We start from the raw sequence: 113,182 nt of genomic DNA on the forward strand, positions 1-113,182 counted from the left end.
TGCTCAATGCTGAAAACATGTTGTGCCGGCCCTACTATTCGCCGCCATTACATATGAAGGCAACCGGATATCCCATGGTGTGGGGAGACCTGACGCAGACTGAGCGCCTAGCCAAGAAATTCCTCCTGCTGCCTTGCGGTTATTTTGTCAGTGAAGCGGATATCGAACAGATAGCGCTTTTCCTTGCATTCATCCAGAAGAATGCGCAAGCCATCACACAGCGAGGTCTGGTATGAGCACCGTCGGTACGATCGGAAAGGAACTGGCAGTGTGCGGCGCGATGCCGGTGATGAAAACGCTGTTGCGACCGGGGCAGGATTATTTCCCGGAGTGGTCGCGTTACGAAGCTGCATTCAGGGATATTTTCGAACGCCAGTATTACACGAACCACGGGCCGTTATCCCAGCGGCTGGAGGCTCGCCTTGCCGAGTATCTCGGCGTCGGCCATGCGATGCTCATCACCAATGAGTCTATTGCCTTGTGCCTTGCCGCGCAGGCGCTGCGCTTGAAGGGAAAGGTGCTGGTGCCTGCCATCAGTGACATCTTTACAGCGCAATCGCTGGCTTGGGCGGAAGCCGAGCCGGTATTCTGCGATGTCGATGCCGCCACCGGCATGCTTAGCGCGCAGGCTGCCAAGGCCTGCCTGGAGAAGGACGATATCAGCGCCATACTGGCGGTCAATGCCTGGGGTGGGGCGGCCGATGCCGGCGCGCTGCAGGGCCTGGCGGACCAATATGGCATTCCGCTTTACTTCGACTCATCCCAAGCCTTCGGCGTGTCGGCCAATGGCGCGCGCCTGGGCGCAAGGGGAGCGCTCGAGGTGTTCTCCATGCAGTCGGCCCATGTGCTCAGCAGCGGCGAGGGCGCCTTCATCGCGACGAATGACGATGCGCTGGCCGCGCATGTGCGCAATATCCGCAGCAATTACGGCATGGGGAAGCTGCTGGTGCCGGTCGTGAAGACCAGCAATGGCCGTTTTTCCGAAGCGCAGGCGGCGATCGCCCTGATGAATTTCGACGACTTGGACAGGCACATCGCCAATAACGGCGTGCTGGCGACAGGCTATGCGCAGGCACTGTCCGGCGTGCCTGGCGTGCGTATTCGTGAGCCTGCCGGCGCCGATATCAGTAACCGGCAATGCCTGGTGATTGAGATCGACGAGGGACAATTCGGTTTGAGCGGAATGGCATTGCGCAAAGTGCTGCGTGCTGAAAATATCGAGAGCACGCCGCGTCTTGCGGCCGGCTGGTATCGCCATGGCGAGCATGCCGTCCCGGCCGGCGCATTGCCGGTCGCGGATCGCCTGTGCGCCAGTTTGCTGGAGTTGCCGTTAGGCGCGAAAACCGATGCCGATACCGTCGAAGCGGTTGCGGGCGTCATCCGGCAAGCGCATCGCCAGGCTGATCGTATCCGTTCCATGGTGGGAGGGAAGGCGTGAAATTGGGGATCATGCAGCCCTATTTCTTCCCATACCTGGGGCATTTCGCATTGATTGCGGCTACTGATGCCTGGGTAGTCTTCGACATCACGCAATATACGCCCAAGAGCTGGATGAGCCGCAATCGCGTGCTGCATCCGTCGGGCGGCGCCAACTATATCAGCGTGGCGCTCTCCAACAGCTCGATCCATATCAAGACGCATGAGGCCAAGGTGCTGGATCTGGCGCAATCGCGCCAGAGCACATTGGGCAAGCTCAGCCACTATCGGAAACATGCGCCTTATTTCGCACAGGTGCAGGCTCTGATCGAAGCGGCCATGGCTGATGCCGGCGACGATTCCCTGGTAAGCTTGAATGTTCGTGGGTTGAAAGCGGTTTGCGATTATCTTGAGTTGCCGTTCAACTATACGGTGGCATCGCAACACGCCTTCACTTTCCCCGAACAGATGGGGCCCGGCGATTGGGCGCCCCATATCAGCGCCCAGATGGGGGCCGGCATGTACATCAATCCTGTCGGTGGCCGCGATATTTTCAATCCGCGCAGCTTCGAGGAGCGTGGCGTCGAGTTGAGGTTTCTGGAATTCAGCCCGATGACTTATCCCACGCGGGGATTCACCTTCGAACCGCATTTGTCGATCATCGATGTCCTGATGTGGAATGATCCTGAGGCGGTGCGCGATGCACTGCGGGACAATTCCCGCTTGGTCGCTTAGCGGGGAGCAGAGCGGCGCAGCAAGGCATCATAGCGATAGTGCGTCGAGTAGAACTCATCCCCCATGTTTGAAAAAGTCGTCTCCCAGCCTGCGGCGGCGGCCATGTCAACGAACGTTTCTCGTGTGCGCCAGATGCCGATCTGCGCCTGGGGATCGTCGAGCTCGCCAGGTTTGGGCTGGCGTTGCGTATAAAAAGCGTTGACACGGTCGCGGTCGGGCAGGTTGCCGATGAAGACCGTCTGCACATTAGCGAAACGTTCGCCCAGGAGGCGCAGCGAAGCACGGGCCACGTCGTCCGGAAAGTACATGAAGCTGCCGTAGCACACCGCTTTCGTAAAGCGCAGGGGATCTTTTTCGGTGCGCAGGTAGGCAGTGACGTCGCTTTCGACGAAGCTTACGCGAGGTGGCTGGGAAAAATGCTTTTGCGCGACTTCGATCAGGTAGGCTGAAATGTCGACGCCGAGCAGGCTTGCGCATGAGTCGGTGAGCAATTGCGATAACGCGCCATTGCCGCAGGCGAGATCAAGCAGGTGGTCTTGCGGGCCAAGATCCAGTTGGCGCTTGATTTCCTTGATGATCAAAGCGATCTGGGCATCGGAGACGGGTTGGCCATGCACCGTGCGTTTGACTTGTGCCCAGAACGCATCGGGTGCGCAGGTTCTCGCATGGGTGTCATAGTCGACGGTTGGATAATCGCGAGGAGTAGCAGGCATGATGTCTGTCAGAACATGTAGAGTGGAAGATGGGCTCAGGCCGGGAGTCGGACTTTATTTGGAAAAAATAGCATGAATATTATTTATGAGTCAGAAAGTGTCAAGATTGTCGAAGTCCTGGATTCCGATGGCGACACGCAGCGGCAGCTTTACATCGGTCCGCCGTTCAATCGCGTGCAGGGAACCATCAAGCTGAACAAGCCGCGGTTTCACGTCCATGTGTTTACCAAGAATATCTCCTATGCCGCGTTGTGTGTGCCGCAGGGCGTGCGCAACGCGCTCTTCCTGGGGTTGGGCGCCGGTATCGCGATCCAGACGGTCCGTGATGCGTATCCTGAGGCACAGATCGATGTCGTCGACCTGAACCGGGATTTGTTCGATGCCGCGCATAATCATTTTTTCAGCCTCGATGCCGATAATGTGGAGCTGTTCCACGAAGATGCCTTCAGCTTCATCCGGCGGGCGACCAGAAAATACGACTATATTTGCTGTGACATCTGGACCGAAAGCCTGGATATTCCGGAATTTGTCGTGTCCGGCGCGTTCTCCAGCCAAGTCAAGGCATCCCTGAATCCCGGCGGCGTATTCGCGCTCAACACGCAAAAAAACGTGCAAAAGGAAATGACCGAGTCCCTGACAAAAGATTTCAAGAATCTTTTTTCGTTACCCGGCTATAACAGTATGTTCCTCGCCAGCGATGCCTGGCCGGCGTTTATCCAGGATGAAAAAATGATCGCCCATTACCTGGAGCTCAATATTGACATCAATTTCATCCACGACAATATGATCCTGATGCAGTCGGCCAGAACCCACGGGTTGTCGCCGCGCTGATCATTTCCAGGGCAGAAGCTGGCGAAGACCCACTTGCCTGTTCACGCCTGGAAAGTGGGGGCGGCGCCTTTCGCAAAGAAAAAGAACGGTTCCCGTCCATTGCAGCCATAGGTATCTGCATCGACATCAGGCAGCACCGTGGTATGGGGGTACAGATCTCCGGTGAGGCCCGAGTCTTGGAAATAATCCAGCATATCGGAGCCAAACAGGCGGACATGGTCGTTCTGGCCGTAATAAATGGTGGCGAATGCTTCTGAAACCGGCTTGGTCAGTTCGAAGGTGTGGAGCAGCAGGGGCGAATAGGGGGTTTGTGCCACCAGATGTCCGCCCGGCGCCAGGCAGCGGCTGAATTCTGCGATCGCGACCTTGGGCCGGCTGACATGCTCCAGCACGTGGTTGCAGATGATGAGGTCGAAATAACCGTCCGGAAAATCCAGTTGCTCGGCATTGATCTTGCGGTGCCGGGCTTGTTGCGGGAATAGGTCTCCGGTGATGTATTCGCGTGGTTGCAGTCTGTGGATGAGCGGTTCGATTCCGCCTTCCGGCGCAATGTGAAGGATGCGTTTTGTGCTTAGGTTTTCCAGGACCTTTGCGTAGGCGAAGTAAAGCCAGAGATGGCGCTCGCGGTCATTGCAGCCGCAATTCGGGCACAGGTAGTTCTTCAGCGTGGAGCCGACGGTTTCAAGCTGTCGCATGAAGGTCTTGTCGCCGCCGGGATTGGGGTGGGGCAGCCAGCCGCTGACCGGCTTGTCGCAGATGACGCAAAATGGTTGCAGCGCCGGTTGCGGTCCCTTGCGACGTACCGCCACTCGTGAAGCGACGGCAGCGCGCGCATGCGCCAGGTCGGTCTGGAAACGTTCGGAGGTATAGAGCGCTTGGGGGGGCAGCTCGTCGAGTTCATGGAGATTGGCCAGCAGGCGGGAAATTTCCGGCAGTTCAACCGAGTATTGTCCATACAGTCGCCGCAGCTCCTGTCGGGCATAGGCCAGAGCGGCGGCGGACATATTGCCTGCCGACGCCTCGCCGCGCACCATCAGTTCCCATTCATAGAGGCCGGCGCTGAAGTTGGCGCTGACAGTGGCGGATGCCTGGCCGGAATGCTTGCGGAACGCACTGAGATAACCGCCGACGGCGAGCAGCGGCGCTTGTTCGGCGCAGTTGAGGTAGATAGCCACATCGCCGATGAAATCCAGGATCCAGGAGTGATAGTCGAAGGCAGTCGAGATGTCAACGCGGTCGCGTACGACCATGATGTTGCTCGGCTCGCCGATGAAATTGTGCAGGCGCCCCACCATGTTCTCGACCAGGAACTGGCGATCCACCAGCGCCATCTGCCCTGCCGGCAGCAGTGAATTTGGCGTGCTCACCACATTGCCGGATTCATCGATGATCAGGCGTTCGTGGAATGCCAGGACAACCTGGGGATTGGCCTCCATTGCATTGACCAGCGATTCGACCGAGGTCGGCATCAGCACGTCGTCGTCGAACAGCCATTTCACGTACTTGCCGCCGGCATGTTCCCACAATGCCCGCGAATTGCGGGTGCCCTTTTGGAAACCATGATGGAAATAACGGATGCGGGGATCGTCGAAGCTTTTGACGATAGATTCCAGCGCGGCATTTGGGGTATCGTCGCCGATCAGTATTTCGATGTCGGTAAAGGTCTGGCTGAGTGCGCTGGTGATTGCCTGCGGGAGGTACTGGGCCTTATAGGCAGGAATCAAAATGCTGACGATAGGCATGGAAACGGTCTTTCCGAGATGGGTCTCGATCTGGGTAGGGAAATGCGATAACGATCACGCAAGATTAGTGGCGCCGGTCCTGCCTCAATCCGCGAAACAGACTTGCGTTTGCCGGTTACACGGGCCTTTTGTCATCGCGTTCAGGTGAAGACCTGGTAAACATTGGCAAATGAGCAATCCCCCGAGTAGCCGCGTTTGAAGAAACTGATGTTGAAAGCGCGGTCTATCATGACTTTGACATCGGTCTGGTTGAGCGAGACGCTGGCGCCGAAAAAACGGTTCATGACATAGCGTGTCTGGCCTCTCGCCTTGGCGCGCCGGATGGCATCGTAGACAATGAAGTGGCCGGGATTCTTCCCCCGCATGACTTCCCGGGAGCCCGCCAACGCATAGTAGGCGATGCCGTTGTCGTAGGTCGTGACCGATATGCCGTAGGGAGTGCCATCGGCGGTCTTGCTGATGGCGACTTCGCCTTGCCCGTTTGCGCACATCAGGATCGGGTGGTAGAACAGCTCCTGGGTCATCCCGTCGGTATATTTGGCGATGAGTTCCTGGTGCAGATCCTGGATCACGTTGAAGAAGTAGGCGGAACTCTCATTGTTGATCTGCTCGCCGCTGAAATATTCGGTCGTGAGGTTCTTCGCGCACCAGTTGATGTTCGACTTGTACGATTTGCGCACATTGGCGAACAACTGCTCTTCGGGCGCCGTGAGGTCGACGTACGGGCTGTCCCAAATCTCGGCCGAATAGGAGCGCGCCTTCTTGATGATCTGCTTGTACAGGGCGAAATGGTCTTCCGGCCTTTCCGCGATTGTGAAATTATCCGCGCCGAAGCTCCTCGCCATGTACTGGAGGTAGCTGACGATGATCTTGTATGCTTCGTCGCGTTCGGTGGCGTCTTGTGCGAAATGAATCTCGATCGGCATGCAGCCCGACGACGGGTGGTTCGTTACCCAGCCCGCGACATGCGTCGCGTTGATCGCCACCGGTACGGTCGCGACAACGCTGCCGTTGAAGCAGACGTGGAAGGAGGCGTTGTCGATGTCCGCCGGTTGCTTGAGGATATCCAGGTTGCGTGTGCCTGCCAGTCCGCCGAGCTTGGCGCCCGGGTGCCAGAAATTGGCGTATACATTGCCGTCGATGCCAGCCAGGCGCTTGAATTGCGGTTCGTCGCGGTCGAGCGCGACAATCGTCCACCTGTCGGGCATGGCCGGCAGGGGCAATTCGCTTGCCAGCAATGCCACAATACGTTCTTTTTGGCCGCTCAGATACGCGTCGAATTCCCGCCGCGCCCGGCGGAGGATACCCAGTTCATCGACGTTGCGGCCGCATTCATGGAGTATGTCGGCCAGGTTCAGGTAGGTTCCCAGCCGGATGATCTGGCTGGTTTCCGATTTCAGTTGCTTGACCGGCTGGCAACCGCCGACGCCATTCGCCTCCAGATCCTTGAGGGAAAGCGTGGTGGTAACGGTGATGGCCTCCCCATTGGCAGTGATTTCGATGGAGGATTGTTGGATATCGTTTTCGCTCATTGCCGAACTTTATTGTGACTTGATGATGTCGACTACCTGTTTCAGGTGGTCGATATTGAGGCTTGGGTAGATCGGCAAGCACAAGATCTGCTGGGTGATTTCGGTGGCCACCGGCAGGTTGCCCGGGGCGGCGGATGCCATGTCCTTGTACATGGGAAATTCCGAGATCAGCGGATAAAAATAGCGGCGCGGGAAGATATTGTTGTCCCGCATTTTCTGGTACAGGGCATCGCGGCTGATCGGATAGCCGGGACGCACCAGGATGGGAAAGTAGGAGTAGTTCCAGCGGTCGGTGTGTTCGGGCGGCTGCAGGCACTCGATGTGTTCGACCGTGGATAACAGGGCGCGGTATTGCGCATCGATGGCTTGCCGCTGCGATAGCACGGTATCCATATGCTGGAGCTGCAACAACCCCATGGCGGCATTGATTTCGCTCATCTTGCCGTTGATGCCGGCTTCGGTGACCGAAACCTCATTGATGATGCCGAAATTCTTCAGTTCGTCGATATGCAGTTTCATCGCGGCATCGTGGCAGATGATGGCGCCGCCTTCGAAAGTGTTGAAGACCTTGGTTGCATGGAAACTCAGCACCGATAGATCCCCATGGTTCAGGATGCTGGACGATTTGTACTGCACGCCGAAGGCATGCGCGGCATCGTAGATCACTTTTAGTTTGTGCTTGTCCGCGATCTTCTGGATAGCCTCGACATCACATGGGTAGCCATAGCAGTGGACCGGGACGATTGCAGTGGTGTGCTCTGTAATGGCGGCTTCGATCCTGGCCGGATCCAGCGCCAGGGTTTTCCTGTCGATATCGGCGAAAACCGGCTTGATGCCATTCCACCGCAGGGCATGCGAAGTCGCGACAAACGAATAGGGCGTAGTTACGGCTTCGCCGCTGATCCCGAGCGCCTGCAGCGCCGTGATCAATGCCAGGGTACCGTTGGAAAACAGCGCCACATGCTTGACGCCCAGGTAGCTGGCCAAGGCTTCTTCCAACTGCTGGTGAAAGGGGCCATTGTTGGTAAGCTGTTTGTTATCCCAGATCTTCTGGAGATAAACAACGAATTCTTCCAGGGGAGGAAGGAACGGTTGGGTAACCGGTACGCCATTGGTTTGGTAGGGTCGCATTTTCAGGAGAGATAGTCGATCCGCGTTGCGTGGGGATAGTCCGGTTCGCATGCCGCCAGGACTTCTTGCCTGAGCGTGAAGAAATAGTGCTGGTAAATCGAGTCGGACGTGCTTGTGTAGGCAATCTTCAATGCATTGAGGATCGTCATCTCTTTGCGGTAGCGCGCAAATTGCGGATGGCTCATTGGCATGGCATTGATATCGTAGGCCGCGATGCTGAGCTCCGGGGACAGCGCCAGGATCAATGAGGCAGTACGCTCCATCATGAACACCTTCATTTGTACCTGCGCCTTGGAGTAGTCGGTCACTGCCGTGAGCTGCTCTCCCAGCCTCCCTTGCTTGTTTTCCGCAATTTCAAACAGCCGCTCATTGATAGTGAACCACTTTTCCCAGAATACCGGCTTGGCGATGATGTAATTGCAGAAGACCGTGGTGCGGAAATCGTTGACCAGGGTCTTGAGATTGACAGACAAGCCGATCGATGACGAAAAGGCTTCGGCGACGCCGATCAATCCCGGATGGTGGCGGTTGCCTTGCTCGAATACATTCAGATAGCAGGCTGCTTCCTGGATCATCGGCGAAAAGGTGTAGACATCGTGGCCGGGATTGTTTTCCATGAACACTTCCACCTGTTCTGCGCTCAGATGGGTCTTGTTGCGGAAGGCCGGCGACAGGAAGCCGTAGTATTCGTCCTCATTGAGGACGTTGTTCAGGAAATAATTACGGATGCCCCAGTATTCCCGCCAGTCGGGGCGAGGATTGCCGACGATTTCCAACGGTGTGAAGCCGGGATCCAGCATCTTGCGGCTGGCGTCATCGTAGTGAATTTGCAGGATGTTTTTTTTCATGAAGCCGTCCACGGGCAATGGGAAATTCAGTTGATGGCGTTGAGCAGTATCTGCGCGTTGTTGCGTGGGCTGAAGCGCTCCTGCAGGTCGCGTGAGATCGCGGCGAGGTCGAACGTTTCGTGGTCCCGGCGCACATCCAGGTTACGCAGCAATTTCACCAGTTCATTGCCGCTGGCGAACATCAGCGATTCCAGGTTGTAGTAGCGCATGATGTCTTCATAATTCCTGGTCTTGGATGCCAGGGGCATCATCCCTCGTACCAGGCTGGTAATCAATTTGTTGGGAGACTTGACGTAGGAATTGATATGGCAGTCGAACGCAAAGTGGCTGAGCAAGGTATAGCCATAATGTTGCGTCATCCCGTAGAAAGATTTTTCGTGGAAATGCAGATGCGGAATGCCATCGGCGATGGTGGTCGAGGTAATGAAGCCGAACTGGCTCCTGGGGATGCCGCTATGAACCAGTGCCGTGTCGAAAATATATTTGAACGCTTTATGGAAGGATTCCGGATAACCAAACCAGCAGATTTGGTTGTTGCGCTGTACCGGCAATTCATTCCCGATTTCCGGCAAGGCGATGGAATCGACTGCTTCCGGGATGACGATCACATCGACCCACACCACGGATTGCAGTACTTCCTTGTGCGCCTCGGTAGGCATGACGAACAGGTCGGTGATCTCTGCGATGGCGGCATAGCGGTCCAGGTAATAAATGTCAGAGCCCAGGCAAACGATTTTGCAGCCGGTCTTGTTTTTGAGGTCTCGCGCCTTGAGCAAGGCATCATTGTCGTCATAACTGACGAGCAGGTATTTGGGCGGATTGACATCAATTGCCGAGCCAGGCTTATAGACGAATTTTCTTACCGATTGGCCCAATTCGGTCAGGCCGGCGACCAGCGGGTCAGACTGAACCCTGGCCAGCGCATTGCCGCTGCCATAGGACCTGATGAGTAAAAAATCATTTTGCATAAGAAGAAAGCCTCAGGCTCCGGATTGTCCTGTTTGTTCGATGTTCGCCAGCTCGGCCAGGCAGTGGTCGACTTCCTCATCCCAGGAAGGAAAGTCGAGTCCGAACGTTTTTTTCACCCTGGAAGTATCCATTCGGGAGTTGGCTGGTCGGCGGGCTGCAGTGGGATATTCGGCGGTGGTGACCGGGGCGATGGCGTCCGCATCCAGCGTCAGGGCAACTCCTTGGGCTGCCAGGCGGCGCACGATATGTTGCGCGTAGCCATGCCACGAAGTCGCGCCGGCCGCCGCCAGATGGTAGATGCCGGCGGTGCTGCGCATGTAGGCCGCCAGGGAGACGCCTTGCGGCCGTTGTAGCAGGCATTGCTGTACAGCGCGGCTGATCGTCCTGGTCCAGGTTGGCGCGCCGATTTGATCCGCCACCACGGTCAAAGCTTGGCGTTCACGCGCGAGCCTGGCGATCGTCTTGAGAAAATTGCCGCCATATGCGCCATAGACCCAACTGAGCCGGAATATCCACCAGGCATCATGCTGTTCGGCGATTGCCTGCTCGCCATCGAGTTTGGTCTGGCCGTAAGCATTGGCGGGGCAGGGTGGATCAAGCTCCGTGTAGGGGGAGGCCTTGCCGCCATCGAAAACATAATCGGTCGAAAAATGGATGAACCCGGCATCCAGGGCATGCGCTTCCTGAGCCAGCACCATGGGCGCAACGGAGTTGACTGCGGCAGCCAGGGGCACTTCGCTCTGGGCGCGATCCACGGCGGTATAAGCGGCGGGATTGACGATCAAGTCGGGGCGTACGGCGCGCACGAAACTGCGTATCCGGTCCGGCTGCGACAGATCCATTGCTGCGCGCGATGCGACCACTACTTCGCCATGCGCTTGCAAGTCCTGCGCAAGCACATGGCCGAGTTGGCCGGTATGGCCTGTGAGCAGGATCTTCAATCGAAGACCTCTGCCTGGCTCAAGGGTTTTCCGGCTTTGTCCTTGGCCGACATTTGCGGTGCATCGGCCAGGACCCAATCGATGCCCAGAGCTGCATCGTTCCAGAGGATGCAGCGTTCGTACTCCGGCATCCAGTAGTCAGTGGTTTTGTACTGGAATTCGGCAACCTCGCTAAGTACCACGAAGCCATGGGCGAAACCCGGAGGGATCCAGAGTTGGCGTTTGTTTTCTGCCGACAGGCGGGCGCTGGCCCATTTGCCGAAATCGGGTGAGCTGCGGCGGATATCCACTACGACGTCAAGCACTTCTCCTACGCTGGCGCGCACCAGTTTGCCTTGCGCATGCTGAATCTGGTAATGCAGGCCGCGTAGTACGCCCTTGGCCGAACGGGAATGGTTGTCCTGTACAAAGTCAGGCGTCAAGCCGGTCAGTTCCCGGAATTTTCTGGCGTTGAAGCTTTCGTAGAAATAGCCTCGATCATCCCCGAACACTTGGGGCTCGATCAGCAATACTTCGGGTAAGGAGGTGGGGGTGACTCGCATATCAGAAATAGGTGTCGGAGAGCAGTTGGAGCAGATATTGTCCGTAGGCATTCTTCTTCAGCGGCCGGGCCAGTCGCTCCAGTTGTTCGGCATCGATATAGCCGCGGCGATAGGCGATTTCCTCAGGGCAGGCTACCTTCAGTCCCTGGCGCTTTTCGATCGTCGCGATGAATTGGCCGGCGTCGAGCAGCGACTCGTGGGTGCCGGTGTCCAGCCAGGCGATGCCGCGCCCCATCAGTTCAACCTGCAGTTGGCCGAGTTCCAGGTAGGCCTTGTTGACGTCGGTGATTTCCAATTCGCCGCGCGCCGATGGCTTGATCGAGCGGGCGATGCCGGTGACCTGGTTGTCGTAGAAATACAGGCCGGTGACCGCGAAATTGGACTTCGGCTGCGCCGGCTTTTCTTCGATTCCCACAACCCGGCGCTGCTTGTCGAATTCGACCACGCCGTAGCGCTCGGGATCGTTGACGTGGTAGGCGAAGACGGTGGCGCCGTCGATGCGTTCGTTGGCCGCGCGCATCGGCGGTTCCAGGTCACGTCCGTAAAAGATGTTGTCGCCCAGGATCAGCGCCGCAGGGTCGTTGCCGATGAAATCGCTGCCGATGATGAAGGCCTGCGCCAGTCCGTCCGGCGAGGGCTGCACCGCGTACTGAATATTGAGGCCCCACTGGTTGCCGTCCTTGAGCAGTTCGGCGAAGCGCGGCGTGTCCTGCGGCGTGGAGATCACCAGGATGTCGCGGATGCCGGCCAGCATCAGGCTGGAGAGCGGGTAGTACACCATCGGCTTGTCGTAGATCGGCATGAGCTGCTTGGAGACGACCGTGGTAGCCGGATACAGGCGCGTACCGGAGCCGCCGGCGAGGATGATGCCTTTACGGCGGGTTGCGTTATGTTCCATTGTCATCTCCTCGCGCCGTATTGTTGTTCCATCCATTTCAGGTAATCGCCCGAGCGCACATTGGCGACCCATTGCGGGTTGGCCAGGTACCATGCGACCGTCTTGCGGATGCCGCTCTCGAAGGTCTCGGCCGGTTTCCAGCCCAGTTCGCGTTCGAGCTTGCGGGCGTCGATGGCGTAGCGGCGGTCATGGCCGGGCCGGTCCTTGACGAAGGTGATCTGGTCGCGATAGCTGCCAGCGTCTTTGGGCTTGAGCTGGTCGAGGATGTCGCACAGGGTGTGCACCACGTCCAGGTTGGCTTTCTCGTTCCAGCCGCCGACGTTGTAGGTTTCCCCTGGCTTGCCGCGCGCCAGCACTTCCCGGATCGCCGCGCAGTGGTCGCCTACGTACAGCCAGTCGCGGATTTGCTGGCCGTCGCCATAGATCGGCAGCGGCTTGCCGTCGAGCGCGTTGGAGATCACCAGCGGGATCAGCTTCTCGGGGAAATGGTAGGGGCCGTAGTTGTTGGAACAGTTGGTGGTCAGCGTCGGCAAGCCGTAGGTGTGGTGGTAGGCCCGCACCAGATGGTCGGAGGCCGCCTTGGAGGCAGAGTAGGGGCTGTTGGGCGCATACGGCGTGGTTTCCGAAAACGGTGCGTCTTGCGGCCCCAGCGTGCCGTACACCTCGTCGGTGGAGACGTGCAGGAAGCGGAAGGCTTCGCGTTCTTCACCCTGCAGCGTGTTCCAGTAGCGGCGCGCCGCTTCCAGCAGGTTGAAGGTGCCGTTGACGTTGGTGCGGATGAATTCGTCGGGGCTGGCGATCGAGCGGTCGACGTGGCTTTCCGCCGCGAAGTGCAGGATCGCGCGCGGCCGGTGCTGCGCGAACAGCGCGGCGATGATCGTTTCGTCGCAGATATCCGTTTGCGAGAAAACATAGCGGGTGTCGCCAGCCACGCCGGCCAGGTTGTAGGGGTTGCCGGCGTAGGTCAGCTTGTCGATGTTGAGCACCGGTTCTGCCGTGTCGGCAGCCAGCCAGCCCAGGATGAAATTGCTGCCGATGAAGCCGGCGCCTCCGGTGACGAAAATCATAAGTGCCTTGACATGTTACGGCTTGAAGCCGTTCGGATTCATTTGTTGCCAGCGCCATGAATCTGCGCACATGGCATCCAGTCCCCGCTTGGCCTCCCAGCCCAGTTTGCGTTTGGCTGCGGCGGGGTCGGCGTAGTATTCGGGAATATCGCCCGGACGGCGCTCGGCAATAACATAGGGCAGCGGTTTGCCACAGGCCCTTTCATAGGCCTTGACGACATCCAGCACGCTATGGCCGGTGCCGGTGCCGAGGTTGATGGCGAAGCATTGCGGTTCGGTCAGCGCTTGCAGCGCGGCCAGGTGGCCGCTGGCAAGGTCTGATACGTGGATGAAGTCGCGTACGCCGGTGCCGTCGTGCGTCGGGTAGTCGCCGCCCCAGATGTTGAGCCGTTCGCGGCGGCCGATGGCCACTTGCGCGACAAACGGCATCAGGTTGTTGGGGATACCGTCGGGAGCTTCGCCGATCAGGCCGCTTTCGTGCGCGCCGACCGGGTTGAAGTAGCGCAGCAGGGCGATTTTCCAGTCGGGATGCGCGACATGACAATCGCGCAGCAGGTCTTCGACGACCATCTTGCTGCGGCCGTAGGGACTGCTGGCCCCCAGCGGGTGGTTTTCGTCCAGCGGCAGATATTGCGGCGGGGCGTATACCGTCGCCGACGAGCTGAACACGATGGTCTTTACCCCCGTAGCCTGCATCGCTTCGAGCAGGCGCACGGTGCCGACCACGTTGTTGTCGTAATACATGAGCGGCTGTTCGACCGATTCGCCGACCGCCTTCAGGCCGGCGAAGTGGATCACCGCGTCGCATTTGAATTCGCGCAGCACGCTTTCGAGCTGCTCGCGGTTGCGGACGTCGCCCTTGACCAGCGATACGGCCTTGCCCGCGATTTTCTGGACGCGGGTGACCGCTTCCGGGCTGCTGTTGCAGAAATTGTCGAAGACGACGACTTCGTGGCCTGCCTTGAGCAGTTCCACGCAGGTATGGGAACCGATATAACCGGCGCCGCCGGTAACCAGGATGTTCATGATGCTTCAGGTGCTGTAGTTCGCGACAGGGCGATTATGTCAGACTCTGGTAGAACGCAATCTGGTTCTCGCTCAAGGTGCGCAAGTCCTCATTGTTGAGGTAGCCGCCGTACCATTGCGCCGTCAGTTCCAGTGCGGTGTAGAGCTCCATCTTGGGAATCCAGTCCAGGCGCTGGCGCGCCTTGGAGATGTCCAGGCGCAGGAAGGCCGCTTCATGCGGTGCGTTCGGCTGGGGCTCCAGCCGCACTTCGACCGGTTTCACGTCGTTCTTCTGCAGTGAATGGTTGAAGGTGGCGCAGAGCTGGCTGACCGTCTGCATGTCGGTATCGGCCGGGCCGAAATTCCAGCCTTCGGCGTATTTGTTGCCGTGCTCGTAGAGCAGCCGGCCGATCTGCAGGTAGCCCGACAGCGGCTCCAGCACGAATTGCCAGGGGCGTACCGCGTGCGGGTTGCGGATGCTGACCGGTTCGTCCTTTTCCAGCGCGCGGATGAAGTCGGGGATCAGGCGGTCGGGGGCGAAGTCGCCGCCGCCGATGACGTTGCCGGCGCGCACGCTGGCGATGCCGACCTGGTTGTCGGGATCCTTGGCGAAGAAGGAACGGCGGTAGGCGGAGGTCACCAGTTCGGCTGCACCCTTGCTGCTGCTGTAGGGGTCGTGCCCGCCCATCGGGTCGTCTTCGCGATAGCCCCACAGCCATTCGCGGTTCTCATAGCACTTGTCGCTGGTGACTACTACCACCGAGCGCACGCTGGGCGTGTTGCGCACGGCTTCGAGCACGTGCGCGGTGCCCATTACGTTGGTGGCGTAGGTGTCGAGCGGGGTCAGGTAGGAGTCGCGCACCAGCGGCTGCGCCGCCAGGTGGAACACGATGTCGGGCTGGACCGCGGCCATGGTTTCGGCCACGTGCTTGGGGTCGCGCACGTCACCGGTGGTGGTCTGCACGCAGTTTTGCAGGCGCGCCAGGTGGAACAAGCTGGGATTGGTCGGCGCGGGCAGGGAATAGCCGCTGACTTTCGCCCCCATGAGGTGCAGCCACAAGGTCAGCCAGCTGCCCTTGAATCCGGTATGTCCTGTTACGAAAACGCGCTTGTCGCGCCAAAAGTTAGCCATCAGGCAGCCTCGTACACGTATTGCAGAGAGTCGTTCGGGTGCAGAGGCGCGAATCCGATGTTTCGCGCGGATGGCCGGTGCAGGCAACGCCATCGGCCTCCCGGTGTTTTCCGTGTCGGGGCCACGTTTCCCTGCGAAACCACGACTGCTGGTTATTGATGTTTGTTACCGTCCCTGGCAGCGATGCTCCACGGCATCACTACGATGGTCAGATTAGAACATGGGGGTTTTGCGCTTCAAGCGAGGATCAGGAGGGTATTTGTCATCTAATCCCGGCGTATATGCCGGGCGTCAACAAAAATTAACTTCCGGTAACGCCGGGAAGCCGGAAGGAAACCGGCAAAGCCAGGCCTGGAGCGGCTTTGCCGGGAAGGTAGTGAAACGCGGTGTATCGCCAGATGCGGCGTTATGCCGCAGCTTCAGTTAATCGGCGGGAAACAATGAAATGATCTGCGAGCCGAAGGCGCTGCCCTCCGTTGGGCCGGCGCCGGTGCCGCAAGGCTCTTCATCGAAGGCGATGTCGCCGTTGGCGTCGGCTTCGCCGGTGGCTTGCAGGCCGGTGAAGCCGAACAGTTCGCGGTCCATCAGGTGCGAAGGCACCACGGTCGACAGCGCCGAGAAGATGTTGTCGACCCGGCCCGGGAATTTCTTTTCCCACTCGCGCATCAGGCCCTTGATCTGCTTGCGCTGCAGGTTTTCCTGGCTGCCGCACAGGTCGCAGGGGATGATGGGGAACTGCTTGACCTCGGCATAGCGGATCAGGTCGGCTTCCTTCACGTAGGCCAGCGGGCGGATCACGATCTGCTTGCCGTCGTCGGACTGCAGCTTGGGCGGCATGCCCTTCAGCTTGGCGCCGAAGAACATATTGAGGAAGAATGTTTCCAGGATGTCGTCGCGGTGGTGGCCCAGCGCCACCTTGGTGGCGCCCAGTTCGGTGGCGACCCGGTACAGGATGCCGCGGCGCAGGCGCGAGCACAGCGCGCAGGTGGTCTTGCCTTCCGGCACTACGCGCTTGACGATGCTGTAGGTGTCCTGGTTCTCGATGTGGTAGGGCACGCCGATCTTTTCCAGGTAGGCCGGTAGCACGTCGGCCGGGAAGTTGGGCTGCTTCTGGTCGAGGTTGACGGCGACGATGTCGAAGTGGATCGGCGCGCGCTCGCGCAGGGTCAGGAGGATGTCCAGCAGCGCATAGCTGTCCTTGCCGCCGGAGAGGCAGACCATGACCTTGTCGCCGTCTTCGATCATGTTGAAGTCGCCGATGGCCTGGCCGACCTGGCGGCACAGGCGCTTGTGCAGCTTGTTGTTCTCGTAGGCGATTTTCTCGGCTTGCTTGGCGCTGAGGCCGACGGCGTCGGCGGCGGGATGGAGTCGGTCGTTCATGGTGCTGCCCGTTCGGTTCAGTTGCCGCTCTTGATGCGGAAGGTTTCCACGCCCACCGAGTCGCAGTCGGGGTAGACGTCCGGCTTCTCGGTCGAGACCCGCACCGCGCGCACCTTGGGGTGCGCCAGCATGGCGTCCATCACGTCGTCGCACAGGGTTTCCTGCAGGTGGATATGGCCTTGCGCCATGCGGCGGGCGATAGTGGAGCGGATGAAATCGTAGTCCACCACTTCATCGAGCTGGTCGGCCTTGGGTGTGGTCTCGGCCAGCGGGACGTACAGGTCGACGTTGACCAGGATGCGCTGCTCGCCCTTCTTTTCGAACTCGTGCACGCCGATGTTGATGAACACCTCGTAGTTGCGCAGGAACAGGCGGCGGCAATCTTGCAGGGAAGGATGGGACTGGAAGAGCATGATCAATAAAGGAAAGATTATTTCGCCACGAACATGACGTCGCGCGAAAGGGGAAGCAAATGCTGGCCGCCATCGACCAGCAGGGTGGCGCCGGTGACGGCCGGCGCCGAGGCGAGGTAGCAGACCGCGGAGGCGACGTCGCCGGGGGTGCTGCTCTTGCCCAGAGGCGTCACCTGGTGGGCCTTGTCGAATTGCTCGGTGGTCTGGTCGCCCGACAGCATCGTGATGCCCGGCGCCACGCCGACCACCCGCACGCGCGGGGCCAGGGCTTGCGCCAGCAGCGTGGTGGCGCTGTGCAAGGCGGCCTTGGACAGCGTGTAAGACAGGTAATCGGGGTTGGGATTGTACAGTTTCTGGTCCAGCAGGTTGATCACCACCGCCTGTTCGCCCTCGGGCGTGGCCTCGAACAGCGCCTGCGCCAGCAGGACCGGCGCGCCGACGTTGGCGCCCATGTGCTGCAGCAGGCGCGCATGGCCGAAACTGGCGGCATCGTCGAAATCGAACAGCGACGCATTGTTGACCACGCAGGACACGCGCCCCAGCGGCGCGGCCTGTTGCAACAAACCGCGTACTTCATCCTCGTTGCCCAGTTCGCAGCGCACCGCCAGCGCGCGGCGGCCCAGCGCTTCGATCTCGCGCACCACCTCGTCGGCTTCGTCGCGCGAACGGTTGTAATGCACGGCCACGTCCCAGCCGGCGCGTGCCAGCGCCAGCGCGATATGGCGGCCGATGCGGCGCGCGGCGCCGGTCACCAGGGCTACGCGTGCGGCGATGTGGGGATGGGGTTGGGAATTCATAAGTTCAAATACAATACGGCCCATGCAACTGCAACTACCTGAACCGGGCGCCGACGCACTGGCCGCCTCGCACTCCTTACAGCAACTGATCGCCGGCGAGATCGCCGCGGCCGGCGGCTGGATTTCCTTCGAACGCTACATGGAGCTGGCGCTGTACGCGCCGCAAGTCGGCTATTACAGCGGCGGCGCGGCCAAATTGGGCAAAGAGGGAGATTTTACAACCGCGCCGGAAATTTCGCCGCTGTTTGGCGCGACTTTGGCGCATTTGGCGACAGAACTGATCGCCGCAAGTGAATCGATTGCCAATGTTTTCCTCGAATTCGGGGCCGGCACCGGCAAACTGGCGTTCGACATCCTGTCGGAACTGAAGTCGCGCGACCAATTGCCGCAACAATATTTCATTGTGGAAATATCGGCCCAACTGCGCGCGCGCCAGCGCGAAACGCTGGGGGAATTCGCCGCGCTGGTCGAATGGCTGGATGCCTTGCCGGAAAGCTTTTCCGGCATCGTGCTGGGCAATGAGGTGCTGGACGCCATGCCGGTGCGCCTGGCTGTCAAGTCGGATGGCGCGTGGCTGGAGCGTGGTGTAACTGTTAATGCGCAAGGCACTTTCGAATTCGCCGACCGCGCAGTGGATGGCTTGCCGGTCGAGCAGATCCCCGATGCCGGGGAATTGCCGGACGGTTACCTGACCGAACTGGCGCCGGTGGCGACCGGCTTCATGCGCACGCTGGCACGCATGATCGCGCGCGGGGAGGGGGCGGCGGCGATCTTGCCCGACTATGGTTTCCCGGCGGCCGAATATTACCTGGACGACCGCGCGCAAGGCACGCTGATGTGCCACTACCGCCACCATGCGCATCCCGACCCGTTCTACCTGCCAGGCTTGCAGGACATCACCGCTCACGTCGACTTCACCGCCATGGCGGTCGCCGCCGTGGAAGAGGGCGCGGAAGTGCTGGCCTACACCAGCCAGGGCGCGTTCCTGCTCAACGCCGGCATCGGCGAGCTGCTGCTGCGTACTTCGCCGGAAGCCAGCGCGCAGTACCTGCCGCAGGCCAATGCCATGCAGAAACTGATTTCCCCGGCCGAGATGGGCGAGCTGTTCAAGGTGCTGGCCATCGGCAAGAACGTGGAATGGCCGCAGCGCATGCTGCGCCACGACCGCACGCACCGTTTGTGAGGAGCCGCGCATGATACGTTGGGTGGTGGTGATCTTCCTGGCAGTGATCGTGTTCTCGTCGCTGCTGCCCTGGCTGGAAAAGCTGGGCATCGGCCGTTTGCCGGGCGACTTGCGTTTCCGGCTGTTCGGCCGCAGCTTCTCGTTGCCGTTCGCTTCGACTATCTTGTTGTCGACGGTGGTATTTATTCTGGCGAAGATCCTTTAGGCGGAACGACGATGCGCGTATTGCTGGTGGAAGACGATCCGATGGTGGGTGAAGCGGTGCGCAAGGGCTTGCGCCAGGACGGTTTCGCCGTCGACTGGGTGCAGGACGGCAAGTCGGCCGACGCCGCCTTGCGCGCTGAAGACTACGCCATGCTGCTGCTCGACCTCGGCCTGCCGCAAAAGGATGGGCTGGCGGTGCTCAAGACCCTGCGCGAGCGCGGCAACGGTATTCCCGTCCTGATCACCACCGCGCGCGATGCCGTGGCCGACCGCGTGGCCGGCCTGGACGCCGGCGCCGACGATTACCTGATCAAGCCGTTCGACCTGGAAGAACTCTCCGCCCGCATGCGCGCCTTGTCGCGCCGCCAGTCCGGCCGAGCCGATGCGCTGGTGCAGGTGCGCGAGGTGGTGTTGAACCCTGCTACCCACGAAGTCACCGTGGCCGGCCAGGCGGTCAGCCTGTCGGCGCGTGAATTCGCCTTGCTGCATGCTTTCATGGACCGTCCGGGCGTGGTGCTGTCGCGCGCGCAACTGGAAGAAAAGCTCTACGGCTGGGACGACAGCATCGAAAGCAACGCCGTCGAAGTGCACATCCATGCGCTGCGCAAGAAGGTCGGCAGCGACTTCATCAAGAACGTGCGCGGCGTCGGTTACCTGGTGCCGGCATGAACTCGATGCGCAACAAGCTGCTGCTGTGGCTCGGGCTGGGGCTGTTCTCCATCATCGTGGCGGCCGGTGTCGGACTGTATTTCCAGGCGCGCGAAGAAGCCAACCAGATCTTCGATTACCAGATGCGCCAGATCGCCGCCTCGCTGCCGCGCCAGGCCTTCTCGCCGATTTCGCCGGGGCAGCAGTTGCCGGAGTTGGACGACGAGATCATGATGCAGATCTGGGACAGCAGCGGCACCGTCATCTACCACTCGCACGCGCGCGGCGTCATGCCGCGCCAGGCCGAACTGGGTTTCGCCAACGTGCGCGGACCCAACGGCATGTGGCGCGTCTACAGCGCCCAGATCGGCAGCACGGTGGTGCAGGTGGCGCAGCCGCAAAGCGCGCGCGATGAGATCGCCGCGCAGATGGCTGTCAAGACGGTGGCGCCGCTGTTCCTGCTGTTTCCGCTGATCGGCATCCTGGCTTGGCTGGCGGTCAGCCGCGGGCTGGCGCCGGTGCGGCGCGCGGCGGCCGAGGTGCAGGCGCGCGACATGAATTCGCTGATGCCGATCGCCGACGTCGGCCTGCCGCAGGAGATCCAGCCGCTGACCCATGCGCTCAACGACCTGCTGGCGCGCCTGAAACAGTCGACTGAGGCGCAGCGTGCCTTCGTGGCCGATGCCGCGCATGAATTGCGTACGCCGCTGACGGCCTTGCGCCTGCAGGCGCAATTGGCCGAGCGCGCCACCGATGAAGGGGAACGCAAGGCGGCTTTCTCCGACCTGAAGAACGGCTTGGAACGCGCCACGCACCTGGTGCACCAATTGCTGACGCTGGCGCGCCAGGAACCCGAGGCGCAGCAGTTCGCGCCGGTCGACCTGCGCGAACTGCTGCGCGGCGTGGTGGCGGATCTGTCGTCGGTGGCCGGGCATGAAAATATCGATCTCGGGATATCCGGCGAAGATGGCAACGATGCGCCGTTGGTGGTGAGCGGCAATGCCGATGCCTTGCGCATCCTGCTCAACAACCTGGTCGACAACGCCTTGCGCTACACGCCCGCCGGCGGCGTGGTGGATGTGTCGTTCGCCATGCCTGGGGACGGACGATGCGCGGTCGTTATCCAGGACAGCGGTCCGGGCATCGCCGAAAGCGAGATGCCGCGGGTGTTCGACCGCTTCTACCGCGCCCGCCGTCCGCAAGAGCAGCATGCCGGTCGCGCCGCGTTCGGTAGCGGGCTGGGGCTGGCCATCGTGCGCCAGATCGCCGACCTGCATCATGTGCAGGTGGAGTTGAAAAATACCGGGCACGGCTTGCAGGCCAAGGTGAGCTTTCCCTTGTTGAACCCGGCATAGGCGCCCTCCGCGCCGTCATCTCGCCGAAGGCCGGGATCCAGTGGCGTTCGTATGCATTGATGGCTGGTAAACGACGCTGGGTCCTGACTTTCGTCAGGACGACGAGTCTCTTTTCGAGTCCCGCGATACATTTCACGTCCTTAAGTTTGTCTTAATTTTCACGGACTAATCTGCACTCCAACGGTTGAGCCGCCTGCGCCGCATCGGGCGCCATCAGGGGCCGGCCATGGATATTTCCTTGACAGAAAAGGAGCGCATGATGAGCCGTCGAGTCGTTTTCGTTCGCAACACATTGGCTGTGATGCTGGCCGCCGTCGTCGGCGGCAGTTATGTCTATTTCCGCGGCGCCGACCTGCCGTCGGCCCATGCGGCCCCGGTCAATGCGCCGCTGGCCGCTGCCAATGCCGGTCCGGCGGCGCCGGTGGTCGCAACGGCCACCGATTTTTCCGGCATCGTGCAGCGCGCAGGACCGGCGGTGGTGAATATCAGCGTCACCGGCAAGGCCAGGAAGATGGCCGATGACAACGATGATGGCGACCCTGACGATCCGTTCTCCCAGTTCTTCAAGCGTTTCGGCCCGCAACTGCAGATACCGCGCCAGCCGCAGATCATGCATGGTTTGGGTTCGGGCTTCATCATTTCCCCTGATGGCGTGATCCTGACCAATGCCCACGTGGTCGACGGCGCGCAGGAAGTGGTGGTCAAGCTGACCGACCGCCGCGAATTCAAGGCCAAGGTGTTGGGCGTGGACAAGCAGAGCGATATCGCGGTGATCCGCATCGATGCCAGGAACCTGCCCACGGTGCAGATCGGCGATCCGTCCGTCGTGAAGGTCGGTGAACCGGTGCTGGCCATCGGTTCGCCCTACGGCTTCGACAACACGGCCACCGCCGGCATCGTCAGCGCCAAGTCGCGCAGCCTGCCGGACGACAATTACGTGCCGTTCCTGCAGACCGATGTGGCGGTCAACCCCGGCAATTCGGGCGGCCCGCTGTTCAACCTGAAGGGCGAGGTGATCGGCATCAATTCGCAGATCTATAGCCAGACCGGCGGCTTCCAGGGCCTGTCGTTCGCCATTCCGATCGACGTGGCGATGAAGGTCGAGCGGCAGCTGGCGCAGCACGGCAAGGTCACGCGCGGCCGCCTGGGCGTGTCGGTGCAGGACCTGAACCAGGCCTTGTCCGAATCGTTCGGCCTGAAGAATGCGCAGGGCGCGCTGATCAGTTCGGTGGAAAAGGGCGGTCCGGCCGACAAGGCCGGCTTGCAGGCCGGCGATGTGATCCTGAGCTTCAATGGCCACGCGATCGACCATTCGGTGGACCTCCCCACGCTGGTGGCCGATACGCCGCCCGGCACATCCAAGCCGTTGCAGGTGATGCGCGGCGGCAAGGTGCTGACCATCGATGTGAAGGTGGGCGAGATGAAGGTCGCCGGGAACGATGCGCCGGTCGGCAAGGCTGAGAACCAGGGCCGCCTGGGGTTGGCGGTGCGGCCGCTGGATCCGGCTGAGCGCAAGCAACTGGGCGGCCAGAACGGCTTGCTGGTGGAGGACGCCAACGGCCCGGCGGCGATCGCCGGCATCCAGAGCGGAGACGTGATCCTGGCCCTGAACGGCACGCCGGTCACCAGCGTCGAGCAGTTGCGCAAGCTGGCCGGCCAGGCCGGCAAGAGCGTGGCGCTGCTGGTGGAGCGCGGCGATGAAAAGATCTTCGTGCCGCTGGCGCTGAATTGATGTTGCAGTGGGTAGTAAGTGGTAAGCAGTAAGCTGTGAGGGAGTCTGGCCGGACATGCGCAAGCATGCCCGGCCTTTTTTCTTTGGGCCGCGCGTTCCGCTCAGGCCGGATCGGCGGGCGGCTTTTCCTGCGGCGCCGGTTCGCCGCGCCAATGGTCGTGCGCATGTTCGCGTTCCATCGCCTCGCGGTCGCCAGCGAACATGGCTTGCAGTTCCTCGCGCGCCTGCACCGCCATCGAGACCATCTGCTGCTGGTTCTTGTAGTGGGGGTAGAGGTCGTACAGCGTCTTGATGTTGTGGGCGCGGAATTTCATCGCCGCCTGGCGCGCGCGGTAGGCGCCGAAGCCGAGTTGTTCCAGCGCGCGCCGGCCCATCTGCAGCGCACTCTCGAAGGTTTCGCGCTCCAGCACCGTGACGCCGCGGTCGAGCAGGTCGTAGTAATGCGTGACGTTGCGGGCGCGCGCGGCGATGGCCAGGTGCGGGAATTCTTCCTTGACCTTGTCGACCAGTTCCAGCGCGGCCTGGCCGTCGTCGATGGCGATCACCAGCAGGCGTGCCTGGGCCGCGCCGGCGGTGCGCAGCAGGTCGATGCGGGTGGCGTCGCCGTAAAACACCTTGAAGCCGAACTTGCGCAGGAAATCGATCTGGTCCGGGTCGTGGTCGAGCACCGTCGCATGGATGCCGTTGGCATGCAGCAGGCGCCCGACGATCTGGCCGAAGCGGCCGAAGCCGGCGATGATGACCGGATGTTCCTGCGGCGCCATCTCGTCTTCCGGGCGGCGGCGGCCGGTGTCCAGCCAGCGCACCAGCAGGCGGTCGTGCAGCAATAGCAGCAGGGGCGTGACCAGCATCGACAGCGCCACCACCACTACCAGGATCGACGAGACTTCCGGCGTGAGCACCTTGGCGCCGACGGCGGCGCCGAACACGATGAAGGCGAACTCGCCGCCTTGCGAGAGCAGGAAGGCGAAGAACAATTGCTGGCCGCGCGGGATGCCGAAGCAGCGCCCGAGGAACCACATCACGGCCGTCTTGATTGCGAGGAAAGCCGCCACCAGGCCGAGGATGCGCCAGGGCTGCGCGAGGAACACGCCGAAGTCCACCGACATGCCCACGGCGATGAAGAACAAGCCGAGCAGCAGGCCCTTGAACGGTTCGAGGTCGCTTTCCAGGGCGTGGCGGTATTCGGAGTCGGCCAGCAGCACGCCGGCCAGGAAGGTGCCCAGCGCCATCGACATGCCCACCGATTGCATCAGCAGGCAGGTGGAGATCACCAGCAGCAGCGCGAAGGCGGTGAAGATCTCGCGCATGTCGGTTTTGGCGATGATGCGCAGGATGGGGCGCATCAGCACGCGTCCGCCGAAGATCAGCAAGGCGATCACCAGCGCCACCTGGCCGGCATGCAGCCAGCCTTGGCCGCTGCCCTGGCTGGCGGCCACGCCGAGCAGCGGCACGGCCGCCATCATCGGAATCGCGGCGATGTCCTGGAACAGCAGGATGGAAAACCCAGCCGCGCCGGCCGGCGAGGCGGTGAGCTTGCGTTCGCCCAGCGTGGCCAGGGCGATGGCGGTGGAGGACAGCGACATGCCCAGCGCCGCGATCAGGCCGATGCGCCAGGGCACGCCGGCGGCCAGCGCGGCGGCCAGCAGCGCGGATGTCACCGCCAGCACCTGCACGCTGCCCCAGCCGAAGATGGAGCGCCGCAGCGCCCACAGGCGCTTGGGGTCGAGCTCGAGCCCGATCAGGAACAGCAGCAGCACCACCCCGAACTCGGAGAATTCGAGGATGTGCTTGACCTCGGTGATCAGGCCCAGGCCCCAGGGGCCGATGACGATGCCGGCCAGCAGGTAGCCCAGCACCGCGCCCAGTCCCAGGCGTTTGGCGATCGGTACGGCGGCTACTGCGGCGAGCAGGTAGACCAGGGCTTTGAGCAGGTGTTCATCCATGGCGTTGTTGTCTTTGTCGGAGCGGTGCGTGGTCGGTTGAGCGGGAGGGGCGTTTCAGTCCCAGTTCGGATAGCTTGCCAGCTTGTCGAGATAGTTCTCCACATGCCGCTGGAATTCGACCGGGGGGATGTGGTGGGCGCCGTGCAGGATCAGCGGCTCCATCCAGCGCATGCCGCACAGTTGCGCGGTCTGCCGGTAGGGCGGCAGGAAGTCGCTGAAGGGATGGCCATGGCGGCCGTCGGGGGCATAGGCCGAGGCCTCGCCGCCGGTGCTGGCCACCAGCCACAGCCCCTTGCCGCGCAGCGCATGGCCGTCATGACCGAAGGCCCAGCCGCGCGCCAGCACCAGGTCCAGCCATTCCTTTTGCAGCGCCGGCATGCTGTACCAGTGGATCGGATGCTGCAGCACCACCAGGTCGGCTTGCGTGAGCAGTTGCTGTTCATGCGCGATGTCGATGTGGAAGTCCGGATAGCGCTCGTACAAGTCGTTCACCACCACGTTGGGCAGCCTGGCGGCAGCCTCGATCATCAGGCGGTTGGTGCGCGAGAGCTCGGCGGCGGGGTGGGCATACAGGATGAGTACGTTAGGCATGGCGATGGCGTGGCTGGTGTTGTTCCCGGTTGGGGCGCGTGTGAAATCGGCCGGAACGCGCGCTATTGTCCGTTGTCTGTCGGTGGCGGGAAAGAGAGTGTGGGAGTGTGCCATGAAAGCGGCATGCGGATGCAGGCGCTGCCTTTCGCGGGTTTTCCTGCGGGTATCAAAAGCGGGGTAATGCGCTTATACTCAGCCAACTCCGGTTCCTTGCGCCATGCGCGCGGATGCCGTCGCAGATGACACTCGCCGCAGTTTATTCACATTCACTTGTTATTGCAGCCATGTCCGACATCCAAGATTCCGAAGCCAGCCAGCCGCGCGAACCCAATCCGGCCAAGCCATCCTCCCAGCAGGCCGCCGATGCGGCGGCCCAGCCGAAACCGGCGGAGCAGTCCGCCCAGGCGGCCCAATCGGCGCCGCCGCAGTTTTCCCAGCATGCGCCCCTGCCGCCGCCGCCCCACCATGCCACCGATGCGCCGTGGGCGCAGACCTGGCGGTTCCTGGCGGCGCGTCTGCGCGCCATGTCCGACAAGGCCGGGCGGCGCGTCATGCAGCGCACGCTCAAGATCGGCGTGTCGGCCCGCATCTTCCATCCCGAGTCCGGCTCCAAGGGCTTGCGCAGCAAGACCCTGCAATACCTGGAAGAGTCGATTGCGCAGTGGGTGATGTCGCGCGACGTGCTGGTGTTCATGATCCCGACGGTCAATACCAACGGCCTGGTCCACCCCAGCAATATCCGCTTGCGCGACTACGCCAAGAACCTCGACGGCCTGGTGCTGCAGGGCGGCGCCGACGTGTCGCCGCAAAGCTATGCGCAGGCGGCGACGCGCCCGGAATGGAGCGGCGACCGCGTGCGCGACATGTACGAGCTGGAGCTGCTGCATGAATTCATCGAGGCCGGTAAACCTGTGCTGGGCATCTGCCGCGGCTGCCAGCTGATCAACGTGGCCTTCGGCGGCACCTTGTACCAGGATATCGCCACCGATGTGCCGAGCGCGATCCCGCATGTCAACGACATGTACGACAGCAATTTCCATACGCTGCAGTTCCCGCCGGGGTCGTCGCTGGCATCGCTGGTGAAGACCGAGAACGCCGTCGTCAATTCGATCCACCACCAGGCGGTGCGCGATCTCGGCCGCGACCTGTCGGTGGAGGCGGTCTCCGGCCCCGACCAGATCGTCGAGGCGATCCGCTACCGCAAGGCGCCGTTCGTCATGGGCCTGCAGTGGCACCCTGAATTCCACCGCGCCGGCGGCGCCGAGCTGCTGGATTGCACGCCGATCCTCGACAGTTTCCTGCGCACGGCGCGCGAGACGCGTTTCTGAATCCGGCTCGACATTTCCTGTACGGAAACTAATTCGCGGGAATGCCGTCCAACTTTTTTGCGTTTGCGCAATCTATTGCTCCGCTTTGGCTACACGCGGGGCAATGCCCTCTGTAAAATCGGCTGAAGCAGTATCGATGCAGTGCCGATGTGTTGAGCAGCAGGGCGTTTGCGCTTGCTTGCCATTTTGTCAATCGGAAGAAAAAGGAGAATCCGCATGCCCCAATCCGCCGCTCTCAAGACCGTGAGGAACGATATGAAAACCCTCGTCAAGGATGCCCAGGCGCTGTTCGCCGAAGCGGCCGCCGCTACCGGCGAAAAGGCCGATGAACTGCGCGCCAAGGGGCTGACCCTGCTGGAAGCCGCAGCGGAAACCGCGCAGAGCGCGCAGGCCGCCGCCATCGAAAAGGGCAAGGTGGTCGCCGCCAAGACCGACGATTACGTGCATGAAAACCCATGGCGCGCCGTGGCCATCTCGGCCGGCATCGGTTTGCTGGTGGGCTTGGTCATCGGCCGCAGCAAGTAAGCCGTTCCCCGATGGCGAATCCGCATAAGGAAGGCCAGCCGGCGCAACCCGCCAATCCCGGGTTGACGGCCGGCTTGCTGGGACTGCTCAAGAACCTGCTCGGCCTCATCATCAGCCGTATCGAACTGGCGTCGCTGGAAATGTCGGAGATCGGCGCCAACCTGGTCCGCTTCGCGGTCGTCTTCGTGCTGGCGGCCATCGCCTTGTGGTTTGCGGTCGCATTCTGGTCGGTGCTGCTGGTCCTGCTGGCGTGGGATACCTGGGGCTGGAAGATCCTGGCGCTGCTCGGCCTGGTCTTCAGTGCCGTCACGGCCGCGCTGGTGTTGTATGCGCGCTCCGTGCTGGTGCAGGGCAAGCTTTCGCTGCCCGCCACCATGGCCGAACTGCGCAAGGACCGCGATGCCCTGCTGTGATGGCGGCGGCGTCTGCCGACAGAATGAAAAGGACCCGTATGCAAGCAGACCATGACGACGGTATGACGCATGAAGAGCGCAAGCGCAAAGTGCTGGCGCAAGGAACCTTGTACCGGCAAGGGATATTGGAGGCGCGCGAAGTGGTGCGCCATAACCTGAATCCCGAATCTCTGGCCAAAGGGGCCTTGAGCCGGGCCGCGCATTTCGCCGCTTCCTTCATCGGCGGCGGCAAGGCCGTGCGGTCGATCAAGTCGCTGGCCGCCGGCGGCCTCGGCGGCGCCAACCTGCAGTCGGTGGCGCCATTGCTGATCACGGGCGTTTCCTTGTTGTCCAAGCGATGGCTGCGCAAGCCGCTTTTGTATGGCGGCATCATTACCGCAGTCGGCGGGCTGGCGTATTACTTCAGCCATCGTTCCGGCGGTCGGGATGACGGAGGCGAGACCGCCGGGCAGGAATCTCCTCTCGAAGAACCATGAGCGGAAATAGGTGCTGTTGATTTTTTAGCAGTTCATTTCCCGTTTGGGATAAAGGCATCCGGTGCGCCGGGTGCCTTTGTTTTTTTCGGGCGACGAAATATCGCAGGCGACGGAACATTCATGCGCTCCCTCCGCTCTGAATCTGACCGGCCCCTCCGGGCCTGAACAACAACGCTGAGAAGGCAAGAAAGGAAATGAGATGAAGACATTATCGATCGCCGCCATCGCCGGCGTCCTGGCGATTTCCGGTTGTGCGGACATGAGCCAGACGCAGCGCGGCACGGCCACCGGCGCCGGCATTGGCGCCGGCATCGGCGGCATTCTCGGTGCGGTTACCGGCGGTGGCGGCGGCGGCCGCGCCCTGGGCGGCGCGGCGATCGGCGGCGCCATCGGCGCGGTGGCTGGCAATATCTGGTCGAACCGGATGGAAAACCAGAAGCGCGCCATGGAACAGGCAACCCAGGGCACCGGCGTACAAGTCAGCCAGACCCAGGACAACCGCCTGAAACTGGAAATCCCCAGCGACATTTCCTTCGATACCGGCCGTGCCGACATCAAGCCTGAAATGCGCCCGGTGCTGGACCGTTTCGCCGCCACCCTGGTCGAGAATCCGGCCACCACGATCAACATCGTCGGCCATACCGACAATACCGGCAGCGATGCGATCAACAATCCGCTGTCCACCGAACGTGCCGCGCGTACGCGTGATTACCTGACCACGCGCGGCGTCGCTGTCGGCCGTTTCACGATCGAAGGCCGCGGTTCGCATGAGCCGTTGGTAGCCAATACCTCGGACGCCAACCGCGCCAGGAACCGCCGCGTGGAAATCTATGTGGCAGAGCCGCAGCAGCAAGCGCCGGCGCCCGCAGGATATGCGCCGCCGCCCCAGCAGCGTTACTGATGATGGTTTGAACCGGCCGGCAGGCCGGGAAAAGAAAAGCCCCGAATCGGATTCGGGGCTTTTTGCTGTCGTGCCTTATTTCGCCGGAGTCGGCGCGGCGGGCGCATCGCCTGCCGCGGGGGCCGCCGGGGCCTTCACTTCCGGCTCCTTGAACTTGGCGCCGGACTGGTTGGCCATATAGACCACGGTGCGCTGGATTTCCACGTCGTCGAGGTCGGGATTGCCGCCCTTGGGCGGCATGGCGCGCAGGCCGTTGATGGCATGCGAGACCAGTTGGTCGTAGCCTTCGGCGATACGCGCCTTCCAGGCGCCGGCATCGCCGACCTTGGGCGCGCCCGCGACGCCGGCGGCATGGCAGGCGGCGCAAGTCGACTTGAAGACATCTTCGCCGGATTGCAGTTGCTTGGGAGTACTGGCGTCACGGAAGGTAAAGCCGTCATCGGCGACCGGCTTGATGCGCGCCGCGATCATCTCGGGACTTTGCCCGTCGGAACCGGCGCCGGTCTTCTGGCCGTTGGTGACATACTGGACCAGGAGCACGATGCACACGATAGGAACCAGAAAACCTGCCACAACAGCCGCGATCAATTGCTTGGGAGTCTTGATTGCCGACTCGTGTTGATCATGATGAGCTGAGCTCATTAGTCATCCCTCCGTAATGTTTCCTCGAAATTGGGGCGGAAAACGTCGGTTCCCTTTGTATCGCCTGGCATTGCACGGACTCATCATCAGGCAGGGCTTTCATTGCGCTCTCTCGCCGAACTCTTGATTATAGTCACAATACTTTCCGTTTGACACGTAAAAACACCCGTCGCCATGGACGGCCAGCATGAAAAACGGTATTCTTCAGGCCTCTTCGGGTTTTGCCCCACAATGCGGCTGTAGCTCAGTGGATAGAGTATTGGCCTCCGAAGCCAAGGGTCGTGGGTTCGATCCCCGCCAGCCGCGCCACAGAATTCATTTCCCCCGGTTCAGATTGACGTTGGAAGCATAACCTTGCCGTTTGGCAGCTTTATGCTTCCGAGTCCTTTCAGGTGGACACAAGATATCCGCCGGACCGGCTATTCATTCTGTTGGGAAATATTGTCCGGGAATCTTGCCTGTTATGCTTTGAGCAATATCAATTCCGCCTGTTTGGATTCTTCATGAATTCCCGGACTGGATTCGCTACCCGGATATAATCACGGATATCCAGAATCGATGGACCATAGCCGCGCTCGACGCGGCTTTGTCAGTGAAAGAGCCGGCATGGTGCTGGCCGTTGGAGAAACATGAACAACCGCTCGAAAAAAAGACTGATTTGCCGCCGTCACCGGATTGGACTGTTAATTGCCACGATCGAGTCGCTGGCAGACTTGGAACAGTCGATCCAGGAAGCCAAGAAAGCAGGCTGAAGACGGCCTTGCGCAGATAACAAAACCGGCCTTACAAGGCCGGTTTTGCATTGGTTTCCTGGAATGCCGGATGAAACTACTGGGCGAAATCCTCATTGAACAGTAATTTCCACGCGGCCTTGTACGCGACGATTTCCTGCACTTCCGCCGGCAGGCTGTCGAGGACGGCGCGTTGCGCGGCGACCTTCTTGCTGAACGCGTTCATGATGAACGGATTCAGGTCCAGGGCGGTCATGAAACGCCAGGGATGGTCGGCAATGAGCTTGGCCCATTCGGGTTTGAGCCTGCCGCTTGAGACGTCCCAGTATTTTCCCGGATATTCGCCGCTGGGCGTGTAGATGACGCCGGGCGGCCCGCTGAAAAGATCGAAATACAGGTTGGGATATTTCTCGATCAGTTGCCGGACATATTCCGGGCCATAAATGGTATTGCGGTCCTGGTACCGCATCTGCGCGAGGTGGCACCAGATCACCTTGGCCTTCGGGTAGCGGGCCAGCATGCTTTCAAGGGGCGCCAGGAACTGGTCTTCGATCTCTTCATGGATCTGGAAAGACAGGCCTGTTTCCTCGGCCAGCTGGAACAAGGCGTGTCCGGCGGGCCCGTCGATGGGAAGGCGCTCGTCCCGGTTCAAGTTGCCGCGCTGGACCTGGTCCGGCGACGGGTAATGGCGGAATTCATATTCCCCCATCAAGGGATAGCCTTCCTTGACGACGTGGTCGCGCGTCTTTTGCACGAAACCCAGCGGGTCGTTTTTCCAGTCCGGCGGCAAGCCGCCATCGCCGGCGGGGATGTAGCGCCAGGGATCGGCGGCCACCGCATACCTGGCCGCATCGCTCCAACCCCTGCCCATGGCGATGCCGGAAAAGGCGATCAGGGCCACCCCTTCCTGGTCCATGTCGCGGGCGAATCGCTTGATATCCAGGTTTTCCCCGAGGTTGGACTCGATATCGATGAACGGCATGATGCCTGCCGCTCGCATCGCCATGATGCGTTTCTTCCAGTTGGTCTTGAGCTCGGCCAGGTTGAAAGGCACTTCCGCCTTGGCGACATCGGTCATGCGCGCAACGCTGGGAATCGGACTGTACTCGGCCGCGATGGCCGAGGCGGACGAGAAAAGGCAGCAGGACAGCACGAACGGACGCAGGTACCTCACGGTCATTCCCCCTTTTTATTGGTTTTCATCTGGTAGCAGGCAGCAGCCGATCCATTCTATTCGTTCGCCCGGCTTCATTGGAGGGATTTTTACTGCCGCGATTTCTCCCGTCCAAAACAAGCGCTGCTTGTTTCATTCCGGCAATGGAGGCGCTTGCGGTAAACGCAAAAAAGCGAAGCGGCCCGATGTCGGACCGCTTCGCCTGGGTATTGCCGGGGTTGCCGCTTAGTTGATGCTCTTGGACCAGTTGGCGTACCAGGTGCGGAACAGGTTGTATTGCGATTCGGCGTAGCGGCGCTGCGCGTCGCTGAGCTTGTCGGTCTCGTTGAAGTGCAGGGTGTATTCCTTGTCGCCGTTGAGCACCATCAGGTACTTGTAGAACAGCACCAGGTCGCAGCCTTCGTCGAACGACGACAGCACCGCCAGCGCCGATTCCAGTTCCTTGGCGTGGGCGCGGGCAACGGCGTCGCCCTTGGCGGCCTTGCTGCACAGGTCGACCAGCTGCAGCACTTCGCGCGGCAGCGCGTTGCCGATGCCGGTGATGGCGCCGGCGGCGCCGCAGTTCACGAAGCCGTGGAACACCTGGGTGTCGACGCCTGCCATCAGGGTGACGTTTTCATCTTGCGAGGTGATGTTTTCCGCTGCGTAGCGCATGTCCGCCGCGCCGCCGAATTCCTTGAAGCCGATCAGGTTGGGGAATTGGCTGCGCAGTTCGAAGAACAGGTCGGCGCGGGTGGCGAAGCCGTAGTACGGGCTGTTGTAAATCACGGCCGGCAGGTTCGGCGCCGCCTTCAGGATGGCGGCGAAGTGGGCCTTCTGGGCCGCAGCCGATGCGCCGCGCGACAGCACGCGCGGGATCACCATCAGGCCTTGCGCGCCCACCTTGGCGGCGTGGGCGGCGTGCGAGACCGCTTCCTTCGAGTTGACGGCGCCGGTGCCGACGATGGTCGGCACGCCGGCCGCCACCAGGCGCGCCACGCCTTCCTGGCGCTGCGCTTCGGTCAGCAGGGGCCAGTCGCCCATCGAGCCGCAGTACACCACTGCGCGCATGCCGATGGCCACCAGTTCCTTGCCCTTCTTCACCAATGCGTCGAAATCCGGCTGGCGGTCAGCGGTGCACGGGGTCATCAGTGCGGGAATGGTGCCGGTAAAAATGTTATCGCTCATCACGTTTCCTCGTTTATGCAAATTGGAGTTGTTCCCAGGGCGCACAGTCCGAACCGTGCGTCCCGATGCCTGGTGTCATGTCCTCCGGCGGGCTGCATGCCGGAGGTGGCCACATTGTTTTTATGCCGCTGTGGCGAAGCAGGGCTTTTCGTGCAGCCGGATTCCCGGCGCGACAGTGTGATTCTACTTAACTTGGATATTTTATACAATATAAAATTAGATGTTGGCGGAACGGCAATCTTCCGGGAAAGAGCGGAAATTGGGGGAAAGGCGCGAACCCGGAACGCAGGTGCCTGCTATGCCGGACCGTAGGGGGGATAGATTGAGCCGATGCCGCCATTGCGGCCCGGAAGCGTCGCAATCACGCCATTCAGGCGTGGATTCCGACGCAGTGCGTTGCGCACGATGATCGGGCAGGCGGGTTTGGGCGGGTTTGCCGGCGGAGGGGGGGATGGGCGGGGCCTCAGCGTCCCTGGCGGCGCTCGCGCAGGAATGCGTTCAGCTCTTCGCCGGCATGCTCGATATGCCGTTTCAGCAGCGATGCCGCGGCGCGCGCATCGCCTTTGCGGCAAAGCGCCACCAGTTCCGCGTGCTCCGATTCGGCCACGTCGCGCGCGGCTTCCGACAGCGAAAGCTGCATGCGGGTGTAGCGGTCGGTCTGCTGCAGCAGGGAGGCGACGAAGGCGGAGGTCCTCGGCTGGTCGGCACGCGAGAGCAGCAGGTGGTGGAGTTCGGTATTGAGTTCGCCCCAGCGCCCCGGCTGGCTGGCATGCAGCACGTCGCTGTATTCCTGGAGGATCGCTTCCAGTTTCGCGAAATCCTGGACCGTCAGCTTGGGGATGGATTTGCGCAGCAGCACCGGTTCCAGCAGGGCCCGCAGTTCGAACAGCTCGGTGATGTCTTCCGCGGACAGTTCCGACACCACCGCGCCCTTGTGCGGCAGGATCTTGACCAGCCCCTCGCTTTCAAGCTGCACCAGCGCTTCCCGCAGCGGAATGCGGCTGATGCCCAGGTCGGTGGCCAGCGCGTCTTGCCGCAGCTGGTAGCCATCCACGTATTCCCCGGTCAGGATGCGGCGTCGCAGTTCATTGGCCGCCGCTTCAGCGCGTGTTGCAAATCCAAGGGCAGGGCGTTTCTCGTTCATATTTCGGTGTGTGACTGGAAGGGCCGCCAAGCCATGCCGGCCCTGAAGTGAATGTTGCATATTTTCTACAATCTTAGCAGAAAGCTTTTTGGCGCAAGCGCCGACCAGGCGCTTGCGCCAAAAAAGTGCCCGGGCGCGGTGCGGTGTTTTATCTCAGCGCCCGGTCAGCGCAAGCACATCCTTATACAGCGCTGCCGGTATGGACACGCCATGTTCGGCACTGCGCCGGCGCGCTTCGAAGCGGCGCTGCGACGGTAGCCGCGCGCCCTGCGACGTGATGCTGTCGAACATGGCTTCCGCGCGTTCCATGCCCAGAGAGGCGCCGGCCCCGCCGAACATCTTCGGGTTGAACGCCAGCAGGAGCTCGCCATGGCAGGGCGTGACCTGCGCACCTTCATCGAACTCCTGGGATTGCTTGCTCAGCATATCCCCGATCATGGCGCCCGCCATCAATTCGATCATCGCCGACAGCGCCGATCCCTTGTGTCCACCGAAGGCAAGCATCGCTCCCCGGAGCGCCTCTTGCGGATCTTCCGTGGGCTGCCCGCTGGCATCCAGCGCCCAGCCCAGGGGGATCTTCTTCCCGGCCCGGCGGTGTAGTTCGATTTCCCCGCGCGCCGTGGCGCTGGTCGCGAAGTCGAAGACATACGGATGCTTGCCGGGGCGCGGCCAGGCGAAGGCGATCGGGTTGGTGCCATAGACCGGTTTGGTCCCGCCGGCCGGCACCACCCAGCTATGGCTGGGCGTCATGGCCAGGGCCGCCAGGCCGGCATCGGCGATACGTTCGACTTCCGGCCACAGGGCGGAAAAGTGATAACAGTTGTTGATTGCCAGCGCCGCGATGCCGATCGCCTGCGCCTTGCTGATCAGGCTCTCCACGCCGCGCTCGAACGCCAGTTGCGAAAATCCGAACCTGGCGTCGACGCGGATGATGGCCGGCGATACATCCTCCACTTCCGGTACCGCATCGAGCGCGACCTTGCCTTTGCGGATGGCATCGACGCAACTGATCAGCCGGTAGAGGCCATGGGAATTGCATTCGTCCCGTTGCCCGGCGGCGATCACTCTGGCGATGGATTGCGCATGCTCCGGCGCCAAGCCGTGATGGATGAGCGTGTCGGCGCTGAGTTGGTGCACCTGGGCGAGGGATAGGTTTACGGTCGCGTCTGCCACCACAACTCCTTCAAGCTGATTGCGCCGGCTGATATAGATGCCGGCTCCTTTAGACGGAAAAGCCACCCTTGCGGGTGGCTTCGGGAACTGCGGGTCCTGCGGTGATGCGACTTACGATTTGGCGTGGCGGGTCGCCTCGGCATCGACGTCATGCAGGGATTTGCCGCGGGTCTCCTTGGCCATGCCCACGCAGATGATCGACAGCACCGCCGCGACCACCAGGTAGATGGCGATGGGCGTCGACGAGTGGTAGCGCTCCAGCAGCGACAGGCCGATCAGCGGCGCCAGCGAGCCGGCCATCAGCGGCGCGACCTGATAGCACAGCGACAGAGCGGTATAGCGGACATTGGTCGGGAACATCTCGGTCATCAGGGCGGAGTACGGCGAGTAGGTCATGGACTGGATGAACAGGCCGAAGACAATCGCGCCCATGATGATCCAGTCGTTGCCGGTGTCCATCATCGGGAATGCCACGAAGCCCCAGACGGCGGTCAGCACGGCGCCGGTGAGGTACACGGGTTTGCGGCCGACGATATCCGACATCAGGCCCATGAAGGGAATGATGAAGAAGTGGATCACGTTGGCGCCGAACATCAGTTTCAGGATGCGCGTCGTATCCGCGCCCACCACCAGTTTCAGGTAGGTCAGGGAGAACGTCACCACCATGTAGTACAGGATGTTCTCGGCGAAGCGCGCGCCGATGCCGATGATGACTTCGCGCCAGTGGTGCTTGAGCACGTGGCCCACGCCGAGTTGCTTCTCCTGCTTCTTCTCGCGGCGCGCCTGGGCTTCCTTGAAGATGGGGGCATCGTCAACCTTGCGGCGGATCCAGAAACCGATCAGCACCACGACCGCGGAAAACCAGAACGCCACGCGCCAGCCCCAGCCCAGGAAGTCGGCTTCGGACAGGGAGCTGGACAGCACCAGGAGAATCACGGTCGCGACCAGGTTGCCGGCCGGCACGCCGGCTTGCGGCCAGCTTGCCCAGTAGGCGCGGCGATTGTTCGGGCTGTGCTCGCTCACCAGCAGGATCGCGCCGCCCCATTCGCCGCCGAAAGCGAAGCCCTGGATCAGGCGCAGCGTGACCAGCAGTGCCGGCGCCCAGTAGCCGATCGACTCGAACGTCGGCAGGCATCCCATCAGGAACGTCGTGATGCCGACGATGACCAGGCTTACCTGCAGCAGGTGCTTGCGGCCGAATTTGTCGCCGTAGTAGCCGAACACCAGGCCGCCGATGGGGCGTGCCGCAAATCCGACGGCATACAATGCGAACGCAGCCAGCAGGCCGTCGATCGGATTGCCGGTCTTCTTGAAGAAGTGGGTGCCGAACACCAGCGCCGAAGCGGTTCCATAAAGGAAGAATTCATACCATTCGGCCACAGAACCGACCATGGAAGCGGCGACAACGCGCTTCAACTCGCTGCTTGCACCGGTGGCCTTTGCCCCGCTACCGGACGTTGCGGCATCTCCGTACTGACTCGTCATTGATATCTCCTCGAAATTTTCATAATGCAGCCTTTAAGCTGGACCCAGTGTATGACGCCTGCAGATTTTATACAATATCCAATACACAATCTACAATTAATCAACGTTGCCGGTACGCAAGTTCAATGCCAGGCAGGGAATGCCTTATCCGGCATTCCTTGCTTTAACCGGGGCGTGAAGTGGATGTCCTGAAAATGGATGGGGTCTTGGATACCGTGGTTTTACGGTAGAAGGGGAGTGTGATGCGCGGGTGCCGCAAGGCTATGCTGCGATGCGGCATGGCTTTCTGAAAATGGTTTTTGCGGTTGGCTTGGTTGTATTTTTCCTCCGCCGAGGAGGAGTGAGTTGCTGTGGTTTGCAGGCGGCCGGGTGGTCTGGATAATTCCCATGCATTTTTTGTGTCGGCCAGTTCGGCCTCAAATACGTCGGACGCCATGTTTTTTTGCCAGGGTTTTCTGACGGAGCTGTCAGAATGGGCCGGTGGAGTCGGCGGAAGCGAGGTGAGCGACGGTCGGGCGTCGTCGATTTTCCTGTTGCAATGCGCAAAACCCAAACCGTGCATTATTTTCCACATCTCGCTGATAAATGGCTGAGATAACCCCTTGATCTGGCTGCAAAAGGTTTGACTAACCCGAAAATGAACCTTTATAATCGCCGGGCTTTTAAGCTGCCGTTTGCTCGTAATGAGTGCGGCGCATGCACGATATTGGATAGTTATGCTGCGTATCATCCTGTTGCAGCTCGTAACCACGGTCGTCGCTGCATTGGTGGCAGGCATCCTGGGTGGACTTCCGGCGCTGTGGTCCGCCTTGCTGGGCGGAATCTGCTGCGTGGTTCCCAACGCCCTGTTTGCTTTGCGGCTTTACGTCAGCACGCGAAAACCAGGTGGTACCAACCCGATGACGTTTTTCTTCGGGGAATTTATCAAGATTGCTACGACTTTTGCGCTCATGGGCGTGATCGTTTGGTTGTACCACGGTGTCAACTGGCTCGCATTCGTGCTGAGCTTCATCGTGGTGCTTAAGAGTTATTTCATTTTACTGTTTAGACATCGACCATGACCGCAGAAGCCGCTGAGCACGCGCCAACAGCCTCCGAATATATCGTCCACCACCTCGGACACCTCTCCACGCAGCACCAAACCAAGATCGTCGATTTCTCCATCATCAACATGGACACCATTTTCTGGTCCGTGTTCTGTGGCGTGATCGCCTGCCTGTTCATGTTCCTGGCGGCCCGCAAGGCCACCTCGGGCGTGCCGGGCCGTTTCCAGGCGTTCGTCGAAATGGTGGTCGAGATGGTCGAGGACCAGTCCAAGGCCATCGTGCACGGCAACCGCGCCTTCATCGCGCCGGTCGCCCTGACCGTGTTCGTCTGGGTCGCCCTGATGAACTCGCTGGACTTCCTGCCGGTCGACCTGGCTTCGGGCATCTTCCGCATCTTCGGCATGGGTGAAATGCATCACCGCATCGTGCCGACCGCCGACCTGAACGGCACCCTGGGCATCGCCCTGGGCGTGCTGGCGCTGATGCTGTATTACAGCGTCAAGATCAAGGGCGCCGGCGGCTTTGTCCACGAACTGTTTGCCGCGCCGTTCGGTATCTGGCTGGCGCCGTTCAACCTGCTGTTGAACATCATCGAATTCGCCGCCAAGACCGTGTCCCTGGGCATGCGACTGTTCGGCAACATGTATGCAGGCGAACTGTTGTTCCTGCTGATCGCATTGCTGGGATCGACCGCTACCGCGTTCGGCTTCGTCGGCCACGTGATCGCCGGCTCCATCTGGGCAATTTTCCACATCCTGATCGTGCTGCTCCAAGCATTCATCTTCATGATGTTGACACTGGTTTACCTGGGCCAGGCGCACGAAGCGCACTAACAACAAGGCTTTGCAGTACCTGTTTTTTGGTTTGTTTTTTGGTTTTTGATTTTTTGTATTTACTAACTTTTCTTAAGGAATTGTCATGACTGATGTCTCTTTCGTTGCTTTGGCTTGCGGTTTGATCATTGGCCTGGGTGCTATCGGCGCTTGTATCGGTATCGCGATCATGGGCGGTAAGTACCTCGAAGCATCCGCACGTCAGCCTGAACTGATGAATACCCTGCAAACCAAGATGTTCCTGCTGGCCGGCCTGATCGACGCTGCGTTCCTGATCGGTGTTGGTATCGCCATGCTGTTCGCATTCGCAAACCCGTTCATCGCCAAGTAATTCGGGCTTCCTAGCCACTCTCATCATGCCGGACGATTGGTTCCGGCACTCGTTATTCTGAGAAGGAAATTACCGTGAACTTAAATGCAACATTGATTGCGCAGTTCGTGGTCTTCTTCATCCTCGCCGGCTTCACGATGAAATTCGTGTGGCCGCCGTTGATCAAGGCGCTCGACGAGCGCGCCAAGAAGATTGCGGACGGTCTGGCAGCCGCCGACCGCGGCAAGGCAGATCTGGCCGCCGCTGAAAAGCGCGTGCAGGCGGAATTGTCGTCGGCCCGCGATGAAGGCCAGAAGCGCATCGGCGAAGCCGAAAAGCGCGCCCAGCTGATCATCGAAGAAGCGAAGAAGACGGCCGCTGAAGAAGCAGCCCGCATCATCGCCAATGCCAAGGCCGACGCCGAACAGCAAGTGACCAAGGCGCGCGAAGAGCTGCGCGGCGAAGTCGCGACGCTCGCGGTCAAGGGTGCGGAGCAGATCCTGAAGCGCGAAGTCAACGCAGCGGCCCACGCCGACTTGCTGAACCAACTGAAGACAGAGCTGTAATATGGCCGAACTCGCAACGATCGCCCGTCCTTACGCCGAAGCCCTGTTCCGTGTGGCCAAGGCAGGCAGCCTGGCAGCCTGGTCCGATCTCGTCTCCGAGATGGCCCAGGTGGCAGCGCATCCCGAGATCAAAGCCCTCGCGCAAAACCCTTCCGTTTCGCATGCCAAGCTGGCTGAAGTGTTTGCCGCAGCAGTGAAGACTCCGCTTTCCGTGGAAGCGCAGAATTTCGTCAAGACCCTGGCCGACAACGGCCGTCTGACCCTGCTGCCGCAGATCGCCGAACAATTCCATGAGCTGAAAAACGCCCAGGAAGGTTCGGCCGATGCGCATATCGTCAGCGCATTCGAGATGAGCGATGCCCAGGTCAAGGATGTGATTTCCACCTTGGAGAAGAAGTTCGGCCGCAAGCTGAACCCTTCTGTGAAAGTGGACGGCAGCCTGATCGGCGGCGTGCGTGTCGTGGTTGGCGACGAAGTGTTCGATACCTCCGTGCGCGCGAAACTGCAGCAGCTGCATGCTGCTCTGGCCGCGTAATTGCCCGAGCCTGGCTAAGCGAAAGAACAATTTTTAGGAGTTAGTATGCAACTCAACGCATCTGAAATCAGCGAGCTGATCAAGAGCCGGATCCAAGGCCTTGGCGATTCCGCTGAGATTCGCAATCAGGGCACGGTGATTTCCGTGTCCGACGGTATCTGCCGTATCCATGGTCTGTCCGACGTGATGCAAGGTGAGATGCTGGAATTCCCGGGCAATACCTTCGGCCTGGCGCTGAACCTGGAGCGTGATTCGGTCGGCGCCGTTATCCTGGGCCAGTACGAACACATTTCCGAAGGCGACACCGTCAAGTGCACCGGTCGCATCCTGGAAGTGCCTATCGGCCCGGAACTGCGCGGCCGCGTGGTCAACGCCCTGGGCCAGCCGATCGACGGCAAGGGTCCCATCAATACCAAGCTGACCGCCCCGATCGAAAAGATCGCTCCGGGCGTGATCGCGCGCGAGTCCGTGTCGCAACCGATGCAGACCGGCCTGAAGTCGATCGACTCGATGGTTCCCGTCGGCCGCGGCCAGCGCGAACTGATCATCGGCGACCGCCAGACCGGCAAGACCGCCGTCGCGATCGACGCCATCATCAACCAGAAGGGTCAGAACATGACCTGCATCTACGTCGCGATCGGCCAGAAGGCTTCGTCGGTCAAGAACGTGGTGCGCGCACTGGAAGCGCACGGCGCGATGGAATACACCATCGTCGTGGCCGCTACCGCCTCCGAATCGGCAGCGATGCAATACGTGTCGGCCTACTCGGGTTGCGCCATGGGCGAATACTTCCGCGACCGCGGCGAAGACGCCCTGATCGTGTATGACGACCTGTCCAAGCAGGCCGTGGCTTACCGCCAGGTTTCGCTGCTGCTGCGCCGTCCGCCGGGCCGCGAAGCTTACCCCGGCGACGTGTTCTACCTGCACAGCCGCCTGCTGGAACGCGCTGCCCGCGTGAACGCCGACTACGTCGAGAAGTTCACCAACGGCGCCGTCAAGGGCAAGACCGGTTCGCTGACCGCGCTGCCGATCATTGAAACGCAAGCCGGCGACGTGTCCGCTTTCGTTCCGACCAACGTGATCTCGATCACCGACGGCCAGATCTTCCTGGAAACCTCGCTGTTCAACGCCGGTATCCGTCCTGCGATCAACGCCGGTATCTCGGTGTCGCGCGTCGGTGGCGCTGCCCAGACCAAGGTCATCAAGGGCCTGTCCGGCGGTATCCGTACCGACCTGGCGCAGTACCGTGAACTGGCCGCCTTCGCGCAGTTCGCTTCCGACCTGGACGAAGCCACCCGCAAGCAGCTGGATCGCGGCGCGCGTGTGACCGAACTGCTGAAGCAGGCTCAGTACACCCCGCAATCGATCTCGCTGATGGCCGTGTCGCTGTTCGCCGTCAACAAGGGTTTCATGGACGACGTCGAAGTCAAGAAGATCCTGGCTTTCGAAGCCGGCCTGCTGAACTTCATGAAGACCAGCCACGCCGACCTGTTGAAGAAGATCGAAGACACCAAGCAACTGGATAAGGACGCCGAAGCAGCTCTGGCAGCAGCCATTGCCGACTTCAAGAAATCCGGCGCGTACTGATCTCACTGAAGCTATAAGGAGTATGACTCATGGCTACAGGTAAAGAGATACGTGGCAAGATCAAGAGCGTAGAAAATACGAAGAAGATCACCAAGGCGATGGAAATGGTCGCGGCATCCAAAATGCGCAAGGCGCAGGACCGGATGCACGCTGCTCGCCCATACAGCGACAAGATCCGCAATATTGCGGCCAACCTGTCGCAGGCCAATCCGGAGTACACGCATCCGTTCATGGTCAAGCAAGATACGGCCAAGCGCGTTGGTTTCATCGTCGTCACGACCGACAAGGGTCTGTGCGGCGGCATGAACACCAACTCGCTGCGCCTCTTGACCACGAAGATTCGTGAACTCGAAGGCCAGGGCAATGCAATCGAGACCGTCGCCGTTGGCAACAAGGGCTTGGGTTTTCTGAACCGCATCGGCGCGCGCATTGCCGCCAACGTGACGCAATTGGGCGATACGCCTCACCTGGAAAAGCTGATCGGCCCCGTCAAGGTGCTGCTCGACGCTTACCAGGAAGGCAAGCTGGACGCGGTGTACCTGGTGTACACCAAGTTCATCAACACGATGAAGCAGGAAGCCACCCTGCAGCAACTGCTGCCGCTGTCCAGCGACAAGCTCAAGGCTGACGAGGGTGCGCACTCCTGGGACTACATCTACGAGCCCGATGTGCAATCCGTGGTGGATGAACTGCTGGTGCGTTACGTTGAAGCACTGATCTATCAAGCTGTCGCAGAAAACATGGCGTCCGAGCAATCGGCGCGCATGGTTGCGATGAAGGCAGCGAGCGACAACGCAGGTAGCGTGATCGGCGAGTTGAAGTTGGTCTACAACAAGACACGCCAGGCAGCGATTACCAAAGAACTGTCGGAAATCGTTGCCGGTGCGGCTGCGGTCGGCTGATCGACTGGCCAGCTAACTAACGTAACGCAGCGATGCGAATCAGATTTTAAATTTTATCTATTGAAGGAACGAAAATGGCTGATGGCAAAATCGTTCAGTGTATCGGCGCCGTGGTGGACGTGGAGTTTCCGCGCGATGCCATGCCCAAGATTTACGATGCCTTGAAATTGGAAGGTTCTGACCTGGTCCTGGAAGTCCAGCAACAGCTGGGCGATGGCGTGGTTCGTACCATTGCACTCGGTTCGTCGGACGGTCTGCGCCGCGGCCTGACCATCACGAACACCGGTCATGGCATCACCGTGCCGGTCGGCACTGCGACCCTGGGCCGCATCATGGACGTGCTGGGCAACCCGATCGACGAATGCGGTCCGGTGAGCCACGCGCAAACCGCCGAGATTCACCGCAAGGCTCCCGCGTACGACGAACTGTCGCCGTCGCAAGAGCTGCTGGAAACCGGCATCAAGGTGATCGACCTGGTGTGCCCGTTCGCCAAGGGCGGCAAGGTTGGCCTGTTCGGCGGCGCCGGTGTGGGCAAGACCGTGAACATGATGGAACTGATCAACAACATCGCCAAGGCGCACAGCGGTCTGTCCGTGTTCGCCGGTGTTGGTGAGCGTACCCGTGAAGGTAACGACTTCTACCACGAAATGGCCGACGCCAAGGTCGTGGATCTGGAAAACCCGGCCAACTCCAAGGTGGCCATGGTTTACGGCCAGATGAACGAACCGCCGGGCAACCGTCTGCGCGTGGCGCTGACCGGCCTGACCATCGCTGAAGGCTTCCGCGATGAAGGTAAGGACGTGCTGTTCTTCGTCGACAACATCTACCGTTACACCCTGGCCGGTACCGAAGTGTCCGCGCTGCTGGGCCGTATGCCTTCCGCCGTGGGCTACCAGCCGACGCTGGCCGAGGAAATGGGCCGCCTGCAAGAGCGTATCACCTCGACCAAGACCGGTTCGATCACCTCGATCCAGGCCGTGTACGTCCCTGCGGACGACTTGACCGACCCGTCGCCGGCAACCACCTTCGCCCACTTGGACTCGACCGTCGTTCTGTCGCGTGACATCGCTTCGCTGGGTATCTACCCCGCGGTCGATCCGCTGGACTCGACCTCGCGCCAGCTGGACCCGCAAGTGGTCGGCCAGGAGCACTACGAGACCGCGCGCGCTGTCCAGGGCACCCTGCAGCGCTACAAGGAACTGCGCGACATTATCGCGATTCTGGGCATGGACGAACTGGCTCCGGAAGACAAGCTGCTGGTCGCGCGTGCTCGTAAGATGCAGCGTTTCCTGTCGCAGCCTTTCCACGTTGCTGAAGTGTTCACCGGCTCGCCCGGCAAGTACGTTTCGCTGAAGGACACGATCAAGGGCTTCAAGATGATCGCCAGCGGCGAACTCGATCACCTGCCGGAACAAGCGTTCTACATGGTCGGCACGATCGAAGAAGCAATCGAAAAAGCCAAGAAGATCAACTAAGCATCAATGATCTTCGGCGCCGCTCCCGCGCATTGCTGATGCTCGGGAGCGGTCAATCGGATAGGAAACGACATGGCACATACTATTCACGTGGACGTGGTTTCGGCGGAAGAGGCGATCTTCTCCGGCGAGGCTGAATTCGTCGCGTTGCCGGGTGAAGCGGGCGAGCTGGGTATCTATCCCCGCCATACTCCGCTGATCACGCGCATCAAGCCGGGTGCCGTCCGTATCAAGGTGCCGGGCCAGGCCAACGACGAGTTCGTGTTCGTGGCCGGCGGCCTGCTGGAAGTTCAGCCGGACGCCGTGACCGTGCTGGCCGACACCGCGATCCGTGGCGCCGACCTGGACGAAGCCAAGGCAGCGGAAGCGAAGAAGCTGGCTGAAGAAGCGCTGGCCAATCGCGATTCGAAGATCGATTACGCCGCTGCGCAAGCCGAACTGGCCGCCGCAGTCGCGCAATTGGCCGCGATCCAGAAGTTGCGTCAGAAGCGCTGATTCGTCGGCGTCGCCATCGCATCAGTGCGATGGCAAAAGCAGCAAGTCAAAAGGCAGCCTCGGCTGCCTTTTTTCATTGGCGCGCGGTTGACGGATGCGCGCTGGCGCATATTGCGTTAGTCTCAATAAAATAAACGGCGCCCTTCATTGCGGTACATATCGCCGGCGCCGAACGAGACAGGAGAACTCCATGCCGCAAACCGGCAACGCACAACAGCCACTCTCATTCCAAGCCGGCGGCAAGCCGGTGATTGCCGTGGTCGGCTTGTCCAATCGCCCGGTGCGGGCCAGTTACGATGTCGCGGCGTACATGCAGTCGGCGGGTTACCGCATCGTCGGGGTCAATCCGATGTATGCCGGCCAGGTCATCCTGGGCGAGCGTTGCCATGCCACGTTGCAGGAAGCGGCAGAGGCGCTGGCAAAGGAAGGCCTGCGCATCGCCATCGTCGACTGCTTCCGCAAATCGTCCGACATTCCGCCAGTGGTGGATGAGGCCATCGCCATCGGCGCCGAATGCGTGTGGATGCAGCTCGATATCTTCCACGAAGAGGCCGCCGCCCGTGCGCGGGCCGCCGGATTGAAGGTGGTCATGGATAAATGCATCAAGATCGAGCATCGCCTGGGAAATGACTACGGCGTGCTGTGAGTTCGCTTGCCGGCCATGGGGCATGATCGGCAAGGCATCAGCGGGGCACCTCCATCACAATCGAAGAGACTGAACATGCCACAAAAAATCGCAGAACAATTCGTCGCCGACAGCAAGGTGAAGATCGAAGACAGCAGCGCTTCAGACAAGCCGCTGTCTTCCGGCAATAAGGAGCAGGACAAGGCCGAGGTCAGCCGCCTGGCCGCCGCCATCAGCGAGCAGCAGCAGATGTTCTATGCCAGTCGCGAGCACAAGCTGCTGGTGATCCTGCAAGGGATGGATACCAGCGGCAAGGACGGCACGGTCAACGAAGTATTCGCCAGGGTCAATCCGCAGGGCATCCGTATTGCCAACTTCAAGGCGCCGACGGCGGTCGAGCTGGCGCACGATTATCTCTGGCGTGTCCACCAGCAGGTGCCGGAGGCTGGCGAGATTACTGTGTTCAACCGCAGCCATTATGAAGACGTGCTGATCACGCGCGTGCACGACTGGATCGACGACAAGGAGTGCAAGCGCCGCTACGCCCAGATCAACGATTTTGAACGGATGCTGAGCGAAACCGGCACGATTATCCTCAAGTTCTTCCTGCACATTTCCAAGGATGAACAGAAGGAACGCCTGCAATCGCGCATCGATGAGCCCCACAAGAACTGGAAATTCGAGATCGAGGATCTGGAAGGGCGCAAAAACTGGGACAGTTATCAACAGGTTTACCAGAATGCCCTGCGTGCCACTAGCACGGAGCATGCGCCATGGTATGTGGTGCCGGCGGACTCCAAGACGCACCGCAACTTGGTGATCGCCGGCATCGTGCTGGAGACGTTGGAGTCGCTGAAACTCAAGTTTCCAGACCCGAAGCCGGAATTGAAGAAGATCAAGTTCGATTGAGCTGCGGCCAGGGCTGCGCAACTAACTGGCCCAACCACAATCGCCGCCGTCCTGACGAAAGCCGGGACCCGGCGTCGTTCAACCGGCGTTGACGCGCGGCCTACGCCACTGGGGCCCGGCCTGCGCCGGGACGACAGCGCGTATGCTTACTTCAGCCACTTGTCGAACACCTGCTGATATTCTCCGGTCGCCTTGGCCAGGTGCAGCCAGGCATCCACATACTCCTTGAACGCTACATCGCCGCGCGGCAGCATGTAGGCCTTTTCCGCGAACTGCAACGGCTGCTGGGGATTGACCGGGCACAGCTCGGGATGGAGCTTGGCCTGCCACATGGTCTCGCTGGCGTCGGTCACCATCACATCCGCCCGGCCGTCGACGATCTGCTGGAAGATCGTCACGTTGTCCGGATGCAGCGTCAGCGTGGCGCGCTGGTAGCGGGTGCGCGCGAAGCGTTCGTTGGTGCCGCCCGGATTGACGATGGCGCGGGTGCCGGGCTGGTCGATCTGTTCGAAATTGCGAAACTTGTCCTTGTCGGCGCAGCGCACTACCGGCGCCTTGCCGTCCACCATGGTCGGCGCCGAGAACGCCGCCTTCTTCTGGCGTTCCAGCGTGATCGACACGCCGCCCATGGCGATGTCGCACTGGGCGATGAAATCGTTCATCAGGTTGCTCCAGGTGGTCTTCACGAACTGCGCCTGCACTCCCAGCGACTTGGCCAGCGAGGTGGCCAGTTCCACATCCATGCCCTCGAAGCTCTGGTCGGGGCGGTAGAAGGTGAAGGGCTTGTAGTCGCCGGTCATGCACACGCGCAGTGTGCCGGACTTGAGCACCTGGTCCAGGCGCGACACATTGGCTTCGCCGTCGGCGGCGAGGGCCGGGCGGACCGATAGCGAAACGAGGGCGAGGGCGGCCAGCAAGGCGGCGCCGAGAAGCTTTTTCATGTTGTCTCCTGATGGATGTATTGGCTATGCGGCGCCTGGTTGTTCGAATGGTGGCGGGCCGCCGGTTCGTCTTTTTGTTGCCCGCCGATCATAACAAAAATGGCCGGGCTTTCGCAGCGCCGGTAGCAGGCGCGATCCAGATCAATATCGGTGCGGGCCGATACCGATAATTAGCCGGACTTGGCCGGTTTGAATGAGATAATGGAGGTTTGCCGTCTGCAACTTTCACAGGTTGACCATGTCCCGATTTGCACCGCTGAAAAACGATACTTTCCTGCGCGCCCTGCTGCGCCAGCCGACGGATTACACGCCGCTGTGGCTGATGCGCCAGGCCGGCCGCTACCTGCCGGAATACCGCGCCACACGCGCCCGCGCCGGCTCCTTCATGGGGTTGGCCACCAACCCCGATTACGCCACCGAAGTCACGCTGCAGCCGTTGCAGCGCTATCCGCTGGACGCGGCCATCCTGTTCTCCGACATCCTTACCGTGCCCGATGCGATGGGCCTGGGGCTGTATTTCGCCGAAGGCGAAGGCCCCAAGTTCGAACGCCCGTTGCGCGATGAAGCGGCGGTCAAGGCGTTGCAGGCGCCCGACCTTGCCAAACTGAATTATGTCTTCGACGCCGTGACGCAGATCCGCCGCGAGCTCGACGGCCGCGTGCCGCTGATCGGATTTTCCGGCAGCCCCTGGACGCTGGCCTGCTACATGATCGAAGGCGGTGGCTCGGACGACTTCCGCCTGGTCAAGAGCATGCTCTACGGCCGTCCCGACCTGATGCACCACATCCTCAGGACCAACGCCGCGGCGGTGGCGGCTTACCTGAATGCGCAGATCGACGCCGGCGCGCAGGCCGTGATGATCTTCGACACCTGGGGCGGCGCCCTGGCCGACGGCATCTACCAGCAATTCTCGCTAGCCTACATGGCCGACGTGGTGCGCCAGTTGAAGCGGGAGCAGGACGGCGCGCGCATCCCGGTGATCGTGTTCACCAAGGGCGGCGGCCTGTGGCTGGAGCAGATCGCCGCCATCGGCGCCGACGCCGTCGGCCTCGACTGGACGGTCAACTTGGGCGAAGCCCGCCGCCGTGTCGGCGACAAGGTGGCGCTGCAGGGCAACCTCGATCCCAACGTGCTGTTCGCCGGCGACGACGCCATCCGCGCCGAGGTGCGCAAGCTGCTGGAGTCCTTCGGCAAGCCGTCCGCGGGCAGCGGCCATGTCTTCAACCTGGGCCACGGCATTTCCCAGCACACCCCGTCCGAGGCGGTGACGGTACTGGCCGAGGCGGTGCACGAGATCAGCCGCAGCCTGCGGCAGTGAGGACGGCGGGATGTCCGGCCGCGGTTTGCGCCCGCTTGGCGCGCGTGTGAGCCCAAACGGTGCGGCCTGTGCGTCTTTTGATCAGCCGGCCCAGACTTATGCACATTTCCGGCTGCTTCCTTATTAAGAATCGTTAATATCGACATGCGAATTTCGTTGGCCGATTCATATTTCTAAGTGGTTGATTTTATTGATGTTATTTTTTGCTCCGCTTTTGGGCAATCTATTGGAAGGCCCGGCCTTGGCGGGCTTGCGGGCTGTCAAGAGGCACTTTTCAACAAAGTTATCCACAGGATTTGTGCATAACCCTAAAAGCGCTTATGAAACCGTTGTTTACGTGTACTTTTGAAGTTTTACTTTAAATAGGCACACTGGTTTCGAACGGGACTTCCGGCAAAAATGTTCCTCCCCGATTGCCGGTCAAGCCTTGACAAATGCTCGCGGCAGCTTGGTGCAAGCTGGACTTATGCACATGGAAGGGGATGCTCCGGCGACTAAAAAAAATTTCGCAAATAAATTTTTCGTCTGCCCGGAGAAAATATAAGTATTTGATTTTATTGGTTTAATTTTTTGCTTTTGATTTGGGCAATTTATTGAAAGCCGCTTCCAGTCTGGCGGAAAGCCTGTCAAGGGCGACTTGTCCCCAAAGTTATCCACAGGATTTGTGGATAGGTCAAAAAATACCGCTGAAACCTATAGTTAGCTCAGTTTTTCAGGAATTACATTAAGTTCGTGGAACAGTGCATCCTCCAAGTCGCGCTCGACACCCCCTTGCATACCGTCTTCGATTATTGTTGGCGCGGCCGGGAGGATGAAGCGATCCCTGCCGTCGGCCAGTTGGTGGTGGTGCCGTTCGGGCGGCGCGAAGCGGTCGGCGTGGTGGTCGGCCATGCGGCCGAGACCGGACTGAGCGCGGACAAGATCAAGGATGTGCTCGCCGTGCGCAGCCAGTTGCCGCCCTTGTCGGCGCATTGGCTGGCGCTGTGCGGATTCGCCGCCGACTACTACCAGCGCCCCTTGGGAGAAGTGATGCTGCCGGGCCTGCCCAAGAACCTGCGGGCCTTGACCACGGTGGCGCTGGACAAGGCGCTCAAGGCGCTGGGCAAGATCGCCGCGCCGCCCAAGAAGCGCAAGGCAAAGGCCAAGTCCGCCGAGAGCGAACCGGCCGCCGAGCCGGCGCCGCCCGCCGATCCCATGCAGTTCGGCGCCGCGCCGCCGCTCAACGCCGCGCAGCAGCAGGCGGTCGACGCCATCGCCGGGGCGCAAGGGTTCGCCCCCTTGCTGTTGTACGGGGTCACCGGCAGCGGCAAGACCGAGGTCTACCTGCAGGCCGCTGCCGCGATCCTGCAGCGCGCGGCAGCGGATCAGGCACCGGGTGAACCGTCCATCCCCGCGCAGATCCTGGTGCTGGTGCCGGAAATCAACCTCACCCCCCAGCTGGAAGGCAATATCCGCGCGCGCTTCCCGCACCTCAACGTGGTCGCGCTGCACAGCGGCCTGGCCGAGGGCGAGCGCACCCGCAACTGGCTGGCGGCCCATCTGGGGCAGGCGCACATCGTGCTGGGCACGCGGCTGGCGATCCTGTCTTCGCTGCCGCATCTCAAGCTCATCGTCATCGACGAAGAGCACGATCCCTCCTACAAGCAGCAGGAAGGCCTGCGCTATTCCGCGCGCGACCTGGCCGTATGGCGCGCGCACCAGCTCGGCATCCCGGTGGTGCTGGGCTCGGCCACGCCCTCGCTGGAAACCTGGCAGCACGCCCAGGCCGGCCGCTACCGCCGCCTGGAACTGCGCCAGCGCGCCGCGCAGCAGGCGGTGCTGCCCAAGGTCAGAGTGGTCGACATGGAGCGCGACAAGCCGCAGGACGGGTTGACCTCCACGCTCATCGGCGCCATCCGCAAGCGGCTGGAAAACGGCGAGCAGTCTTTGCTGTTCCTCAACCGGCGCGGCTACGCCCCGGTGCTGGCCTGCGACGCCTGCGGCTGGATCAGCAACTGCATGCGCTGCGACGCCTTCATGGTGGTGCACCGGCCGGAACGCCGCCTGCGCTGCCACCATTGCAGCCTGGAACTGCACATCCCCAAGTCTTGCCCGACCTGCGGCAACATCGACCTGCAACCGCTGGGGCGCGGCACCCAGCGGGTGGAAGAGGGCTTGCAGGCGATCTTCCCGGAGGCGCGGGTGTTGCGCATCGATGCCGATTCGACGCGCCTGAAAGGCTCTGCCCAGGTTGCCTTCGACAGCGTGCACCGCGGCGAGGTCGACATCCTGATCGGCACCCAGATGGTGGCCAAGGGGCACGATTTCAAAAAACTCACGCTGGTGGGGGTGATGAATCCCGACACCGCGCTGTTCTCGCATGACTACCGCGCCAGCGAGCGCCTGTTCGCGCAACTGATGCAGGTGGCCGGGCGCGCCGGCCGCGCCGGGCTGTCGGCCGACGGCAGTTCGGGCGAAGTGCTGATCCAGACCCGCTATCCGCACCATCCGCTGTACCAGGCGGTGATGCGGCACGACTACGACGGCTTCGCCGGCACGCTGCTGGAGGAGCGCCGGCAAGCCTGCTTCCCGCCCTTCATGTACCAGGCGCTGCTGCGCGCCGAGGCGCGCGAACTGGCGCAGGCCATCGGCTTCCTGGAAGAGGCGGCGACCCTGCTGGAAGCGCCCGCCATCACCATCAATCCGCCCATCCCGATGACCCTGATGCGGGTGGCCAACACCGAGCGCGCGCAACTGCTGGTGGAATGTCCGTCGCGCCCGGCCCTGCAGGCTTTCCTCAAGGAATGGCTGGCCGAACTCAGGCAAGTGAAGACGCGGGTGCGCTGGTCGCTGGAAGTCGATCCGGTCGATATTTGAGGCCCTTGAGGCAGCGCCGGACGCATTTCGTCGCAAGGCGCTGGGCCGGGTTCGTCCAGGTCGCTAAGCTGCTCCCGTCATCCATCCATTGCACAGGAGCATCCCATGGTCATCGGCATCGTCACGCATACTCCCCTGTGGGTCTGGCCCTTGCTGGCCTTCTTGCTGTATCGCGGCTGGCAGGCCGGGCGCGACCGTGAAATCCCGTTGTTCTCGGCGCTGGCGATGCCGGTCGTGATGCTGGCCTTGTCGCTGTCGGGCTTGCTGCTCAGTTTCGGCCATCATCCGGCGAATGCCTTGCTGGGCGCCGCCGCCATGCTGGTTGCCGGCTTCTTCGGTTTCCGCAGCCGGGCTGCCGCCGCCATCCGCGTCGATGCCGTGCGCCGCCGTATCGCCCTGCGCGGCAGTTGGCAGCCGCTGCTGCTGACGCTGGGGATCTTTGCCGTCAAATACAGCGCCGCGGTCGCGCTGGCGCTGCATCCGGAATTGGCGTCCAATACCTGGTTCGCTTTGCCGCAGGCCGCCTTGTACGGCATTTTCTCGGGCATCTTCGCCGGCCGATTGTTGCGAATCGTGCATCTTTATCGCCGCGCGCTGGCCGGGGCGGCCCAACCGGGCGTCGTACCGGGCTGAAGAAGGCGGCCGTAAAAAGCGGGAATGGCAGCTTTCCCGGGCGCAAAGCGGATCGGCAGCCGGTATAATCTCGGCTGCTCAACCAAGTAAGCGTCGACTGCCGCGCGTGTGTGATTCCGCAGGCGATCCGCTTCCGCCTTTTCGCTATTTCCATGCTCGCACAACAGAAACAAAGCATTGCCGACCTGTTCTCGTCCGCGTTGAAGCCGCTCGTCGCCGGCACCGAACTGCAGCCCAGCATCACGCTGGAGCGCCCGCGCGATCCCTCGCACGGCGACATCGCCTGCAACATCGCCATGCAGCTGGCCAAGCCGCTGAAGAAGAATCCGCGCGAACTGGCGCAAGTGATCGTGGCGGCCGTGCTGGCCGATCCGGCGCGCGAAGGCCTGGTCGAGTCGGCTGAAATCGCCGGCCCCGGTTTCATCAACCTGCGCGTAGCCGCCGCCGCCAAGCAGGCGGTGGTCAAGGTCATCCACGAACAAGGCGCCGACTTCGGCAAGAGCCGCGCCGGCGAGGGCAAGAAGGTGCTGGTCGAGTTCGTCTCGGCCAACCCCACCGGCCCGCTGCACGTCGGCCACGGCCGCCAGGGCGCGCTGGGCGATGCGCTGTCGTCGCTGCTGGAAGCGCAGGGCTACGATGTGCTGCGCGAGTTCTACTACAACGACGCCGGCGTGCAGATCGCCACGCTGGCCACCTCCGTGCAGGCGCGCGCGCGCGGCTTCAAGCCGGGCGACGCCGGGTGGCCCGAGTCGGCCTACAACGGCGACTACATCGCCGACATCGCGCGCGACTTTCTCGACAAGAAGACCGTCTCCGCCAGCGACGGCGAGCCGGCCACCGCCAGCGGCGACGTCGAGGACATCGAATCGATCCGCCGTTTCGCCGTGGCCTACCTGCGCCATGAGCAAGACCTCGACCTGCAGGCCTTCGGCGTGAAGTTCGACAACTACTACCTGGAGTCGTCGCTGTACGCCGACGGCAAGGTGGCCGCCGCCGTCGAGGCGCTGGTCAAGGCCGGCAAGACCTACGAGCAGGAAGGCGCGCTGTGGCTGCGCACCACCGACTATGGCGACGACAAGGATCGCGTCATGAAGAAGACCGACGGCACCTACACCTACTTCGTGCCCGACGTCGCCTATCACATCAACAAATGGCAGCGCGGCTACGGCAAGGTCATCAACATCCAGGGCAGCGACCACCACGGCACCATCGCGCGCGTGCGCGCCGGCTTGCAGGCGGCCGGCGTGGGCATCCCGCAGGGCTATCCGGACTACGTGCTGCACAAGATGGTCACCGTCATGCGCAACGGCGAAGAGGTGAAGATCTCCAAGCGCGCCGGTTCCTACGTCACGCTGCGCGACCTGATCGAATGGTCGGCCGGGGAGGCCCTCGAAGGCGAAGCCCGCGACCTGACCCGCGGCCGCGACGCGGTGCGCTTCTTCCTGATCTCGCGCAAGGCCGATACCGAATTCGTGTTCGACGTCGACCTGGCGCTGGCGCAGTCCGACGAAAACCCGGTCTACTACGTGCAGTACGCCCACGCGCGCATCTGCACGGTGCTGGGCAAGTGGGGCGGCAACGAAGACGAACTCAAGAACGTGGCCGACCTGTCGCCGCTGACCGCGCCGCGCGAAGCCGCGCTGCTGGCCAAGCTGGCCGAGTACCCGGAAATGCTGGCGCACGCGCTGCAGGAGCTGGGCCCGCACCAGGTCGCCTTCTACCTGCGCGATCTGGCAGGCGAACTGCATAGCTACTACAATGCGGAACGCGTGCTGGTCGACGATGTCCCAACCAGATCCGCGCGCCTGGCCCTGCTGGCCGCCACCCGCCAGGTGCTGCGCAACGGCCTGGCATTGTTGGGCGTCTCGGCGCCGGCACGCATGTAAATCGCTAACCAAGAGAAACGTGAAACAGTTGAACGCGAAACATCACAAACAGGCCGGCGGCACGCTGCTGGGCCTGATCCTGGGTTTGATCGTCGGGCTGGGCATCGCCGTCGGCGTGGCGCTGATGATCACCAAGTCGCCGATTCCCTTCGTCAACAAGGTAGTCCGTCCGGAGCGCGCCGAGCCGACCCCGGCCCAGGCCGCCGATCCCAACCGCCCGCTGTACGGTAACCGCGATGTGGCCCGCGAACAGCAGCAGGCGCCGGTGCCGCCCAATACGGCCGCGGCCCAGCCGACCGTCCCGGCGGCACCGCCGGCGCCGGCCGTCCCGGCAACGCCGCCCAAGCAGCCTGACGCCAAGGCCGCCGACGCCAAGCCTGCCGTCCAGGCGCCGGCCAAGAGCGACGCCGCCGACGACAAGTGGACCTATTTCCTGCAGGCCGGCGCCTTCCGCGACCAGGCCGATGCCGAAAGCGCCCGCGCCAAGCTGGCCCTGCTCGGTTTCGAAGCCAAGGTCACCGAACGCACCGCCGACAGCGGCGTGCTGTATCGCGTGCGTATCGGCCCCTTCGAGCATGCCGAAGCGATGAACCGCACGCGCAGCAAATTGTCCGATAACGGGGTCGATGCGGCGATCGTGCGCATTCCCAAATAATCAGGAACCCGATCGTCCCGGCGGCAGGGGATAACCGCCGGGGCAGCGGGTTCGGGGCCGGTTTTCCGGCCCTTTCGAATATCCATCAGAGAAGGGTAATTTCATGCGTTTCTACCAACAGCTGCTGGCGGCAGTCAGCTTCGGCGTACTGGCCCTGTCCGCCAGCGTGAATGCGGGCGCTTCGCCGGCCAATCCGCAAGTGGGCGCCGACTATCGCGTGCTGGACCAGGCCCAGCCCACCGACTCGGGCAACAAGGTGGAAGTCACCGAGTTCTTCTGGTTCGACTGCCCGCATTGCGCCGCCTGGGATCCGTCGCTGACGGCCTGGGTCAAGAAGCAGGGCGACAAGATCAACTTCAAGAAAGTCCCGGTGGCCTTCCGCGACAGCTTCGTGCCGCAGCAGAAGCTGTACTACACGCTGGAAGCGATGGGCAAGGCCGAAGCGCTGACGCCGAAGATCTTCCAGGCGATCCACGTTGAAGGCCAGCGCGTCAACACCGACAAGACCATCCTGGCCTACATCGAGAAGGCCGGTATCGACAAGCAGAAGTTCCTCGACCTGTACAACTCCTTCGGCGTGCAGACCAAGGCCCGCCGCGCGGCGCAGTTGCAGGAAGCCTACAAGGTCGACGGCGTGCCGATGATCGCCATCGATGGCCGCTACATCACCTCGCCGGCCGTGGTCGGCGTGGCGCTGGCCAACCAGCCGGAATCGATGCAGCAGGCGGCCGCGCTGCAGGTGATGGACCACCTGGTAGCCAAGGCGGCGGCCGAGAAGGCCGCCGGCGGCAAGAAGAAGTAAGCGCCGACGGCCAGCAAACGGTCCGCGTCCGCAAGGCCGCGGGCCGTTTTCATTTTTGCGCTGTCCGGTGTTGACGCCGGAGCGGGGCAAGGTTGCGGACTCTTCACATATTCATCAGAGAAGGATAATGTCATGCGCATCCATCGACAGTTGCTGGCGGCAGTCGGCTTCGGCGTGTTGACCCTGTCGGCCGGCGTGAATGCGGGCGCTTCGCCGGCCAATCCGCAAGCAGGTGTGGACTACCGTGTACTGAGCCAGGCCCAGCCTACCGATTCGGGCAGCAAGGTAGAGGTTGTCGAGTTTTTCTTTTTCGATTGTTCGCATTGCGCTTCCTGGGATCCGTCGCTGACGGCCTGGGCCGGGAAGCAGGGTGACAAGATCAGTTTCAAGAAGATACCGGTGGCATTCCGGGACAGATCGGTGCCACAGCAGAAGCTGTATTACACGCTGGAAGCGATGGGCAAGGCCGACGAGCTGGCGCCGAAGATTTTCCGGGCGATCCACGTTGAAAAGCAGCGCCTCAATACCGACAAGACCATCCTGGCCTACATCGAGAGGATAGGCCTGGACAAGCAGAAATTCCTCGACCTGTACAACTCCTTCGGGATACAGACAAAAGTGCGCCGCGCGGCCCAGTTGCAAGAGGCCTACAAGGTCGATGGCGTGCCGATGATCGCCATCGATGGCCGTTATGTCACCTCGCTGGCCGTGGTCGGCGCGGGGCTGGGCAGGCAGCCGGAAGCGGCGCTGCAAGCCGCCACATTGCAAGTGATGGACCACCTGGTGGCCAAGGCTGCGGCCGGTAAAGCTGCTGGCGCAGCGAAGAAGTAAGAAGCTGTCCCGGGCGCAACCTATCCTCATCCATTCGCATTCATCAAAACAGACAGGAGCCGACATGGCGGATTCCCAAGCTACGCGCCAGGCGCTGCGCGTCTTCCTGACCGGCGCCTCCAGCGGCATCGGCATGGCGCTGGCGCGCGCCTATGCGCAGCAGGGCGCGACGCTGGGGCTGGTGGCGCGGCGCGCGGCCGAGCTGGAAGCCTTGCGCGCCAGCCTGCCAGATGCGCAGCGCCACCGCGTGTATGCCCTCGACGTCACCGACCATGCCGCATTGCAGGCGGCGGCCGACGCCTTCATGGCCGAGTTCGGCGGCGCCGACGTGGTGATCGCCAACGCCGGCATCTCGCAAGGCACGCTGACCGAATACCGCGAAGACCTGGCCGCGTTTGAACGTATCCTGGCGGTCAACGTCATAGCCACGTTCGCCACCTTCACGCCTTTCGTGGCGCGCATGAAGGCGCTGCCCGAGGAGGCGCGCCGCCGCTGCCGCCTGGTCGGCATCGGCAGCGTGGCTGGCATTCGCGGCCTGCCCGGCGCCGAGGCCTACAGCGCTTCCAAGGCGGCGGTGATCAGCTACTGCGAGTCGCTGCGGGTGGAGCTGCGCAGCAGCGGCATCAAGGTGGTGACCATCGCACCGGGCTATATCGATACGCAGATGACCCAGGTCAACCACTACCGCATGCCGTTCCTGATGCCGGTGGAGAAATTCGCGGCGCGCGCCTTGCAGAGCATCGCCGAGGGCGTCAGTTACCGCGTCATCCCGTGGCAGATGGGCGTGGTCGCCAAGCTGCTCAGGATGCTGCCCAACTGGCTGTACGATATGGCGTTCGCACGCGCCCCGCACAAGAAACGCAATCTGTAATTGGAGTCACCATGAAGATCATCTTTGCCGGCACGCCGGAATTCGCCGCCGTCGCGCTCGAAGCGCTGTACGCCGCCGGCCACGACATCACGCTGGTGCTGACCCAGCCCGACCGCCCGGCCGGACGCGGCATGCAGCTGCAGGCCTCGCCGGTCAAGCAGTGCGCGCTGAAGCACGGCACGCCGGTAGCGCAGCCGGTGTCGCTGCGCCTGGACGGCAAGTATCCCGATGTCGCCAAGGAGGCGCATGCACTGCTGAACTCGACCCCGCACGACGTCATGGTGGTGGCCGCCTACGGCCTGATCCTGCCGCGCAGCGTGCTCGACATCCCGCGCCTGGGCTGCATCAACATCCACGGCTCGCTGCTGCCGCGCTGGCGCGGCGCCGCGCCGATCCACCGCGCCATCGAAGCCGGCGACGCCGAGACCGGCATCACCATCATGCAGATGGAGGAAGGGCTCGACACCGGCCCCATGCTGCTGATCGAAAGCCTGCCGATCGCCGATGATGACACCACCGGCAGCCTGCACGACAAGCTGGCCGCGCTGGGCGGCAAGATGATCGTCGAAGCGCTGGCCAGGCTGGAGCAGGGCGCATTGCCCGCTACGCCGCAGCCGGACGAAGGCGCGAACTATGCCGCCAAGATCGCCAAGGAAGAGGCCGCGCTCGACTTCTCGCAAGCGGCCGCCGAGCTGGCGCGCAAGATCCGCGCTTTCAATCCCTTCCCGGGCGCCACCGGGCGTTTCGGCGATACCGTCGTCAAGCTGTGGCAGGCGCAGCCGGTCAGCATCGCGCAACGGGGCGAGCCGGGGCAGGTGCTGTCGGCCGACGCCCTGGCCGGCATCGTGGTGGCATGCGGCGAGGGAGCGCTGTTGCTGACAGAGCTGCAAAAACCGGGCGGCAAGCGTTTGCCGGCATCTGAGTTCCTCAAGGGTTTTGCGCTGGAAGGCGGGCGTTTCGCCTGATCAGGATTCAGGAGCGGAGGCATCATGGACCAGTTGACGGCAATGCGCACATTCCGACACGTGGTCGACGCCGGCGGCTTCTCGGCGGCCGGGGTGGCGCTGGACATGTCGCACAGCGTGGTGTCGCGCCAGGTGCGCCAGCTGGAGCAGGCGCTGGGCGCGCAATTGCTCAACCGCACCACGCGCCGCTTCGCGCTGACCGAGGTGGGGCAGGCCTACTACCAGCGCTGCGTGCAGATCCTCGACCAGATCGAGGATGCGGCGCAGATGGTGCAGCACCACCAGAGCCACCCCTCCGGCTTGTTGCGCATCAATGCGCCGATGGCGTTCGGCAGCATGGAGGCGGGCAAGTGGCTGCCGGATTTCATGCGCGGCCACCCCGACCTCAAGGTCGACTTCGTGTGCAACGACCGCTTCGTCGACCTGATCGCCGAGGAGTTCGACGTCGGGCTGCGCATCACCCGCACGCTGCCGGACTCCACGCTGGTCGCCAAGCGCCTGTGCGCGAGCGACATGGTGCTGGTGGCGGCGCCCGCCTATGTGAAGCGGCACGGCATGCCGCGCACGCCGGCCGACCTGGCGACCCATAACTACATGGCGTACTCGCTGGCATTGCAGACCACCGAACTGACGTTCACCGGGCCGGACGGCGCCTTGTCCAACGTGGCCGTGAGCGGCAGCCTGCAGTCCAATACCGGCATGGTGGTTTGCGATGCGGTGCGCGCCGGCATGGGCATCACCGCATCGGCCACCTTCGTCGTGTGCGAAGACCTGCGGCGCGGCGACCTGGTGCAGCTGTTGCCCGGCTACCGGCTGCATGCGCGCGACCTGTATGCGCTCTATCCGCAGAACCGCCACATGTCGCCCAAGGTACGCGCCTTCGTCGACTTCGTCGGCGATTACTATGCGCGCAACCGCTGGGAATTCTGAACGCCGCCAACAACCCGTGCAATGCCGAAAAAAAGCCCGCGCAACGTTGTTGCAGCGGGCTTTGATGTATTGAAACGGGGGACTTATTTTTTCTCGACCGGAACCAGGTCGAAATGGTCCGCCTGGTATTGGAACAGCAGGCAATCTTCACCCTTTTCGCAACCGCTGTAATGCGGCATGCGCGCCGGCAGGTTGTAGAAGGAACCGGCCGGATAGCGGATGCGCTTGCCGTCGATGTCGGCGTAGAAGGTTCCCTTCAGGACTACCGTCGGCAGGTTTTGCGTGTGCATGTGGTAAGGATTGTCCTTGCCGGCGGGGAAGATGACGAAGGCGTCGTACGGCCCCTTGCCGGTGATGCTGCCGCGCACGTCGGCAACCTTGATGCCGCCGGTGCCGGGCAGCTCGCGCCATTGCAGTTCCGATGCCGGGAAGGAAACCAGCGGTTGCGCCTTGGCCTGGTTTTTTTCGGCGGAGGAAGCCAGGGCGGCGGAGGCGGCAACGAGGCCGGCGGCCAGCAATACGGTAGTGGCGGTGCGTTTCATGTGAGGTATTCCTTTCAGGTCTGGTAATGGATAAGAGTCGGGCCGCTCAGGCCACGGCCATGCCGAGGATGTCGTCGGTGTCGAGCACGCTGCCGAAGGTATCGGCGATGCCCACCAGCGATGCGCGGTGCAGCACGTCGTGCGCGATGGCGCCGCCGCCCGGGGCCGCGATGTCGCGCGTGGCGCAGGCATCGGCGGCGACGATCACTTCGAACCCGGCCGGCGCCGCATCGCGCGCCGCGCCGGCCACGCAGGCATGGGTCATCAGGCCTGCGATCAGCAGGGTCTTGATGCCGGCGGCCTTGAGTTGCGCGGCGATGTCGGTGCCCTGGAACACGCTGACATTGGATTTCTTGACCAGATGGTGATGCGGCGCCGGCCGGATGTCGGCATGGATGGCGACAGTCGCGCCGTTTTCGGCGAAGATCGGCGTGCCGGCCGGCGTCACGTGCTGCACGTGGAATACCGGCATGCGATGGCGGTCGGCCAGGGCGACCAGCCGCCGGGCGTTGTCCAGCGCGGCGCGGCCGTCGGGGATCGGCATCATGCCGCTGAAGTATTCGTTCTGGAAATCGATGACCAGCAAGGCGGTGCTGGCGGCCTCAAGCGAAACCGGGGCAAGCGCGCCGGCGATGCTGCGGATGGTGGGATGCGACATGTTCTGCTCCTGGCGGGTGAATGACAGGACGCAGCATAGCCAGGCGCGCAGCGGCCGCACAGCGGCTGCGCGCGACAATACCTGTGCTGAAAACGCACAAATCAGGGAACCGGCAGCGGACTGGCCGGCTTGATTTCCTCCATGCACACCATCGAACGCACACCCGCCACGCCCGGTACCTGCATCAGGCGGTCGGTGAGGAAGGCCGACAGGCTCTTGAGGTCGGCCGCCGCCACCTTGAGCAGGTAATCGAAGTCGCCCGAAATGGTGTAGCACTCCAGTATTTCCGGGAATTGCCGGATCGCCTTTTCCACGCTGCGCACCTGCTTGAACTGTTCGCGCGCCAGCGAGAGGCTGACGAAGGCGATCACTCCCAACCCCAGCGCGCCAGGTTCGACCTGGGCCGCGTAGCCGCGGATCACCCCTTCCTGTTCCAGCCGCTGCACGCGGCGGTAGCACTGCGGCGGCGACAGGTTCACCTTGTCCGACAGTTCGACGTTGCTGGCGCGGCCGTTTTGCTGCAGGGTTTCGAGGATGATGCGGTCGAAACGGTCGAATTTTTCCATGATGGCGGTCTTTGAGAAAGAATCGTTCATATTTTATCGTTTCAAGGAATAAAAACGAAAAGTAATTTCCTTCCTTTGAAACTACCATGTATCCATGGAGTGAACTGGCGGCGCCCACGCGCATGGGAGGCAAGCATGAACGCCCGCATCGGCAACCTGCACATCGCATTGGAACAACGCTATTGCGCGCACAACTACGCGCCGCTGCCGGTCGTGCTCAGCCGCGGCCAGGGCGTGTGGCTGTGGGACGACCAGGGGCGCCGCTACATGGACATGATGTCGGCCTATTCGGCGGTCAGCTTCGGCCATGCCAACGCCGCGCTGGTGGAGGCGCTCACGCAGCAGGCGCAGCGGCTGGCGGTGACCTCGCGCGCCTTCTACAGCGATCGTCTCGGCCTGTTCCTGCAGCGCCTGTGCGAAATGACCGGGATGGAGCGCGCGTTGCCGATGAACAGCGGCGCCGAGGCGGTCGAGACCGCCATCAAGGCGGCGCGCAAATGGGCCTATAAGCGCAAGGGCGTGGCCGACGGCCGGGCGCGCATCGTGGTGTGCCGCGGCAATTTCGCCGGCCGCACCACCACCATCGTCGGCTTTTCGTCGGAGGCGCAGTACCGTGACGGCTTCGGCCCTTTCGACGGCGGTTTCGACAGCGTGCCGTTCGGCGATGCCGCCGCGCTGGAAGCCGCCATCACGCCCGATACGGCGGCCTTCCTGGTCGAACCGATCCAGGGCGAAGGCGGCATCGTGGTGCCGCCCGAGGGCTATCTGCGGCAATGCCGCGAGATCTGCTCGCGCCATCGGGTCCTGATGATTTGCGACGAAGTGCAGACCGGGCTTGGGCGTACCGGCCGGCTGCTGGCTTGCGACCATGAAGGAATACGGCCCGACGGCCTGGTGCTGGGCAAGGCGCTGGGCGGCGGCTTGCTGGCGGTGTCGGCCTTCCTGGCTTCGGATGAGGTGATGGGCGTGTTTGCGCCGGGCGACCACGGCAGCACTTTCGGCGGCAATGCGCTGGCCGCCGCGGTCGGTTTCAAGGCGCTGGAGCTGTTGCAGGACGGCGCCCTGGCGGCCAATGCCGAGCGGCTTGGATTGCGCTTGCGCGAAGGACTGAACGCCATCGGCCATCCGGCGATCCGCGAAGTGCGCGGCAAGGGCTTGCTGATCGGCATGGACCTCGATCCCCGCGTGGTCGGCGCGCGGGCGTTCTGCGAACGGCTGATGGCGCACGGCATCCTGTCCAAGGAAACCCACGAGACCGTGGTGCGCTTCGCTCCGCCGCTGGTGATCGACGAGGAACAGGTCGACGCCGCGCTGCGCGCCATCGGCGAGGTCTTCGGGGAAATTCCGCATCCCTCCACTTAAAAACGCATACCAATCCCCTATAAGGAGAACCAGCATGAAACAGCAACGCCACGATGTCTTCCTGATGTGCCCGCCGGCGCATTTCGAAGTGTCCTACGTGATCAATCCCTGGATGGAGGGCAATGTCGCGCACGGCGACCGCGCGCTGGCCGCACATCAGTGGCAGACGCTGCGCGACGGGCTGGCGCAGGTGGCCGAGGTGCGCGAGATGCCGTCCGCGGCCGGCTTGCCGGACATGGTGTTTACCGCCAACGGCGGCCTGGTGCTGGAAGACCGGGTGGTCCTGTCGCACTTTCGCCATGCCGAGCGCCAAGGGGAGGAAGAGCATTTCGCCGATTGGTTCGCGCGGCAGGGCTTGCGCGTGCTGCGCATGCCGGATGCCATCGCCTTCGAAGGCGCCGGCGACGCCTTGCTGGATCGCCAGTCCGAACTGCTGTGGATGGGCTACGGCCATCGCACTGATGTGCGCGCCGCGCCGCTGATCGCCGGCTGGCTGGATATCGAGGTGCAGTCCCTGCAACTGGCCGATCCGCGCTTCTATCACCTGGACACCTGTTTCTGCCCGCTCGAAGGCGGCTATGTGATGTACTACCCGGCCGCGTTCGATGCCGCTTCGCAACAGGCGATCGCCAGCCGCGTGCCGCCGCAGCGGCGTATCGTCGTGGGCGAACGGGATGCGCTGGATTTCGCCTGCAACACCGTCAACGCCGGCCGCCACGTGTTCCTGAACCGGGCTTCGCCGCAGTTGCGCGCGCAGTTGGAAGGCAAGGGGTTCGAGGTGAGCGAGTCCGCGTTGTCGGAATTCATGAAAGCTGGCGGCGCCGCCAAGTGCCTGACGCTGAAGCTGACCGAACCGCGCCGGCGCGCGGCCAATGCCGGCCGGCTGGAGGATGGCGCGGCGCGCCTGTCGGCCTGAAGCCGGCGCACTCAAACCGGAGGCCCGCGGCGGCAACGCCGCGGGCCTTTTATTTGTGATCTATTTGCCGATCACCATAGGCAGGTGGCGCCAGAACAGCTCTGCGCCCAGGTGCACCTTGTTTTGCCAATCATTGGCCGAATCGTCGTCGGCGCCGTCGGTGATGAACTTGAAGGCGCGCCAGGGCACGCCGAAATGGCGGCATACGCGGGCGATGGCGAACAGTTCCATGTCCACCAGGTCGATTTTTTCCTGCAGCAGCCAGTCGTCGCTGGCGGTGACGAAACTGTCGCCGGTGCCGCACACCACGCCGGGATGGCCCGATTCCAGCCGCGCCGGTTGTTCGGCGGCGTCTACCAGCGGCGTGACGCCGCGCGGCGCCAGCGGCATGGCCATCATGTCGCGCTGGACCACGGCGGCCACTTCCAGCAGGCCGTCATGCAGCGGATCGATCTTGCCGGCGGTGCCGAAGTTGATCACCAGTTCGGGTTTGCCGGCCAGGATGCGCCGGGTCGTATGCAGCGCGGCGTTGACCTTGCCGACGCCGCAGTAGACCACTTCCACGCCGGGCGGCGCATCGGCGGCGTCGAGTTCGCTTTCCAGCGCGGTGAGTATGACGATGCGGGCGTGCGGGTTCGGGATTGGTGACATGGGTGTTGTTGTTTTGGAATGTTGCGTTACGGCCGGGCGCAAACGCCCGCTGCCGGGGAAGGATAGCCCCTTTGGCGTATAATTTAGCAATATTTTTCGCCCTGAAAACCGGCCCTGCGACGGCCGTTTTTTTTGCCCCGGACTCCTGAACTTCCGGGCGCGGCGTATTTCCGCTCCAAGACGAGAACCAGCCAGATGAAGCCGAACGAACTCTGCCAGACCGAATTGCTGTTGCGCGACCTGATGTCCAAGCGCATCCTGATCCTCGACGGCGCCATGGGCACCATGATCCAGCGATACAAGCTGACCGAGGAAGACTACCGCGGCGAGCGCTTCGCCGATTTCAGCGTCCCCGGCAAGGAACTGTTCGTCAAGGGCAACAACGAACTGCTGTCGCTGACCCAGCCGCACATCATCCAGGAAATCCACGAGCAATACCTGGCCGCCGGCGCCGACCTGATCGAGACCAATACCTTCGGCGCCACCGGCGTGGCGCAGGACGACTACCACATGGCCCATCTCGTCTACGAGATGAACCTGAAGTCGGCGCAACTGGCGCGCGCGGCTTGCGACAAGTATTCCACGCCCGACAAGCCGCGCTTCGTCGCCGGCGCGCTCGGCCCCACGCCCAAGACCGCTTCGATCTCGCCGGACGTCAACGACCCGGCCGCGCGCAACGTCACCTTCGATCAGCTGGTCGCGTCCTACCTGGAGCAGACCCGCGCGCTGGTCGAGGGCGGCGCCGACGTGCTGCTGGTCGAAACCATTTTCGACACGCTCAACTGCAAGGCCGCGCTGTTCGCCATCGACACCTTCTTCGAAGAATCGGGCAAGCGTCTGCCGATCATGATCTCCGGCACCGTGACGGACGCTTCCGGCCGCATCCTGTCGGGCCAGACCGTGACTGCCTTCTGGAATTCGATCCGCCATGCGCGCCCGCTGACCGTGGGTTTGAACTGCGCGCTGGGCGCGGCGCTGATGCGCCCGTATGCGGAAGAGTTGTCGCGCATCGCCGATACCTACGTCTGCATCTATCCGAACGCCGGCCTGCCCAACCCGATGAGCGACACCGGCTTCGACGAGACGCCGGAAGTGACTTCGGCGCTGTTGAAGGAGTTCGCCGAAAGCGGTTTCGTCAACGTCGCCGGCGGCTGCTGCGGCACCACGCCGCCGCACATCAAGGCCATCGCCGAGACAGTGGCGTCGATTCCCCCGCGCAAGCTGCCCGAGAGCACGCACGAGATGCGCCTGTCGGGGCTGGAGCCGTTCACCATCAATGACGAGTCGCTGTATGTGAACGTCGGCGAGCGCACCAACGTCACCGGCTCCAAGGCCTTCGCCCGCCTGATCCTGAACGAGCAGTACGACGAGGCGCTGGCGGTGGCGCGCCAGCAGGTCGAGAACGGCGCGCAGATCATCGACATCAACATGGACGAGGCGATGCTGGATTCGGTCGCCGCCATGACGCGCTTCCTCAACCTGATCGCCTCCGAGCCGGACATCGCGCGCGTGCCGATCATGATCGACTCCTCCAAGTGGGAAGTGATCGAAGCCGGCCTCAAGTGCGTGCAGGGCAAGTCCATCGTCAACTCCATCTCGATGAAGGAAGGCGAGGAGAAATTCCTGCGCGAAGCGAAGCTGTGCCGCCGCTATGGCGCCGCCGTGATCGTGATGGCCTTCGACGAGGCCGGCCAGGCCGATACCTTCGCCCGCAAGATCGAGATCTGCGAGCGCGCCTACCGCCTGCTGGTGGACAAGCTGGACTTCCCGCCCGAAGACATCATCTTCGACCCCAACATCTTCGCGGTCGCCACCGGCATCGAGGAACACAACAACTACGCGGTCGACTTCATCGAAGCCACGCGCTGGATCCACGACAACCTGCCGTACGCCAAGATCAGCGGCGGCGTCTCCAACGTCTCCTTCAGCTTCCGCGGCAACGACCCGGCGCGCGAGGCGATCCACACCGTGTTCCTGTACCACGCCATCAAGGCCGGCATGACCATGGGCATCGTCAACGCCGGCATGATCGGCGTCTACGACGACCTGCCGGCCGAGCTGCGCGAGCGCGTCGAGGATGTGGTGCTGAACCGCCGCGAGGATGCGACCGAGCGCATGATCGAATACGCCGCCACCCTGAAGGCCGGCGACAAGAAGGAAGAAGTCTCGCTGGAGTGGCGCAACGGGCCTGTCGAACAGCGTCTCTCGTATGCGCTGGTGCATGGCATCACCCAGTGGATCGTGGAAGATACCGAAGAGGCGCGCCAGCAGATCGCCGCCAGGGGCGGCCGTCCGATCCATGTGATCGAAGGCCCGCTGATGGACGGCATGAACGTGGTCGGCGACCTGTTCGGCCAGGGCAAGATGTTCCTGCCGCAGGTGGTGAAGTCGGCGCGCGTGATGAAGCAGGCGGTGGCTCACCTGATCCCCTTCATCGAGGAAGAAAAGCGCCAGCTGGAAATCGAGACCGGCGTGGTGGCCAAGCCCAAGGGCAAGATCGTCATCGCCACCGTCAAGGGCGACGTGCACGACATCGGCAAGAACATCGTCACCGTGGTCCTCCAGTGCAACAACTTCGAAGTGGTGAACATGGGCGTGATGGTGCCGTGCTCGCAGATCCTGGCCAAGGCCAAGGAAGAGAACGCCGACATCATCGGCCTGTCCGGCCTGATCACGCCTTCGCTGGAAGAGATGGCCTACGTCGCCAAGGAGATGCAGCGCGATCCGTATTTCTCCGGCCTGAAGATGCCGCTGCTGATCGGCGGCGCCACCACTTCGCGCGCGCACACCGCGGTCAAGATCGCGCCCAACTACGAGGGCCCGGTGGTCTACGTGCCGGACGCCTCGCGCGCGGTATCGGTGGCGCAATCGCTGCTCACGCCCGAGCAGAAGGAACAGTACGTCGCCGACCTCAACACCGACTACGAACGCATCCGCGAGCAGCATGCCAACAAGAAGGCGGCGCCGATGCTGGCGCTGGCCGCCGCGCGCGCCAACAAGACCAAGCTGGATTTCGCGCCGGTCAAGCCCAAGTTCATCGGCCGTCGGGTGTTCAAGAACGTCGATCTTGGCCTCCTGGCCAATTACATCGACTGGGGCCCGTTCTTCCAGACCTGGGACCTGGCCGGGCCTTACCCCGCCATCCTCAAGGATGAAGTGGTGGGCGAAGCCGCCACCAAGGTGTTCGAGGAAGCCCAGGTCCTGCTGAAGAAGATCATCGACGGCCGCTGGCTGACCGCCAACGGCGTGGTGGCGCTGCTGCCGGCCAATACCGTCAACGACGACGACATCGAGATCTATACCGATGAGACCCGCCGCCAGGTCGCCTTCACCTATTACGGCGCGCGCCAGCAGACCGAGAAGCCGGTGGTGGACGGCGTGGCGCGCCCCAACCAGTGCCTGTCGGACTTCATCGCGTCCAAGGAATCGGGCATTGCCGATTACATCGGCATGTTCGCGGTGACGGCCGGTTTGGGCATCGAGAAGTACGAGAAGCGTTTCGAAGACGCGCACGACGATTATTCGTCGATCATGTTGAAGGCCCTGGCCGACCGCCTGGCCGAGGCCTTCGCCGAATACCTGCACGAGCGCGTGCGCAAGGATCTGTGGGGCTATGCGGCCGACGAATCGTTGTCCAATGCCGAGCTGATCAAGGAGCAATATGTCGGTATCCGCCCGGCGCCGGGCTATCCGGCCTGCCCTGAGCATACGGTCAAGGTGGACGCCTTCCGCGTCATGCAGTGCGAGGAAATCGGCATGCAGTTGACCGAGTCGTACGCCATGTTCCCGGGCGCGGCAGTGTCGGGCTTCTACTTCGCGCATCCGCAGTCCAAGTACTTCGTGGTCGGCAAGATCGGCGAAGACCAGGTAGAGGACATGGCGCGGCGGCGCGGCGTGCCCAAGGAAGAGGTCGAGCGCTGGCTGGCGCCCAATCTCTAAGCTCCAAGAACATGTTCTATTGAATTCGTATACCGTCCTGCTATCATCCTGCGCCATGATCGATTCCGCCGACAACGCCACCCATCCGCTGCCCGTCACCGGGGCCACGCGCCTGCATTTTTCCGATCCCGCGCGCAGCACCTTCACGGTCGATCTCGGCCAGGACCTGCTGGGCGACTGGATCCTGACCCAGACCTGGGGCGGCACCCAGATGCAGCGCGGCGGCGGCAAGCGCATGGTGGTCGACGGGCATGAGGCGGGTCTGCTGATGCTGCAGAAGATCGCGCAAAAGAAGGAGCGCAACGGTTACAGCCAGGTGCATCCTTACCACGTGCGTTCGCATTGGCTCTAAGGTTTTTCCGCCAGGTTCCGAGCAAGGCCGCCCGTTGGGCGGCCTTTGTTTTTTCCCCTCTTTAGCGCCGTTCCGGCGCGTCGCCTGCAGCCAAAATCCCTACGTGTTAGTCTGTGCAGCTCATGCCGCCACGGACGCGGCATGGCGGCCACGCGACAAGAACAAGCAATGCGCGCCGCCATTCTCACAAGAAAACGGAGACAGACAGTGGATTCCAACCCATCCATCCAGGCCGCCAGCCCTCATCAGGTCGATTCGCCTTATGCCGCCATGCGGCTGTTCATCACGCTGATCCTGATGATCGTCGGCGCCAGCGGCATGTACGTGATGGCGGTGGTGCTGCCGGAGGTGCAGGCCGATTTCGGCGTCGACCGCGGCCTGGCTTCGCTGCCTTATACGCTGACCATGCTGGGCGTGGGCGCCGGCGGCATGCTGATGGGGCGGATGGCCGACAAGGCCGGCATCATGAAGCCGCTGATGCTGGGCGGCATCTGCCTCGGGGCCGGCTTCATCGCGGCGGCGCTGGCGCCCAACATCTGGGTGTTCATGGCGGCGCACTGTATCTTGATCGGCCTGCTCGGCACGTCTTCGACCTTCTCGCCGCTGGTGGCCGATACTTCGCTGTGGTTCGCCAAGCGGCGCGGCATCGCGGTGGCGGTCTGCGCCAGCGGCAATTACCTGGGCGGCGCGATCTGGCCGCCCATCGTCCGGCATTTCGTCGACGCGGTGGGCTGGCGGCAAACCTATATCGGGCTGGGCATCATCTGCGTCGCCGTGATGTGTTCGCTGGCCTTGCTGATGCGCGCGCGTCCGCCGGTGCTGGCGGCGGGCGCCCATGCCGCGCGCGCCGGGGCCGGCAACCGTCCCTTCGGCCTGTCCAGCGGCCAGGCGCAATTGCTGCTGTGCGTGGCCGGCGTGGCCTGCTGCGTGGCGATGGCCATGCCGCAGGTGCATATCGTGGCCTATTGCGGCGACCTCGGCTACGGCCCCGCGCGCGGCGCCCAGATGCTGTCGCTGATGCTGGCTTGCGGGGTGGTCAGCCGGCTGGTGTCGGGTGCCATCTGCGATCGCATTGGCGGCTTGCGCACGCTGTTGCTGGGTTCGTTCCTGCAGGGCGTGTCGCTGTTGCTGTTCCTGCCGTTCGACGGGCTGGCTTCGCTGTATGTGATCTCGGCCCTGTTCGGCCTGTTCCAGGGCGGCATCGTGCCGTCCTACGCGATCATCGTGCGCGAGTATTTCCCGGCCGCCGAAGCCGGGCAGCGCGTGGGCGCCGTCATCATGTGCACCATGTTCGGCATGGCGCTGGGCGGCTGGGTATCGGGCAAGATCTTCGACCTGACCGGGTCTTACCACGCTGCGTTCGCCAATGGCATCGGCTGGAACCTGCTCAATCTCGGCATCGCGTTCCTGCTGCTCACGCGGGTGCGCGGGGCGCGCCTGAAGGCGGCCTGAGCCTGGCGGGAGAGATGCGCCGGTTGGCAGCCGGGCGGCTTTCCGTTACGCTTGTCGGCTACGGAAAGCCCGACAACCCTAATAACGATTCGCTTCTCTCCCAGCGCTCATTCGCATGCTGATCCTGTTCCTCAAAGCGGCCGTCCTGATCCCGATCACGCTGCTGCCCATCCTCAATCCGCTCGGCATCGCCCCGGTGTTCGCCAGCCTGCTGGGCAACGTCAGCCGCAAGACCGAACAGAGGGTCGCGCGCCAGGTCGCGATCAATTGCTGGTTCATGCTGGTGGGGGCGATCTTCATCGGTTCGCACGTGCTGACCTTCTTCGGCATCTCGCTGCCCATCGTGCGCGTCGGCGGCGGCCTGCTGGTGGCGGTCTCGGGCTGGAAACTGCTGTCCGACAACAGCCAGGACGCGGCCATCCCCAACCAGGTGGCCAAGTCCTACGACGAGGATTTGCCGGACGAGGAAATCAAGGCCCGCAGCTTCTATCCGCTGAGCTTTCCGCTGACCGTCGGGCCGGGCACCATCGCCGCCTCGATCACGCTGGGCGCGAACACGCCCACGCGCCTGCTGGACTGGGTGATCTCGGTGGGCAGCGCGGCTTTCGGGGCGGCACTGACCGCGCTGGTGGTGTTCCTGTGCTACAACTATGCGCAAAAGCTGGTGAATTTGATGGGGCGCCTGGGGACGATGGTGGTGCTGCGCCTGTCGGCGTTCATCCTGTTGTGCATCGGCATCCAGATCTTCTGGTCGGGCATGTCGGCCTTGCTGGCGGAAGCGGGCATCAGCGGCGTGGCGCCCTGAGAATGCACTCTCGCCCCTTTCAGGGCAGATAGCGGATCATCTTAGCCAGCCCAGTTCATCCAGCGCATCCTGCACCAGCTCCAGCCGCATCAGCGGGTTGTCCAGCGCCAGCAGGGTTTGCTTGATTTCCACCGGCACCGGTATCATCTCGGCCCAGCGGTTGGCGACCCAGCCGCAATCGTTGAGCCGGAAGGGCTGGGCGATCGGCATCTCGCTCTCCGGCAAGCCCTGGCGCATCACCGACTGCAGCAGGTTGTCCAGCGCCTGCGACGTGTTCATCAGTTCTTCGGGAACCGCCACCGGATGGTCGGCTTCCATCATCTCCACTTCCGCCGTCCATAGTCCGTGCTTCTGCTGTTCCGCCTGCAGGATGCGGAAACGCGCGGTGCCGCTGCAGGCGATGCGCATCAGGCCGATCGAGGGCGTGGACCATTCGTTGATCCTGGCGACCGTGCCGACGCCGACGAAGCGTTCGGTCTGGCCCGGCCGCCGCACTTCCGTGCCTTCCGTCAGCGCCACCACGCCGAAGCCGCTGCCTTCGGCGATGCACTTGGCGATCATGTCGAGGTAGCGCACTTCGAAGATCTGCAAGGGCAGGCGGCCATCGGGAAACAGCGTGCTGCCCAGCGGGAACAGCGGGATGGTCCGCGCCGAAATCGGCGAGTGGGGTGTGGTGGGCGCGGCGGACATGGTCAGCTCCGCCGCATGGGAGAGGGGATGTTCATGTGCGCGTATACCGGTTTTCCGCCAAGCACTCGTAGCGTTGCACGATATAGCCGTTGTCGTCGACGCTCTCCAGGTAGACGTCGAATTGCCACAGCCGCGCCATGTGGCGCAGCACTTCCTCGGTGCTGTCGCCCAGCGAGCGGCCGTCGCTGCGGAAATGGCGCAGCGTCAGGCTGCGGTTGCCGCGCGTGTTGACCGACCAGACCTGGATGTTGGGCTCGCGGTGGTTGATGTCGTACTGGCGCGACAGCGCCTGGCGCACGTATTGGTAGCCGCGTTCGTTGTGGATGGCAGAGACTTCCAGTTCGCTGCGGGACTCGTCGTCGAGCACGGCGAACATGCGCATGTCGCGCATCAGCCTGGGCGACAGGTATTGCGCCACGAAGCTCTCGTCCTTGAAGTTGCGCATCACGTGGTGCAGGGTTTCCAGCCAGTCGCTGCCGGCGATGTCGGGGAACCATTCGCGGTCTTCGTCGCTGGGTTCTTCGCAGATGCGGCGGATGTCGCGCATCATCGAAAACCCCAGCGCGTACGGGTTGATGCCGTTGTAATAGGGCTTGGTGATGGGCGGCTGGAACACCACATTGCTGTGCGAATGCAGGAATTCCATCATGAAGCCGTCGGTCAGGCGGCCCTGGTCGTACAGCGTATTCAACAGCGTGTAATGCCAGAAGGTGGCCCAGCCCTCGTTCATCACCTGGGTCTGGCGCTGCGGATAGAAATACTGGCCGATCTTGCGCACGATGCGCACCACTTCGCGTTCCCACGGTTCCAGCAGCGGGGCGTTCTTCTCGGCGAAGTACAGCAGGTTCTCCTGCGGCTCCGGCGGGAAGCGTTCTTCGGATAATGCCGTGGCCGCTTCCTTCTTGGCCGGCAGCGTGCGCCACAGCTCATTGACCTGCGATTGCAGGTAGGCCTCGCGTTCGCGCTGGCGCGCCCGTTCCTGCGACAGCGACAGGCGCTGCGGGCGCTTGTAGCGGTCGACGCCATAGTTCATCAGGGCATGGCACGAGTCCAGCAATTCCTCGACCCGTTCGAAACCGTGGCGCTCCTCGCATTCGGAGATGTAGTTGCGGGCGTACACCAGGTAGTCGATGATGGCGCTGGCGTCGGTCCACAGCTGGAACAGGTAGTTGCCCTTGAAGAAGGAGTTGTGGCCATAGGCCGCGTGCGCGATGACCAGCGCCTGCATGGTCATCGTGTTCTCTTCCATCAGGTAGGCGATGCAGGGATCGGAGTTGATCACGATCTCGTAGGCCAGGCCCATCTGGCCGCGCTTGTAGTCGCGCTCGGTCAGCATGAAATGCTTGCCGTAGGACCAGTGCCGGTAATTGACCGGCATGCCGTGCGAGGCATAGGCATCCATCATCTGCTCGGCCGAGATGATCTCCAGCTGGATCGGGTAGACGTCCAGCTGGTAGCCCGCCGCCACTCGCGCGATCTCCTCGTTGTAGCGTTCGATCAGGTCGAAGCTCCAGTCCGACGGGCAAGGCAGCGGATCGTACTTGAAGCGGCTGTTCATGCGTGCACCTGTTTCTCGAAGAGTTCGCGGAACACCGGGTAGATTTCAGCGGCCGACTGCACCTTCTTCATCGCGAAGTGCGGGTGCGAATCGATCAGCTGCAGGTATTCGGTCCACAGGTTCTGTTCGGGCTCGGCCACCTGGATATAGGCGAAGTAGCGCGTCAGCGGCAGGATCGCGTTTTCCAGGATCTCGCGGCACTTGGGCGAGTCGTCGTTCCAGTTGTCGCCGTCGGAGGCCTGGGCGCCGTAGATGTTCCATTCGCTGGGCGAATAGCGCTTGGCGATGATGTCCTGCATCAGTTCCAGCGCACTGGAGACCACGGTGCCGCCGCTTTCCTGCGAATGGAAGAAGGTTTCCTCGTCGACTTCGTCGGCGCGCGTGTGGTGGCGGATGAAGACCACCTCGATGTGCTCGTAATTGCGCGTCAGGAACAGGTAGAGCAGGATGAAGAAGCGCTTGGCGAGGTCCTTGCGCTGCTCGTCCATCGAGCCCGACACGTCCATCACGCAAAACATCACGGCGCGGCTGGTCGGCTGCGGCAGGCGCACGCGGTTGACGTAGCGCAGGTCGAACGGGTCGATGAAGGGGATGCGCCAGATGCGCGAGCGCACGTGGTGGATCTCTTCTTCCAGCAGCTTGATCTCGTGCAGGTGCTCGTTGGGGTTGCGGTTGAGTTCTTCCAGTTGCCGCTCCAGCTCGTCGAGCTTGTTCTGCAGCGGCGCGCCCAGGGCGATGCGCCGGCCCAGCGAGCTGCGCAGCGAGCGGACGATGTCGATATTGTTGGGCGCGCCGTCGACCGAATAGCCGGCGCGCATGTTCTTCCAGTTGGGAATCGTCATCAGGTTGTTTTCCACCAGCCGCGGCAATTCCAGGTCTTCGAAGAAGTACTGCATGAATTCTTCGCGGGTGAGCTCGAAGGTGAAGTCGTCCTCGCCTTCGCCCTCGTTGCTGGCGGCGCTGCCGCCCCCGCCTTCGCCGCCGCTCTGGCGCGGGATGCGGTCGCCCTGCAGGTAATCCTGGTTGCCCGGGTGCACGGCTTCGCGCCGGCCGTCCTTGCCGTGGTGGAAGAAGGGTTCCGAGACATCCTTGCGCGGGATGCTGATGCTCTTGGATTTTTCGAGATCGGTGATGCTGCGGTCGCGGATCGCATCCGCCACCGAGCGCTGGATATGCCCACGGAAGCGCCGCAGGAAGCGCTCCCGATTGGCAATGCTCTTGTTTTTGCCGGCTAGCCTACGGTCGATAATCTGATGCAGCACTGTCCGTTCTCCGACTGATCCTCAGCGGGCGGGCTGTCGCGGCAGTCCTGTCGGACAGCCCGAATGTGTTGGCGGGTACGCCGGCCGCTGAAGAACCGGCGCGCCCGCCGTCCGGCTACGACGACTTGCGCACGCGCAGGTACCATTCGCACAGCAGGCGCACCTGCTTGGGCGTGTAGCCCTTGCTGACCATGCGGTTGACGAAGTCTTCGTGCTTCTGCATTTCCTCCGTGGAGCCCTTGGCGTTGAAGGAGATCACCGGCAGCAGGTCTTCGGTGTTGGAGAACATCTTCTTCTCGATCACCACGCGCAGCTTTTCGTAGCTGGTCCACAGCGGGTTCTTGCCGCCGTTGTTGACCCGCGCGCGCAGCACGAAGTTGACGATCTCGTTGCGGAAGTCCTTGGGGTTGCTGATGCCGGCCGGCTTCTCGATCTTCTCCAGTTCCGCGTTCAGTGCCGAGCGGTCGAAGCTCTCGCCGGTGTCGTGGTCGCGGTATTCCTGGTCCTGGATCCAGAAGTCGGCGTAGGTCACGTAGCGGTCGAACACGTTCTGGCCGTACTCCGAATACGACTCCAGGTAGGCGGTCTGGATTTCCTTGCCGATGAATTCGGCATAGCGCGAGGCCAGCGTGTCCTTCACGAAGGACAGGTATTTCTGCTCCAGCTCCTGCGGGAACTGTTCGCGCTCGATCTGCTGCTCCAGCACATACATCAGATGCACCGGGTTGGCCGCGATCTCGGTGGTGTCGAAGTTGAACACGCGCGAGACGATCTTGAACGCGAAGCGCGTCGAGATGCCGCTCATGCCTTCATCGACGCCGGCGTAGTCGCGGTATTCCTGGTAGGACTTGGCCTTGGGGTCGGTATCCTTCAGGTTCTCGCCGTCGTACACCTGCATCTTGGAGAACAGGCTGGAGTTTTCCGGCTCCTTCAGGCGCGTCAGGATCGAGAACTGCGCCATCATCTTCAGCGTGCCCGGCGCGCAGGTGGCCTTGGCCAGCGAAGAGGTGCGGATCAGTTTCTCGTAGATCTTGATCTCTTCGGACACGCGCAGGCAATACGGCACCTTGACGATGAAGATCCGGTCCAGCAGCGCTTCGTTGTTCTTGTTGTTGCGGAAGGCCTTCCATTCCGATTCGTTGGAGTGGGCCAGGATCACGCCGTCGAAGGGGATCGCGCCGAAGCCTTCGGTGCCCTTGAAGTTGCCTTCCTGGGTCGCGGTCAGCAGCGGATGCAGCACCTTGATCGGCGCCTTGAACATTTCCACGAATTCCAGCAGGCCTTGGTTGGACAGGCACAGGCCGCCCGAGTAGCTGTAGGCGTCGGCGTCGTCCTGCGAATACTGTTCCAGCTTGCGGATGTCGACCTTGCCCACCAGCGTCGAGATGTCCTGGTTGTTCTCGTCGCCCGGCTCGGTCTTGGAGATGGCGATCTGGCGCAGGATCGACGGATAGCGCTTGACCACGCGGAACTGGCGGATGTCGCCGTTGTACTCGTGCAGGCGCTTGACCGCCCACGGGCTCAGGATGGGTTTGAGGTAGCGGCGCGGGATGCCGTACTGTTCTTCCAGGATGGCGCCGTCCTCGTCGTAGTCGAACAGCCCGAGCGGCGATTCGTTGACCGGCGAACCCTTGAGGGAATAGAAGGGGACCTGTTCCATGAGCTGCTTGAGGCGCTCGGCGATGGACGACTTGCCGCCGCCGACCGGGCCCAGCAGGTAGAGGATCTGCTTCTTTTCTTCCAGCCCTTGCGCGGCGTGGCGGAAATAGGCGACCACTTGCTCGATCACATCCTCGGCGCCGTAGAACTCCTTGAAGGCGGGATAGACCTTGATCACCTTGTTGGCAAAGATGCGTGAGAGCCGCGGGTCTTCCCGGGTATCGACCTTTTCAGGCTCGCCGATGGCCATCAGCATCCGTTCGGCAGCAGATGCATAGACCGCCGGATCGTTCTTGCAAAGATTCAGATACTCTTCAAGCGAAATCTCTTCTTCTCTGGTCTTGTCGAACCGGCTTGCAAAGCTGCTGTAGATATCCATACCACCTCCGTCGCTTCAAAAAGATACGAAACAGATTCATGTGTCCGGACTTGCCGTCTGCGGTTATCGAAGAACGCGCCGGCGGCTGGTGAAAACGCCATTGCCGAAGTGTTCTTTGAAAGCCGTAGCACCCACAGCAGGATGCAGAAGACCTCGTTTTTTATTCTATTCCTTTTCTCCTTCTGCTACTGATCGAATCGTATCGGGTTTGTTTCAGCGTGGGCCGGATTTATTTCCGCGTCGTGGAAAACCCCAGGCGTTTGCGCATCCCTTTTTCGCATCCCTTCCTGCCCGCATGGGCCGCTTGCGTGGCGCCGTCGGATCGCGCGATGAATTCCCCATACCCTCTTGCCCTTTCAATGTGCAGCAAGGCACTGCGGTTGACGTCGCCGCGCGCTATTTTTGCGCGCCACGCCATCGCGTAAAACCCGGCTGCCGATATGGGAAAAGCGGTGCGCAATGGCGCGGCGGGCCGCGCGTGTTGCGCCGCTTTTTCTGATCGGTTCATCCGTGCATACGCCCCTCGCTTTAGTTATAGCCGGAATCGTGCCAGATAGGGAGAAACTTCTTGTGCGCACAACGATGCGTATGTCGCGCTTTGGAGGGCGGCGTGCTTTCCCCGCCCGTTTTCCCGGCGTGGGCGGGCAATACGTTCTTTGACGGAGCCGCGCATTTTTTTGTAACCGCGGCAGGACATGCGCAGCAGGTGTTGCTGTTGAGCGTCATTTGCCGTGTTTGCGGCGGCGGATATCGCTCTTTCGAAAGCCGTTTTGTGCATGACGATATGCGGTTGACGTTGCGGCCACATGGGAAGTGTCGTCCGGGGAGCCGGAAATGCGCAGCCGAAATCTTTTAGAACAATATCGGGAGCAAGGTTTTTGGGGAGGGGCATGGCGCACGGCGATGTTGCTGTTTTGCATCATTTTCTTGCCTTGCCGGCTGAGGGGCGATGCGCGATGGAATGATGTCGCATGGGAAACTTTTCCGCGGCGAGCATTTTCGGTTTGGCAAATCCGCCACGCCGGAACGGCCGGATCGGCCCGGCGGAGGCCCTGGATCGCCCCAAAAGCGGATAAGTCATTGACAGGTAAATGGAAAATGCAGTCTAATTCAGGGTTCACCATCTGAAGAATTGCGCACGGTGCCGTTGCAGTGCTCTTTCAGCTTTCAACTAGTCGGAATACCTACGTATAAAGACAAGAACGAAGCGGGCCAACAAATGGTGTCAGCGATGCGGGCTGCCGGGGCAATGGCCAGCAGGGCATCGGTGATGCGGAACAGGCACATTGAGAAGCGGTTCCAGAATTCCGATTTATTTTTGCTGTTTGCTGAATAAGCATTCCAACCAAGCGAGTCCAACATGAAACGTACTTACCAACCTTCCGTCGTGCGTCGCAAGCGTACCCACGGTTTCCGTGCCCGTATGGCTACCCGTGGCGGCCGTGCCGTCATCAACGCTCGCCGCGCCAAGGGCCGCAAGCGTCTGGCTGCCGTATAAGCTGAGACAGCGCTGCTGCATCGCGTGACGGACGTACTTCCTCCGCGCTCTACGCTCCCTGCGTTTTTCCCACGCGATCGGCGAATCGTTAAAACGGATGAGTTTTCATCCGTTTTTCGTTTGCGCCCCGTTTATCGTACGGAGCATTTCGTGCTGTACGCGCGCCGCAACAGCCTGCCGCAGGCCCGCCTCGGCGTGGTGGCGGCCAAGCGCTTCGCGCCGCGCGCGGTGACGCGCAATACGGTCAAGCGCGTCACGCGGGAACTGTTCCGCCAGGCTTCCTTGCCGGCCGTCGACTGCATCGTGCGTTTGTCCAGACCGGTCAACGCCAAAAGCGATGCGGCCACCAATGCGGCGCTCAAGGCGGCTTTGCGGACCGAGCTGGCGCAGTTGTTCGCCTTTTTGCCGAACGCGCCGGCGTTTGCCGGGAAATAGGAAGTGATGAAAACGCCTTTGCTCCTGCTGTTACGCGCCTACAAGCTGGGAGTCAGCCCTTTTCTGGGGCAGAATTGCCGTTTTTATCCGAGCTGTTCCGACTACGCGGCCGAGGCGGTGCGCCTGCATGGCGCCCTCAAGGGCAGCTTCCTGGCGGGCAAGCGCTTGTGCAAATGCCATCCCTGGCATCCCGGCGGCCTCGATCCGGTGCCCGGTTCGCCCGGCGCCGCCGATTGCGACGGCAAGGCGGCAGGCGAGGCTTCCCTGATTTCCCAACCTTCTTCGCCGCAGAGCAGCGCGGCGCGGGTTTCCCCTGCTGTGGCCGCCGACGGTTGCAGTCACTCCTGAACTAACCAATACGCATATGGATATCAAACGTACCGTCCTGTGGGTTGTATTCTCCTTCTCTTTGCTGCTGCTCTGGGATAGCTGGATGCGCCATAACGGACACCAGTCGATGTTCTTCCCATCGGCGAACCAGACTCAGGAGCAGGCCGCCAATCCTGCGGCCCCGGTCGCCAATCCGGCCGCCGGTTCGCCGGTGCCGCAGGCCGCCGCCACGCCGGCAGCGGTGCCGGTTGACGCCGCTGCCGCACCGGCAGCAGGCAAGGGTGAAACCATCACCATCACTACCGATGTGGTCAAGGCCGACATCGACACCCTGGGCGGCGAACTCAAGCGCCTGGAACTGCTCAAGCAGCGCGACGTGGTCGATCCCAGCAAGAACCTGGTGCTGTTCGACTCGGGCGCGGCCCACACCTACCTGGCCGAAACCGGCCTGATCGGTGGCGCCTTCCCCAACCACAAGTCGCTGTTTGTCGCCAAGCCGGGTGCGCGCACCCTGGACAACGGCAATGAAGTGCAACTGGTGCTGGAAGCCGAGCAAGGCGGCGTCAAGCTGACCAAGACCTACACCTTCAAGCGCGACAGCTACCTGATCGACGTCCAGCACACCGTCACCAACGGCAGCGGCGCGCCGATCAATCCCTCGCTGTACCTGCAACTGCTGCGCGACGGCAACAAGCCGGGCGGCGAATCGCACTTCTACAGCACCTTCACCGGCCCGGCGGTCTACACCGAAGCCGGCAAGTTCGAGAAGATGACCTTCGAGAAGATCGCCGAAGGCAAGGCCGAGCACGCAAAGCAGGCCGACAACGGCTGGATCGCGCTGGTTCAGCACTACTTCGTGTCGGCCTTCGTGCCGCCGCAAGGCAAGGCCCGCAGCATCGTGACCGAACAGGTCAAGCCCAACCTCTTCAGCGTGGCCTCGATCATCCCCATGGGTGAAGTCGCCCCCGGCGCCTCGGTGACCATGGACGCCAAGCTGTACTCCGGCCCGCAAGAGTCGAAGGTGCTGGAAGCCGTCGCTCCCGGCCTGGAACTGGTCAAGGACTATGGCTGGCTGACCCTGATCGCCAAGCCGATCTTCTGGTTGATGACGCACATCCACGCCATCGTCGGCAACTGGGGCTGGACCATCATCCTGCTGACCGTGCTGATCAAGCTGATCTTCTTCCCGCTGTCGGCCGCTTCGTACCGCAGCATGGCCAAGATGAAGGCGGTCTCGCCGCGCATGCAGGCCATCCGCGAACGCCACAAGGGCGATCCGCAGGCCATGAACCGCGAAATGATGGCGATGTACAAGACCGAGAAGATCAACCCGCTGGGCGGCTGCCTGCCCATCGCGATCCAGATCCCGGTGTTCATCTCGCTGTACTGGGTGCTGCTGGCTTCGGTCGAAATGCGCGGCGCGCCGTGGCTGGGCTGGATCCATGACCTGACCGCGCCCGATACGCTGTTCGGCACCATCCCCTACTTCAACATGCCGGTCGGCCTGCTGCCGATCATCATGGCCGCTTCGATGTTCCTGCAGACCAAGCTGAACCCGACGCCGCCGGACCCGGTCCAGGCCAAGGTCATGATGTTCATGCCGCTGGTGTTCTCGTTCATGTTCTTCTTCTTCCCGTCCGGCCTGGTGCTGTACTGGGTGACCAACAACATCCTGTCGATCGCGCAGCAATGGGTGATCACCAAGAACATCGAAAAGGGCAAGACCAAGTAAGCGGAGCCTTGTCCCAGCCCCGGCACGCCGGGGCCGATCTTGAAAAAACCCGTGGGAATTCACGGGTTTTTTTTCGGTCGCAATTTCTTCACAGGCTTTAACATGGTGCTTGTGCCGGGGCGCGTCAGCGCCAGGGAAGGGCGGCACCATTGGCTACTACGATAATAAAGACTGACACGATGACTTTCGATTCCTCTCCCATTGCCGCCATCGCCACCGCGCCCGGACGCGGCGGCATCGGCGTGGTCCGCATCTCCGGCAAGAACCTGGCGCCGGTGATCGCCGCGCTGTGCGGCCGCGAGCGCCTGGCGCCGCGCCATGCCACCTACCTGCCGTTCCTGCGCGCCGACGGCAGCCTGATCGACCAGGGCCTGGCGATCCATTTCCCGGCGCCGCATTCCTACACCGGCGAAGACGTGCTGGAGCTGCAGGGTCACGGCGGTCCGGTGGTGATGCAGATGCTGCTCGCGCGCTGCCTGGAAGCCGGGGCGGAAATCGGCCTGCGCCTGGCCGAGCCGGGCGAATTTACGCAACGTGCCTTCCTCAACGACAAGATCGACCTGGCCCAGGCCGAAGCGGTGGCCGACCTGATCGAAGCCACTACCGAAGCGGCCGCCAAGTCGGCCTCGGAATCCCTGAGCGGCGCGTTTTCCAAAGTCATCCATGAGCTGGTGGAGCAGGTCACCGGCCTGCGCATGCTGGTCGAAGCCACGCTCGACTTCCCGGAAGAGGAAATCGATTTCCTCAAGCAATCCGACGCGCGCGGCCAGCTGGCCAAAATCCGCGCGACGCTGGACGACGTGTTCAAGCACGCCTCCCAGGGCGCGCTGCTGCGCGACGGCCTGAACGCCGTGCTGGCCGGCAAGCCCAACGTGGGCAAGTCGTCACTGCTGAACGCGCTGGCCGGATCGGATGTGGCGATCGTCACGCCCATCGCCGGCACCACCCGCGACAAGGTCACGCAGACCATCCAGATCGAAGGCATGCCGCTCAACATCATCGACACCGCCGGCATCCGCGAAGCGGGTGAAGACGGCAGCGGTCCCGACGAGGTCGAACGCATCGGCATCGAACGCACCTGGGCTGAAGTGGCCAAGGCCGACGTCATCCTGCATATGCTCGACGCCGACCTCGGCCCGACGCTGGAAGACGAGAAGATCACGGCGCGCTTCCCCGACGGCGTGCCCATCATCCGCATCTGGAACAAGATCGACCGTTCCGGCCACAAGGCAGCGGTGGACCAGATGCCGGACGCCACGCATGTCTACATTTCTGCCGCGGAAGGGGCTGGCGTGGACCTGTTGCGCAGCGAACTGCTGCGCATCGCCGGCTGGCAACAGACGGTGGAGTCGCGCTACCTGGCGCGCGAACGCCACCTGCTGGCGCTGAAAGCGGCCGGCGAGCACCTGGCGCACGCCGCCGCGCATGCGGCGCTCGACAATGAGGCCGGCGAACATGCATTGGACCTGTTTGCGGAAGAGTTGCGCCTGGCGCAGGAACGCTTGTCGAGCATCACCGGAAAGTTCACGCCGGACGATTTGCTGGGGGTGATTTTTTCGCGCTTCTGTATCGGCAAGTAAGAGGGCGATCAGCGCTGACAAAGCGCTGATGGAGGTAACAAAAAGTTGCCATTCCCGCCGAAACGCCTGATCGGTTGATAAAAATCCGGGGTGGATGTTACAGCGTGTAAAAACGGTGGTGGCATGGGAGGGGCGTGGATATTCTGAAGGTCCTCCCCCTCCAATTCATCACCCCTGAGAATTGGATTTAGCCCGCGAGCCGCAAGGTGCGCGGGCTTTTTTACGTTCGCCTGCAGGAATGATGCGCCGCTGCTAAGATGCGCTTTTTTCATGACCCATCCACAGGAGTCCGCATGTCTTCCAATCCACGCCTGGCCGATTACCCCATCGATCCGCATTTCATCAACCGCTGGTCGCCGCGCGCCTACACCGGCGCCGACATTTCGGAAGAAACCGTGCTGACCTTCCTGGAGGCGGCGCGCTGGGCGCCGTCGGCCTACAACGCGCAACCCTGGCGCTTCGTCTATGCCCGCCGCGGCACGCCCGCATGGGAGCGCCTGCTGGGTTTGCTCAATGACTTCAACCGCAGCTGGGCCGAGAAGGCATCGGTGCTGATCGTGATCCTGTCGCGTACCGTGATGGTGCCGCCGGGCGCGACCGATGCGGTGCCGGCCCCGACCCACTCGTTCGATACCGGCGCCGCCTGGGGCTACATGGCGCTGCAAGCCAGCATGTCCGGCTGGCATGCGCACGGCATGGCCGGTTTTGACAAGGAAAAGGCCCGGGTGGAACTGGACGTGCCGCCCGAATACGCGGTCGAAGCGGCGGTTGCCATCGGCAAACTGGGCGACAAGTCCATCCTGCCGGAAGGCCTGCAAGCCCGCGAAATGCCCAGCCCGCGCGAGCCGTTGTCGAAGCTGGCCTTCGAAGGCAAGTTCAAGGCGTAAATAATTTTGGAAAAACCGCGACAAAGTGCTGGCTTTTCTGAAAAGGCTCTTATAGAATAGCGGTCTTTCAGCGAGATCCAACGGCTGAAACGGTTTTAGGAGTGGTAGTTCAGTTGGTTAGAATACCGGCCTGTCACGCCGGGGGTCGCGGGTTCGAGCCCCGTCCGCTCCGCCAATAAAAACGCCTGTTCAACGAAAGTTGAACAGGCGTTTTGCTTTTGTATTCCGGATTCGCATAGCGAATCCGCGGCCCGCGTTTGCGTGGGTGAACCCCTGATGCCTTGATTACGCTGGCCAAGGCACTTAAATCCACATCAAATTGCCACTCAGGCAAAACGAATCAATAAAAAAGCCGGCACTCCCCAAGAGGCACCGGCTTTCCTTCCTGCGGCAAAACAATCAACGCCCAGCCTTGGCCCCCGTCAGTTGCGCCACTACCTGCCCCGGCGCTTCCGCATAGTGCTTGAACTCCATCGAGTAGGTGGCCCGTCCCTGCGACAGCGAACGCAGCGTGGTCGAATAGCCGAACATTTCCGACAACGGCACCTCGGCGCGCACCAGTTTGCCGCCGCCGACCATGTCTTCCATGCCTTGCACCATGCCGCGGCGGGACGACAGGTCGCCCATCACGTTGCCCATGAACTCCTCGGGCGTTTCCACCTCGACCTGCATCATCGGTTCCAGCAGGATCGGGCCGGCGCGCTTCATCGCTTCCTTGAAGGCCATCGAGCCGGCCATGCGGAAGGCGTTTTCGTTGGAGTCGACGTCGTGGTAGGAGCCGAAGGTCAGCGTCGCCTTCACATCCACCACCGGGTAGCCCGCCAGCACGCCGGCCTTCAGCGATTCCTGGATACCCTTGTCGACCGCCGGGATGAATTCGCGCGGCACCACGCCGCCCTTGATGGCGTCGACGAACTCATACCCTTTGCCGGCCGGCTGCGGTTCCAGCCTCAACACTACGTGGCCGTACTGGCCGCGTCCGCCGGACTGCTTGACGAACTTGCCTTCGACGTCATCCACCGCCTTGCGGATCGCTTCACGGTAGGCCACCTGCGGCTTGCCGACGGTGGCTTCGACGTTGAACTCGCGCTTCATGCGGTCGACCAGGATTTCCAGGTGCAGCTCGCCCATGCCGGACATGATGGTCTGGCCCGACTCTTCATCGGTATGCACGCGGAAGGACGGATCCTCCTGCGCCAGGCGGTTCAGGGCGATGCCCATCTTTTCCTGGTCGGCCTTGGTCTTCGGCTCCACCGCCTGCGAGATCACCGGCTCCGGGAACACCATGCGTTCCAGGATGATCGGATGCTCCGGATCGGACAGCGTGTCGCCGGTGGTGACGTCCTTCAGGCCGACGGCCGCGGCGATGTCGCCGGCGAACACTTCCTTGATCTCCTTGCGCTCGTTGGCGTGCATCTGCAGGATGCGGCCCAGGCGTTCCTTCTTGCCCTTGACCGGGTTGTACACGGTGTCGCCCGAATTGACGATGCCCGAGTAGACGCGGAAAAAGGTCAGCTGGCCGACGAACGGGTCGGTCATGATCTTGAAGGCCAGCGCCGAGAACGGTTCGTCGTCGGACGGGTGGCGCTCGATCTCGGTATCGTCCTCGGCATGGCCGGCAATCGCCGGCACGTCGACCGGCGAAGGCAGGTAGTCGATCACCGCATCCAGCATGGCTTGCACGCCCTTGTTCTTGAACGCGCTGCCGGCCAGCATCGGCACGATCTCGTTGGCCACGGTGCGCAGGCGCAGGCCGTGCTTGATGTCGTCCTCGGTCAGCGGCGTGCCGGACAGGTATTTCTCCAGCAGTTCCTCGCTGGCCTCGGCGGCCTGCTCGACCATGTTGTCGCGCCACTGGCGTGCGGTAGCCTCCAGCTCGGCCGGAATGTCTTCATACTTGAACAGCACGCCCTGGCTGGCCTCGTCCCAGATGATGGCTTTCATCTTGACCAGGTCGATCACGCCGGAGAAATGGTCTTCGGTGCCGACCGGGATCTGGATGGGTACGGCCTTGCCTTTCAGGCGCTCCTCGATCTGGCGCTGCACGCGGAAGAAGTCGGCGCCGATGCGGTCCATCTTGTTGACGAAGGCGATGCGCGGCACCTTGTACTTGTTGGCCTGGCGCCAGACGGTCTCGGACTGCGGCTGCACGCCGCCCACCGAGTCGTACACCATCACGGCGCCGTCCAGCACGCGCATCGAGCGTTCCACCTCGATGGTGAAGTCGACGTGGCCCGGGGTATCGATGATGTTGATGCGATGCTCGGGGTAATTGCCGGCCATGCCCTTCCAGAAGGCGGTGGTGGCGGCCGAGGTGATGGTGATGCCGCGTTCCTGTTCCTGCTCCATCCAGTCCATGGTGGCCGCACCGTTATGCACTTCGCCGATCTTGTGGTTGACGCCGGTATAAAAAAGGATGCGCTCGGTGGTCGTGGTCTTGCCTGCGTCGATGTGGGCGCTGATACCGATGTTGCGGTAGTTTTCTATTCGGGTCTTGCGGCTCATGGCATGTCCTTTCAGTGGTGCCGTCATTCCTCAGTGCGTTGCGTGGATGGTGATGAAATGATTTGTTGTTGATGAAAGAGGCCTTGGCATGGTGAGCGGGCCTCGATTCCGTTGGCAGCAAGGCAATTCTGGTACTTGTCTTACGCTTGTCTTGCTCCTATCCCGCCATATTTATGTAACGAGGATTAGATAATAGGAACACCAGGGAGTTTCTTCAAGAGCAATCCCCGATATTTTTGTAATGCAGATTAAAATAAACTACACTGCGTTGTGCGGTTGCCACCGCGACGGCAAAGGAAATGAGTTCCAGGCAATGAAGGAGTACCGATGATACGAACACGCGGCCGCCCGCGCAGTTTCGACCGCGAGCAGGCGCTGCAGCAGGCCATGCAGGTTTTCTGGAGCAAGGGCTACGAAGGCACCACCATGGCCGACCTGACAGAAGCGATCGGCGTGAAGGCGCCTAGCTTGTACGCGGCCTTCGGCGACAAGAACGCCTTGTTCCGCGAGGCGGTGGATTTCTATTCGCGCACCGTCAGCGCCGGGCCGTTGCGCGAGTTGCAGGCCGGCAACGGCATTTACGAGGATTTATACGCGATGCTGCGCGCCAGCGTGCAGATGTATTCGGGCAAGGGCGGCGTGGCCGGGCCAGGATTGCCGGCGGGCAGGGGGTGCATGGTGGTGATCTCGGCGATCAATTGTGCGCCCGAGAATGCCGGGCATAGCGACGACCTTTCGCAGCGCCGCCACAAACGCCGCAACGAGATCCGCGCGCGTCTCCAGCAGGCGCAGCGCGATGGCGAGATTCGCGCCGATGCCGACGTCACGGCGCTGGGCGACTTCTATACCAGTTTCCTGAACGGCATGGCGCTGGGCGCGCGCGACGGCGTGTCCAATGCGCGGCTGGCGGCCACCTTGCAGCATGCGATGTTGCCGCTGGAGAGCGTGTTGGCCGTGCGCCGGAGCGAGGCCCCGCCAGTGCGGCGCAAGGCGGCGAAAAAGGCGGCCTGAGCGGCATCCGGATCGAGGCAAAGAAAAAGGGAGCAATGATTGCTCCCTTTTTTATTGGATGGATGGTTATTTCACCGGCAGCTTACGCCGCCCGCGCCATTGAGCCGTCGTTTTCCTTCAACTGGCCGCCCAGCGCGTCCACCAGCGAGTCCAGCAGTTTCGACAGTTCGCCGCTCATCAGCATGAAGTCGCCGTCGAAGCGCTCATCTTCGTTCTTGCCGGTGAAGTCGGCGTCTTCCTTGAGCACGTCCAGCGGCGCGATGCGCTTGACCGACAGGTTCTCGGTCAGCACGAAGGACACCTTGTCGGCCCAGGTCATCGCCAGGCGCGTGCATTGCTTGCCGGATTCGATGTGGCGGCGCACGTCGTCCGGTTCCAGTGTGTGGCGCACATAGCGCACGGTGGCCTTGCTTTCGGCAGTGGAGCGCAGTTCGGTGTCCTGGTCCACGGTGAAGCCGTTGGGCGCTTCGTCGCTGGCCAGCCAGTCGGTCATGGCGGCCGCCGGCGACATCGCGGTGCGCAGGTTTTCCAGCGGGAACTTGGGGATCGCCTTGAACAGCAGCTTCAGCACTTCCTCGGCCTTGCCGGGGCTGCCGGCGTCGACCAGCAGCCAGCCGTTGACCGGGTCGATCCAGACCCAGGTGCTGCGCACGATGGAAAAGGCGCGCGGTAGCAGTTCGTCGGTGACCTGCTCCTTCAATTCCTTGGTCTGCTTGCGTCCCGGCGGGAAGCCTTGCTGCTCTTCCAGCTCGGCCGCGCGCGCCTTGGTGACCTGGTTGATCACGGTCGAGGGCAGCAGTTTCTTTTCGGTGGAGAGCTGCAGCAGCAACTGGCGGTTCACCACGTGCACCAGCTTCTCGTTGTTGCGCGGCGAAACCCAGCCCTGGCTTTGCATTTCCAGGCTGGGGCAGGCGGTGAATGCCTGTGGGGCGAGATGGGATTCGAGCTCGTCGGCGGTGATCGCCCACGGCGCGGGCAGGCGATAGATCTGGAGGTTCTTAAACCACATAACGTTCCGGGCAAAAGCAGCCATTTTACACGCCTGGCCCCGGCCGGGCGATGCCGGATTGTCCACGCATGCATCGTGGCAACTTCTCAGGAGAAGGGCAGTTCGCCTTGCACCGCGCGCGGCGGTTCGATGGGTGCATCTTTGTGCGACAAGCTGCCCACCCGCACGCCCAGCAGGCGCAGCTTTTTGTCCAGCGGCACGCGCTTGAGGCATTCGCCGGCCGCCTGGCGGATCGCGCCGGCATCGCCGGTCGGTTCCGGCAGCGTGACGTCGCGCGTGACGCCGCGGAAGTCCGCGTACTTCAGCTTGATGCCGATGGTGCGCCCGACATAGCCCTTGCGCTTCAAGTCGTCGGCCAGGCGCACGCACAGCGCGGTGAAGATTTCAGACAGGCGGGCGCGGTCGGCGCGCGCGTGCAGGTCGCGCTCGAACGTGGTTTCGCGGCTGATCGACTTGGGTTCCGAGTAGGTCTGCACCGGCCGGTCGTCGATGCCTTGCGCCACCCGGCCCAGCCATTCGGAATAGCTGCGGCCGAAATGCGCGCGCAGCAGGTCGGGCGCGGCCCGCGCCAGGTCGGCCACGGTCTCGATGCCCAGTGCGGCGAGCTTCTCCGCCGCCTTGGGGCCGATGCCGTTGATCTTGCGCGCCGGCAGCGGCCAGATGCGGCGTTCGATGTCGCCGCGGGTGAGGATGGTGAGGCCGTCGGGTTTGTCCAGCTCGGAGGAAATCTTGGCCAGCATCTTGTTGGGCGCCACGCCGATCGAACAGGTCAGCGACGTGGCGGCATGCACCGCCGCCTTGATGCGGCGCGCGACCTCTTCCACGGTATCGGGCCAGGCCGAGAGGTCGATGTAGATCTCATCGATGCCGCGGTCTTCGATCTGCGGCGCGATGCTTGCCACGGCTTCCTTGAACAGGCGCGAATACTTGCGGTAGGACTCGAAGTCGGTCGGCAGCAGGATCGCGTCCGGCGCCAGTTGCGCCGCCTTCATGATGCCCATGGCGGAGAACACGCCCAGGGCGCGCGCCTCATAGGTGGAGGTGGTGACCACCCCGCGCCCGACATAGTCGCGCATGCGGAAATATTGGCGGGAACCATCCGGCAGTTCGACCGGCTTGGTCGCCGAACCGCCGCCGATCACCACCGGCCGGCCGCGCAATTCGGGATAGCGCAGCAGTTCCACCGAGGCATAGAAGGCATCCATGTCCAGGTGGGCGATGCGGCGGTCGGCGTCCATGATGGAAGAAAACTGGCGCGGGCGGAGGAGGCGTCAGTAATGCGGCGGCTTCTCGTTGGCCGCCGCGCGGTCCTGGCTGGCGTCGGACAATTCGCGGAAACGCTTGGCCAGCGCGCCCAGCAGCATTTCCAGTTCGTCGATCTTCTTTTGCTGGCGATAGACGGCCTGGTTCAGCTCGTCTACCAGGTGTTCCTGGTGCGCCAGCTTGGTTTCGATGTCGATGATGCGGTCTTCGCTGCTCACTTCTGTAGCTCCTGTTGGGCGGATAGCCAGTGTAATACACCGGCGCCGGCTGCGTGGCCGGTGGCGAAGCAGGCGGTCAGCAGGTAGCCGCCGGTGGGCGCTTCCCAGTCCAGCATTTCGCCGGCGCAGAACACGCCGGGCAGGGCGCGCAGCATCAGTGCGTCGTCCAGCGCTTCGAAACTGACGCCGCCGGCGCTGCTGATGGCTTCGGCGATCGGGCGCGGGCGCGTCGGCGCCAGCGGCAAGGCCTTGATGGCGCGCGCCAGTTTACCGGTATCGGCGAAGTCTTCCTTGCTGGCGAGTTCGCGCAGCAGGCCGGCCTTGACGCCCTTGAGGTGCAGGCGGCTTTGCAGGTGGCTGGACATGGAGCGCGCGCCGCGCGGATGGGCCAGTTCGGCCTGTACCTTTTCCAGCGGCCAGTCGGGCAGCAGATCAAGGTAGAGGTGCGCCTGGCCGTCGGCGGCGATGGCGTCGCGCAGGTCGGCCGACAAGGCGTAGACCAGGCTGCCTTCGATGCCGTCGGCGGTGACGATGAATTCGCCGCGGCGGGTGTGCATGCCGCCATTGGGCCGTGCCACGCTGGCCACCACCGGCTTGACCGGTTGGCCGGCGAAGCGTTCGCGGAAGTGTTCGCTCCAGGTGAGGTCGAAACCGCAGTTGGAAGGCTGCAGCGGCGCCACTTCGACCTGCCGTTGCCGCAGCAGCGGCACCCAGGCGGCGTCCGAACCCAGGCGCGGCCAACTGCCGCCGCCCAGGGCCAGCACGACGGCATCGGCCTGCACGCCGGTTTCGCCCGCGGGCGCGGCCAGGCGCAGCGAGCCGTCCGGGTTCCAGCCCAGCCAGCGGTGCCGCATGTGCAGGCGCACGCCCGATTCGCGCAGGCGGTGCAGCCAGGCGCGCAGCAAGGGCGCCGCTTTCATCTCCAATGGGAAGACGCGGCCGGAGCTGCCGACGAAGGTGTCGATGCCCAGCGCATGGATCCAGGCGCGCAGGCGCCCGGAATCGAAACGGCGGATGAAGGGGGCCAACTGCTCGCGGCGGTTGCCGTAGCGCGGCAGGAAGTCCGGCTGCGGCTCGGAATGGGTGATGTTCATGCCGCCGACGCCGGCCAGCAGGAACTTGCGTCCGGCCGACGGCATGGCGTCGTAGACGTCGACGCTCGCGCCGTGCTGCGCCAGCACTTCGGCCGTCATCAGGCCGGCCGGGCCGGCGCCGATCACGGCCACGCGCGCGCCGGGGGATAGGGTGGGGAGGTTTTGCATCGTCGTCATGGCGGGATGATACCTCCCGCCACGGTGATTGAATCGGTTTCAGCGGCGGTGCGGCGCGCTGTACTTGTGTTCCAGGCGGGCTACCACCAGCGCCAGGCACACGGTCATGCTGAAGTAGATCACGGAAATGGTGATGTACGGTTCCCAATAGCGGGCATAGGTGCCGGCTACGGTGCGCGCGGCATAGGCCAGTTCGGCCAGGCCGATGGCCGAGACCAGCGAGGAATCCTTGAGCAGGGTGATGGCCTCGTTGCCCAGCGGCGGCAGCATGCGGCGGAACGCCTGCGGCAGCACCACGTAGCGCATGGTCAGCCGGTAGTTCATGCCGAGGCTGGCGGCGGCGTAGGACTGGCCGCGCTCGATCGACTGGATGCCGGCGCGGAAGATTTCGGAGATATAGGCGCCGGCATTGAGCGAGAGCGCCACCGTTCCTGACAGGAAGGCGCCGTAGTCCTGCTTGATGACGCGCGCCAGGTCGCCGGAAATGAGCAGGCCGTATTCCTGGTGCACCAGCACCGGCATCACCGCGAAGTGGATCAGCATGATCTGCACGAACAGCGGCGTGCCGCGGAAGAAGGCGACGTAGAAGCCGGCGATCCAGCGGCCCACGCGCAGCGGCCAGCGCCACGGGCCGTGGGCGACGTCGGACAGCCTGAGCATGCCGACCAGCAATCCGATGAGGATGCCGGCCAGCATCCCGATCAGCGAGACCTGCAAGGTCGTGATCAGGCCCTTGACGAACAAAGGGGCGTAGCCCTGGATGATGCTCCAGCGAAAATCCATCATACGTTCAGCGGTTGTTCAGCAGTCCGGCTGCATCAGGAGCCGAAATATTTCACCTTGAGTTTGTCGTAGGTGCCGTCGGCCTTGACCGCGGCCAGGCCGCGGTTGATCTTCTCCAGCAGCTCCTGCTCGCCCTTGCGCACGGCGATGCCGTAGTACTCTTTCTCGAAACCGTCGTCGCTGAGCAGGCGCAATGCCTTGCGGGCGTCGCCGACCTGGTTGTTATGGAGGAAGTGGCGCACCACCGTCTCGTCGCCGATGACGGCGTCGACGCCGCCCGACGCCAGTTCGGCCAGCGCCATCGGCATCGATTCGAAGCGCCGGATCGCCGGATTGCTGCCGCCGAGCAGTTTCTGCGCCATGAAGTCGCCGGTGGTGGCGCTTTGCACGCCGATCTTGAGCGGGATCAGGTCCTGCGCATTGTGGATATGCTGGTTCTCCTGGGTGGTCACGATCATCTGGCGCGCCTCGAAGTAGGGCTCCGAGAAATCGACCATCTGGCGGCGCTTGTCGGTGATGGTGATGGAGGAGATCAGCACATCGCGGTCGTTCTGGGCCAGCGAATTGAAGATGCTCTCGAACGGCGTGTTGACGAACTCCACTTCGAAGCCGCTTTTGGCGGCGATGGCGCGCAGCAGGTCGATATCGAAGCCGGTGATCTGCTTGTCGGCCGACACCATTTCCATCGGCGCATAGGCGGCATCGGTGCCGACCCGGTAGACCCGGTTGGCCTGGTTTTGCGGATCGTTCGATTGCTTGCCGCAGGCGCCGAGCAGCAATGCCGACAGCGTGGCCGAGAGCAGCAGGCGGCGGCGTGGATGGAATGGGGCTGGCATGGGAATCCTCCGGATCGGGCTGTTGGGGCTTACTTGCCGAAGTATTGAGCGCTGATGGCGGCGAAGCTGCCGTCAGCCTTCATCTCGGCCAGGGCCTTGTTGACCTTGGCCAGCAGTTCCGGATCATCCTTGCGCACGGCGATGCCGTAGTCTTCCTTCGGGAAGGTCGGGTCGTTGACGGTGCGCAGCTTGCTGTTGGGGTTGTTGGCGATGTAGTTCTTCACCACCGGCTCATCGGCCACGACCGCATCGACGCCGCCGCCTTCCAGTTCCTTCAGCGCCAGCGGGGTCGATTCGAAGCGCTTGATCTTGGCGCTGTTCTTGCCCAGCACCTGCTGCACCAGCTCGTCGCCGGAGGTGCCGCTCTGGGTGCCCACGGCCAGCGTCTTCAGGTCGTCCATCTTGGTGACCTTGGTGTCATTGGCCGGCACGGCGATGGCCTGGGTCGCGACGAAGTAGGGATCGGAGAAGCTGACCGACTTCTTGCGCTCGTCGGTGATGGTGATGGCCGAGATCAGCAGGTCGAGGTCGCCCTGGGCCAGGGAGTTGAAGATGCTTTCGAACGGGGTCGGAACGAACTTCACTTCGATGCCGATCTTCTTGGCCAGCACCTTCATGACGTCGATGTCGAAGCCGACCACGGTCTTCTGCTCGTTTTCCGACGAGAACGGCGCATAGGCCGATTCCACGCCGACCAGGTAGACGCGCGGCTGGGCCGAGGCTTGCGGCGCGGCGGCGGTCTTGTCTTCTTGCTTGCCGCAACCGGCCAGGCCCAGCAGGCCGATGAAACCGGCGGTCAGCGCGAACAGGCGCGCGCGGCGGAAAAACGTGTTGTTCATCTTCAAAACCTTCGTCGTATGTGAAAAATGGATGGCATCGCCGCCCGTCGCGGCGGCCGGGCCGGTAGCGCGAAAGTGTTTCCTTGGTGAAACGGCGGGATTTTTTTGCAGGCGAGATTGTAAACTGCAGCGCCTCGGCAGCGGGCGATTGCACACAAAATCCGTAAATAAATTCCGCGGAAACCACGTTTTTTTGCTCCGGCGGCCTCGGGTTCCGGTGAAAGTTGCGAAAACGGAAAGCTTTGCGCGCAATTTCCGCCGTGGCGAGCAACCGTGGTTCAGACCGGATCTGGCGTCGCCCGCGGCTTTTGCAGCAGGGCCTTGAGGTTGGCCAGGCGCACCTGCGGCGTGATCTGTTCGGTTTCCTTGGGCACAGCGTCGCCTTCGTCCAGGCGCATTTCCTTGACGAAGCGCGAGATCTGGCACTCGATGATTTCCTTGGCGCGCTTGCGGCGCTTGCACCACGACAGGTGCAGCGAGCGCTGCGCGCGCGTGATGCCCACGTACATCAGGCGGCGTTCCTCTTCCACCCGAGCGGCGGCTTCTTCGGGCGGCGTGTCGGGGTCGCCCTTGTGCGGCAGGATGCCTTCTTCCACGCCGACCAGGAACACGTGCGGGAATTCCAGCCCCTTGGAGGCGTGCAGGGTCGACATGCGCACCGCGTCCTGCTCCTCGTCCTTGCCTTCGAGCATGCTCATCAGCGCCACCATCTGGGTGATTTCGAGCAGGTTTTTTTCCTCGCCGTCGCGGTCACGGCCGCCGCAGGCGCGTTCCTTGAGCCAGTTGGTGAAGTCCACCACGTTCTGCCAGCGGGCCTGGGCGGCGCGCTCTTCGAACGAGTCGTAGAGGTAGAACTCGTAGTTGATGGCTTCCATCATCTCGTCGAGCAGCTTGGCGGCATTCTCGCCGCTGCCGGAAGGGCCGGGGCGGGTGGCGCGCGACTCCATCGCATTGATGAAGTCGCAGAACTTGCGCAGCGGCAGCAACTGGCGGTCGGTCAGCTTGTCTTCCAGGCCGCCCTTGTAGACCGCCTCGAACAGCGAGCACTGCCACTGGCCGGCCAGCGTGCCCAATACTTCCAGCGTGGCCTGGCCGACGCCGCGGCGCGGCGTGGTGACGGCGCGGATGAAGGCGGGGTCGTCGTCCTGGTTGGCGATCAGGCGCAGGTAGGCGATGATGTCCTTGATCTCGGCGCGGTCGAAGTAGCTCTGGCCGCCCGACATCACATAGGGGATGCGCTCGCGCCGCAGCGCTTTCTCGAAGATGCGGGCCTGGTGGTTGCCGCGGTACAGGATGGCGTAGTCGGAAAACTTGGCGTGGCGCTCGAAGCGGTGCGCCGACAGCGAGATCGCGATCTGGTCGGCCTCGGCCTCCTCGTCGTCCATCGCCATCACCTTGATCGGGTCGCCCAGGCCGTGTTCCGACCACAGGGTCTTGTCGAACAGCTTGGGGTTGTTGGAGATCACCGCGTTGGCCGCCTGCAGGATGCGCGTGCTGGAGCGGTAGTTCTGCTCCAGCTTGATCAGGTGCAGGTTGGGGAAGTCCACGCCCAACAGCTTCAGGTTCTCGATGGTGGCGCCGCGCCAGGCGTAGATGGCCTGGTCGTCGTCGCCCACGGCGGTGAACATCGGTTTCTTGCCGATGCCGGTGACCAGCAGCTTGACCAGTTCGTACTGGCAGGTGTTGGTGTCCTGGTATTCGTCGATGAGCAGGTAGCGCAGCTTGCGCTGCCAGCGGTCGCGCACTTCCTCGTTGGTCTGGAACAACTCCACCGGCAGCCGGATCAGGTCGTCGAAGTCGACCGCCTGGTAGGCCTTGAGCGTGGCGACGTAGCTGCGGAAGATGCGCGCCGCCTGCGCCTCGTCTTCGGTGCGCGCGTTCTTCAGCGCCACCTCGGGATCGACCAGGCCGTTCTTCCACAGCGAGATGGAATTCTGGATGCCGCGGATGATGGCCTTGTCGGTGGTCACCGCCAGTTCTTGCACCAGGGAAAAGCAATCGTCGCTGTCCATGATTGAAAAGCGGTCCTTCAGCCCCAGATGCTTGGATTCCTGGCGCAGGATCTTCACGCCCAGCGAGTGGAAGGTCGACACCGTCAGGTGCTTGGCCTGCTTCGGGTCCTTGAGCAGCTTGGCGATGCGCTCCTGCATTTCCAGCGCGGCCTTGTTGGTGAAGGTCAGCGCCGCGATATTCTTCGATTCGTAGCCGCAGTTCTCGATCAGGTGGGCGATCTTCTGCGTGATGACGCGGGTCTTGCCCGAACCGGCGCCGGCCAGGACCAGGCAGGGCCCGGCCATGTAATGGACGGCTTCGCTTTGGGGCTTGTTCAGGCCGAAGGAGGGGGCGGACATACGGATCGGGGGCGGGCAGGAACGAAAAGACGCGCCATTGTATCAGCCCCGATATGGACGCCCGATGTGGGACAATGCCGTGGACGGCCAATCAAACACAGCAGAAGCATCATCGATATGAAATTCAATCACCTCATCCAGATCAACGATCCGCTCAATCCGCTGATCGACTCCCTGACCCGCGAGGAACTGTGGCAGGGCCTGGTTCTGCGCGCCGAATCGCCCAAACTGTTCATGCCGCATCTGGACGACTGCCGTCTGACCGACAAGAGCATCGGCGGCGTGCAACGCGAACTGCGCTACGGCGGACTGGTGGTGCGCGACAAGGTCACTTACCTGCCGCAGATCCAGGTGCTGTACGAGGTGCCGAGCCAGGGCGACATCAACGCCTCGCGCATGAGCATGACCATCGAGGAGCCGCAGCCCGGGCAGTTGTTCGTGCGCTTCGAATACGACGACGGCCAGCCCGAGGTCGCCGGCAGCGAAGAAGCCTTCTACAACGAATTCCGCCGCTCGGCTTACCAGGAGGCCGACATCGATACCATACGCATCATCCGCGAGATAGCAGCCGGCGGTTCGGGTTCGGTGCATTGAGGGCCGGTTCTCCGGGCGCGCGGAACCCATTGCGCCAATAAAAACGCGGGCCGGTATTGCACCGGCCCGCGTTTTTTTCGGATGCTTCAGGCCAGCAGCCGGCCCAGCGCGCCGTTGACCAGCGCGCCGCCGATGACCAGCCAGGCGAACAGGATGGCGCCCAGGATCATCGGCTTCATGCCGGCATTGCGGATCGCCGACAGGTGGGTGGTCAGGCCCAGCGCCGCCATGGCCATGGCCAGCAGCAGCGTATCGGCCTGCAGCACCAGTTGGGATACGGCGGCTGGCAGCGGCATCACCGAGTTCAACAGCACCACGCCGATGAAGGCGAACGCGAACCAGGGGATGGACAGCTTGCCGCGCTGGCCGGAAGAGGAGGCCGGACCGGCCTTCATCGACAGCGCCAGCAGGAACGGCGCCAGCATCATCACCCGGACCATCTTGGTGATGACCGCGGTGTCGGCGGTGTGCTGGTCGATCGAACGCGCGGCGGCCAGCACCTGCGCCACTTCATGCACGGTGGAGCCGATGTAGATGCCGAAGTCGGGCAGGCGCACGCCCCATGCCGGTTCCGCCTGCAGGGTGTGGAGCAGCGGATAGAGGAAGATCGCCAGCGAACCGAAGATGACCACGGTCGACACCGCCACCGTCACCTGTTCGCTGCGGGCGCGCAGCACCGGCTCGGTCGCCATCACCGCCGCCGCGCCGCAGATCGAGCTGCCGGCGCCGATCAGCAGCGCCGCGTCGCGCTCCAGCTTCAGCAGTTTCACGCCCGCCAGCCAGGCCAGGCCGAAGGTGGACAGCAGCATCGCGGCATCGATCGCCACGCCGGCCAGGCCGACATGGGAGATGTCCTGCAGCGTCAGCCGGAAGCCGTACAGGATGATGCCGGCGCGCAGCAGCGTCTGTTTGGAGAAGAGCACGCCGTCGCCGCAATGCGCGGCAACGCTCGGGTAAAGGGTATTGCCCAGCACGATGCCCAGCACGATGGCCACGGTCAGCGCCGAGAAGCCGTGTTCTTGCAGCCAGGCGATGTCGCCCAGGCGCATCGCGGCCCAGGCGACGGCGGCCGACAGGGCCAGGCCGGGCAAAACCGGCGGGAGGGTTTGGGAACGGCTGGCGGTACGCATTTCGCTTTCCACTCGAGTGTTTTTGGGATGGGTGGACTTTACGCTCCCGTGGCATAAAAGAAAAACGCGTTATTTTGTTAATATCAACCTATTTAGTTGATTGATTGGCGATCATGAAAATTACCCTGAGGCAGTTGCAGATCTTCCTGGCGGTGGCGCAGTCCGGCTCCACCACGGCCGCGGCCGGCATGGTCGCGCTGTCGCAGTCGGCCGCCAGCGCATCGCTCAACGAACTTGAAAACCTGCTCGGCGTGCAGCTGTTCGACCGTGTCGGCAAGCGCCTGGTCTTGAACGACAGCGGCCGGCTGCTGTTGCCGCAGGCGCGCCACATGCTGGATGCGGCGCAGACCATCGAGCGCCAGTTCGCCGATCCGGCTGCGGGCAGCGAATTGCATATCGGCGCCTCCACCACCATCGGCAGCTACATGCTGCCGGCCATGATCTCGGCCTACCGCAAGCTGCATGCAGGGGCGCGCGTGCGCGCGCTGGTGGCCAACACGGCCGATATCGTCGACGCGGTGGTCAATTTCGAAGTCGACGCGGCGCTGATCGAGGGGCCGTGCCATGCCAGCGACGTCAACGTGGAGCCCTGGATGACCGATGAGCTGATCGTGGTGGCGGCGCCGCGCCACCCGATCGTAGCCGCCGGCCGCAAGATCAGCTTCAAGATGCTGCGCGAGGCTGACTGGCTGTTGCGCGAGACCGGCTCCGGCACGCGCGAGGCGGTCGAGCATGCGCTGATCCCTTACCTGCACCACCTGCCTTCCTCGTTCGAATTCGGCAACTCGGAGGCGATCAAGCGCGCCACGGCCGAAGGCCTGGGCATCAGCTGCCTGTCGCGCGCGGTGGTGGAAGACCTGATCGAGTCGGGGAAGCTGGTGGAACTGGCCACGCCGCTGCCGGTGTTGCGCCGGCATTTCTACATGGTGGTGAGCAGCCACCGGGCGCCTTCGCCCAGCCTGGCGGCCTTGCTGGAATTCTGCCGCGAGTGGGCGCGCATGCATGAGCGCGCCTGAGCGGCGCGCCTTCCTGGTTTGTCAGGTTTGTTCGAAGACGCCGGCGCTGCGGTTCTTGGCGACCTTGTCCCAGGCGAATACCCGGCCGTTCATGGCGACATGGACGCCGGGCGGCAGCACCTGCGCCACGCCGCAGGCGAAACCGAAGTTGAAAAGCGCGTCGGAGTTGGCGATTTCGTAGGGGATCATGGCACCGGTCAGGACGATGGTCTTGTCCAGTTGCGCCTGGCCCAGCACCTGGGCGGTCAGCTGCATGGTGTCGGTGCCGTGTACGATGACGATGGCGCCCTGGGGCGATTGCCGGCAGCTGGCGAGGATGCGCTGGCGGTCGGCGTCTTTCATTTCCAGCGAATCCAGCAGCGGCAATTCTTCCAGGGCCACTTCGGCGGTGATGCGCGCGCGGGCGATGACCTGCGGCAGGTGGCTGGCGCCGAAATCGAGCGTGCCGGCGATCTCGTCGTAATGCTTGTCGAAGGTGCCGCCGGTGGCGATGATGCGTAGGGTCATGGTGGTCCTGTTGGAAGTAAAGAAGACGCCGCCCGTTATCTTACACGGACGGCGCCTCGCCCTTCCTCCAGGGACTTGCCGCAGCCCGGATTCTCATGCCGCCATGAGTTGCCTTTCTTCCGGCATGGCCAGGTTGGCGGCATCCGCTTCCTGTACCGGCGGCAGCGCGATGATGCCGTCGACCACGTAGGCGAACAAGCGTTCGACCTCGATGGCCTGGATCAGCAGTTTGCCGCCATTGGCTTTGATCACTTGCGAAATCAGCATGGAGTCTCCCTGCATGGCCAGCGGCGTGTGGGTGATCTGCGACGGGCTGAACTGCGGCACGGCATGCAACTCGTCGACCAGCAAGCCGATGGTGTGCGCACCGTGGCGTACGATCATCACCTGGCTGCTGCTGGTCACCGCCGAGCGCGTGCCGCGGATCAGGTGGCCGAGGTCGAATACCCAGATGAATTCCTTGTGCTGGTCGTCGCGGTTCAGGCCGATCATGCCGACCTGTCCGGGGCGGTTGCCCATCGAGGTCGGCAGTACGGAGGAGAACGGCACGGCTTCCATCACGTTGGCCGCCGGGAGGGCGAACAGGCTGTTGTCGGAAAAGAAGGTGGCGTATTCCAGGTCTTCCGGCGAGGTGGCGCCGCTCTCCAGCAGGAATTCGCTGGATGCGCTTTGCAGGCCGCCCTGGTTCACCGCGCCAAAGCACTGGAACACTACCGAGATCACATCTTCCTTGTAGCCGTCGCTGACTTTGAATTCGCGATAGCCGTTGGAGGCGCTGCAAGCCACGATGGCGTATTGGCCGTCATGCAAGGTGACGCCGGAACTGCACTGGCCATTGGCCAGCTGCAGCATGGCCAGGTCGATGTCCAGCGTGCCGCCTACCGGGCGGCTGTCGTCGGTGCTGGAGAGGATGCGCCCGTTGCGGCTGACGTAGAACGCGCTCATTTTTTCCTTGCCCGCCAGCCCTGCGCGCAGCATGTTGCGGAATTCCGGCGCGGCATCGAACACGATGCCGATGCCGCCCACCACCTCGGCATCATTGTCCAGCGCCCGCACAGCCGCGTGGTAGATGTAAGTGTCCCGCCCGCCGTACAAGTCGCTGGGGCCGAAGGCGCTGACATGGTAGTGCTGCGGGCTGCGCAGGGAGCTCCCCTGCGCCAGCGTGGCATCATCGATGCTGCTGCCGACCACGCCACCTGGATCGTCGCCGGTGCTGGCGATGATGCGGCCGTTGCGGTCATAGATGAACAGGCGGGTGTAGACCGTGTAGAGTCCGTTGATGTAGGCGAGGATCTCGGCCAACCTGGCCGTGGTGGCTTCGTCGATCGCCGGCTGCGCCAGCGCCGCGCGCAGTTCCGGCGTGAGCGCCCACCAGCGGCAGTCGTCCGAGCGTTCGTAGAGGTTGCGGTCGAGCAGGTCGACCAGCAGGCTGGTCGTGAACTCCGCATCGCGCATGCTGGACGACAGCACGGTCTGGTACAGGTCGTGGATCGACTGCGCGAACAGCTCGTTGCTGCGGTTGCCGGTTTCGCTGATCTGGTCGAGGATGGTCTTGAGCTTGAGCATTTCGCCGCGCTGGCCGGCGGTCATCACCTGTCCGTTCCAGACGATGCGCTGGATGGTCTTGGCCGCCGTCATGATGTCGTGCAGCGGCGGGCAGAACGAATGCGCGTGCGACAGCAGCCCCTCCGCCAGCTCCGGCGACAGGCGCGAGAGCACGTCGCTGGCGATGCCGGTGAAGGCGACTTCGACCGGGACCATCACCTGGCCCTGCCAGCCGACGGGGCCCGGATAGCCCTGGTAGCCGTCGGAAGCGAAGGTGCGCACCAGGTATTCGCGGCCGCAGAACATCATCAGCCGCGGCTGGCCGCCGGTATTGACCGGGACCACGGTGCCTGGCGGGATCCACAGTTCGTCGGCGCTGGAGATGACGCGGTTGTCGCCGTCCAGCAGCAGCATGTTGGCGCGCGCTTCCGGATCGCGGTGGGCGGCGAAGATGCCGGCCATCTCTTCCTCGAAATGGAAGCACAGGCACAGCACGCCGATCACCGCACCGGTTTGGGGATGGTGCATGCGGCGCGAATAAATCAGTGCACGGTCCTTGGCCGGGCGCAGGTCGGTGGCGCGGAAGGTCTCGACGTAGGTATCGGACTCCAGCGTCTGCCTGATCAGCGGGTCGGTGCTGTGCTCCAGCGGCGTGGCCGGGTCGATCTGCACCAGCACATTGCCTTCGGTGTCGGTCAGGATGATTTCGTCGTAGACGGTGTACTTGTTGCGGTATTCGCGCAGACGGTAGCGCGCCGCATCAACGGCATCGGCCGAGTCGGCGCCGCCCGCCACGAAGTTGCACAGCTCGCGGTCGGTCGCCAGGAAGCCGACGTCGGCGGTGCGCTCGAACAGGTTGCGTACCACGATGTCGATCACGTATTGGGCCTTGGTGCCGATCCCGGCCAGCACGTTGCGTACCTTTTCCTCCACCAGGCTGTTCACCAGTTCGCGTTCCAGCCGGGAAAACCCCGAGCGGGTGGCGGCCATGGTCGGGAGGATGGTCTTGGCTTCCGTGGGGCAGTTCATCTTGGCCGAGGCCTCGATGACGCGCCACATCAGGTTAAGTTCCTGCAGCGACTGTTCGCATTTGGCGACGTCGCGCATGTAGGGTAAAAAGGTTTCGGTGGGTACGGCTTCTGCTTGCGTGGCTTGTGGCATGTTGTTGTTCCCTCTGGTTGTGCCGCAAGACCAACGAACCGCGATGCTGGATCTTCCGACATCAGTTGTTGTTTGTTTTTGTGTTTTGCGCGGACCGAGCTGCAAGTTACGTGCCAAGGTTGGTCGCGAGATTTTTCTGTGTGGAAATTGTTTTATATCGTTTTGCGCGCTGCGGATTGTAGCCAGAACGGACGGTTATCTCTCGATGAAAAGCATGAAATCCGGCCTCCGTTCGCAGCTTTTCACATGAGAATTTTTAAATGATTCCGCGCGGCAATCCGGACTGATGCCGGCGGGAAATGCCGCGCTCCGGCCAGTCCGGCCAATGAGACTTATAATCGACCGGATATGAAACCACTGGCGCCCGGCACCGTCATCTTTCACCGTCATCGCGGTTATGGCGTGATCGTGCTCGTCAATTTGCTGACGGGGTGGATTTCCGCCCGCTTCGGCAGCGAGGTGCGCACGCTCGACCTCAACCTGTCGTCCGACGAAGTGCAGCATGCCGACGGCACGCCGATCCTGTTCCGCCGCGCCCCGCCGGATCGCATGCCGCATGCGCGGCTCATGGCGATGGTGCGTGAACTGCACCGTACCGGTTACCAGCGGCTTTACCTCTATACCTGGCCCAAGCCTTCCGGGCTGCACTGGCGCTGGCATTTGTTCACCGGCCCGAGGCAATGGCTGGAACGGCCCTGGCGCGAAGGCTGGTACGGCTCGGGGGCCGACTACAACTTCAATCCGGTGCTGGGCTGGGGCGATACCCCCAGCGCGTCGCCGGAAGAACTGGCGCGGTTGCTGGCGCAGTTCGACCCGCAGGGGCTGGCGCAAGCGCTGGGCGAGGACGAAGAACACAGCAACTGGTTCGAGATGGTATGCGCCACGCTGCTGCCCGACTATGCGTTCAGCCTGGGCTGGCATGACAACGGTCGCATGCCGGAGCACCTGCCGGTGATCCCGATCCGCCGCAACGTGCCGGAATACGCGGGGCCGCCGCTGCCATGGCCGCCGGGCTGGCGGCATTTGTGGAGGGCTTCAGGCAAGTCGCCGGTATTGCCGTACGACCCGCCCGTGCGTACCACTTACCGTATTACTCCAGAACCTCAGGATTGAGGACATTCTTGGGCGCGCCGGCGGCGTAGTCCAGGATGTTCTGGAAGGCGGCGCGGAAGTACAGCTCGTAGCCGTCTTTTTCCACGTAGCCCAGGTGCGGCGACGCCACCACGTTATCCATCTTCAGCAAGGGCGAGTTCACCGGCAGCGGTTCCTGTTCGTACACATCGAGTGCGGCCAGGCCGGGGCGGCCCTGGTTGAGCGCCGCTTCGAGCGCGCCGGGTTCGACCAGTTCGGCGCGGCTGGTGTTGACGAAGCAGGCGCTGGGCTTCATCAGCGCCAGGTCGGCCGCCGTGACGATGCCGCGGGTGGCGTCGTTCAGGCGCAGGTGCAGCGACAGCACGTCGGCCTGGCTGAAGAATTCTTCCTTGCCGGCGGCGGCCTCGTAGCCATCCTTGGCCGCCTGTTCGCGGCTGGCTTCCCGTCCCCAGACCACTACCTTCATGCCGAACGCGCGACCGTAGCCGGCGACCATGCGGCCGATCTTGCCATAGCCCCAGATGCCCAGTGTGCGGCCTTTCAGGGCGGTGCCGATCGTGTTGTGGTGGGGCGTGGCCGATACCTGCTGCCAGGCGCCGGCGCGCAGGGCGCCGCAGTATTGCGGTACGCGGCGCATGGCGGCCATGACCAGCGCCCAGGTCAGTTCTGCCGGCGCGGTCGGGTCGCCCACGCCTTCGACGATGGCGATGCCGCGTTCGGTGGCGGCGGTCACGTCGACATGGCCGCTGACCTTGCCGGTTTGCGAAATCAGCTTCAGCAGCGGCAGTTTGTCCAGCAGCATCCGGTTCAGCGGCGTGCGCTCGCGGATCAGCACCAGCGCATCGAACGGCGCCAGCCGCGCGGCCAGTTGCCCGACGCCGCGGATGCTGTTGTTGAATACCTTGACGTCATGGCCGTCGAGCATGCGGAAGCAATCGAGGTGGCGGACGGCGTCCTGGTAGTCGTCGAGGATGGCAATTTTCATGAAGGTCTCCGTGGGCGCTGTCTTGTGAGTCTGCGCCGCCGCAAACGAGAGGAGAGCGGGCGAAGGCGCACTGGCGACATCATAAAGGGATTCCGCAGGCATTGGCGGCGGCGCCGGAGTCCTGCGGCCGGCTCGCATATCCGGCAAGTGTCGGCGATGCCAGGCTGGCCTGTCGATGCCGGAACCGTCGGTTCTGGCAGGGTAGAACGTGCGGGCGGGTGCGGCCGCGATCGGATCTTCGAGGTCCTGCGGCGAATGAGTTTGGAATGGAGATAAAGTGAAAATATTGCCGATTTTTAATCTAGATATTTCTTTGGTGAATATCTAAATCCCCGCAACACCGCTAGAATCCAGCATTCATGCGGTTTTGGCGAGAAATGGTGTTATGCGCTTGAGTAATGAAAAAACATATTTTTTTTGATTTGTAATTACCTACTACATAAGTCGGGTATTTTTCGCTACAAATTTTAGTGAATTCCCTTTTATCGGGGTACAATCGCTGCCACTTTTTCTCACTTTTAACTGTCGAAAAGTGACTGGAGCCCGCGCCCGACAAGGCTGCGGGCCTCGCGGCCGGCATCTCCGGATGCGCCGCTGTCGACAAGACCGCCGTATCGCTGGCTGGCGCGCCCTCTCCCGGCATCCAACGCCAGTTACAAGCAGACGACGATCCTGCCGTGCCAAAACGAATTCTTTAACTTTGTGGCATTGGAGGTACAACCTATGAATCAACCCCTCATGGCTGGCGTTCCCGCAGTCAACGCACCGGCGTACGTCAAACACCAGAAACTGATCAACTGGGTCGCGGAAATCGCCGCGCTGACCAAGCCGGCTCGCATTTACTGGTGCGACGGTTCCCAGGAAGAATACGACCGCCTGTGCGCCGAGATGGTCGCCGCCGGCACCATGAAGAAACTGAACCAGGAAAAGCGCCCAAACAGCTACCTGGCCTGCTCCGACCCGTCCGACGTGGCGCGCGTGGAAGACCGCACCTTCATCTGCTCGCAGAAGAAGGAAGACGCCGGCCCGACCAACAACTGGACCGACCCGGCCGAAATGCGCCAGACCCTGCACGGCCTGTTCGACGGCTGCATGGCCGGCCGTACCCTGTATGTGGTGCCGTTCTCGATGGGCCCGCTGGGTTCGCCGATCGCCCACATCGGCGTCGAGCTGTCCGACTCGCCCTATGTGGCGGTCAACATGCGCATCATGACCCGCATGGGCAAGGCCGTGTATGACGTGCTGGGCGCCGACGGCGAGTTCGTGCCTTGCGTGCACAGCGTGGGCGCGCCGCTGGCTGCAGGCCAGAAGGACGTGGCATGGCCGTGCAACGCCACCAAGTACATCGTGCACTACCCGGAAACCCGCGAAATCTGGTCCTACGGTTCGGGCTACGGCGGCAACGCGCTGCTGGGCAAGAAATGCTTCGCGCTGCGCATCGCCTCCACCATGGGCCGCGCCCAGGGCTGGCTGGCCGAGCACATGCTGATCCTCGGCGTGGAATCGCCCGAAGGCAAGAAGCACTACGTCGCGGCGGCCTTCCCGTCGGCCTGCGGCAAGACCAACTTCGCCATGCTGATCCCGCCCAAGGCCTTCGGCGGCTGGAAGGTCACCACCATCGGCGACGACATCGCCTGGATCAAGCCGGGCGCCGACGGCCGCCTGTATGCGATCAACCCGGAAGCCGGCTACTTCGGCGTGGCCCCGGGCACCAACGAAAAGAGCAACTACAACTGCATGGCGTCGGTCTCGGCCAACACCATCTTCACCAACGTCGCGCTGACCGATGACGGCGATGTCTGGTGGGAAGGCATGACCAAGGAAGCGCCGGCGCACCTGATCGACTGGCAAGGCAAGGACTGGACTCCGGAAATCGGAAAGGAAACCGGCCGCAAGGCGGCCCACCCGAACGCGCGCTTCACCGTGGCCGCGACCCAGAACCCGGTGATCGACCCGGCCTGGGACGATCCGGCCGGCGTGCCGATCTCGGCCTTCATCTTCGGCGGCCGCCGCTCCACCACCGTGCCGCTGGTGACCGAAGCCCGCAACTGGGTGGAAGGCGTCTACATGGCCGCCACCATGGGTTCGGAAACCACCGCCGCGGCCGTCGGCCAGCAAGGCGTGGTGCGCCGCGACCCGTTCGCGATGCTGCCGTTCGCCGGCTACAACATGAGCGAGTACTTCCAGCATTGGCTGGATATCGGCAAGAAGATCGCCGCTTCGCCGGCCGAGCTGCCCAAGATCTACTGCGTCAACTGGTTCCGTACCGACGAGAACGGCAAGTTCGTCTGGCCCGGCTTCGGCGACAACATGCGCGTGCTGAAGTGGATGCTGGACCGCATCGAAGATCCGCAAGGCGTGAAGACCGGCGGCGTCGAGCACCTGTTCGGCATCACCCCGCGCTTCAACGACCTGCAGTGGGATGGCCTGGACTTCACCGCCGAGCAGTTCGCCACCATCACTTCCATCGATAAGGCCGCATGGAAGAAGGAGCTGGAACTGCACGCCGAGCTGTTCGAAAAGCTCGCGCACAAGCTGCCGGCCGAGCTGGTGGGCGTCAAGGGCAAGCTGGAGAAGCAACTGGCTGCCTGAGCCTGAAGTCTCGTTGAAGTCGAAGTAATCGAAATAAGAAAACGCCTGCCGCAGCAATGCGGCGGGCGTTTTCATTTGGGCGGCAGCTTATTGGCTAACGACAGCGATGCGCGCCAATGCCGCCCGCATCGGCGCGGGAATATCCACCGGACGGCGCGAGGCCCGATCCACATAGACGTGGACGAAGTGTCCCTGCGCGGCGGCGCTGTCTTCTCCGGCCTTGAAGATGCCGATCTCGTAGCGCACGCTGCTGCGCCCCATGTGCGCCACCCGCACGCCGACTTCCACCTGCTCGGGAAACGCCACCGAGGCGAAGTAGTTGCAGCGGGTTTCGATCACCAGGCCGATCACCGGGCTATGCTCGATTTCCAGCACGCCGCCGGCGACCAGGTAATGGTTCACCGCCGTGTCGAACCAACTGTAGTAGACCACGTTGTTCACGTGACCATAGACGTCGTTGTCCATCCAGCGCGTCTGGATCGGATGGAAGTGGCGGTAATCGGCGCGGCGGCCGGGGCTGGGTTTGTGTTCGCTCATGCGGGTTGTCGTTGTGCCGGATGTGTGGATGGTCGATGGCGCAGTGCGCAAGAAATGCATGCTTGCAGTAACATTGTTGCGGGATCTCCATCCTGCGGCATCGCTACCGTGTTGTTGAGCTTCAGGCGGCGCCGCTTCCATGTTAAGCGATCGCGATCGGAATTTGACGGCGGCCGGCTTGCAGAAATGCGAGGCGGCGCCATGTGGTTCAAGCAGGCGCTTGATTGCCCGTTTGCAACCCTGCCGATAGCATCGCCCTCAATATCGATAGTTAAATCCAATCAAAAATATTGATTAAATAAAATTGATCTATTTGATTCGGCGCTTTACTATTCATACCACTGCTTTACTCAACCCCCTAAAAAGGAAATAGACATGTCCCTGATCAACACCACTATCAAACCGTTCAAGGCAACTGCATACCACGATGGCAAGTTCGTCGACATCACCGAAGCGACCCTGAAGGGCAAATGGTCCGTGTTCGTGTTCTATCCGGCCGACTTCACCTTCGTCTGCCCGACCGAACTGGAAGATCTGGCGAACAACTACGCTGAGTTCAAGAAGCTGGGCGTTGAAATCTACGGCATCTCGACCGACACCCACTTCGCCCACAAGGCATGGCACGACACTTCGGAAGCCATCAAGAAGGTGCAATACCCGCTGGTCGGCGACCCGACCGCTACCCTGGCGCGCAACTTCGAAGTGCTGATCGAAGAAGAAGGCCTGGCGCTGCGCGGCACCTTCGTGATCAACCCGGAAGGCCAGATCAAGGTCCTGGAAATCCACGACAACGGCATCGGCCGCGACGCTTCCGAACTGCTGCGCAAGGTCAAGGCTGCCCAGTACGTCGCTTCGCACCCGGGCGAAGTCTGCCCCGCCAAGTGGGAAGAAGGCGCTGCCACCCTGAAGCCGAGCCTGGATCTGGTCGGCAAGATTTAATTACCGATTGGGCTACTGCGCGGACCGATCTCTGCGCTGCGATGCTCGCCGTACTTTCGTACGGCTGCGCTTCTCCCGCAGACCTCGGACCGCTCGCTACGCCCACTCGGCAATTAAATGCGTTAAAGACTTAAAAGAAGTACACGTCCGAGCCTGCCCTGGCAAGCGGCTGAAACCCACAAGGCGGATGCCGCGGCCCGGACGCTATGAAATCTCTCAACAGAGGAAGTGAATCACCATGCTTGATGCCAATCTCAAGACCCAATTGAAGGCCTACCTGGAAAAGGTCACCCAGCCGATCGAGATCGTCGCATCGCTGGATGATGGCGCCAAATCCCGTGAGATGCAGGAGCTCCTGCAGGAAATCGCGCAGTTGTCGGACCGCATCCAGCTGGTCGAGCAACGCGATGCCGCCAACGCACGTACCCCGTCGTTCAAACTGAACCGCCCCGGAACCGATGTCAGCATCGAATTTGCCGCCATTCCGATGGGCCACGAATTTACCTCGCTGGTGCTGGCCTTGCTGCAGGTCGGCGGCCACCCGATCAAGCTCGACGACAAGGTGATCGAGCAGATCAAGAATCTCGACGGCGACTACAGCTTTGAGACCTATGTCTCGCTGACTTGCCAGAACTGCCCGGAGGTGGTGCAGGCGCTGAACGTGATGTCGATCATCAACCCGCGCATCCGCTCGGTGACCATCGACGGCGCGCTGTTCCAGGGCGAAGTCGAGCAGCGCCAGATCATGGCCGTGCCGACCGTCTACATGAACGGCGAAGTGTTCGGCCAGGGCCGCACCGGCGTCGAGGAAATCCTCGCCAAGCTGGACACCGGCGCCGCCGCCCGCAAGGGCGAAGAGTTGAGCGCCAAGGAGCCGTACGACGTGCTGATCGTCGGCGGCGGCCCGGCCGGCGCGGCCGCCGCGATCTACGCGGCGCGCAAGGGCATCCGCACCGGCGTGGTCGCCGAGCGTTTCGGCGGCCAGGTGCTGGACACTTTGGCGATCGAGAACTTCATCTCCGTCAAGGAAACCGAAGGCCCGCAGTTCGCCACCGCGCTGGAGCAGCACGTCAAGGCGTATGACGTCGACATCATGAACGTGCAGCGCGCCGAGCAACTGGTGGCCGGCGACAAGCTGGTCGAAGTCAAGCTGGCCAACGGCGGCGTGTTGAAGGGCAAGACCGTGATCCTGTCCACCGGCGCCCGCTGGCGCGAAGTCAACGTGCCGGGCGAACGCGAATACCGCAACCACGGCGTGGCCTACTGCCCGCACTGCGATGGCCCGCTGTTCAAGGGCAAGCGCGTGTCGGTGATCGGCGGCGGCAACTCCGGCGTGGAAGCGGCGATCGACCTGGCCGGCATCGTCAGCCATGTCACGCTGCTGGAATTTGCTGCCGAACTGAAGGCTGACGCGGTGCTGGTGAAGAAGCTGAAGAGCCTGCCCAATGTGACCATCGTCACCTCGGCGCAGACCACCGAAATCACCGGCGACGGCAAGAAGGTCAACGGCATCAGCTACAAGGAACGCGACAGCGGCGAGATCAGGCATGTCGAACTGGAAGGCGTGTTCGTCCAGATCGGCCTGGTGCCCAACACCGAATGGCTCAAGGGTACGGTCGCATTGAGCAAGCATGGCGAGATCGAGATCGATGCCCGCGGCCAGACCTCGATCCCCGGCGTGTTCGCCGCCGGCGACGTGACCACGGTGCCGTACAAGCAGATCGTGATCGCCGTGGGTGCGGGCGCGACCGCGGCGCTGTCGGCCTTCGATCACCTGATCCGCTCGTCGGTGGAAGACGAGGCGCCGGCTGCCAAGGAAGCGGTTGCAGCTTAAGTAACGTTTGCCTCAGCTAACAAGCAGCAAGTAAAACGCCACCGGGAAACCGGTGGCGTTTTTGTTTGCGGCGGATGCTGCGGGCGCATGCGAGGCGCGACGAAAGACACTGGGTCCCGGCCTGCGCCGGGACGACAGGCCGGAGGAAGTCACTCACTTCTCCGTCATCCCGGCGCAGGCCGGGATCCAGCGGCGTTCAACGGACGTTTCGGCCATAAAAAAACGCCACCGGTTTCCCGGTGGCGTTTTCGTTTGAAGCAGGCGGCTGATTACTTGAACATCAAGCGCAGCGAATCCCATGCGCGGCCGAAGAAGCCGGCCGGGCCGACCGATTCCAGCGCGACCACCGGCAATTCGGCGACGGTCTTGTCGTCGATGGTGACCTTCAGGGTGCCGACCTTGGCGTTTTCCGAGATCGGGGCGATCAGCGGGTCGTTGCGATCCAGGTGGGTCTTGACGCGGTCAGCGGTGCCCTTGGGGATGGTGATGTACAGGTCGTTCTTGAAGCCGACCTTGATCTTGCCCTGCGAACCCTTCCACACGTCAGGCGTATCGACCGGCTGGCCCTTGGCGTACAGCTTCACGGCATCGAAGTTCTGGAAGCCCCAGTTCAGCAGCTTCTGGCTTTCCTGCGTGCGCACCTGGTCGGAGACGGTGCCGATCACCACCGAGATCAGGCGGCGTTCGCCGTTGGGTACCGGGCGGTGGGCCGAGGTGATCAGCGAGTAGCCGGCGCTGGAGGTGTGGCCGGTCTTCATGCCGTCCACGGTCGGATCCAGCCACAGCAGGCGGTTGCGGTTGGGCTGGGTGATGTTGTTGTAGGTGAATTTCTTCACCGAGTAATACTTCTTGTAGTACTCGGGGAAGTCGTTGATCAGGTTGCGGCACAGGATGGCCAGGTCGCGCGCGGTGGTGTAGGTGTCCGCGCTGGGCAGGCCGTGCGGGTTGGAGAAGTGGGTGTTGCTCAGGCCCTGGCGCTGCGACTCGCGGTTCATCAGTTGCACGAAGGCATCTTCGGTGCCCGACACGGCTTCGGCGACAGCCACCGCGGCATCGTTGCCCGAGACCGAGATCAGGCCGTACAGCAGGTTTTCGATCGACACCGGCTTGTTCGGTTCGATGAACATCTTGGAGCTGCTCGGATCGACCTTCCAGGCGTTCACCGAGACGCTGACTTCCTGCGATTCGCTCAGGCGCTTGTCGCGCAGGGCGGCGAAGGCCAGGTAGGCGGTCATCAGCTTGGTCAGCGAGGCCGGTTCGACGCGCATGTCCGGGTCAGCCGAGGCGATCACCTGGTTGGCCGAGGCGTCCAGCAACATCCAGGACTTGGCGGCCACGGTCGGCGGCGGCAAGGTTTGCGCGGAGGCGGTCAGGGCGGAAATCGAAAGGACGGTGGCGGCGAAGGCCGCAAGTATTTTTTTCATCGGTGCCAAGGAAAAAATGCCAGCAGGGGGAAACATCGTTGCTGTGGTTTGAAAAAGAAGGCGGATTCGCTTGCTGTCGCAGAGTGGTAGGCCATCCGCTGGAGCCGCATGACGAATTGCACGCCCGGAATTATAAACGCCGCGCGGCTTGCCCTCCCAATTTGCGGGGCCGGCTTCCCAACCGGTCCCCGCGCGGAAAGCCTTGTGCGGCGGCGTTCACCCCATCGCCGGACGGCGATGCCACATTTCGACCACCACGTTCTTGATATGTTGCAGCTTGCGGTGAAAAAAGTGGTCCGAGCCGGGAATGACGACCACTGGCAGCTCCTGCGGGCGCGCCCAGTCGAGCACCGCCGACAGCGGAATGGTGTCGTCCTGTTCGCCGTGGATCAGGATGGTGTTGGCCGGTGCCGGCGGCATCGGCCACTTGCCGGCGGCGGTGCCGACCAGCACCAGGCGTTCGGCGGCCGCGGCGGCGTCTTGCTGCAGCAGGCGCTGCTGCAGTTGCGCCTGCACGAAGGTGCCGAAGGAGAAACCGCCCAGCGCCAGCGGCAGGCCGGGATACTGGGCGCGCATGTGCTGCAGCAGCAGCGCCATGTCATCGGTCTCGCCGGCGCCGTGGTCGTGCGCGCCCTCGGACTTGCCGACGCCGCGGAAATTCATGCGCACGGCCACGTAGCCCAGCGCGAGGAAGGTGCGCGCCAGCGTCTGCGCCACCTTGTTGTCCATGGTGCCGCCGAACAGCGGATGCGGGTGGGCCACCAGCGCCAGGCCGACCGGCGCCGGGAAATTGTCCGGATCCGGCAGGTCCAGCGCGCATTCGAGCTGGCCGACGGCGCCGGCAATCGTGAAATTCTGGGTATGTGCGTTCATTGCTTTTGCGTATCGCGTATCGGGGATCAGATCTTGAGGCGGTCGACGACCTTGCCGCCGACGATGTGGGTGTCGATGATTTCGTCGATATCGTCCTGGTCGACGTAGGTATACCAGGTGCCTTGCGGATAGATCACGATCACCGGCCCTTCCTCGCAGCGCTCCAGGCAGCCGGCCTTGTTGATGCGCACCTTGCCTTCGCCGGCCAGGCCGAGCTGCTTGATGCGTTTCTTGGCGTGCTCCTGCGCGGCTTGCGCGCCCTTGTCGGCGCAGCAGGTGCGCTCGCCGGGCTGGCGCTGGTTCAGGCAGAAGAAAACGTGGTGCTCGTAGAATGGTTTGTCGCTCATGTGCAGGTTCGCCCGAGAGAAGGATTGCGTGTACCGCGCAGCCCGGTCAGCCTTGATGCGCGTGCTGTTGCGGCAAAAGCGTAATGATACACCCCGCTCATTTTTGTTTCCGGTGCACCGGATGGTAGAGGAACCAGATCGCCAGGAACGGCCACAGCACGGACAGGAATTGCGCGGCGCCGTCGAAGTTGAGGAACTTGCCCTGCACCCAGGTCTCCAGCGTGGAGATGTAATACGGGTTGGCCGGTACCGCGTTGGTGACCGCCAGGCTCAGGATCAGCGCCAGCGCCGCCAGCCGCCGCTGCGCCGTGGGCGGCGCGAACGACAGGCCGGTGACCATCATGGCGCCGATCAGGATGCCGCCGGCCGAACTGGGCGAGACCCAGACGAAGGCGTTCTGCGGCGCGAAAAACAGCGCGCAGGCCAGCGATTTCACGGCGATGCAGCCGAGCAGGTAGCACAGCACCAGCGCCCGGCGCGGGGCCTGCTTGCGCAGCAGCACCAACAGCAGCAGCGCGGCGCCGGTCAGGCCGCAGGCGGTGACGATGACGTCGGCCAGCCAGTATTGCTCGGCGCGGAGCTGGGCGTTGTTGATCCAGGCGGTGGCCAGGTCGATCGGGGTGTCGAACAGATAGGAAAAGAAGGCCGACAGCGGCGGCACCAGGTGGCCCAGCCCGAACAGGTGGTTTTGCGGATAGACCAGCGCCAGCGGCCACAGCCCGGCCACGACCAGCCCGCGGCTGGCTTCGCCGGAGAACCAGCGCCGCCGCATGGAAAGCAAGCGGCTCTCGCGCAGGAAATAGCGGCTGCAGGCCGCGCCAAGCAATGCGCCGATGAACACGCCGGCGGAGTTGGTGAGCAGGTCGAGGTTGGACGGCACGCGCGTAGGCAGATAGGTCTGTACCGCCTCCATGCAAGCCGACAGCAAGATACCGGCGGCCGTAGCCGGCCAGATGGCCCACGCCGGCGCGATGCGCGGATGCATGGCGAATACCAGCAGCATGCCCAGCGGGGCGTAGCCGGCGATGTTGGTCCAGACATCGAAACCGGTCCAGTAATACGGCAGGCGCGCCCACAGGTAATCGAACGGCCCCAGGCCCATGTCGCGCCAGCCCGAAAACGGATACCAGCTGGCATAGACGATCAGCAGCGCGTACACCAGCAGGCTCACGCGCGCGAAGGCGGAGGCGGCGGGAACGGCTGTGGGCGGCTGGGCGGGCGGCGGCGCCGTGGTGTTGGGCTTGGCTTCCATGGGGCAGAGGGTAACCGATTTCACTTGCGGTCGCAGCTGCGCGCGCCGGGCGGCGGTTCGGGGCCGACTGCCGTTACAATGCGCTCTATGAACATGACTTCCAATTCGCTGGCGGCAGCCTCGTCGGCCTCGTCCGAAGCGCCCGCCGAGGGACGCGGCGACGGCGATATGCCGATCCATGGCGAGCGCATCGCCATGCTGCTGGCCGGCTCCGATAACGCCAACGCCAGGCGCATCGTGGTCGAGGCCGTGGCGCGCACGGGCTCGACCAACGTCGACCTGATGCAGCGCCTGCACAGCCTGGAGCAACCGGTGCTGCGCGTGGCCGAGCGCCAGACCGCCGGCCGCGGCCGCGCCGGCCGGCCGTGGCGCACCACGCCGCAGACGTCGCTGACCTTTTCGCTGGCCTGGCGTTTCCGGCGGCCATTGCATGCGTTGCTGGGTTTGCCGCTGGCGGTGGGCGTGGCGCTGGCCGAAGCGCTCCAGGTGCTGGGCGTGCAGGCGCAATTGAAGTGGCCCAACGACTTGCTGCGCGACGGCGCCAAGCTCGCCGGGGTGCTGATCGAAACCGCCGCCGACATCGGTTCCAGCGACGCCACCTGGGCGGTCATCGGGATCGGCCTGAACCTGGGCGTGCCGCCCGAACTGGAGGCCGAGCTGGGCCGCGCCATCGGCGCCGCGCCTGAATTGCAGAAGCAGCCGCGCGAGACGGTGCTGGCGATCATCACCAGCGCGCTGGCCGATGTATTGGCGGAGTTCGAACAGTACGGTTTCGGCGCTTTCATCGCGCGTTGGCAAGCATTCCATTCGTATGCCGGGCAACCGGTGAAAATCATCGATAACGGCCGTATCGTGCAGGAGGGTATCGCCGTCGGCGTGGATATGATGGGACGCTTCCTGATCGATACCGGCGCCGGCCAGGTGGCGGTGCTGGCGGGCGACGTGTCGTTGCGTTTGCAGGAACAGGCATCGTGAGCATGCTGCTGGTCGACGCCGGCAATACCCGGATCAAATGGGCGGTGGCCGACGCCGGCGGCCGCTGGCTGCATCAGGGCGCGGTGGCGCGCGGCGAGGCCGCATCGCTGGCGGTCGCATGGGGCCAACTGGCATCGGGGGTGGAGCGCGTGTGCGTAT

Annotated in this window: 111 protein-coding genes and 2 tRNA genes (2 of these 113 running past the window's edge); 59 read left to right on the plus strand and 54 right to left on the minus strand. The window is 62.7% G+C overall.

The genetic code is table 11. The features are described from left to right. The 3 genes in view from J7548_RS06860 to J7548_RS06870 are tightly spaced (each overlapping or abutting the next) and all read left to right on the plus strand, a layout consistent with a single transcriptional unit that may run on beyond the window. Positions 1–236, plus strand: the 3' portion of a protein-coding gene (locus tag J7548_RS06860) for an aminotransferase class I/II-fold pyridoxal phosphate-dependent enzyme (protein ID WP_290972187.1). Its footprint begins 964 nt before the window's first position; only the last 236 of its 1,200 coding nucleotides appear in the window; the start codon falls outside the window, past its left edge; it ends in the stop codon at positions 234–236. Continuing rightward, positions 233–1,438, plus strand: coding sequence for a DegT/DnrJ/EryC1/StrS family aminotransferase (locus tag J7548_RS06865; RefSeq protein ID WP_290972190.1), 1,206 nt, complete (start codon positions 233–235; stop codon positions 1,436–1,438). Before J7548_RS06860 ends, J7548_RS06865 begins: the two co-directional genes overlap by 4 nt. Beyond that, the gene (locus J7548_RS06870) at positions 1,435–2,151 is read left to right on the plus strand and encodes a WbqC family protein (RefSeq protein ID WP_290972193.1); all 717 of its coding nucleotides are present in this window, start codon (positions 1,435–1,437) and stop codon (positions 2,149–2,151) included. Before J7548_RS06865 ends, J7548_RS06870 begins: the two co-directional genes overlap by 4 nt. Here the strand turns inward: J7548_RS06870 and J7548_RS06875 are convergent. Next, entirely contained in the window at positions 2,148–2,864 is a 717-nt protein-coding gene (locus J7548_RS06875) for a methyltransferase domain-containing protein (RefSeq protein ID WP_290972196.1), read from the minus strand. The genes J7548_RS06870 and J7548_RS06875 overlap by 4 nt on opposite strands. Positions 2,865–2,936: 72 nt before the next feature. Between J7548_RS06875 and J7548_RS06880 the strand changes: the two genes are divergently transcribed. Further along, complete coding sequence (locus J7548_RS06880) at positions 2,937–3,695, plus strand: fused MFS/spermidine synthase (protein WP_290972198.1); 759 nt, start codon at positions 2,937–2,939, stop codon at positions 3,693–3,695. 41 nt (positions 3,696–3,736) lie between these two features. Here J7548_RS06880 and J7548_RS06885 read toward each other — a convergent pair whose 3' ends face one another. The 14 genes from J7548_RS06885 to J7548_RS06950 form a co-directional block, all read right to left on the minus strand. After that, positions 3,737–5,437 (minus strand): glycosyltransferase, encoded by a 1,701-nt coding sequence (locus tag J7548_RS06885; protein WP_290972201.1) that lies wholly within the window; start codon positions 5,435–5,437, stop codon positions 3,737–3,739. A 140-nt stretch (positions 5,438–5,577) separates the two neighbouring features. Further along, the gene (locus J7548_RS06890) at positions 5,578–6,969 is read right to left on the minus strand and encodes a GNAT family N-acetyltransferase (protein WP_290972203.1); all 1,392 of its coding nucleotides are present in this window, start codon (positions 6,967–6,969) and stop codon (positions 5,578–5,580) included. Positions 6,970–6,978: 9 nt separating this feature from the next. Continuing rightward, a complete protein-coding gene (locus J7548_RS06895) occupies positions 6,979–8,100 on the minus strand; it encodes a DegT/DnrJ/EryC1/StrS family aminotransferase (protein ID WP_290972206.1) in 1,122 nt (373 codons plus the stop codon). Positions 8,101–8,102: 2 nt separating this feature from the next. Next, the gene (locus J7548_RS06900) at positions 8,103–8,948 is read right to left on the minus strand and encodes a hypothetical protein (RefSeq protein ID WP_290972209.1); all 846 of its coding nucleotides are present in this window, start codon (positions 8,946–8,948) and stop codon (positions 8,103–8,105) included. Between the two features lie 26 nt (positions 8,949–8,974). Then, positions 8,975–9,916, minus strand: a complete 942-nt coding sequence (locus J7548_RS06905) for a hypothetical protein (RefSeq protein ID WP_290972212.1) — start codon at positions 9,914–9,916, stop codon at positions 8,975–8,977. Between the two features lie 12 nt (positions 9,917–9,928). Next, positions 9,929–10,858, minus strand: coding sequence for a dTDP-4-dehydrorhamnose reductase (gene rfbD, locus J7548_RS06910; RefSeq protein ID WP_290972215.1), 930 nt, complete (start codon positions 10,856–10,858; stop codon positions 9,929–9,931). Next, positions 10,855–11,400, minus strand: a complete 546-nt coding sequence (rfbC, locus tag J7548_RS06915) for a dTDP-4-dehydrorhamnose 3,5-epimerase (protein WP_290972218.1) — start codon at positions 11,398–11,400, stop codon at positions 10,855–10,857. The genes rfbD and rfbC overlap by 4 nt, the downstream gene beginning before the upstream one ends. A 1-nt stretch (position 11,401) precedes the next feature. Beyond that, positions 11,402–12,304 carry a glucose-1-phosphate thymidylyltransferase RfbA gene (rfbA, locus tag J7548_RS06920; RefSeq protein WP_290972221.1) on the minus strand — a complete coding sequence of 301 codons (903 nt, stop codon included), beginning with the start codon at positions 12,302–12,304 and terminating at the stop codon, positions 11,402–11,404. Further along, positions 12,301–13,365, minus strand: coding sequence for a dTDP-glucose 4,6-dehydratase (gene rfbB, locus J7548_RS06925; RefSeq protein WP_290972224.1), 1,065 nt, complete (start codon positions 13,363–13,365; stop codon positions 12,301–12,303). Before rfbB ends, rfbA begins: the two co-directional genes overlap by 4 nt. A gap of 15 nt (positions 13,366–13,380) precedes the next feature. Then, entirely contained in the window at positions 13,381–14,391 is a 1,011-nt protein-coding gene (gene galE, locus J7548_RS06930; protein ID WP_290972227.1) for a UDP-glucose 4-epimerase GalE, read from the minus strand. Between the two features lie 34 nt (positions 14,392–14,425). After that, entirely contained in the window at positions 14,426–15,502 is a 1,077-nt protein-coding gene (gene rfbG / locus J7548_RS06935; protein WP_290972230.1) for a CDP-glucose 4,6-dehydratase, read from the minus strand. A 423-nt stretch (positions 15,503–15,925) separates the two neighbouring features. Next, the gene (gene ttcA, locus J7548_RS06940; protein WP_290972233.1) at positions 15,926–16,882 is read right to left on the minus strand and encodes a tRNA 2-thiocytidine(32) synthetase TtcA; all 957 of its coding nucleotides are present in this window, start codon (positions 16,880–16,882) and stop codon (positions 15,926–15,928) included. 17 nt (positions 16,883–16,899) lie between these two features. Further along, positions 16,900–17,295 carry a dihydroneopterin aldolase gene (locus tag J7548_RS06945; RefSeq protein ID WP_290972236.1) on the minus strand — a complete coding sequence of 132 codons (396 nt, stop codon included), beginning with the start codon at positions 17,293–17,295 and terminating at the stop codon, positions 16,900–16,902. A gap of 17 nt (positions 17,296–17,312) precedes the next feature. Further along, complete coding sequence (locus J7548_RS06950; RefSeq protein WP_290972239.1) at positions 17,313–18,092, minus strand: SDR family oxidoreductase; 780 nt, start codon at positions 18,090–18,092, stop codon at positions 17,313–17,315. Positions 18,093–18,114: 22 nt separating this feature from the next. Between J7548_RS06950 and J7548_RS06955 the strand changes: the two genes are divergently transcribed. The 5 genes from J7548_RS06955 to J7548_RS06975 all read left to right on the plus strand — a co-directional run bounded on the left by J7548_RS06955 (position 18,115) and on the right by J7548_RS06975 (position 23,214). Next, on the plus strand, positions 18,115–19,275 hold the full coding sequence (locus J7548_RS06955; protein WP_290972242.1) for a class I SAM-dependent methyltransferase: 1,161 nt from the start codon (positions 18,115–18,117) through the stop codon (positions 19,273–19,275). Positions 19,276–19,285: 10 nt separating this feature from the next. After that, complete coding sequence (locus J7548_RS06960; protein ID WP_290972244.1) at positions 19,286–19,480, plus strand: DUF2905 domain-containing protein; 195 nt, start codon at positions 19,286–19,288, stop codon at positions 19,478–19,480. 11 nt (positions 19,481–19,491) lie between these two features. Beyond that, on the plus strand, positions 19,492–20,148 hold the full coding sequence (locus J7548_RS06965; protein ID WP_290972247.1) for a response regulator: 657 nt from the start codon (positions 19,492–19,494) through the stop codon (positions 20,146–20,148). Continuing rightward, positions 20,145–21,482, plus strand: coding sequence for an ATP-binding protein (locus J7548_RS06970; protein ID WP_290972250.1), 1,338 nt, complete (start codon positions 20,145–20,147; stop codon positions 21,480–21,482). Before J7548_RS06965 ends, J7548_RS06970 begins: the two co-directional genes overlap by 4 nt. Positions 21,483–21,741: 259 nt before the next feature. Further along, on the plus strand, positions 21,742–23,214 hold the full coding sequence (locus J7548_RS06975) for a DegQ family serine endoprotease (RefSeq protein WP_290972252.1): 1,473 nt from the start codon (positions 21,742–21,744) through the stop codon (positions 23,212–23,214). 101 nt (positions 23,215–23,315) lie between these two features. On the opposite strand, the gene kefC is transcribed toward J7548_RS06975, so the two are convergent. Further along, positions 23,316–25,160, minus strand: a complete 1,845-nt coding sequence (gene kefC / locus J7548_RS06980) for a glutathione-regulated potassium-efflux system protein KefC (protein ID WP_290972255.1) — start codon at positions 25,158–25,160, stop codon at positions 23,316–23,318. A gap of 54 nt (positions 25,161–25,214) precedes the next feature. Beyond that, positions 25,215–25,751, minus strand: a complete 537-nt coding sequence (locus J7548_RS06985) for an NAD(P)H-dependent oxidoreductase (RefSeq protein WP_290972258.1) — start codon at positions 25,749–25,751, stop codon at positions 25,215–25,217. A 284-nt stretch (positions 25,752–26,035) separates the two neighbouring features. Between J7548_RS06985 and J7548_RS06990 the strand changes: the two genes are divergently transcribed. The 5 genes from J7548_RS06990 (at position 26,036) to J7548_RS07010 (ending at position 29,394) form a co-directional block, all read left to right on the plus strand. After that, the gene (locus J7548_RS06990; protein ID WP_290972261.1) at positions 26,036–27,079 is read left to right on the plus strand and encodes a type 1 glutamine amidotransferase; all 1,044 of its coding nucleotides are present in this window, start codon (positions 26,036–26,038) and stop codon (positions 27,077–27,079) included. Between the two features lie 216 nt (positions 27,080–27,295). Continuing rightward, positions 27,296–27,604: a DUF883 family protein gene (locus J7548_RS06995; RefSeq protein ID WP_290972264.1), complete on the plus strand. Its 309-nt coding sequence runs from the start codon at positions 27,296–27,298 to the stop codon at positions 27,602–27,604. Positions 27,605–27,615: 11 nt separating this feature from the next. Continuing rightward, positions 27,616–28,017: a phage holin family protein gene (locus J7548_RS07000; RefSeq protein WP_290972267.1), complete on the plus strand. Its 402-nt coding sequence runs from the start codon at positions 27,616–27,618 to the stop codon at positions 28,015–28,017. A 38-nt stretch (positions 28,018–28,055) separates the two neighbouring features. Next, positions 28,056–28,493: a hypothetical protein gene (locus tag J7548_RS07005; RefSeq protein ID WP_290972270.1), complete on the plus strand. Its 438-nt coding sequence runs from the start codon at positions 28,056–28,058 to the stop codon at positions 28,491–28,493. 199 nt (positions 28,494–28,692) lie between these two features. Then, positions 28,693–29,394: an OmpA family protein gene (locus J7548_RS07010; protein ID WP_290972273.1), complete on the plus strand. Its 702-nt coding sequence runs from the start codon at positions 28,693–28,695 to the stop codon at positions 29,392–29,394. Positions 29,395–29,469: 75 nt separating this feature from the next. Here J7548_RS07010 and J7548_RS07015 read toward each other — a convergent pair whose 3' ends face one another. After that, a complete protein-coding gene (locus tag J7548_RS07015) occupies positions 29,470–30,036 on the minus strand; it encodes a c-type cytochrome (RefSeq protein ID WP_290972276.1) in 567 nt (188 codons plus the stop codon). A 233-nt stretch (positions 30,037–30,269) separates the two neighbouring features. Here J7548_RS07015 and J7548_RS07020 point away from each other — a divergent pair. Together J7548_RS07020 and J7548_RS07025 are read left to right on the plus strand one after the other, a co-directional pair. Next, positions 30,270–30,345: transfer RNA gene (locus J7548_RS07020), tRNA-Arg, on the plus strand. A gap of 320 nt (positions 30,346–30,665) precedes the next feature. Further along, a complete protein-coding gene (locus J7548_RS07025) occupies positions 30,666–30,788 on the plus strand; it encodes a hypothetical protein (RefSeq protein ID WP_290972279.1) in 123 nt (40 codons plus the stop codon). Between the two features lie 76 nt (positions 30,789–30,864). Here J7548_RS07025 and J7548_RS07030 read toward each other — a convergent pair whose 3' ends face one another. The 6 genes from J7548_RS07030 to J7548_RS07055 all read right to left on the minus strand — a co-directional run bounded on the left by J7548_RS07030 (position 30,865) and on the right by J7548_RS07055 (position 37,346). After that, positions 30,865–31,941, minus strand: coding sequence for an amidohydrolase family protein (locus J7548_RS07030; protein WP_290972282.1), 1,077 nt, complete (start codon positions 31,939–31,941; stop codon positions 30,865–30,867). A 225-nt stretch (positions 31,942–32,166) separates the two neighbouring features. Beyond that, positions 32,167–33,108: a dihydrodipicolinate synthase family protein gene (locus J7548_RS07035; RefSeq protein WP_290972285.1), complete on the minus strand. Its 942-nt coding sequence runs from the start codon at positions 33,106–33,108 to the stop codon at positions 32,167–32,169. Between the two features lie 463 nt (positions 33,109–33,571). Next, positions 33,572–34,252 carry a GntR family transcriptional regulator gene (locus J7548_RS07040; RefSeq protein WP_290972288.1) on the minus strand — a complete coding sequence of 227 codons (681 nt, stop codon included), beginning with the start codon at positions 34,250–34,252 and terminating at the stop codon, positions 33,572–33,574. 153 nt (positions 34,253–34,405) lie between these two features. Then, positions 34,406–35,425, minus strand: coding sequence for an Ldh family oxidoreductase (locus J7548_RS07045; RefSeq protein WP_290973314.1), 1,020 nt, complete (start codon positions 35,423–35,425; stop codon positions 34,406–34,408). Between the two features lie 111 nt (positions 35,426–35,536). Then, positions 35,537–36,910: a fosfomycin efflux MFS transporter AbaF gene (abaF, locus tag J7548_RS07050; protein ID WP_290972291.1), complete on the minus strand. Its 1,374-nt coding sequence runs from the start codon at positions 36,908–36,910 to the stop codon at positions 35,537–35,539. Between the two features lie 163 nt (positions 36,911–37,073). Beyond that, positions 37,074–37,346 (minus strand): hypothetical protein, encoded by a 273-nt coding sequence (locus J7548_RS07055; protein ID WP_290972293.1) that lies wholly within the window; start codon positions 37,344–37,346, stop codon positions 37,074–37,076. A gap of 280 nt (positions 37,347–37,626) precedes the next feature. On the opposite strand from J7548_RS07055, the gene J7548_RS07060 reads away from it, so the two are divergent. The 11 genes from J7548_RS07060 to J7548_RS07110 all read left to right on the plus strand — a co-directional run bounded on the left by J7548_RS07060 (position 37,627) and on the right by J7548_RS07110 (position 46,193). Continuing rightward, positions 37,627–37,971, plus strand: a complete 345-nt coding sequence (locus J7548_RS07060) for an ATP synthase subunit I (protein WP_290972296.1) — start codon at positions 37,627–37,629, stop codon at positions 37,969–37,971. Then, on the plus strand, positions 37,968–38,789 hold the full coding sequence (gene atpB, locus J7548_RS07065) for a F0F1 ATP synthase subunit A (RefSeq protein WP_290972299.1): 822 nt from the start codon (positions 37,968–37,970) through the stop codon (positions 38,787–38,789). Before J7548_RS07060 ends, atpB begins: the two co-directional genes overlap by 4 nt. A gap of 85 nt (positions 38,790–38,874) precedes the next feature. Then, positions 38,875–39,120 (plus strand): F0F1 ATP synthase subunit C, encoded by a 246-nt coding sequence (atpE, locus tag J7548_RS07070; RefSeq protein WP_006461334.1) that lies wholly within the window; start codon positions 38,875–38,877, stop codon positions 39,118–39,120. A 74-nt stretch (positions 39,121–39,194) separates the two neighbouring features. Continuing rightward, positions 39,195–39,665 (plus strand): F0F1 ATP synthase subunit B, encoded by a 471-nt coding sequence (locus J7548_RS07075; protein ID WP_290972330.1) that lies wholly within the window; start codon positions 39,195–39,197, stop codon positions 39,663–39,665. A gap of 1 nt (position 39,666) precedes the next feature. Further along, on the plus strand, positions 39,667–40,200 hold the full coding sequence (locus J7548_RS07080) for a F0F1 ATP synthase subunit delta (protein WP_290972333.1): 534 nt from the start codon (positions 39,667–39,669) through the stop codon (positions 40,198–40,200). A 45-nt stretch (positions 40,201–40,245) separates the two neighbouring features. Then, positions 40,246–41,787: a F0F1 ATP synthase subunit alpha gene (atpA, locus tag J7548_RS07085; protein WP_290972336.1), complete on the plus strand. Its 1,542-nt coding sequence runs from the start codon at positions 40,246–40,248 to the stop codon at positions 41,785–41,787. A gap of 29 nt (positions 41,788–41,816) precedes the next feature. Beyond that, complete coding sequence (atpG, locus tag J7548_RS07090) at positions 41,817–42,689, plus strand: F0F1 ATP synthase subunit gamma (RefSeq protein WP_290972339.1); 873 nt, start codon at positions 41,817–41,819, stop codon at positions 42,687–42,689. Between the two features lie 74 nt (positions 42,690–42,763). After that, positions 42,764–44,164 carry a F0F1 ATP synthase subunit beta gene (gene atpD / locus J7548_RS07095; protein ID WP_290972342.1) on the plus strand — a complete coding sequence of 467 codons (1,401 nt, stop codon included), beginning with the start codon at positions 42,764–42,766 and terminating at the stop codon, positions 44,162–44,164. A 72-nt stretch (positions 44,165–44,236) separates the two neighbouring features. Continuing rightward, positions 44,237–44,659 carry a F0F1 ATP synthase subunit epsilon gene (locus tag J7548_RS07100; RefSeq protein ID WP_290972345.1) on the plus strand — a complete coding sequence of 141 codons (423 nt, stop codon included), beginning with the start codon at positions 44,237–44,239 and terminating at the stop codon, positions 44,657–44,659. Between the two features lie 190 nt (positions 44,660–44,849). Further along, complete coding sequence (locus J7548_RS07105) at positions 44,850–45,305, plus strand: CoA-binding protein (protein ID WP_290972348.1); 456 nt, start codon at positions 44,850–44,852, stop codon at positions 45,303–45,305. A 75-nt stretch (positions 45,306–45,380) separates the two neighbouring features. Further along, positions 45,381–46,193: a polyphosphate kinase 2 family protein gene (locus tag J7548_RS07110; protein ID WP_290972351.1), complete on the plus strand. Its 813-nt coding sequence runs from the start codon at positions 45,381–45,383 to the stop codon at positions 46,191–46,193. A gap of 146 nt (positions 46,194–46,339) precedes the next feature. On the opposite strand, the gene J7548_RS07115 is transcribed toward J7548_RS07110, so the two are convergent. Then, the gene (locus J7548_RS07115) at positions 46,340–47,134 is read right to left on the minus strand and encodes a transporter substrate-binding domain-containing protein (protein ID WP_290972354.1); all 795 of its coding nucleotides are present in this window, start codon (positions 47,132–47,134) and stop codon (positions 46,340–46,342) included. A 238-nt stretch (positions 47,135–47,372) separates the two neighbouring features. Between J7548_RS07115 and hemE the strand changes: the two genes are divergently transcribed. The 10 genes from hemE (at position 47,373) to J7548_RS07165 (ending at position 58,881) form a co-directional block, all read left to right on the plus strand. Beyond that, entirely contained in the window at positions 47,373–48,452 is a 1,080-nt protein-coding gene (hemE, locus tag J7548_RS07120; RefSeq protein ID WP_290972357.1) for a uroporphyrinogen decarboxylase, read from the plus strand. Between the two features lie 732 nt (positions 48,453–49,184). Then, positions 49,185–51,308 (plus strand): primosomal protein N', encoded by a 2,124-nt coding sequence (locus J7548_RS07125; protein WP_290972360.1) that lies wholly within the window; start codon positions 49,185–49,187, stop codon positions 51,306–51,308. Positions 51,309–51,395: 87 nt separating this feature from the next. Beyond that, a complete protein-coding gene (locus J7548_RS07130; protein WP_366005120.1) occupies positions 51,396–51,941 on the plus strand; it encodes a DUF6622 family protein in 546 nt (181 codons plus the stop codon). Positions 51,942–52,093: 152 nt separating this feature from the next. Next, positions 52,094–53,827: an arginine--tRNA ligase gene (gene argS, locus J7548_RS07135; RefSeq protein ID WP_290972365.1), complete on the plus strand. Its 1,734-nt coding sequence runs from the start codon at positions 52,094–52,096 to the stop codon at positions 53,825–53,827. A 19-nt stretch (positions 53,828–53,846) separates the two neighbouring features. Further along, positions 53,847–54,482 carry an SPOR domain-containing protein gene (locus J7548_RS07140; RefSeq protein WP_290972367.1) on the plus strand — a complete coding sequence of 212 codons (636 nt, stop codon included), beginning with the start codon at positions 53,847–53,849 and terminating at the stop codon, positions 54,480–54,482. 103 nt (positions 54,483–54,585) lie between these two features. Then, positions 54,586–55,284, plus strand: a complete 699-nt coding sequence (locus tag J7548_RS07145) for a thiol:disulfide interchange protein DsbA/DsbL (protein WP_290972369.1) — start codon at positions 54,586–54,588, stop codon at positions 55,282–55,284. A gap of 132 nt (positions 55,285–55,416) precedes the next feature. Further along, on the plus strand, positions 55,417–56,115 hold the full coding sequence (locus J7548_RS07150) for a thiol:disulfide interchange protein DsbA/DsbL (RefSeq protein WP_290972372.1): 699 nt from the start codon (positions 55,417–55,419) through the stop codon (positions 56,113–56,115). A gap of 64 nt (positions 56,116–56,179) precedes the next feature. Continuing rightward, entirely contained in the window at positions 56,180–56,986 is an 807-nt protein-coding gene (locus tag J7548_RS07155; RefSeq protein ID WP_290972375.1) for an SDR family oxidoreductase, read from the plus strand. Positions 56,987–56,997: 11 nt separating this feature from the next. Beyond that, positions 56,998–57,951: a methionyl-tRNA formyltransferase gene (gene fmt, locus J7548_RS07160; RefSeq protein ID WP_290972378.1), complete on the plus strand. Its 954-nt coding sequence runs from the start codon at positions 56,998–57,000 to the stop codon at positions 57,949–57,951. Between the two features lie 42 nt (positions 57,952–57,993). Next, entirely contained in the window at positions 57,994–58,881 is an 888-nt protein-coding gene (locus J7548_RS07165) for a LysR family transcriptional regulator (protein WP_366005009.1), read from the plus strand. A gap of 83 nt (positions 58,882–58,964) precedes the next feature. Here the strand turns inward: J7548_RS07165 and J7548_RS07170 are convergent, their stop codons facing one another. From J7548_RS07170 to J7548_RS07180, 3 genes are all read right to left on the minus strand, one after another. Continuing rightward, positions 58,965–59,423, minus strand: coding sequence for a cupin domain-containing protein (locus J7548_RS07170; RefSeq protein WP_290972381.1), 459 nt, complete (start codon positions 59,421–59,423; stop codon positions 58,965–58,967). Between the two features lie 46 nt (positions 59,424–59,469). Further along, entirely contained in the window at positions 59,470–60,081 is a 612-nt protein-coding gene (locus J7548_RS07175; protein ID WP_290972382.1) for an isochorismatase family protein, read from the minus strand. 101 nt (positions 60,082–60,182) lie between these two features. Then, positions 60,183–60,647, minus strand: a complete 465-nt coding sequence (locus J7548_RS07180) for an Lrp/AsnC family transcriptional regulator (protein ID WP_290973317.1) — start codon at positions 60,645–60,647, stop codon at positions 60,183–60,185. A 135-nt stretch (positions 60,648–60,782) separates the two neighbouring features. Here J7548_RS07180 and rocD point away from each other — a divergent pair, with 135 nt between their 5' ends. Continuing rightward, on the plus strand, positions 60,783–62,009 hold the full coding sequence (gene rocD / locus J7548_RS07185) for an ornithine--oxo-acid transaminase (protein WP_290972385.1): 1,227 nt from the start codon (positions 60,783–60,785) through the stop codon (positions 62,007–62,009). A gap of 34 nt (positions 62,010–62,043) precedes the next feature. Continuing rightward, the gene (locus J7548_RS07190; RefSeq protein ID WP_290972388.1) at positions 62,044–62,925 is read left to right on the plus strand and encodes an arginine deiminase-related protein; all 882 of its coding nucleotides are present in this window, start codon (positions 62,044–62,046) and stop codon (positions 62,923–62,925) included. Positions 62,926–62,985: 60 nt separating this feature from the next. Here the strand turns inward: J7548_RS07190 and J7548_RS07195 are convergent, their stop codons facing one another. After that, positions 62,986–63,576 carry a 5'-methylthioadenosine nucleosidase gene (locus tag J7548_RS07195; protein ID WP_290972389.1) on the minus strand — a complete coding sequence of 197 codons (591 nt, stop codon included), beginning with the start codon at positions 63,574–63,576 and terminating at the stop codon, positions 62,986–62,988. 195 nt (positions 63,577–63,771) lie between these two features. Here J7548_RS07195 and metH point away from each other — a divergent pair, with 195 nt between their 5' ends. The 4 genes from metH (at position 63,772) to J7548_RS07215 (ending at position 70,124) form a co-directional block, all read left to right on the plus strand. Then, a complete protein-coding gene (gene metH / locus J7548_RS07200) occupies positions 63,772–67,515 on the plus strand; it encodes a methionine synthase (RefSeq protein WP_290972391.1) in 3,744 nt (1,247 codons plus the stop codon). A 55-nt stretch (positions 67,516–67,570) separates the two neighbouring features. Further along, positions 67,571–67,867, plus strand: coding sequence for a WGR domain-containing protein (locus tag J7548_RS07205; RefSeq protein WP_290972394.1), 297 nt, complete (start codon positions 67,571–67,573; stop codon positions 67,865–67,867). Positions 67,868–68,137: 270 nt separating this feature from the next. Next, positions 68,138–69,319, plus strand: a complete 1,182-nt coding sequence (locus tag J7548_RS07210) for an MFS transporter (protein ID WP_290973320.1) — start codon at positions 68,138–68,140, stop codon at positions 69,317–69,319. A 115-nt stretch (positions 69,320–69,434) separates the two neighbouring features. Then, the gene (locus J7548_RS07215; RefSeq protein ID WP_290972397.1) at positions 69,435–70,124 is read left to right on the plus strand and encodes a MarC family protein; all 690 of its coding nucleotides are present in this window, start codon (positions 69,435–69,437) and stop codon (positions 70,122–70,124) included. Positions 70,125–70,160: 36 nt separating this feature from the next. Here J7548_RS07215 and J7548_RS07220 read toward each other — a convergent pair whose 3' ends face one another. The 6 genes from J7548_RS07220 to J7548_RS07245 form a co-directional block, all read right to left on the minus strand. Beyond that, positions 70,161–70,814, minus strand: a complete 654-nt coding sequence (locus J7548_RS07220; RefSeq protein WP_290972400.1) for an LON peptidase substrate-binding domain-containing protein — start codon at positions 70,812–70,814, stop codon at positions 70,161–70,163. 31 nt (positions 70,815–70,845) lie between these two features. Next, a complete protein-coding gene (locus tag J7548_RS07225; RefSeq protein WP_290972403.1) occupies positions 70,846–72,372 on the minus strand; it encodes a SpoVR family protein in 1,527 nt (508 codons plus the stop codon). Further along, complete coding sequence (locus J7548_RS07230) at positions 72,369–73,634, minus strand: YeaH/YhbH family protein (protein WP_290972406.1); 1,266 nt, start codon at positions 73,632–73,634, stop codon at positions 72,369–72,371. Before J7548_RS07230 ends, J7548_RS07225 begins: the two co-directional genes overlap by 4 nt. 115 nt (positions 73,635–73,749) lie before the next feature. Beyond that, a complete protein-coding gene (locus tag J7548_RS07235) occupies positions 73,750–75,672 on the minus strand; it encodes a PrkA family serine protein kinase (RefSeq protein ID WP_290972409.1) in 1,923 nt (640 codons plus the stop codon). Between the two features lie 229 nt (positions 75,673–75,901). Beyond that, a complete protein-coding gene (locus J7548_RS07240) occupies positions 75,902–76,180 on the minus strand; it encodes a hypothetical protein (RefSeq protein WP_290972413.1) in 279 nt (92 codons plus the stop codon). A gap of 214 nt (positions 76,181–76,394) precedes the next feature. Next, complete coding sequence (locus tag J7548_RS07245) at positions 76,395–76,796, minus strand: hypothetical protein (RefSeq protein ID WP_290972416.1); 402 nt, start codon at positions 76,794–76,796, stop codon at positions 76,395–76,397. A 236-nt stretch (positions 76,797–77,032) separates the two neighbouring features. On the opposite strand from J7548_RS07245, the gene rpmH reads away from it, so the two are divergent. The 5 genes from rpmH to mnmE all read left to right on the plus strand — a co-directional run bounded on the left by rpmH (position 77,033) and on the right by mnmE (position 81,247). Continuing rightward, a complete protein-coding gene (gene rpmH, locus J7548_RS07250; RefSeq protein WP_006461360.1) occupies positions 77,033–77,170 on the plus strand; it encodes a 50S ribosomal protein L34 in 138 nt (45 codons plus the stop codon). A 24-nt stretch (positions 77,171–77,194) separates the two neighbouring features. Beyond that, complete coding sequence (gene rnpA, locus J7548_RS07255) at positions 77,195–77,605, plus strand: ribonuclease P protein component (protein WP_290972423.1); 411 nt, start codon at positions 77,195–77,197, stop codon at positions 77,603–77,605. A gap of 6 nt (positions 77,606–77,611) precedes the next feature. After that, a complete protein-coding gene (gene yidD / locus J7548_RS07260; protein WP_290972425.1) occupies positions 77,612–77,953 on the plus strand; it encodes a membrane protein insertion efficiency factor YidD in 342 nt (113 codons plus the stop codon). Positions 77,954–77,969: 16 nt separating this feature from the next. Next, the gene (gene yidC, locus J7548_RS07265; protein WP_290972428.1) at positions 77,970–79,667 is read left to right on the plus strand and encodes a membrane protein insertase YidC; all 1,698 of its coding nucleotides are present in this window, start codon (positions 77,970–77,972) and stop codon (positions 79,665–79,667) included. Positions 79,668–79,846: 179 nt separating this feature from the next. Then, positions 79,847–81,247, plus strand: a complete 1,401-nt coding sequence (mnmE, locus tag J7548_RS07270) for a tRNA uridine-5-carboxymethylaminomethyl(34) synthesis GTPase MnmE (protein ID WP_290972430.1) — start codon at positions 79,847–79,849, stop codon at positions 81,245–81,247. Between the two features lie 8 nt (positions 81,248–81,255). Here mnmE and J7548_RS07275 read toward each other — a convergent pair whose 3' ends face one another. Further along, positions 81,256–81,519: a hypothetical protein gene (locus J7548_RS07275; protein WP_290972433.1), complete on the minus strand. Its 264-nt coding sequence runs from the start codon at positions 81,517–81,519 to the stop codon at positions 81,256–81,258. A gap of 21 nt (positions 81,520–81,540) precedes the next feature. Between J7548_RS07275 and J7548_RS07280 the strand changes: the two genes are divergently transcribed. After that, positions 81,541–82,134, plus strand: a complete 594-nt coding sequence (locus J7548_RS07280; RefSeq protein WP_290972436.1) for a nitroreductase family protein — start codon at positions 81,541–81,543, stop codon at positions 82,132–82,134. A gap of 98 nt (positions 82,135–82,232) precedes the next feature. Continuing rightward, positions 82,233–82,309 (plus strand) — tRNA-Asp (locus tag J7548_RS07285). 224 nt (positions 82,310–82,533) lie between these two features. On the opposite strand, the gene fusA is transcribed toward J7548_RS07285, so the two are convergent. Continuing rightward, complete coding sequence (gene fusA, locus J7548_RS07290; protein ID WP_290972439.1) at positions 82,534–84,639, minus strand: elongation factor G; 2,106 nt, start codon at positions 84,637–84,639, stop codon at positions 82,534–82,536. Positions 84,640–84,966: 327 nt separating this feature from the next. Between fusA and J7548_RS07295 the strand changes: the two genes are divergently transcribed. Beyond that, positions 84,967–85,650 carry a TetR/AcrR family transcriptional regulator gene (locus J7548_RS07295; RefSeq protein ID WP_290972441.1) on the plus strand — a complete coding sequence of 228 codons (684 nt, stop codon included), beginning with the start codon at positions 84,967–84,969 and terminating at the stop codon, positions 85,648–85,650. Between the two features lie 82 nt (positions 85,651–85,732). On the opposite strand, the gene J7548_RS07300 is transcribed toward J7548_RS07295, so the two are convergent. The 8 genes from J7548_RS07300 to J7548_RS07335 all read right to left on the minus strand — a co-directional run bounded on the left by J7548_RS07300 (position 85,733) and on the right by J7548_RS07335 (position 94,220). Then, the gene (locus J7548_RS07300) at positions 85,733–86,659 is read right to left on the minus strand and encodes a recombination-associated protein RdgC (protein WP_290972444.1); all 927 of its coding nucleotides are present in this window, start codon (positions 86,657–86,659) and stop codon (positions 85,733–85,735) included. Positions 86,660–86,745: 86 nt separating this feature from the next. After that, positions 86,746–87,897, minus strand: coding sequence for a DNA polymerase IV (gene dinB / locus J7548_RS07305; protein ID WP_290972447.1), 1,152 nt, complete (start codon positions 87,895–87,897; stop codon positions 86,746–86,748). A 33-nt stretch (positions 87,898–87,930) separates the two neighbouring features. Next, positions 87,931–88,140: a SlyX family protein gene (locus J7548_RS07310; RefSeq protein ID WP_141913870.1), complete on the minus strand. Its 210-nt coding sequence runs from the start codon at positions 88,138–88,140 to the stop codon at positions 87,931–87,933. Then, a complete protein-coding gene (locus J7548_RS07315; protein WP_290973323.1) occupies positions 88,137–89,402 on the minus strand; it encodes a TIGR03862 family flavoprotein in 1,266 nt (421 codons plus the stop codon). Before J7548_RS07315 ends, J7548_RS07310 begins: the two co-directional genes overlap by 4 nt. Positions 89,403–89,450: 48 nt before the next feature. Further along, positions 89,451–90,194: an amino acid ABC transporter permease gene (locus J7548_RS07320; RefSeq protein WP_290973326.1), complete on the minus strand. Its 744-nt coding sequence runs from the start codon at positions 90,192–90,194 to the stop codon at positions 89,451–89,453. A 35-nt stretch (positions 90,195–90,229) separates the two neighbouring features. Continuing rightward, positions 90,230–91,030 (minus strand): basic amino acid ABC transporter substrate-binding protein, encoded by an 801-nt coding sequence (locus tag J7548_RS07325; protein WP_290972453.1) that lies wholly within the window; start codon positions 91,028–91,030, stop codon positions 90,230–90,232. Positions 91,031–91,059: 29 nt separating this feature from the next. Beyond that, positions 91,060–91,869, minus strand: a complete 810-nt coding sequence (locus tag J7548_RS07330) for a basic amino acid ABC transporter substrate-binding protein (RefSeq protein WP_290972456.1) — start codon at positions 91,867–91,869, stop codon at positions 91,060–91,062. A 278-nt stretch (positions 91,870–92,147) separates the two neighbouring features. Further along, positions 92,148–94,220, minus strand: coding sequence for a UvrD-helicase domain-containing protein (locus tag J7548_RS07335; RefSeq protein WP_290972459.1), 2,073 nt, complete (start codon positions 94,218–94,220; stop codon positions 92,148–92,150). A 117-nt stretch (positions 94,221–94,337) separates the two neighbouring features. Between J7548_RS07335 and J7548_RS07340 the strand changes: the two genes are divergently transcribed. Further along, positions 94,338–94,814 carry an SRPBCC family protein gene (locus tag J7548_RS07340; protein WP_290972463.1) on the plus strand — a complete coding sequence of 159 codons (477 nt, stop codon included), beginning with the start codon at positions 94,338–94,340 and terminating at the stop codon, positions 94,812–94,814. Positions 94,815–94,900: 86 nt separating this feature from the next. On the opposite strand, the gene J7548_RS07345 is transcribed toward J7548_RS07340, so the two are convergent. Further along, entirely contained in the window at positions 94,901–95,944 is a 1,044-nt protein-coding gene (locus tag J7548_RS07345; RefSeq protein ID WP_290972466.1) for a YeiH family putative sulfate export transporter, read from the minus strand. Positions 95,945–96,057: 113 nt separating this feature from the next. On the opposite strand from J7548_RS07345, the gene J7548_RS07350 reads away from it, so the two are divergent. Next, positions 96,058–96,960 carry a LysR family transcriptional regulator gene (locus tag J7548_RS07350; RefSeq protein WP_290972469.1) on the plus strand — a complete coding sequence of 301 codons (903 nt, stop codon included), beginning with the start codon at positions 96,058–96,060 and terminating at the stop codon, positions 96,958–96,960. Between the two features lie 21 nt (positions 96,961–96,981). Here the strand turns inward: J7548_RS07350 and J7548_RS07355 are convergent, their stop codons facing one another. Further along, positions 96,982–97,467, minus strand: coding sequence for an asparaginase domain-containing protein (locus tag J7548_RS07355; protein WP_290972472.1), 486 nt, complete (start codon positions 97,465–97,467; stop codon positions 96,982–96,984). A gap of 93 nt (positions 97,468–97,560) precedes the next feature. Continuing rightward, entirely contained in the window at positions 97,561–100,173 is a 2,613-nt protein-coding gene (locus J7548_RS07360; protein ID WP_290972475.1) for a chemotaxis protein CheW, read from the minus strand. 348 nt (positions 100,174–100,521) lie between these two features. Here J7548_RS07360 and J7548_RS07365 point away from each other — a divergent pair, with 348 nt between their 5' ends. Continuing rightward, positions 100,522–101,286, plus strand: coding sequence for an L-asparaginase (locus J7548_RS07365; RefSeq protein WP_290972478.1), 765 nt, complete (start codon positions 100,522–100,524; stop codon positions 101,284–101,286). Here J7548_RS07365 and J7548_RS07370 read toward each other — a convergent pair. Then, entirely contained in the window at positions 101,264–102,250 is a 987-nt protein-coding gene (locus J7548_RS07370; RefSeq protein ID WP_290972479.1) for a D-2-hydroxyacid dehydrogenase family protein, read from the minus strand. The two genes, J7548_RS07365 and J7548_RS07370, sit on opposite strands and share 23 nt — an antisense overlap. A 723-nt stretch (positions 102,251–102,973) precedes the next feature. Here J7548_RS07370 and J7548_RS07375 point away from each other — a divergent pair. Continuing rightward, positions 102,974–104,842 carry a phosphoenolpyruvate carboxykinase (GTP) gene (locus tag J7548_RS07375; RefSeq protein WP_290972482.1) on the plus strand — a complete coding sequence of 623 codons (1,869 nt, stop codon included), beginning with the start codon at positions 102,974–102,976 and terminating at the stop codon, positions 104,840–104,842. A gap of 87 nt (positions 104,843–104,929) precedes the next feature. On the opposite strand, the gene J7548_RS07380 is transcribed toward J7548_RS07375, so the two are convergent. Next, the gene (locus tag J7548_RS07380; RefSeq protein WP_290972485.1) at positions 104,930–105,379 is read right to left on the minus strand and encodes a thioesterase family protein; all 450 of its coding nucleotides are present in this window, start codon (positions 105,377–105,379) and stop codon (positions 104,930–104,932) included. A gap of 375 nt (positions 105,380–105,754) precedes the next feature. Between J7548_RS07380 and ahpC the strand changes: the two genes are divergently transcribed. Together ahpC and ahpF are read left to right on the plus strand one after the other, a co-directional pair. Continuing rightward, entirely contained in the window at positions 105,755–106,318 is a 564-nt protein-coding gene (ahpC, locus tag J7548_RS07385; RefSeq protein WP_290972488.1) for an alkyl hydroperoxide reductase subunit C, read from the plus strand. A gap of 238 nt (positions 106,319–106,556) precedes the next feature. Continuing rightward, on the plus strand, positions 106,557–108,152 hold the full coding sequence (ahpF, locus tag J7548_RS07390) for an alkyl hydroperoxide reductase subunit F (RefSeq protein ID WP_290972491.1): 1,596 nt from the start codon (positions 106,557–106,559) through the stop codon (positions 108,150–108,152). Positions 108,153–108,421: 269 nt separating this feature from the next. Here the strand turns inward: ahpF and J7548_RS07395 are convergent, their stop codons facing one another. From J7548_RS07395 to J7548_RS07410, 4 genes are all read right to left on the minus strand, one after another. Then, positions 108,422–109,576: a D-alanyl-D-alanine carboxypeptidase family protein gene (locus tag J7548_RS07395; RefSeq protein WP_290972494.1), complete on the minus strand. Its 1,155-nt coding sequence runs from the start codon at positions 109,574–109,576 to the stop codon at positions 108,422–108,424. Between the two features lie 216 nt (positions 109,577–109,792). Then, positions 109,793–110,449, minus strand: coding sequence for an alpha/beta hydrolase (locus J7548_RS07400; RefSeq protein WP_290972501.1), 657 nt, complete (start codon positions 110,447–110,449; stop codon positions 109,793–109,795). Positions 110,450–110,475: 26 nt separating this feature from the next. Beyond that, on the minus strand, positions 110,476–110,796 hold the full coding sequence (locus J7548_RS07405; protein ID WP_290972504.1) for a (2Fe-2S) ferredoxin domain-containing protein: 321 nt from the start codon (positions 110,794–110,796) through the stop codon (positions 110,476–110,478). Positions 110,797–110,893: 97 nt separating this feature from the next. Further along, entirely contained in the window at positions 110,894–112,048 is a 1,155-nt protein-coding gene (locus J7548_RS07410; RefSeq protein WP_290973328.1) for a VanZ family protein, read from the minus strand. A gap of 168 nt (positions 112,049–112,216) precedes the next feature. Here J7548_RS07410 and J7548_RS07415 point away from each other — a divergent pair, with 168 nt between their 5' ends. Then, entirely contained in the window at positions 112,217–113,023 is an 807-nt protein-coding gene (locus tag J7548_RS07415) for a biotin--[acetyl-CoA-carboxylase] ligase (RefSeq protein ID WP_290973331.1), read from the plus strand. Positions 113,024–113,025: 2 nt separating this feature from the next. After that, positions 113,026–113,182, plus strand: the 5' end (the start) of a protein-coding gene (locus J7548_RS07420; protein ID WP_290973334.1) for a type III pantothenate kinase. 608 nt of this gene lie beyond the right edge of the window; only the first 157 of its 765 coding nucleotides appear in the window; its start codon is at positions 113,026–113,028; the stop codon falls past the right edge of the window.

Source organism: Herbaspirillum sp., from assembly GCF_017744395.1.
Lineage (GTDB): Bacteria > Pseudomonadota > Gammaproteobacteria > Burkholderiales > Burkholderiaceae_D > Herbaspirillum.

Bases quoted from the DNA above. Each gene is read 5' to 3' on its own strand.
- J7548_RS06865 (WP_290972190.1), top strand. From the start codon at position 233: ATGAGCACCGTCGGTACGATCGGAAAGGAACTGGCAGTGTGCGGCGCG.
- J7548_RS06875 (WP_290972196.1), bottom strand. From the start codon at position 2,864: ATGCCTGCTACTCCTCGCGATTATCCAACCGTCGACTATGACACCCAT.
- J7548_RS06880 (WP_290972198.1), top strand. From the start codon at position 2,937: ATGAATATTATTTATGAGTCAGAAAGTGTCAAGATTGTCGAAGTCCTG.
- J7548_RS06885 (WP_290972201.1), bottom strand. From the start codon at position 5,437: ATGCCTATCGTCAGCATTTTGATTCCTGCCTATAAGGCCCAGTACCTC.
- J7548_RS06890 (WP_290972203.1), bottom strand. From the start codon at position 6,969: ATGAGCGAAAACGATATCCAACAATCCTCCATCGAAATCACTGCCAAT.
- J7548_RS06895 (WP_290972206.1), bottom strand. From the start codon at position 8,100: ATGCGACCCTACCAAACCAATGGCGTACCGGTTACCCAACCGTTCCTT.
- J7548_RS06900 (WP_290972209.1), bottom strand. From the start codon at position 8,948: ATGAAAAAAAACATCCTGCAAATTCACTACGATGACGCCAGCCGCAAG.
- J7548_RS06905 (WP_290972212.1), bottom strand. From the start codon at position 9,916: ATGCAAAATGATTTTTTACTCATCAGGTCCTATGGCAGCGGCAATGCG.
- rfbC (WP_290972218.1), bottom strand. From the start codon at position 11,400: ATGCGAGTCACCCCCACCTCCTTACCCGAAGTATTGCTGATCGAGCCC.
- rfbA (WP_290972221.1), bottom strand. From the start codon at position 12,304: ATGACAATGGAACATAACGCAACCCGCCGTAAAGGCATCATCCTCGCC.
- rfbB (WP_290972224.1), bottom strand. From the start codon at position 13,365: ATGATTTTCGTCACCGGAGGCGCCGGCTTCATCGGCAGCAATTTCATC.
- galE (WP_290972227.1), bottom strand. From the start codon at position 14,391: ATGAACATCCTGGTTACCGGCGGCGCCGGTTATATCGGTTCCCATACC.
- rfbG (WP_290972230.1), bottom strand. From the start codon at position 15,502: ATGGCTAACTTTTGGCGCGACAAGCGCGTTTTCGTAACAGGACATACC.
- ttcA (WP_290972233.1), bottom strand. From the start codon at position 16,882: ATGAACGACCGACTCCATCCCGCCGCCGACGCCGTCGGCCTCAGCGCC.
- J7548_RS06945 (WP_290972236.1), bottom strand. From the start codon at position 17,295: ATGCTCTTCCAGTCCCATCCTTCCCTGCAAGATTGCCGCCGCCTGTTC.
- J7548_RS06950 (WP_290972239.1), bottom strand. From the start codon at position 18,092: ATGAATTCCCAACCCCATCCCCACATCGCCGCACGCGTAGCCCTGGTG.
- J7548_RS06955 (WP_290972242.1), top strand. From the start codon at position 18,115: ATGCAACTGCAACTACCTGAACCGGGCGCCGACGCACTGGCCGCCTCG.
- J7548_RS06960 (WP_290972244.1), top strand. From the start codon at position 19,286: ATGATACGTTGGGTGGTGGTGATCTTCCTGGCAGTGATCGTGTTCTCG.
- J7548_RS06965 (WP_290972247.1), top strand. From the start codon at position 19,492: ATGCGCGTATTGCTGGTGGAAGACGATCCGATGGTGGGTGAAGCGGTG.
- J7548_RS06970 (WP_290972250.1), top strand. From the start codon at position 20,145: ATGAACTCGATGCGCAACAAGCTGCTGCTGTGGCTCGGGCTGGGGCTG.
- J7548_RS06975 (WP_290972252.1), top strand. From the start codon at position 21,742: ATGAGCCGTCGAGTCGTTTTCGTTCGCAACACATTGGCTGTGATGCTG.
- kefC (WP_290972255.1), bottom strand. From the start codon at position 25,160: ATGGATGAACACCTGCTCAAAGCCCTGGTCTACCTGCTCGCCGCAGTA.
- J7548_RS06985 (WP_290972258.1), bottom strand. From the start codon at position 25,751: ATGCCTAACGTACTCATCCTGTATGCCCACCCCGCCGCCGAGCTCTCG.
- J7548_RS06990 (WP_290972261.1), top strand. From the start codon at position 26,036: ATGTCCGACATCCAAGATTCCGAAGCCAGCCAGCCGCGCGAACCCAAT.
- J7548_RS06995 (WP_290972264.1), top strand. From the start codon at position 27,296: ATGCCCCAATCCGCCGCTCTCAAGACCGTGAGGAACGATATGAAAACC.
- J7548_RS07000 (WP_290972267.1), top strand. From the start codon at position 27,616: ATGGCGAATCCGCATAAGGAAGGCCAGCCGGCGCAACCCGCCAATCCC.
- J7548_RS07005 (WP_290972270.1), top strand. From the start codon at position 28,056: ATGCAAGCAGACCATGACGACGGTATGACGCATGAAGAGCGCAAGCGC.
- J7548_RS07010 (WP_290972273.1), top strand. From the start codon at position 28,693: ATGAAGACATTATCGATCGCCGCCATCGCCGGCGTCCTGGCGATTTCC.
- J7548_RS07015 (WP_290972276.1), bottom strand. From the start codon at position 30,036: ATGAGCTCAGCTCATCATGATCAACACGAGTCGGCAATCAAGACTCCC.
- J7548_RS07025 (WP_290972279.1), top strand. From the start codon at position 30,666: ATGAACAACCGCTCGAAAAAAAGACTGATTTGCCGCCGTCACCGGATT.
- J7548_RS07035 (WP_290972285.1), bottom strand. From the start codon at position 33,108: ATGAGCGATAACATTTTTACCGGCACCATTCCCGCACTGATGACCCCG.
- J7548_RS07040 (WP_290972288.1), bottom strand. From the start codon at position 34,252: ATGAACGAGAAACGCCCTGCCCTTGGATTTGCAACACGCGCTGAAGCG.
- abaF (WP_290972291.1), bottom strand. From the start codon at position 36,910: ATGACGAGTCAGTACGGAGATGCCGCAACGTCCGGTAGCGGGGCAAAG.
- J7548_RS07055 (WP_290972293.1), bottom strand. From the start codon at position 37,346: ATGGCGTCCGACGTATTTGAGGCCGAACTGGCCGACACAAAAAATGCA.
- J7548_RS07060 (WP_290972296.1), top strand. From the start codon at position 37,627: ATGCTGCGTATCATCCTGTTGCAGCTCGTAACCACGGTCGTCGCTGCA.
- atpB (WP_290972299.1), top strand. From the start codon at position 37,968: ATGACCGCAGAAGCCGCTGAGCACGCGCCAACAGCCTCCGAATATATC.
- atpE (WP_006461334.1), top strand. From the start codon at position 38,875: ATGACTGATGTCTCTTTCGTTGCTTTGGCTTGCGGTTTGATCATTGGC.
- J7548_RS07080 (WP_290972333.1), top strand. From the start codon at position 39,667: ATGGCCGAACTCGCAACGATCGCCCGTCCTTACGCCGAAGCCCTGTTC.
- atpA (WP_290972336.1), top strand. From the start codon at position 40,246: ATGCAACTCAACGCATCTGAAATCAGCGAGCTGATCAAGAGCCGGATC.
- atpG (WP_290972339.1), top strand. From the start codon at position 41,817: ATGGCTACAGGTAAAGAGATACGTGGCAAGATCAAGAGCGTAGAAAAT.
- atpD (WP_290972342.1), top strand. From the start codon at position 42,764: ATGGCTGATGGCAAAATCGTTCAGTGTATCGGCGCCGTGGTGGACGTG.
- J7548_RS07100 (WP_290972345.1), top strand. From the start codon at position 44,237: ATGGCACATACTATTCACGTGGACGTGGTTTCGGCGGAAGAGGCGATC.
- J7548_RS07105 (WP_290972348.1), top strand. From the start codon at position 44,850: ATGCCGCAAACCGGCAACGCACAACAGCCACTCTCATTCCAAGCCGGC.
- J7548_RS07110 (WP_290972351.1), top strand. From the start codon at position 45,381: ATGCCACAAAAAATCGCAGAACAATTCGTCGCCGACAGCAAGGTGAAG.
- J7548_RS07115 (WP_290972354.1), bottom strand. From the start codon at position 47,134: ATGAAAAAGCTTCTCGGCGCCGCCTTGCTGGCCGCCCTCGCCCTCGTT.
- hemE (WP_290972357.1), top strand. From the start codon at position 47,373: ATGTCCCGATTTGCACCGCTGAAAAACGATACTTTCCTGCGCGCCCTG.
- argS (WP_290972365.1), top strand. From the start codon at position 52,094: ATGCTCGCACAACAGAAACAAAGCATTGCCGACCTGTTCTCGTCCGCG.
- J7548_RS07145 (WP_290972369.1), top strand. From the start codon at position 54,586: ATGCGTTTCTACCAACAGCTGCTGGCGGCAGTCAGCTTCGGCGTACTG.
- J7548_RS07150 (WP_290972372.1), top strand. From the start codon at position 55,417: ATGCGCATCCATCGACAGTTGCTGGCGGCAGTCGGCTTCGGCGTGTTG.
- J7548_RS07155 (WP_290972375.1), top strand. From the start codon at position 56,180: ATGGCGGATTCCCAAGCTACGCGCCAGGCGCTGCGCGTCTTCCTGACC.
- fmt (WP_290972378.1), top strand. From the start codon at position 56,998: ATGAAGATCATCTTTGCCGGCACGCCGGAATTCGCCGCCGTCGCGCTC.
- J7548_RS07165 (WP_366005009.1), top strand. From the start codon at position 57,994: ATGCGCACATTCCGACACGTGGTCGACGCCGGCGGCTTCTCGGCGGCC.
- J7548_RS07170 (WP_290972381.1), bottom strand. From the start codon at position 59,423: ATGAAACGCACCGCCACTACCGTATTGCTGGCCGCCGGCCTCGTTGCC.
- J7548_RS07175 (WP_290972382.1), bottom strand. From the start codon at position 60,081: ATGTCGCATCCCACCATCCGCAGCATCGCCGGCGCGCTTGCCCCGGTT.
- J7548_RS07180 (WP_290973317.1), bottom strand. From the start codon at position 60,647: ATGGAAAAATTCGACCGTTTCGACCGCATCATCCTCGAAACCCTGCAG.
- rocD (WP_290972385.1), top strand. From the start codon at position 60,783: ATGAACGCCCGCATCGGCAACCTGCACATCGCATTGGAACAACGCTAT.
- J7548_RS07190 (WP_290972388.1), top strand. From the start codon at position 62,044: ATGAAACAGCAACGCCACGATGTCTTCCTGATGTGCCCGCCGGCGCAT.
- J7548_RS07195 (WP_290972389.1), bottom strand. From the start codon at position 63,576: ATGTCACCAATCCCGAACCCGCACGCCCGCATCGTCATACTCACCGCG.
- metH (WP_290972391.1), top strand. From the start codon at position 63,772: ATGAAGCCGAACGAACTCTGCCAGACCGAATTGCTGTTGCGCGACCTG.
- J7548_RS07205 (WP_290972394.1), top strand. From the start codon at position 67,571: ATGATCGATTCCGCCGACAACGCCACCCATCCGCTGCCCGTCACCGGG.
- J7548_RS07210 (WP_290973320.1), top strand. From the start codon at position 68,138: ATGCGGCTGTTCATCACGCTGATCCTGATGATCGTCGGCGCCAGCGGC.
- J7548_RS07215 (WP_290972397.1), top strand. From the start codon at position 69,435: ATGCTGATCCTGTTCCTCAAAGCGGCCGTCCTGATCCCGATCACGCTG.
- J7548_RS07220 (WP_290972400.1), bottom strand. From the start codon at position 70,814: ATGTCCGCCGCGCCCACCACACCCCACTCGCCGATTTCGGCGCGGACC.
- J7548_RS07225 (WP_290972403.1), bottom strand. From the start codon at position 72,372: ATGAACAGCCGCTTCAAGTACGATCCGCTGCCTTGCCCGTCGGACTGG.
- J7548_RS07235 (WP_290972409.1), bottom strand. From the start codon at position 75,672: ATGGATATCTACAGCAGCTTTGCAAGCCGGTTCGACAAGACCAGAGAA.
- J7548_RS07240 (WP_290972413.1), bottom strand. From the start codon at position 76,180: ATGAACCGATCAGAAAAAGCGGCGCAACACGCGCGGCCCGCCGCGCCA.
- J7548_RS07245 (WP_290972416.1), bottom strand. From the start codon at position 76,796: ATGGTGAACCCTGAATTAGACTGCATTTTCCATTTACCTGTCAATGAC.
- rpmH (WP_006461360.1), top strand. From the start codon at position 77,033: ATGAAACGTACTTACCAACCTTCCGTCGTGCGTCGCAAGCGTACCCAC.
- yidD (WP_290972425.1), top strand. From the start codon at position 77,612: ATGAAAACGCCTTTGCTCCTGCTGTTACGCGCCTACAAGCTGGGAGTC.
- yidC (WP_290972428.1), top strand. From the start codon at position 77,970: ATGGATATCAAACGTACCGTCCTGTGGGTTGTATTCTCCTTCTCTTTG.
- mnmE (WP_290972430.1), top strand. From the start codon at position 79,847: ATGACTTTCGATTCCTCTCCCATTGCCGCCATCGCCACCGCGCCCGGA.
- J7548_RS07275 (WP_290972433.1), bottom strand. From the start codon at position 81,519: ATGAAAAAAGCGCATCTTAGCAGCGGCGCATCATTCCTGCAGGCGAAC.
- J7548_RS07280 (WP_290972436.1), top strand. From the start codon at position 81,541: ATGTCTTCCAATCCACGCCTGGCCGATTACCCCATCGATCCGCATTTC.
- fusA (WP_290972439.1), bottom strand. From the start codon at position 84,639: ATGAGCCGCAAGACCCGAATAGAAAACTACCGCAACATCGGTATCAGC.
- J7548_RS07295 (WP_290972441.1), top strand. From the start codon at position 84,967: ATGATACGAACACGCGGCCGCCCGCGCAGTTTCGACCGCGAGCAGGCG.
- J7548_RS07300 (WP_290972444.1), bottom strand. From the start codon at position 86,659: ATGTGGTTTAAGAACCTCCAGATCTATCGCCTGCCCGCGCCGTGGGCG.
- dinB (WP_290972447.1), bottom strand. From the start codon at position 87,897: ATGGACGCCGACCGCCGCATCGCCCACCTGGACATGGATGCCTTCTAT.
- J7548_RS07315 (WP_290973323.1), bottom strand. From the start codon at position 89,402: ATGCAAAACCTCCCCACCCTATCCCCCGGCGCGCGCGTGGCCGTGATC.
- J7548_RS07320 (WP_290973326.1), bottom strand. From the start codon at position 90,194: ATGGATTTTCGCTGGAGCATCATCCAGGGCTACGCCCCTTTGTTCGTC.
- J7548_RS07325 (WP_290972453.1), bottom strand. From the start codon at position 91,030: ATGCCAGCCCCATTCCATCCACGCCGCCGCCTGCTGCTCTCGGCCACG.
- J7548_RS07330 (WP_290972456.1), bottom strand. From the start codon at position 91,869: ATGAACAACACGTTTTTCCGCCGCGCGCGCCTGTTCGCGCTGACCGCC.
- J7548_RS07335 (WP_290972459.1), bottom strand. From the start codon at position 94,220: ATGTCCGCCCCCTCCTTCGGCCTGAACAAGCCCCAAAGCGAAGCCGTC.
- J7548_RS07340 (WP_290972463.1), top strand. From the start codon at position 94,338: ATGAAATTCAATCACCTCATCCAGATCAACGATCCGCTCAATCCGCTG.
- J7548_RS07345 (WP_290972466.1), bottom strand. From the start codon at position 95,944: ATGCGTACCGCCAGCCGTTCCCAAACCCTCCCGCCGGTTTTGCCCGGC.
- J7548_RS07350 (WP_290972469.1), top strand. From the start codon at position 96,058: ATGAAAATTACCCTGAGGCAGTTGCAGATCTTCCTGGCGGTGGCGCAG.
- J7548_RS07355 (WP_290972472.1), bottom strand. From the start codon at position 97,467: ATGACCCTACGCATCATCGCCACCGGCGGCACCTTCGACAAGCATTAC.
- J7548_RS07360 (WP_290972475.1), bottom strand. From the start codon at position 100,173: ATGCCACAAGCCACGCAAGCAGAAGCCGTACCCACCGAAACCTTTTTA.
- J7548_RS07365 (WP_290972478.1), top strand. From the start codon at position 100,522: ATGAAACCACTGGCGCCCGGCACCGTCATCTTTCACCGTCATCGCGGT.
- J7548_RS07370 (WP_290972479.1), bottom strand. From the start codon at position 102,250: ATGAAAATTGCCATCCTCGACGACTACCAGGACGCCGTCCGCCACCTC.
- J7548_RS07375 (WP_290972482.1), top strand. From the start codon at position 102,974: ATGAATCAACCCCTCATGGCTGGCGTTCCCGCAGTCAACGCACCGGCG.
- J7548_RS07380 (WP_290972485.1), bottom strand. From the start codon at position 105,379: ATGAGCGAACACAAACCCAGCCCCGGCCGCCGCGCCGATTACCGCCAC.
- ahpC (WP_290972488.1), top strand. From the start codon at position 105,755: ATGTCCCTGATCAACACCACTATCAAACCGTTCAAGGCAACTGCATAC.
- ahpF (WP_290972491.1), top strand. From the start codon at position 106,557: ATGCTTGATGCCAATCTCAAGACCCAATTGAAGGCCTACCTGGAAAAG.
- J7548_RS07395 (WP_290972494.1), bottom strand. From the start codon at position 109,576: ATGAAAAAAATACTTGCGGCCTTCGCCGCCACCGTCCTTTCGATTTCC.
- J7548_RS07400 (WP_290972501.1), bottom strand. From the start codon at position 110,449: ATGAACGCACATACCCAGAATTTCACGATTGCCGGCGCCGTCGGCCAG.
- J7548_RS07405 (WP_290972504.1), bottom strand. From the start codon at position 110,796: ATGAGCGACAAACCATTCTACGAGCACCACGTTTTCTTCTGCCTGAAC.
- J7548_RS07410 (WP_290973328.1), bottom strand. From the start codon at position 112,048: ATGGAAGCCAAGCCCAACACCACGGCGCCGCCGCCCGCCCAGCCGCCC.
- J7548_RS07415 (WP_290973331.1), top strand. From the start codon at position 112,217: ATGCCGATCCATGGCGAGCGCATCGCCATGCTGCTGGCCGGCTCCGAT.